This window comes from Planomicrobium soli (genome assembly GCF_003014655.1).
Taxonomy (GTDB): domain Bacteria; phylum Bacillota; class Bacilli; order Bacillales_A; family Planococcaceae; genus Planococcus; species Planococcus soli_B.
Genome location: NZ_PYAT01000007.1, coordinates 1 through 115,343, shown reverse-complemented (window position 1 = coordinate 115,343; position 115,343 = coordinate 1). Strand labels below are relative to the sequence as shown.

Annotated in this window: 101 protein-coding genes and 2 pseudogenes; 35 read left to right on the top strand and 68 right to left on the bottom strand. The window is 43.5% G+C overall.

What is annotated here, in order from left to right; translation table 11 throughout:
• Window positions 1-56 precede the first annotated feature (56 nt).
• The 32 genes and pseudogenes from B0H99_RS10645 to B0H99_RS10495 form a co-directional block, all read right to left on the bottom strand.
• A complete protein-coding gene (locus B0H99_RS10645; RefSeq protein ID WP_106533648.1) occupies window positions 57-818 on the bottom strand; it encodes a pirin family protein in 762 nt (253 codons plus the stop codon).
• Between the two features lie 30 nt (window positions 819-848).
• The gene (locus B0H99_RS10640; protein ID WP_106533647.1) at window positions 849-1,199 is read right to left on the bottom strand and encodes a DoxX family protein; all 351 of its coding nucleotides are present in this window, start codon (window positions 1,197-1,199) and stop codon (window positions 849-851) included.
• Between the two features lie 597 nt (window positions 1,200-1,796).
• Window positions 1,797-2,498, bottom strand: coding sequence for a LutC/YkgG family protein (locus B0H99_RS10635; RefSeq protein WP_106533646.1), 702 nt, complete (start codon window positions 2,496-2,498; stop codon window positions 1,797-1,799).
• On the bottom strand, window positions 2,499-3,929 hold the full coding sequence (locus B0H99_RS10630) for a LutB/LldF family L-lactate oxidation iron-sulfur protein (RefSeq protein WP_106533645.1): 1,431 nt from the start codon (window positions 3,927-3,929) through the stop codon (window positions 2,499-2,501). It lies immediately after the preceding gene.
• Window positions 3,930-3,931: 2 nt separating this feature from the next.
• Window positions 3,932-4,663, bottom strand: a complete 732-nt coding sequence (locus tag B0H99_RS10625) for a (Fe-S)-binding protein (protein WP_106533644.1) — start codon at window positions 4,661-4,663, stop codon at window positions 3,932-3,934.
• Window positions 4,664-4,731: 68 nt separating this feature from the next.
• On the bottom strand, window positions 4,732-4,995 hold the full coding sequence (locus tag B0H99_RS10620; protein WP_106533643.1) for an HPr family phosphocarrier protein: 264 nt from the start codon (window positions 4,993-4,995) through the stop codon (window positions 4,732-4,734).
• An 83-nt stretch (window positions 4,996-5,078) separates the two neighbouring features.
• Window positions 5,079-5,840: a DeoR/GlpR family DNA-binding transcription regulator gene (locus B0H99_RS10615; RefSeq protein ID WP_106533771.1), complete on the bottom strand. Its 762-nt coding sequence runs from the start codon at window positions 5,838-5,840 to the stop codon at window positions 5,079-5,081.
• A gap of 145 nt (window positions 5,841-5,985) precedes the next feature.
• Complete coding sequence (gene rhaA / locus B0H99_RS10610; RefSeq protein ID WP_106533642.1) at window positions 5,986-7,242, bottom strand: L-rhamnose isomerase; 1,257 nt, start codon at window positions 7,240-7,242, stop codon at window positions 5,986-5,988.
• 43 nt (window positions 7,243-7,285) lie between these two features.
• The gene (gene rhaB, locus B0H99_RS10605) at window positions 7,286-8,701 is read right to left on the bottom strand and encodes a rhamnulokinase (RefSeq protein WP_106533641.1); all 1,416 of its coding nucleotides are present in this window, start codon (window positions 8,699-8,701) and stop codon (window positions 7,286-7,288) included.
• Window positions 8,702-8,793: 92 nt separating this feature from the next.
• Complete coding sequence (locus tag B0H99_RS10600) at window positions 8,794-10,863, bottom strand: bifunctional aldolase/short-chain dehydrogenase (protein ID WP_106533640.1); 2,070 nt, start codon at window positions 10,861-10,863, stop codon at window positions 8,794-8,796.
• A 519-nt stretch (window positions 10,864-11,382) separates the two neighbouring features.
• Window positions 11,383-14,895, bottom strand: coding sequence for a glycoside hydrolase family 3 C-terminal domain-containing protein (locus tag B0H99_RS10595; RefSeq protein WP_106533639.1), 3,513 nt, complete (start codon window positions 14,893-14,895; stop codon window positions 11,383-11,385).
• A 674-nt stretch (window positions 14,896-15,569) separates the two neighbouring features.
• Window positions 15,570-17,609 carry an alpha-L-rhamnosidase-related protein gene (locus B0H99_RS10590; protein ID WP_106533638.1) on the bottom strand — a complete coding sequence of 680 codons (2,040 nt, stop codon included), beginning with the start codon at window positions 17,607-17,609 and terminating at the stop codon, window positions 15,570-15,572.
• Between the two features lie 566 nt (window positions 17,610-18,175).
• Window positions 18,176-21,232: a family 78 glycoside hydrolase catalytic domain gene (locus B0H99_RS10585; RefSeq protein ID WP_245894500.1), complete on the bottom strand. Its 3,057-nt coding sequence runs from the start codon at window positions 21,230-21,232 to the stop codon at window positions 18,176-18,178.
• Between the two features lie 223 nt (window positions 21,233-21,455).
• Complete coding sequence (locus tag B0H99_RS10580; RefSeq protein WP_245894498.1) at window positions 21,456-22,382, bottom strand: carbohydrate ABC transporter permease; 927 nt, start codon at window positions 22,380-22,382, stop codon at window positions 21,456-21,458.
• Complete coding sequence (locus B0H99_RS10575) at window positions 22,379-23,239, bottom strand: carbohydrate ABC transporter permease (RefSeq protein ID WP_181313651.1); 861 nt, start codon at window positions 23,237-23,239, stop codon at window positions 22,379-22,381. Before B0H99_RS10575 ends, B0H99_RS10580 begins: the two co-directional genes overlap by 4 nt.
• Window positions 23,240-23,328: 89 nt before the next feature.
• Window positions 23,329-24,636 (bottom strand): ABC transporter substrate-binding protein, encoded by a 1,308-nt coding sequence (locus B0H99_RS10570; RefSeq protein ID WP_106533637.1) that lies wholly within the window; start codon window positions 24,634-24,636, stop codon window positions 23,329-23,331.
• Between the two features lie 124 nt (window positions 24,637-24,760).
• On the bottom strand, window positions 24,761-26,230 hold the full coding sequence (locus B0H99_RS10565; protein WP_106533636.1) for a response regulator: 1,470 nt from the start codon (window positions 26,228-26,230) through the stop codon (window positions 24,761-24,763).
• Between the two features lie 12 nt (window positions 26,231-26,242).
• Window positions 26,243-28,024, bottom strand: coding sequence for a cache domain-containing sensor histidine kinase (locus B0H99_RS10560; protein WP_106533635.1), 1,782 nt, complete (start codon window positions 28,022-28,024; stop codon window positions 26,243-26,245).
• 511 nt (window positions 28,025-28,535) lie between these two features.
• Window positions 28,536-28,733, bottom strand: a pseudogene (locus tag B0H99_RS18070) (IS256 family transposase); the annotation flags it as partial.
• Between the two features lie 98 nt (window positions 28,734-28,831).
• Complete coding sequence (locus B0H99_RS10555) at window positions 28,832-29,992, bottom strand: glycerate kinase (protein WP_106533634.1); 1,161 nt, start codon at window positions 29,990-29,992, stop codon at window positions 28,832-28,834.
• 182 nt (window positions 29,993-30,174) lie between these two features.
• Window positions 30,175-31,227, bottom strand: coding sequence for a Gfo/Idh/MocA family protein (locus tag B0H99_RS10550; RefSeq protein ID WP_245894497.1), 1,053 nt, complete (start codon window positions 31,225-31,227; stop codon window positions 30,175-30,177).
• Between the two features lie 16 nt (window positions 31,228-31,243).
• Window positions 31,244-32,038 (bottom strand): sugar phosphate isomerase/epimerase family protein, encoded by a 795-nt coding sequence (locus B0H99_RS10545; protein WP_106533632.1) that lies wholly within the window; start codon window positions 32,036-32,038, stop codon window positions 31,244-31,246.
• A gap of 34 nt (window positions 32,039-32,072) precedes the next feature.
• Window positions 32,073-34,784 carry an aconitate hydratase AcnA gene (gene acnA, locus B0H99_RS10540; protein WP_245894496.1) on the bottom strand — a complete coding sequence of 904 codons (2,712 nt, stop codon included), beginning with the start codon at window positions 34,782-34,784 and terminating at the stop codon, window positions 32,073-32,075.
• Between the two features lie 61 nt (window positions 34,785-34,845).
• The gene (locus B0H99_RS10535; protein WP_245894494.1) at window positions 34,846-35,997 is read right to left on the bottom strand and encodes a PrpF domain-containing protein; all 1,152 of its coding nucleotides are present in this window, start codon (window positions 35,995-35,997) and stop codon (window positions 34,846-34,848) included.
• Between the two features lie 9 nt (window positions 35,998-36,006).
• Window positions 36,007-36,909, bottom strand: coding sequence for a methylisocitrate lyase (prpB, locus tag B0H99_RS10530; protein WP_106533631.1), 903 nt, complete (start codon window positions 36,907-36,909; stop codon window positions 36,007-36,009).
• A gap of 20 nt (window positions 36,910-36,929) precedes the next feature.
• Window positions 36,930-38,306, bottom strand: a complete 1,377-nt coding sequence (locus tag B0H99_RS10525) for an SLC13 family permease (RefSeq protein WP_106533630.1) — start codon at window positions 38,304-38,306, stop codon at window positions 36,930-36,932.
• 23 nt (window positions 38,307-38,329) lie between these two features.
• Window positions 38,330-39,835: a tripartite tricarboxylate transporter permease gene (locus B0H99_RS10520; RefSeq protein ID WP_106533629.1), complete on the bottom strand. Its 1,506-nt coding sequence runs from the start codon at window positions 39,833-39,835 to the stop codon at window positions 38,330-38,332.
• Window positions 39,836-39,853: 18 nt separating this feature from the next.
• Entirely contained in the window at window positions 39,854-40,297 is a 444-nt protein-coding gene (locus B0H99_RS10515) for a tripartite tricarboxylate transporter TctB family protein (protein ID WP_106533628.1), read from the bottom strand.
• Window positions 40,298-40,378: 81 nt separating this feature from the next.
• On the bottom strand, window positions 40,379-41,362 hold the full coding sequence (locus B0H99_RS10510) for a tripartite tricarboxylate transporter substrate binding protein (protein ID WP_106533627.1): 984 nt from the start codon (window positions 41,360-41,362) through the stop codon (window positions 40,379-40,381).
• 123 nt (window positions 41,363-41,485) lie between these two features.
• Window positions 41,486-42,160, bottom strand: a complete 675-nt coding sequence (locus B0H99_RS10505) for a response regulator (protein WP_106533626.1) — start codon at window positions 42,158-42,160, stop codon at window positions 41,486-41,488.
• Between the two features lie 14 nt (window positions 42,161-42,174).
• On the bottom strand, window positions 42,175-43,755 hold the full coding sequence (locus B0H99_RS10500; RefSeq protein WP_106533625.1) for a sensor histidine kinase: 1,581 nt from the start codon (window positions 43,753-43,755) through the stop codon (window positions 42,175-42,177).
• A gap of 235 nt (window positions 43,756-43,990) precedes the next feature.
• Window positions 43,991-44,941 (bottom strand): ribose-phosphate diphosphokinase, encoded by a 951-nt coding sequence (locus B0H99_RS10495; RefSeq protein ID WP_106533624.1) that lies wholly within the window; start codon window positions 44,939-44,941, stop codon window positions 43,991-43,993.
• A 304-nt stretch (window positions 44,942-45,245) separates the two neighbouring features.
• Here B0H99_RS10495 and B0H99_RS17855 point away from each other — a divergent pair, with 304 nt between their 5' ends.
• Window positions 45,246-45,389 (top strand): hypothetical protein, encoded by a 144-nt coding sequence (locus tag B0H99_RS17855; protein ID WP_181313650.1) that lies wholly within the window; start codon window positions 45,246-45,248, stop codon window positions 45,387-45,389.
• Between the two features lie 104 nt (window positions 45,390-45,493).
• Here the strand turns inward: B0H99_RS17855 and B0H99_RS10485 are convergent, their stop codons facing one another.
• Window positions 45,494-46,444, bottom strand: coding sequence for a ribose-phosphate diphosphokinase (locus tag B0H99_RS10485; RefSeq protein WP_106533622.1), 951 nt, complete (start codon window positions 46,442-46,444; stop codon window positions 45,494-45,496).
• Between the two features lie 304 nt (window positions 46,445-46,748).
• Window positions 46,749-47,510 (bottom strand): SDR family oxidoreductase, encoded by a 762-nt coding sequence (locus B0H99_RS10480; protein ID WP_106533621.1) that lies wholly within the window; start codon window positions 47,508-47,510, stop codon window positions 46,749-46,751.
• A 143-nt stretch (window positions 47,511-47,653) separates the two neighbouring features.
• Between B0H99_RS10480 and B0H99_RS10475 the strand changes: the two genes are divergently transcribed.
• The 3 genes from B0H99_RS10475 to B0H99_RS10465 all read left to right on the top strand — a co-directional run bounded on the left by B0H99_RS10475 (window position 47,654) and on the right by B0H99_RS10465 (window position 51,277).
• Complete coding sequence (locus B0H99_RS10475) at window positions 47,654-48,217, top strand: TetR/AcrR family transcriptional regulator (RefSeq protein ID WP_106533620.1); 564 nt, start codon at window positions 47,654-47,656, stop codon at window positions 48,215-48,217.
• Between the two features lie 67 nt (window positions 48,218-48,284).
• On the top strand, window positions 48,285-49,019 hold the full coding sequence (locus tag B0H99_RS10470; RefSeq protein WP_106533619.1) for a class I SAM-dependent methyltransferase: 735 nt from the start codon (window positions 48,285-48,287) through the stop codon (window positions 49,017-49,019).
• Between the two features lie 407 nt (window positions 49,020-49,426).
• The gene (locus B0H99_RS10465) at window positions 49,427-51,277 is read left to right on the top strand and encodes a P-loop NTPase fold protein (protein WP_106533618.1); all 1,851 of its coding nucleotides are present in this window, start codon (window positions 49,427-49,429) and stop codon (window positions 51,275-51,277) included.
• Window positions 51,278-51,358: 81 nt separating this feature from the next.
• Here B0H99_RS10465 and B0H99_RS10460 read toward each other — a convergent pair whose 3' ends face one another.
• The 4 genes from B0H99_RS10460 to B0H99_RS10445 form a co-directional block, all read right to left on the bottom strand.
• Entirely contained in the window at window positions 51,359-51,673 is a 315-nt protein-coding gene (locus B0H99_RS10460) for a hypothetical protein (RefSeq protein WP_106533617.1), read from the bottom strand.
• The gene (locus tag B0H99_RS10455) at window positions 51,674-52,090 is read right to left on the bottom strand and encodes a DUF4357 domain-containing protein (RefSeq protein WP_245894493.1); all 417 of its coding nucleotides are present in this window, start codon (window positions 52,088-52,090) and stop codon (window positions 51,674-51,676) included.
• Window positions 52,091-52,217: 127 nt separating this feature from the next.
• Window positions 52,218-52,577 carry a DUF4181 domain-containing protein gene (locus B0H99_RS10450; protein ID WP_181313649.1) on the bottom strand — a complete coding sequence of 120 codons (360 nt, stop codon included), beginning with the start codon at window positions 52,575-52,577 and terminating at the stop codon, window positions 52,218-52,220.
• 64 nt (window positions 52,578-52,641) lie between these two features.
• Window positions 52,642-53,001 carry a DUF4181 domain-containing protein gene (locus B0H99_RS10445; protein WP_106533614.1) on the bottom strand — a complete coding sequence of 120 codons (360 nt, stop codon included), beginning with the start codon at window positions 52,999-53,001 and terminating at the stop codon, window positions 52,642-52,644.
• Between the two features lie 246 nt (window positions 53,002-53,247).
• Between B0H99_RS10445 and B0H99_RS10440 the strand changes: the two genes are divergently transcribed.
• Entirely contained in the window at window positions 53,248-53,526 is a 279-nt protein-coding gene (locus B0H99_RS10440) for a hypothetical protein (protein ID WP_106533613.1), read from the top strand.
• Window positions 53,527-53,599: 73 nt separating this feature from the next.
• Here B0H99_RS10440 and B0H99_RS10435 read toward each other — a convergent pair whose 3' ends face one another.
• Together B0H99_RS10435 and B0H99_RS10430 are read right to left on the bottom strand one after the other, a co-directional pair.
• Window positions 53,600-54,103 (bottom strand): hypothetical protein, encoded by a 504-nt coding sequence (locus B0H99_RS10435; protein WP_181313648.1) that lies wholly within the window; start codon window positions 54,101-54,103, stop codon window positions 53,600-53,602.
• A 483-nt stretch (window positions 54,104-54,586) separates the two neighbouring features.
• The gene (locus B0H99_RS10430) at window positions 54,587-55,492 is read right to left on the bottom strand and encodes a fibronectin type III domain-containing protein (protein WP_146137266.1); all 906 of its coding nucleotides are present in this window, start codon (window positions 55,490-55,492) and stop codon (window positions 54,587-54,589) included.
• A 548-nt stretch (window positions 55,493-56,040) separates the two neighbouring features.
• Between B0H99_RS10430 and B0H99_RS10425 the strand changes: the two genes are divergently transcribed.
• Together B0H99_RS10425 and B0H99_RS10420 are read left to right on the top strand one after the other, a co-directional pair.
• Window positions 56,041-56,514: a hypothetical protein gene (locus B0H99_RS10425; protein WP_106533611.1), complete on the top strand. Its 474-nt coding sequence runs from the start codon at window positions 56,041-56,043 to the stop codon at window positions 56,512-56,514.
• Window positions 56,515-56,702: 188 nt separating this feature from the next.
• A complete protein-coding gene (locus B0H99_RS10420; protein ID WP_106533610.1) occupies window positions 56,703-57,494 on the top strand; it encodes a BglII/BstYI family type II restriction endonuclease in 792 nt (263 codons plus the stop codon).
• A 776-nt stretch (window positions 57,495-58,270) separates the two neighbouring features.
• On the opposite strand, the gene B0H99_RS10415 is transcribed toward B0H99_RS10420, so the two are convergent.
• On the bottom strand, window positions 58,271-58,534 hold the full coding sequence (locus B0H99_RS10415; RefSeq protein ID WP_106533609.1) for a hypothetical protein: 264 nt from the start codon (window positions 58,532-58,534) through the stop codon (window positions 58,271-58,273).
• Window positions 58,535-58,933: 399 nt separating this feature from the next.
• Between B0H99_RS10415 and B0H99_RS10410 the strand changes: the two genes are divergently transcribed.
• The 3 genes from B0H99_RS10410 (at window position 58,934) to B0H99_RS10400 (ending at window position 61,583) form a co-directional block, all read left to right on the top strand.
• Window positions 58,934-59,392 (top strand): very short patch repair endonuclease, encoded by a 459-nt coding sequence (locus tag B0H99_RS10410; RefSeq protein ID WP_106533608.1) that lies wholly within the window; start codon window positions 58,934-58,936, stop codon window positions 59,390-59,392.
• Window positions 59,393-59,498: 106 nt separating this feature from the next.
• Window positions 59,499-60,761 carry a DNA (cytosine-5-)-methyltransferase gene (gene dcm / locus B0H99_RS10405; protein ID WP_106533607.1) on the top strand — a complete coding sequence of 421 codons (1,263 nt, stop codon included), beginning with the start codon at window positions 59,499-59,501 and terminating at the stop codon, window positions 60,759-60,761.
• A 153-nt stretch (window positions 60,762-60,914) separates the two neighbouring features.
• Window positions 60,915-61,583 carry a BglII/BstYI family type II restriction endonuclease gene (locus B0H99_RS10400; RefSeq protein WP_106533606.1) on the top strand — a complete coding sequence of 223 codons (669 nt, stop codon included), beginning with the start codon at window positions 60,915-60,917 and terminating at the stop codon, window positions 61,581-61,583.
• 61 nt (window positions 61,584-61,644) lie between these two features.
• Here B0H99_RS10400 and B0H99_RS10395 read toward each other — a convergent pair whose 3' ends face one another.
• The 5 genes from B0H99_RS10395 to B0H99_RS10375 all read right to left on the bottom strand — a co-directional run bounded on the left by B0H99_RS10395 (window position 61,645) and on the right by B0H99_RS10375 (window position 70,850).
• Window positions 61,645-64,194, bottom strand: a complete 2,550-nt coding sequence (locus B0H99_RS10395; protein ID WP_106533605.1) for an SNF2-related protein — start codon at window positions 64,192-64,194, stop codon at window positions 61,645-61,647.
• Window positions 64,187-65,392: a ParB/RepB/Spo0J family partition protein gene (locus B0H99_RS10390; protein WP_106533604.1), complete on the bottom strand. Its 1,206-nt coding sequence runs from the start codon at window positions 65,390-65,392 to the stop codon at window positions 64,187-64,189. Before B0H99_RS10390 ends, B0H99_RS10395 begins: the two co-directional genes overlap by 8 nt.
• A 1-nt stretch (window position 65,393) precedes the next feature.
• Window positions 65,394-67,781, bottom strand: coding sequence for a hypothetical protein (locus B0H99_RS10385; RefSeq protein WP_106533603.1), 2,388 nt, complete (start codon window positions 67,779-67,781; stop codon window positions 65,394-65,396).
• A 14-nt stretch (window positions 67,782-67,795) separates the two neighbouring features.
• Window positions 67,796-69,349, bottom strand: coding sequence for a MutH/Sau3AI family endonuclease (locus tag B0H99_RS10380; protein ID WP_106533602.1), 1,554 nt, complete (start codon window positions 69,347-69,349; stop codon window positions 67,796-67,798).
• A gap of 244 nt (window positions 69,350-69,593) precedes the next feature.
• Window positions 69,594-70,850: a Y-family DNA polymerase gene (locus tag B0H99_RS10375; protein WP_106533601.1), complete on the bottom strand. Its 1,257-nt coding sequence runs from the start codon at window positions 70,848-70,850 to the stop codon at window positions 69,594-69,596.
• A gap of 154 nt (window positions 70,851-71,004) precedes the next feature.
• Here B0H99_RS10375 and B0H99_RS10370 point away from each other — a divergent pair, with 154 nt between their 5' ends.
• The 8 genes from B0H99_RS10370 (at window position 71,005) to B0H99_RS10335 (ending at window position 78,627) form a co-directional block, all read left to right on the top strand.
• The gene (locus B0H99_RS10370) at window positions 71,005-71,847 is read left to right on the top strand and encodes a ComEC/Rec2 family competence protein (RefSeq protein ID WP_106533600.1); all 843 of its coding nucleotides are present in this window, start codon (window positions 71,005-71,007) and stop codon (window positions 71,845-71,847) included.
• Window positions 71,848-71,849: 2 nt separating this feature from the next.
• Window positions 71,850-72,071: a DUF3006 domain-containing protein gene (locus B0H99_RS10365; protein ID WP_106533765.1), complete on the top strand. Its 222-nt coding sequence runs from the start codon at window positions 71,850-71,852 to the stop codon at window positions 72,069-72,071.
• Window positions 72,072-72,456: 385 nt separating this feature from the next.
• Entirely contained in the window at window positions 72,457-74,049 is a 1,593-nt protein-coding gene (locus tag B0H99_RS10360) for an ATP-binding protein (RefSeq protein WP_106533599.1), read from the top strand.
• Entirely contained in the window at window positions 74,042-74,722 is a 681-nt protein-coding gene (locus B0H99_RS10355) for a response regulator (RefSeq protein ID WP_106533598.1), read from the top strand. Before B0H99_RS10360 ends, B0H99_RS10355 begins: the two co-directional genes overlap by 8 nt.
• A 137-nt stretch (window positions 74,723-74,859) precedes the next feature.
• The gene (locus B0H99_RS10350) at window positions 74,860-75,870 is read left to right on the top strand and encodes a tripartite tricarboxylate transporter substrate binding protein (RefSeq protein ID WP_245894492.1); all 1,011 of its coding nucleotides are present in this window, start codon (window positions 74,860-74,862) and stop codon (window positions 75,868-75,870) included.
• Between the two features lie 49 nt (window positions 75,871-75,919).
• On the top strand, window positions 75,920-76,369 hold the full coding sequence (locus B0H99_RS10345; RefSeq protein WP_106533596.1) for a tripartite tricarboxylate transporter TctB family protein: 450 nt from the start codon (window positions 75,920-75,922) through the stop codon (window positions 76,367-76,369).
• A gap of 18 nt (window positions 76,370-76,387) precedes the next feature.
• Window positions 76,388-77,914 carry a tripartite tricarboxylate transporter permease gene (locus B0H99_RS10340; RefSeq protein WP_106533595.1) on the top strand — a complete coding sequence of 509 codons (1,527 nt, stop codon included), beginning with the start codon at window positions 76,388-76,390 and terminating at the stop codon, window positions 77,912-77,914.
• Window positions 77,915-78,111: 197 nt separating this feature from the next.
• Window positions 78,112-78,627, top strand: a complete 516-nt coding sequence (locus tag B0H99_RS10335; RefSeq protein ID WP_106533594.1) for a hypothetical protein — start codon at window positions 78,112-78,114, stop codon at window positions 78,625-78,627.
• Window positions 78,628-79,010: 383 nt separating this feature from the next.
• Here the strand turns inward: B0H99_RS10335 and B0H99_RS18065 are convergent.
• Window positions 79,011-79,286: pseudogene (locus B0H99_RS18065) on the bottom strand (HU family DNA-binding protein); the annotation flags it as partial.
• A gap of 290 nt (window positions 79,287-79,576) precedes the next feature.
• On the opposite strand from B0H99_RS18065, the gene B0H99_RS10325 reads away from it, so the two are divergent.
• The 4 genes from B0H99_RS10325 to B0H99_RS10310 all read left to right on the top strand — a co-directional run bounded on the left by B0H99_RS10325 (window position 79,577) and on the right by B0H99_RS10310 (window position 81,666).
• On the top strand, window positions 79,577-80,206 hold the full coding sequence (locus B0H99_RS10325) for a hypothetical protein (RefSeq protein ID WP_106533592.1): 630 nt from the start codon (window positions 79,577-79,579) through the stop codon (window positions 80,204-80,206).
• Window positions 80,207-80,419: 213 nt separating this feature from the next.
• Window positions 80,420-80,779, top strand: a complete 360-nt coding sequence (locus B0H99_RS10320) for a hypothetical protein (protein ID WP_106533591.1) — start codon at window positions 80,420-80,422, stop codon at window positions 80,777-80,779.
• Window positions 80,780-81,030: 251 nt separating this feature from the next.
• A complete protein-coding gene (locus tag B0H99_RS10315) occupies window positions 81,031-81,315 on the top strand; it encodes a hypothetical protein (RefSeq protein WP_146137264.1) in 285 nt (94 codons plus the stop codon).
• A 63-nt stretch (window positions 81,316-81,378) separates the two neighbouring features.
• Window positions 81,379-81,666, top strand: coding sequence for a hypothetical protein (locus tag B0H99_RS10310; protein WP_106533589.1), 288 nt, complete (start codon window positions 81,379-81,381; stop codon window positions 81,664-81,666).
• A 51-nt stretch (window positions 81,667-81,717) separates the two neighbouring features.
• Here the strand turns inward: B0H99_RS10310 and B0H99_RS10305 are convergent, their stop codons facing one another.
• From B0H99_RS10305 to licT, 3 genes are all read right to left on the bottom strand, one after another.
• On the bottom strand, window positions 81,718-83,127 hold the full coding sequence (locus B0H99_RS10305) for a glycoside hydrolase family 1 protein (RefSeq protein WP_106533588.1): 1,410 nt from the start codon (window positions 83,125-83,127) through the stop codon (window positions 81,718-81,720).
• 19 nt (window positions 83,128-83,146) lie between these two features.
• Entirely contained in the window at window positions 83,147-85,000 is a 1,854-nt protein-coding gene (locus B0H99_RS10300; protein ID WP_106533587.1) for a beta-glucoside-specific PTS transporter subunit IIABC, read from the bottom strand.
• Window positions 85,001-85,189: 189 nt separating this feature from the next.
• Entirely contained in the window at window positions 85,190-86,035 is an 846-nt protein-coding gene (licT, locus tag B0H99_RS10295) for a BglG family transcription antiterminator LicT (RefSeq protein ID WP_106533586.1), read from the bottom strand.
• A 431-nt stretch (window positions 86,036-86,466) separates the two neighbouring features.
• Here licT and B0H99_RS18060 point away from each other — a divergent pair, with 431 nt between their 5' ends.
• Window positions 86,467-86,964: a hypothetical protein gene (locus tag B0H99_RS18060; RefSeq protein WP_245894491.1), complete on the top strand. Its 498-nt coding sequence runs from the start codon at window positions 86,467-86,469 to the stop codon at window positions 86,962-86,964.
• 27 nt (window positions 86,965-86,991) lie between these two features.
• On the opposite strand, the gene B0H99_RS10285 is transcribed toward B0H99_RS18060, so the two are convergent.
• The gene (locus tag B0H99_RS10285; protein WP_106533585.1) at window positions 86,992-87,726 is read right to left on the bottom strand and encodes a sulfite exporter TauE/SafE family protein; all 735 of its coding nucleotides are present in this window, start codon (window positions 87,724-87,726) and stop codon (window positions 86,992-86,994) included.
• A 271-nt stretch (window positions 87,727-87,997) separates the two neighbouring features.
• On the opposite strand from B0H99_RS10285, the gene B0H99_RS10280 reads away from it, so the two are divergent.
• A complete protein-coding gene (locus B0H99_RS10280) occupies window positions 87,998-88,477 on the top strand; it encodes a hypothetical protein (protein ID WP_106533584.1) in 480 nt (159 codons plus the stop codon).
• 70 nt (window positions 88,478-88,547) lie between these two features.
• On the opposite strand, the gene B0H99_RS10275 is transcribed toward B0H99_RS10280, so the two are convergent.
• On the bottom strand, window positions 88,548-89,234 hold the full coding sequence (locus tag B0H99_RS10275) for a FusB/FusC family EF-G-binding protein (RefSeq protein ID WP_106533583.1): 687 nt from the start codon (window positions 89,232-89,234) through the stop codon (window positions 88,548-88,550).
• A 388-nt stretch (window positions 89,235-89,622) separates the two neighbouring features.
• Between B0H99_RS10275 and B0H99_RS10270 the strand changes: the two genes are divergently transcribed.
• Window positions 89,623-90,120 (top strand): DUF6241 domain-containing protein, encoded by a 498-nt coding sequence (locus tag B0H99_RS10270; RefSeq protein WP_106533582.1) that lies wholly within the window; start codon window positions 89,623-89,625, stop codon window positions 90,118-90,120.
• A gap of 78 nt (window positions 90,121-90,198) precedes the next feature.
• On the opposite strand, the gene B0H99_RS10265 is transcribed toward B0H99_RS10270, so the two are convergent.
• Complete coding sequence (locus B0H99_RS10265) at window positions 90,199-90,402, bottom strand: hypothetical protein (protein ID WP_106533581.1); 204 nt, start codon at window positions 90,400-90,402, stop codon at window positions 90,199-90,201.
• 37 nt (window positions 90,403-90,439) lie between these two features.
• Window positions 90,440-91,504 (bottom strand): M42 family metallopeptidase, encoded by a 1,065-nt coding sequence (locus B0H99_RS10260; RefSeq protein ID WP_106533580.1) that lies wholly within the window; start codon window positions 91,502-91,504, stop codon window positions 90,440-90,442.
• Window positions 91,505-91,727: 223 nt separating this feature from the next.
• Here B0H99_RS10260 and B0H99_RS10255 point away from each other — a divergent pair, with 223 nt between their 5' ends.
• A complete protein-coding gene (locus tag B0H99_RS10255) occupies window positions 91,728-92,537 on the top strand; it encodes a creatininase family protein (protein WP_181313647.1) in 810 nt (269 codons plus the stop codon).
• A 43-nt stretch (window positions 92,538-92,580) separates the two neighbouring features.
• On the opposite strand, the gene pcp is transcribed toward B0H99_RS10255, so the two are convergent.
• From pcp to fdhD, 9 genes are all read right to left on the bottom strand, one after another.
• Complete coding sequence (gene pcp, locus B0H99_RS10250) at window positions 92,581-93,231, bottom strand: pyroglutamyl-peptidase I (protein ID WP_106533578.1); 651 nt, start codon at window positions 93,229-93,231, stop codon at window positions 92,581-92,583.
• A gap of 12 nt (window positions 93,232-93,243) precedes the next feature.
• Window positions 93,244-96,069 (bottom strand): M14 family metallopeptidase, encoded by a 2,826-nt coding sequence (locus tag B0H99_RS10245; RefSeq protein ID WP_106533577.1) that lies wholly within the window; start codon window positions 96,067-96,069, stop codon window positions 93,244-93,246.
• A gap of 11 nt (window positions 96,070-96,080) precedes the next feature.
• A complete protein-coding gene (locus B0H99_RS10240) occupies window positions 96,081-96,986 on the bottom strand; it encodes an ABC transporter permease (RefSeq protein ID WP_106533576.1) in 906 nt (301 codons plus the stop codon).
• Window positions 96,987-96,988: 2 nt separating this feature from the next.
• Window positions 96,989-97,918: a nickel ABC transporter permease gene (gene nikB / locus B0H99_RS10235; RefSeq protein ID WP_106533575.1), complete on the bottom strand. Its 930-nt coding sequence runs from the start codon at window positions 97,916-97,918 to the stop codon at window positions 96,989-96,991.
• A 70-nt stretch (window positions 97,919-97,988) separates the two neighbouring features.
• Complete coding sequence (locus B0H99_RS10230) at window positions 97,989-99,566, bottom strand: ABC transporter substrate-binding protein (RefSeq protein WP_106533574.1); 1,578 nt, start codon at window positions 99,564-99,566, stop codon at window positions 97,989-97,991.
• A complete protein-coding gene (locus tag B0H99_RS10225) occupies window positions 99,566-100,390 on the bottom strand; it encodes an IclR family transcriptional regulator (RefSeq protein ID WP_106533573.1) in 825 nt (274 codons plus the stop codon). The genes B0H99_RS10230 and B0H99_RS10225 overlap by 1 nt, the downstream gene beginning before the upstream one ends.
• Window positions 100,387-101,385: an ABC transporter ATP-binding protein gene (locus B0H99_RS10220; RefSeq protein WP_106533763.1), complete on the bottom strand. Its 999-nt coding sequence runs from the start codon at window positions 101,383-101,385 to the stop codon at window positions 100,387-100,389. Before B0H99_RS10220 ends, B0H99_RS10225 begins: the two co-directional genes overlap by 4 nt.
• A complete protein-coding gene (locus tag B0H99_RS10215) occupies window positions 101,385-102,377 on the bottom strand; it encodes an ABC transporter ATP-binding protein (RefSeq protein ID WP_106533572.1) in 993 nt (330 codons plus the stop codon). The genes B0H99_RS10220 and B0H99_RS10215 overlap by 1 nt, the downstream gene beginning before the upstream one ends.
• A gap of 201 nt (window positions 102,378-102,578) precedes the next feature.
• Window positions 102,579-103,400 carry a formate dehydrogenase accessory sulfurtransferase FdhD gene (gene fdhD / locus B0H99_RS10210; protein WP_106533762.1) on the bottom strand — a complete coding sequence of 274 codons (822 nt, stop codon included), beginning with the start codon at window positions 103,398-103,400 and terminating at the stop codon, window positions 102,579-102,581.
• Window positions 103,401-103,574: 174 nt separating this feature from the next.
• On the opposite strand from fdhD, the gene fdhF reads away from it, so the two are divergent.
• From fdhF to B0H99_RS10175, 7 genes are all read left to right on the top strand, one after another.
• On the top strand, window positions 103,575-106,499 hold the full coding sequence (fdhF, locus tag B0H99_RS10205; RefSeq protein WP_106533571.1) for a formate dehydrogenase subunit alpha: 2,925 nt from the start codon (window positions 103,575-103,577) through the stop codon (window positions 106,497-106,499).
• Window positions 106,500-106,518: 19 nt separating this feature from the next.
• Window positions 106,519-107,001: a helical membrane plugin domain-containing protein gene (locus B0H99_RS10200; RefSeq protein ID WP_106533570.1), complete on the top strand. Its 483-nt coding sequence runs from the start codon at window positions 106,519-106,521 to the stop codon at window positions 106,999-107,001.
• A gap of 184 nt (window positions 107,002-107,185) precedes the next feature.
• Complete coding sequence (locus B0H99_RS10195) at window positions 107,186-107,839, top strand: Bax inhibitor-1/YccA family protein (RefSeq protein WP_181313646.1); 654 nt, start codon at window positions 107,186-107,188, stop codon at window positions 107,837-107,839.
• Window positions 107,840-107,905: 66 nt separating this feature from the next.
• Entirely contained in the window at window positions 107,906-108,136 is a 231-nt protein-coding gene (locus tag B0H99_RS10190) for a hypothetical protein (protein ID WP_106533568.1), read from the top strand.
• Between the two features lie 406 nt (window positions 108,137-108,542).
• The gene (locus B0H99_RS10185; protein ID WP_181313645.1) at window positions 108,543-109,217 is read left to right on the top strand and encodes a YoaK family protein; all 675 of its coding nucleotides are present in this window, start codon (window positions 108,543-108,545) and stop codon (window positions 109,215-109,217) included.
• Window positions 109,218-109,465: 248 nt separating this feature from the next.
• Window positions 109,466-109,708 (top strand): hypothetical protein, encoded by a 243-nt coding sequence (locus tag B0H99_RS10180; protein WP_106533566.1) that lies wholly within the window; start codon window positions 109,466-109,468, stop codon window positions 109,706-109,708.
• Window positions 109,709-109,900: 192 nt separating this feature from the next.
• Window positions 109,901-110,167 carry a DUF1797 family protein gene (locus B0H99_RS10175; RefSeq protein WP_106533565.1) on the top strand — a complete coding sequence of 89 codons (267 nt, stop codon included), beginning with the start codon at window positions 109,901-109,903 and terminating at the stop codon, window positions 110,165-110,167.
• Window positions 110,168-110,246: 79 nt separating this feature from the next.
• On the opposite strand, the gene B0H99_RS10170 is transcribed toward B0H99_RS10175, so the two are convergent.
• From B0H99_RS10170 to B0H99_RS10150, 5 genes are all read right to left on the bottom strand, one after another.
• Window positions 110,247-110,609 (bottom strand): hypothetical protein, encoded by a 363-nt coding sequence (locus tag B0H99_RS10170; RefSeq protein WP_106533564.1) that lies wholly within the window; start codon window positions 110,607-110,609, stop codon window positions 110,247-110,249.
• 567 nt (window positions 110,610-111,176) lie between these two features.
• Window positions 111,177-111,935, bottom strand: coding sequence for a VanZ family protein (locus B0H99_RS10165; protein WP_181313644.1), 759 nt, complete (start codon window positions 111,933-111,935; stop codon window positions 111,177-111,179).
• Complete coding sequence (locus B0H99_RS10160; protein ID WP_106533562.1) at window positions 111,899-112,258, bottom strand: PadR family transcriptional regulator; 360 nt, start codon at window positions 112,256-112,258, stop codon at window positions 111,899-111,901. Before B0H99_RS10160 ends, B0H99_RS10165 begins: the two co-directional genes overlap by 37 nt.
• Window positions 112,259-112,344: 86 nt before the next feature.
• On the bottom strand, window positions 112,345-113,151 hold the full coding sequence (locus tag B0H99_RS10155) for a S26 family signal peptidase (protein WP_106533561.1): 807 nt from the start codon (window positions 113,149-113,151) through the stop codon (window positions 112,345-112,347).
• The gene (locus B0H99_RS10150) at window positions 113,138-113,689 is read right to left on the bottom strand and encodes a sigma-70 family RNA polymerase sigma factor (protein WP_245894490.1); all 552 of its coding nucleotides are present in this window, start codon (window positions 113,687-113,689) and stop codon (window positions 113,138-113,140) included. Before B0H99_RS10150 ends, B0H99_RS10155 begins: the two co-directional genes overlap by 14 nt.
• A 455-nt stretch (window positions 113,690-114,144) precedes the next feature.
• On the opposite strand from B0H99_RS10150, the gene B0H99_RS10145 reads away from it, so the two are divergent.
• Both B0H99_RS10145 and B0H99_RS10140 read left to right on the top strand, forming a co-directional pair.
• Window positions 114,145-114,456, top strand: coding sequence for a hypothetical protein (locus tag B0H99_RS10145; RefSeq protein ID WP_106533560.1), 312 nt, complete (start codon window positions 114,145-114,147; stop codon window positions 114,454-114,456).
• Window positions 114,457-114,675: 219 nt separating this feature from the next.
• Window positions 114,676-115,122: a YhfM domain-containing protein gene (locus tag B0H99_RS10140; RefSeq protein WP_106533559.1), complete on the top strand. Its 447-nt coding sequence runs from the start codon at window positions 114,676-114,678 to the stop codon at window positions 115,120-115,122.
• Window positions 115,123-115,343: the final 221 nt, after the last annotated feature.

The following is a 115,343-nucleotide window of genomic DNA, read 5'->3' as shown; positions in this document are numbered from 1 at the left end:
TTCTGGATATAATTACCGAATCTCCTATTGCAATAATTCTTATAACTTAACTAAGGTTATCTTGGCTTTCTGTATAACGGATACTCAACTTCAGTCGGAATCTCTATTAACAGCATCCGGAGTTCTTCACCTTTAGGCTGAACGGTAAATGTTTCATCTTTCTCTGATTGAATAATGATGAAATCCTTATGATCAAATGAACTCTCCGATTCATCCATCACAACGCCATTACCTCTAATAGCCAAACCTGCTAATGTCCGATTCGGTGAAAGAGCATGCGTATAAGTGGCTCCGTTTACAAGTTCAACGTCGTACATTTTGGCATCTGCTATAAGATTGATAGGTGAATGTTCACCTAATAAGGTCTTGACGGTTACACCGTTTTCAGAGATGATCGGGAAATCTTCATGCTCGTATTTTGAGTAATTTGGTGTCCGCTTTACGGCTTCGTTTAAATAGGGCTCAAACCAGATTTGAAACGCTTCTGTCGGCTCAAGAATCGATTCGGCATGCTGCAAACCTGAACCTGTCTGCATCACTTGAATTCCGCCAGCACCAACTTCACTAACCGTCCCTAGCGTATCTTGGTGACGACCTGCACCTTTAATAACGTAGGTTAAGATCTCGAAACCTTGATGAGGATGAAAACCGATCTCGCCTGTTCCCTCAGATGTTCCCCATGCCCAGTAAAATAAAGGGCCGAGCCGATTGATAAGGGAACCTTCCCCAGAAAAGCCTATTGGCTTTTGTTCTATTAGTTTACCGCCGTCAAACTGCCCAACCGCCTGATCCTGTGGTTTAATTATTTTCATTTCCATTTCCATTTCCTCCTTAGTTTTGATGGATATTTATACAGATAAAGCTCCGAAGTTTAAAAGTAATACTGCAAATCCAAGAAATAATAAAATGATTGGCATCATCATATTTTTGACAGTATCTTTAATTTTGATATGAGTGAGAATAGCCCCAATCATTGTTCCTACGATAATTAATCCACCCAAAGCAGCCAATGTGTCGTTCCAAATTCCTGCAATCAATAGAACCGCTGCTGCCAGTTCAGTTACCCCTGTAAAAATTCGAAACCCCGCTGAATATCCATAATGTTTGAATCCTTCTATCATTTGAGCTGAACCAAATTTCATGAACCCAAACATCATAAATCCTAGCCCTAAAAGTACTTGTAAAATTGTTGATAACATTTTCTCTTCTCCTTCTTCTCATCCTACAATTAGGATGAAGTGCATGTTTTTTTAGTTGCAATACATTTTTAAAAATCTTTATTTTGAAGACCAACTTTTCCATCTTCATCTTCTTAAGCTAAAGTTAAAAATTTTTGTTTCTTAATGAAGGCTCACCTGATGACGGCTAGTTTGCCTTATTCCTTGTATTTCGTTAGGTCATACAGTTTTGCATGGAGCCATCTTCTTTCCTCCTCTTAAATTCCAATATCCTAACATCAGGATATATTCATCCTAACATTAGGATGAATATAAGTCAACCCTTTTATTTACTCTCAATACAAATAACTTCTACCAACCAGTCAAGCGTTTTTAAAAGGAAGCCTTTACAGACAAAAGAGGGAGAAGATACGCCCGATCAGCATTCTTCTTCCTCTTTATATTTTGCTATTAGAATTACTGCTTCTACCGATAATCTCTCATATGTAAACCAGTTTGATTATACTTTTTACATTCATAAACCAATCAATAGAATAGTTTCAGCGCAAAGAAGGAAAAGACGATTTTACATGTACTTCTTATTAAAAGAAGCTTGAACAATATGCCAAATCTTTCTGTCTATGCATCAGTTACAACAATATGCACTGCTTCAACCGGTCCATGGACACCGATAACAATATCCATTTCAATATCAGCGCTGTTGCTCGGCCCTGAAATGAAATTGATGCAGGTGGAAATATCTTTTCCTGCTTTTACAGCCTGATGCACCCCATGCGTAGCTTGTGTCATGCGCGGCACAATCGTGGACTTTGGAACGATGGCAATATAAGTGACAGGCAATAAACTAACAGAGCGTGCGATGTCTTTATCGTTGAATTGGACAACCGTCCCTGACTCAGCTAGGCCCATATCACTGAAAAACAAGCCAATATTCGCCTGTTTGGCGATTTCTATGTTTCTTTTTCCTAAAGCTGCATCCCATATATGGGTTTCAAAACCAGCCAATAAAGTTTCAATCCCATATTCCGCAAACCTTTGGTCTTTCGTAGTGACGATCAACCCGCCGCCATATTTATCAACCGCATTATTGATGGTCTCATCTAGGTGCGCCAAATCTGTCTCCATCACAAAAGTCGATTTTGCCATACTGCTTTTACGAAAAGCTATCATCAATTCTTCCGACGCATGATTTTTGAAGACATCCCACTGCGGCTGATGCCTCCAAGTTGGCCGAGCAACAGGACCCCTTTGTTGACGGCCCAGTTTTTCAGCGATTCGGTTCAAAAACACATCTTTATTCTGAACAGTTCCTTCGCCCATTTACGATTCCCCTCCCTGTTTATGGTTTTTGAACCAGCTTCTAAAATTATCTTTTCCAGGGGCAGGAAATTCGCGGACAGAAGTCCATAGTTTCATCGGACCTGGTCCAGAAGAAATGCTATCATCTTTGACTAATGGTTTCATGATCGTAGGCAAGCCTTTAACTGCACCTCCAAAAAGAGAAGGGGTGCTGGCGCCGATCCCAAAAGCTTTCATGGCCAGCTTTTCACTCGTTTTGCCTTTTTGCGCCACGTAATTTTCCCGATGGCGGATTAACTGCTCATGAAGCGGAATCCGGACTGGGCAAGCTTCTGAACAAGCTGCGCATAGGCTTGAAGCATAAGGAAGCTCCCCGTACTCTTCATAGCCGCCGAGAATCGGCGACAGCACCGCGCCAATCGGCCCTTGATAAATCGAACCGTACGCATGCCCGCCAATTTGCCGGTAAACGGGGCACACATTCACACAAGCGGCGCAGCGTATGCAATGGAGGGCGGATTGAAATTCCGTTCCTAGCGCGTTCGAACGTCCTGCATCCAAAATGACCAGGTGGAATTCTTTAGGGGCATCAATACTGTCTTCCTCCAATTGGGGAGTTAAATTGGTTACATAGGTGGTGATCTTTTGGCCTACAGCGCTTCTGCTCAGGAGATTTACCATGACATCCAGTTCTTCCCACGTTGGGACCAGGCGCTCCATGCCCATAACACTGATCTGCGTCTCAGGATATGTCGTCACCATGTTCGCATTGCCTTCATTCGTAACCAGCGAAATGGTGCCGGATTCCGCAACCGCAAAGTTGCAGCCGGTGATGCCAATATCCGCTTCCAAGAACACTTCACGCAGCTGGCTTCGCGCAAAGGCCGTCAGCTGCCGGGGCTCTTCGGTTCCGGTGTAGCCCGCTTTGTCCCGAAACGTATCGCGGATCTGCTCTTTGTTCTTGTGAAGAGAAGGAACGACGATATGGGACGGGCGGTCGTGGTCGTCTATTTGCAAAATATACTCTGCGAGATCCGTTTCGAACACTTGGCAGCCGATTTCTTCAAGCGCCTCGTTCAAGCCAATTTCTTCCGTCACCATCGATTTGGCTTTCGTCACTTTTTTCGCGTTTTTCTTTTTTGCCACTTCCTGTATGTAGCGGGTGGCGTCTTCTGCCGTATCCGCAAAATACACGTGGCCTCCTCTTTTTGAGAAGTTATCGCTTAACTGGTTCAAATAAAAATCCAAATTCTCCAGTGTATGGCGGCGGATTTCTTCTCCTGCGCTTCGCCATTCTTCCCAATCGCCGATTTGCTCATCATTGACGGTCGCATCGAGTTTCCGGCCTCGCAGCCGGTCCTGCGCTGACGCCATGGCCGTACGCATAAAATCGTTTTCCAACGCCTCGTCTACTCGATCGAAAAATGGCTGTTCCCCAATTTTCATGGGCATGGTCATTCTCTCCCTTCAACTCGTGTGTTTAAGATCTGGGCGATATGCTTGACTTCGATCGGCTTGCCTTTCCGGTCGATTCTTCCTTTGATGTTCATGAGGCAGCCGTTGTCCGCTGCAATCAGGAGAGTAGCTCTGGATTCTTCCACATGCCGGACTTTCTCATCCACCATCTGTTCGGAAATCGGCGCCATCTTCACTGCAAAGGTGCCGCCGAACCCGCAGCAGTCGTAACTGTTTTGGAGCGGCAACAGCTCAAGCCCTTTGACATTTTTCAGCAGTTTGAAAGGAGCCTCAGTTTCTTTCAGTAAACGGATCATGTGGCAAGAGGTGTGGTAGGTAGCTTTTGCCGGGTAGATTGCCCCGACATCCTCAACACCAAGAACATTTACGATAAATTGAGTGAACTCATAAGTCTTATCGGCAACCTTTTCCGCCCGTTCCTGCCACTCCGGCTCTTCTTTGAACAGTTCAGGATATTCCTTGAACATGGCTGCACAAGAACCGGACGGCGTCACGATGAATTCTGAGGGTTCGAAGCTCTTGATCATCTGCTTGGCGGCTTTTTGAGCATCCTTGCGATAACCGCTATTGTATGCGGGTTGGCCGCAACACACTTGGCCTTTTGGAAAATCGACGTCGCATCCTAGTCTTTCTAAGACTTCTACAACGTCTTTTGCGACGTTTTGGTAAAACATCTCTGCAAGACAAGTAATAAACAAAGAGACTTTCATGCTCATCCACTCTTCCATCATATATTTTCCGGTTAGATAAAAGACCCTAAATCAGGGTCAGCATTTCATCATTCGGCTATTTCTTTTCTGATAAAGTCATCGATTTTCTGAAGAGCTTCTTGCTCTTCATTTCCTTTAGCGGTAATAACTACTTCCGCCCCTTTACCTATCGCTAAAGACATTAGACCCATAATAGATTTAAGATTAACAGTTGTAGTTCTATATTTTAGTGAAATCTCCGGTTCAAGCTGACTTGCCAAGTTAACCAACTGGGCAGCGGAACGAGCTTGAATTCCGGTATCGGAAATAACTTTATATGTTTTCTCTACCATAAGGGTCTCCTTCTCCTTTATAGTCCTTTTTCGCATTATGGTCATTTCATAAAGGAAGCGGACTCATTTATAGTCTTAACAAGTTATTCAGGGCGAATAATTTTTACAGGGAAATCTTGAAATTGCCGTATCTGCTCTTTGTTTGTTTTTGAGTCCGTGATAATATAGTCAATCGCTTCAATTGGTGCTACTTTAGAAAAAGCTTGAAGTCCAAATTTCGTATAGTCTGCCAGCAAAAAGGTTTTATCCGCTATTTCGCTCATCTTTTGTTTAACCAGCGCCTGCATTTCATTAGAGTCACTAATCCCACGTTCAGCATGAATCCCTTGGCAGGAAATGAATGCTTTGTTGACATGGTAGAATTCCAAGGCGTTCGTTGTTTGCGGGCCTACAAAAGACAGCGACTTTTGCAAAAGCGTCCCACCTACCGCAATAACCGATATTTTTTCTCTGTTGGCTAATTCCATAGCTACTTTCATAGAATTGGTTACTACGGTTAAAGGCAGATCCGGCAATATTTTCGCCATATACCAAGCGGTCGTGCTGGCATCCAGTAAAATCCGATCGTTAACTGAAACATATTTTACCGCTTCTTCTGCAACAGCCATCTTCTCATTTACATTTCTTATTTCGCGCTCAAAATACGGGGCTTCCAAGTCATTTCCTTTTATGCTTACAGCCCCACCGTGACTGCGTTTCAATTTGCCTTCGTTTTCTAAATTTTCCAGGTCCCTTCGGATTGTTTCTTCTGTAACGTTGAAGATCTGGCTCAATTCAGAGACCCGGCTACTTCCTTTTTCATTTACTATTGATGTTAATTTTTTTCGTCTTTCTGCTACAAGCACCTTTTTCACCTCTGCCATCTAGTCTCTTCATGTAAGACTTTTTGCTTCTTCTTTTTTTCATCGTAACATTAACAGACTTGGAAATGGAGCACCGGCAAAGGACCTCTTGCAACGCATAGCCAACCTATCCAGTATATGCTGAAAATTATCCTCTGTTCGCAAGCACCAATTTCTCGTAATTAGTAACTTCTTCCAACCACTTTTCTTTCACTGGGACATTCATCATGTCACAATAATAATTCCAAATAGCGCCAAAAGGGTATGTCTTAAATTCTTCAATCAAGGCAAGCCGTTTTGTGAAGTCACCGTTTTCCTGCAGCTCTTTTAAAGTTTCGTTCGGCAGTAACATGCCGTAAAGCAACGCTTTAATCATGTTGCGGGTGCCAATTGTCCATGCTGCCACCCGGTTTATGCTGGCGTCAAAAAAATCCAATCCAATCATCACTTGTTCCAATGCATCATTGCGCACAATCTCCAACGCAATCTCTTTTAGTTCGTCATCGAACGTTACAACATGGTCGCTGTCCCAGCGCACCGGCCTGGAAACATGAAGCGCCAGCTTATCATTGAACAGCAGCATCGCCGAGATTTTGTTGGAAACCATTTCGGTCGGGTGGTAATGGCCGGTATCGAGCAGGCACAGTTTGTTGTTTTTCAAAGCATAACTCAAGTAAAACTCGTGCGACCCGACAACAAACGATTCTGAACCGATGCCGAACAACTTGCTTTCTACCGCATCAATATTCAACTGTTCATCTACTTCCACCGCAAAAATTTCATCGAGTGACTCTTTCAAGCGCTTTCTCGGCGTCAGGCGGTCACTCGGGGTATCTTTATAGCCATCTGGGATCCATATATTTGTTAAACAAGGTGTTCCTAATTCCTTCCCAAAATATTCGCCTATTTTTCGGCTGGCAATACAGTGGTCAATCCAGAATTTCCGGATTTCGGGATCAGGATGAGATAGCGTCAGGCCATCTGCCGCTTTCTGGTGTGAGAATAAAGTCGGGTTAAAATCAAGCCCCAGCCCTAATTCTTTTGCCCATGCCACCCATTTTCTAAAATGTTTCGGTTCCAACCGGTTTCTTTCCACCACTTCTCCGTCCGTTTCGGCATAGATTGCATGCAGGTTCACCCGATGCTTTCCAGGAATAAGCGACAGCGCTTGTTCTAAATCCTGTCTCAGCTCCTCAGGCGTCGTCGCTTTTCCCGGATAATTGCCCGTTACGTCAATGCCTCCGGATAGATCTTCTTTGTTCACTTCAAATCCGCCTACATCGTCGCCTTGCCAGCAGTGGACGGAAATCGGGACGTTCTTCAGTTTTTCGAATACTTCTTCTACATTGATCCCCCATTGTTCATACTCTTTTTTCGCTTCTTCAAATTGGCTTTGCAGCGTCATGATATTCCTCCTTGTAAAATTCTTATATAAGTCAATTTCAACTTTACTTTTCTACCATTGAATGAACGTATTTTTTCACTTCGAAAGATTGGCTGATTATATGCCGTGCTTCTTTGATATCTTTGATTGCCCCATGAGCTATAAACTGCACCACTAGATTACCAATAGCCGTCGCTTCTACTGGACCGGCAAACACTTCTTTCTTTGTTGCATCCGCAATCAATTGGTTTAGAAGTTCATTTTGCGAACCGCCGCCAATCACGCTGATCGAGTGAAATTCTTTCTCGAAAATATCTTCTATTTCAGAGATGGCTTTCTTATAACTGACTACAAGGCTTTCAAATACACATTTGGCGATTTCTCCTGGATGTTCCGGCACTTTTTGGTTTGTCTCCCTGCAATATTGCTGAATTTCCTCAATCATGTTTGCCGGTTTTAGAAAGCGTTGATCGTCTACATTCACTATTGCCGTCTTTTCTGTTACTTCCTTTGATTTTTCCACCAACTCAGCAAATGAATACCGGTTATCGTAATTCCGCTTCACTTCTTGGATCATCCATAATCCCATGATATTTTTCAAGAACCGGAACTGGTAGTCCATGCCGCCTTCATTGGTAAAGTTGTAATCTAATGCTTTAATGACACAGATGGGAAAATAGTTTTCTACTCCTATTAAAGACCAAGTTCCTGAGCTGATATAAATGGTGTCATCTACTTGCGGAACTGACAAGACAGCTGAACCCGTATCATGAGTAGCAGGCAAAATAACAGGCATATCAAAACCGAACTCAGAAACCAGTTCTTCTCTTAATGTGCCGAGGGTTTCTTTCGGCATTTTGATTTCCTGAAACATATCAAAATTAAAGCCTAAGGTATTAATAATGTCTTTGTCCCAATTTTTAGTAAAGGCGTTGATCAATTGGGTAGACGTGGCATTTGTGTATTCATTTGATTTTTCGCCGGTCAAGAGAAAATGCAGATAGTCCGGAATCATTAAGAAAGTTTTCGCTTTTTCCAGCACTTCGGGGTTTTGCTTTTTTAATGCATACAATTGATAAATGGTATTAAATTTTTGAAATTGGATGCCGGTCTCCAGGTACAGGCGCTCTTTCATAAAGATTTCTGTAACTTCTTCCATTATCCCGTCTGTCCGAGGATCACGATAAGCTACAGCATCTGTCAAGAGCTCATCATTTTCATCTAACAGGACAAAATCAACAGCCCATGTATCAATTCCTATGCTCAGAGGCTTGATGCCCATCGCGTTGCAATTTTTGATTCCTTTTTTTATTTCAGAAAACAACGCTTCAATATCCCAGCAAAAATGACCGTTTTTTTCGATGAGTTTGTTTTCAAACCTATGGACTTCCACCAATTCCAGCCGGTCTTTCTCCAAGGCGCCGGCAATGACTCTGCCGCTGGATGCCCCAATATCAACAGCTAAACTATGGTTTTTCATCAGACACCTCCCTGATACGTAAGCGCTTTCTATCCACTTTGATAAAGCAGCGACCCCTTGAATTCAAGGGCCGCTCTTTCTTCTTATTATGCTTAACGGGTAAAGGCTGCAGGTACGCCGCCATCTACTGTAATCATGCACCCTGTTGTCTTTTCTGCTTTTGAAGAAGATAGGAACAAAATAGATTCCGCAATGTCTTTAGGGTATATATTTACTAACAAAGTTGTCCGTTTACGGTAATGCTCATCCAATTGATCAGGTTCAATTCCATAAGCCGCTGCCCGTTCTTCGCGCCATCTAGAGCCCCAGATTGCTGAGCCTTGCAATACTGCATCTGGCAGAACCGAGTTCACCCGGATTCCGAATTCCCCGCCTTCTGCCGCGATGCATCTTGCTAAATGTGCTTCAAGTGCTTTAACTGAACTATACGCTGCAGCGTTTTTTCCGGCATACACAGAGTTTTTGGACCCGATAAAGACCATACTGCCACCGAGCGACTGTTCTTTCATTTGGTTGAACGCTTCACGGGCTACCAGGAAATAGCCTTTCCCGAGCACATTCATATTCAAGTCCCATTCTTTCAAGGTTGTTTCACCAAATGGGCTGGAAGTTGCCAGTCCGGCATTGTTCACAATAATGTCGACTCCGCCATAAGCCAAGGCTGTTGCTTCGAAAGCTGCCTGCACTTGTTCCTCGCTGGTTACGTCCATTTTCACGGCAAGGGCACGGCCTGCCCCGTACTGTTCGTTAATTTCAGCAGCTACTTTCTCTGCCCCTTCAAGGTTCAGGTCCGCCAAAACCACATGGGCACCTTGCGCAACAAATTGGCGGCAGGTTTCACTGCCGATTCCGCCAGCACCACCAGTGACAAAAGCTACTTTTCTGGAGAATTCCGCTTCTGCAGGAGCCAGTGACAATTTGTATAGCTCGAGTGGCCAGTATTCTATGTTGTATGATTCGTTTTCATTCAACGACACGAATTCCCCTAACGTTGTTGAACCTTTCATCACTGCGATTGCGCGATGGTAAAGTGAACCGCTAACATTAGCCATCGCAGTGTTTTTCCCAGAGTTCACCATCCCGATTCCGGGAATCAAGATAACGCGCGGCGCTGATTCAAACATGATGTCTCCTGCATTCTTATTGCGTTCAAAATAAGCTTTATAGTTTTCTTTGAATTTTTCGATTCCCGTCTTAACAGCTTCGATCAATTGTTCCGCGTCTTTTGATGACGGGTCCCAATCGATGAACAATGGCGTCATTTTTGTATGTACCAGGTGATCAGGGCAAGCGGCGCCGACTTGAGACAATTCGGCAGCATCCTGGCTATTGACAAACTCCAGTACATCTTCCGCATTGTCGTAAGTTAACAGCATGTTTTTTTCGTCGCTTACTGAACCCCTGATAATAGGCATTACTTTAGCTAAAAGATTTTTTTGCTCTTCTGCAGATAACGAATCGTATTTTTTTCCGCCGAAAATCTTTTCTTCTTCTACACGTGCGTTAATATAGCTTTCAGCTTCATTGATCACTGAAATGGTTTTTTCATAGCTTTCTTTCGCTGTATCTCCCCACACGACTAATCCGTGTTTCTCCATTAAAACAAGATCGGCATTTGGACTGTTTCGGACGCCTTCTGCAATCATTTTGGAAAGCGTAAAGCCTGGACGCACATACGGCACCCATACAAAACGGTCGCCAAAAATTTCTTTTGCCAGTTCTTTTCCGTTATCCGCACAGCAGAGGCTGATAATTGCATCGGGATGCGTGTGGTCTACATGCTTATAAGGCAAGAATGCATGAAGCAAGGTTTCAATTGAAGCGCGGGGATGCTTGCTGTCAATCATGCAATGAGACAAATATTCAACCATTTCCTCATCCGGCATTTCTTCACGATCGATCAATGGACGGATATCTTCAAGGTTTAAGCCTGTGAAATTTTTAGCCCCCATAGTGGCCAAATCTGAACCGCTTCCCTTTACCCACATAACCTCAATATCCCGGCCCCGAAAATCTTTTTCTGTCGTTTTCATTGATGTATTTCCGCCGCCCCAGTTGCAGACAGCGCGGTCAGCGCCAATCAAATTTGAGCGGTATACTAATTCGCTAAGCCCAGCTGTTAATGTTTTAGCTGTTTCGTCGTTCCACAAGTTTTGTACCATATTTACCTCCACTAAAAATTTTTTAAATTCTGAAAACAATATATCATTTTTTGTTTTATCTGTATATATCTTTGTTTATATTTGTTTTATTTTATAAATAGACATAAATAAATATAAACAAAGACAAATTCTTTTGAATCTCAACTTTTATAGAAACTATTCTTTAATCACCCAATTAATATGTTTTTAAGCCCTTTTAGTCTATTTTGTTGATAGTATTTTTTACCTCCCCTTGTAAACCAGTCACTTCACATTGATTACGTTAAAAACGTTCATAAAAGAAAAAGGAGAAACTTATTGCTAAGTTTCTTCCGATAGGGTTTACTATGTAAAAAGTATTCCGTTATCAACATATACAATTACAGAAGGAGATAAGTAATCTTTCTCCTTCTGTAACTAGCCAATCTTCATTTTGATAAATTTGTAACAGACCGACTAAGGACACAAACAGACAGATACCTGTTAGGAATTGAATCTTTTATTAAGATTATCCATCTAAAAAACCAAAACAAGTATTACCTAGTCCTTATTTTTCTGACCTTTTCCTTTTCCTGGATGTTCTTCACCTTTCTCTGAATTCCCTTTACCTTTTCCAGCGTTTTCGAAAGATAGACTATCTATTCGAAGGTCTGCACCATTGAATACGATATAAAGGTCATGGGTACCTGCAACATGTTTCGTTAAGTCTGCTGTCACTTCCACATACTTTACTTCCTCTGTTTTAACTTCCGTATTAGGAATGATATAAGAAGTCGAGTCAGTTTTCGGTACGTCAATAACTGCAATCTTCTCGCCATCCGGAGAACCAACATGCAAGGAAATTTGGCCACTAGTTACGTTGGAAGCCACTTTAGCCGTTACTTTCTTAGCTGGAGAAAGGTTGACTTTAGGGATAGCTGTCCATGATCCTTCTTGCTTAGATCTAACCGCATAGTATTCGCCAGCTACTTTATCTTCTTTTAAGTGTGCTGCTGTTCTTGCTTTTGAGACTTCATTATAGATAACTTCATCAGATGCAAAGCTGTGATCAAAGACATTGAAGGTGTTATCGTTTAATTTTGTCAGCGATTTACCGTCAATTTTTACTGTCTTCTCATCTTTTAAGTTTTCTGACGATGCACCGACCATAAAGCTGTATCGACCGCTTTCCACAATGAATCCTCCTGCGTTTACATCCCAAATTTGGAGATCTTCTGGTTTGACAGTCAATTTCACGGTCTTCGTTTCACCAGGCGCAATTTCGACTTTTTCAAATCCTACCAATTGCTTTTTCGGACCATGCTCTCCATAAGCAGTATCGTTGTTTTTGCTGTAAAGCTGAACAACTTCAGACGTTTTTCTCGATCCAGTGTTCCGTACGTTAACCGTTACTTCGAACGGCTTTTCACTGGATGCCTTTGTCGGTACAGTGAAATTGCTGAATTCGAATCTACTGTAAGAAAGTCCATAACCAAATTCATAAGTAACAGGTGCTTCAGTGTACATATACGTCAATTTAGATTCAATCGGATCTGCATTTGTCATATCAACTGTAAATCTAGGATCCAAGTGTTCTGGTTTGACGGTTCTCTGACCTTCTGGAATTGAATATTTATTCAGCTCCGGAAATGCCGACATGTCTGCATACCAAGTTGCAGCTAAACGGCCGGTCGGATTGGAATCTCCATATAGTACGTTTGCTAGTGCATATGCATCGTACTGGCCAGCATAGTTCTGTTGAACGATTGCAGAAACATTTTCGTTGTTTTGAATTCTGTCCATATCTACAGGGAAGCTGGACGTCACAACAACAATTGTCTTTTTGCCTTCTTTAGCAAACGCTTCTGAAACTTTTTCTACTAATTCATAATCCTGATCGCCCATTGCCAGACTTGAACGGTCATTACCTTCTCCGGCACTGTGGCGAGGAATCGCTCCAGTAAAGACAATCGCGTAATCAGATTGGGATGCGCGTGATACGGCATCTTCTCCGACCTCTTTTACAATTGTCTTATTAAACTTCACTTCGTCTCCACGATTAGCAGCTTTTTCTGCATTACCGACTGTTGCATTTGAAGCAACAATTTTACCATCGTTAGTTGTGGATGCATAACGACCATTCTTGTAATACCAATCTACAAAGCTCCCCCCAAATCCTGTCAGGTAGCCATTGGAAACAAGGGAAACGCTTCCATCTTCATTATTTTCAATTCTTAATCGAGGTGGGATAGCACTCGTATCACCACTGCCTTCCATGTCCGCTCCATCCCAGTCATTGCCAGCAATGTTTAGACGAGGTACTTCTGTATTTTCAAATGCTCGACTTCCTGCATTAGGTGATGTAACAAATCGCTTGTTTTGAAGGGATAACAAGCTATAACCTTCCTGTCCCCAGTCATATACTTCAAATAAATGTGCTGCATTTTTCTTGTCAAAAGCATTACTTGTAGTTGTTAACTGGCCGCCATCTCTACTTCCCGGCACTGTTACTGTGTTTCCATTGGACTGAGATGTCAGGCCAATTACTGGATTTCCAGTACTATAGGTGATATTGTCCTTTCCTATCTGCCCGATAATCGCTGCCAATGGAGACAACCCAGAATTTTCGATTTTTGGCGTTTGATTTGTAGAGTATGTTGTTTTAAACCTAGCGTCTCCATAGACACCAGAAATAGTGGCTTTTTCATCTTTACTTAACGGAAGGGTTTCATCTTCATTTTTTAGAAGCACAATACTTTCTTCTGCAGCTTTCAAAGCGACTTCCTGATGCTCTAATGTATTAAAATTTTTGGTACTTTCAGCCACATCTCCGGCATATTTAGCAAATGGATAGTTTTTAGGCACACCATTTTCATCTACTTCATTAAATATTCCGACACGCACCATTTGATTTACATGAGGACGTGCTGCTTCGATTAAATCTTCTTCTGTTATGCCATATAACCCCTTCTCGACCGCATCAACCAATCCTATAACATCTTCTTTGCCAAAAGCTTCACTTGGTGATGGTCTTCCTGCATTCGCATGTGCTAATGCCATCAAGACAGATGCATGTACGCGATCTTTTGCATATTTTGTATCATATCCATTACCGAAAGAATCTTCTTGAAAAACTCGTTGATCTCCATTGAAGTCTGGTGAACTATATACTCCATACTTCGCATGGTTATTTGCGTGAATTTGATAAGGCGATATAATATTTGGGATACCGTTAGTTGCTCCAAAAGAAGTCATAACCCCGGATAAAGAACCTGATTCAAAACCTTTCAAAACACTTTTGGTGTGATAATCATAAATCGATCTGGCACTGGCACTGTTTTCTGCATTCAGCCTAAACCATTGACCATTATACACAGAATAATGTCTCGTACCGACAGCGGCGCGCATCCAGAAGCCATTTTCACTTTCAGGTAAGACTGTACCACCAAGCCCTCCCGAAAGGTTATCAACCATAACCCCACCAAGATAAGGATCTTCTGTAAAACCTTCATCAAAGCGTCCATTTAACGGATTAATCCGCAAGTCACTGATGACCGTAAACGCAACTGTTTGAGATGGATTCGGTGTAGATGCTGACGGGTGGATATTCGAGTTGCCCTGCTTTACTTTTAAGGTACCAATTTTTTCATCACCAATCACTTTGCCGATATCGGTAATCAGTTCCTTGTTCCAAGTTTGACCCATTCCAACTAGCGCAGGAAAATCTGTCGAGACTCCTTGTCCATCGTTCGCGGCTGATAGTGCCCCTGGAATTTTCTTACCAGCATGCTCACCTTGTTGCAAAGTATAATGATTACGTGAACCGGTCGCATAGACCGCAGGACCCTCGAGACCCGTATATTCAAAATACGTGTCCACATATTCGTCCAAGTGTTCCGGATTGCCATCGAATAACGGCATCCCATCGAAAACACCACCAACTTGCGGCTTAAAATCGATGGTACTTCCTTTACTGCCTTCAGCAATCGCCAGTGGTGCCGCCCCGGTACTAACTAGTGACAGACCGAGTACAGTAGCAATACATGTCTTGGTAACTTTCTTGAAACCTCGCATACATTTCCTCCTTTTTTGAAATCGCTTTCATTCTTACCCGAATTGAAAAATCTATTTCTTGTTGGAAATGGACCAACCAAGGAGCAATGATTATCATGAGGTCATTAAAGCACATAAAAGGCGGCCTTTTTCCAGGCATATCTGTACTCCCATCTAATGGAAGTGAAACGTTCACCTTCCTTTTACAGGATTTATCCGAATATATGCCTTATCCGGATATATTAACTAATGCTAGAGAATAAAATCATAATAATAAAGGTGCAAATTTTAGTATTATAGGTTGTTATTTTAACATTTTGAATATTATTTTAATTTTAGCGAGACTTTAGATTCGTCCACAAAAAATCTTAAGCTTTTTATCTGATCGCATTATCTATAAGTGCCTCAATCGCAATTCATTTTTTTACGAAGACCATTAATGGTAAAAATTCATTGGTCTATATAACAAATTGAACCCAAATGGTAGACACTGTAAAAAGCGGCTTCATTTGGGGTTCAGTTTAGGTTAGGTGTTTTCTAAAGACAGTTCCATAATCGATTCTATTGTTATTGAAAAGCAGCGGTTGATGCCAAACAGCACCTGGTACATTTCCTAATGAAAAGAGCAATGTTGAAATCACCTGTACTCGTAACACAGCATCTCTGTATGAAGCGGATAAGGTTCCTTCCTGTTCTTAAATCAGCGGAATCTCAAGCCAACTGCCATCTGTCGGGATAGGAGTTTCATGTGGTTCTTCGTTTAGTTTGTATCTAAGTACGCCTTCCCCATGGGATGCCTTCACACGAATCTTTTCTTTGTCCATATATACCTCAGCATCACCTATACCGATTGGAACGGTTCCCTCAAACCAGTCTAGTCCACCGAGCTGTGGTTCTATTACAAAGTTTTCATATCCTGGACTTGCAGGTGTCACACCCAAAAAATACTTGCCAATTAAGTAGATTGGGCTTGCTCCCCAGGCATGGCACAAGCTTTTCCCATATGGCATATTATACATCTCCAGGTGCTGCCTTCCAGACTGGTTGGGGTCGTACTCTTCCCAGAAACTCGTCGCTCCCAGTGCAAGCATACCTCCCCAGTAGCTAAGCATTTCATCCAGAACAAATTGGTGTTCCCCCACTTCACATAGGGCTGCCAATTCAAAGAAACGCATATATGGTGTCTTGATTGCCTGCACTTCAGAATTTAACATTACATTATTCTTCACTTTGTCAATCTGCTGATCGTTAAAGTAACCAAATAGCAACGCAAACATGTTTGGGTATTTGGTAATTTCATCACTCAGGACTCCGTTGTAGCGGCTATGGACTAAACCACCTTTATTTTCATTCCAGAAAATACTCATTATTTTTTCCTTTAGTTCACTTGCCTGATCATGATAATTTTGAACGCTGTCCTTGTCTCCTACTAATTCAGCTACCAATGCCATCGTTTCCAGACTTCTGCATAAAAGGATTTGGATGGTGCTAACCTCTCCCTTGTTGTCGATATCAGCCCAATCGACAAATACCCAATCTTCTTCAATGCCTTCCATCATATCTTCCGCATTGCGTCTTCCTAAGCAAAAGTCCATTAAGGAAACCATGCTGTTATATTGAGACTTAACAAATTCTACATCACCGGTATAAAGATAATAATCGTAAATACCAGTAAACCAATATAGGCTATAATCCAATATAGTATTGATATGGGTAACAATCGGCTCTTTTCCTCTTAATGCAATAAGCGTTCTTTTGACAACGTCGTGATCAAAAAAGCTGTAATAGTTCATTAGGAAAGATTGGTGGGCATCTCCTGACCAAACCCAGCGGTCGCGTTTCATCCCATCAAAGAAAAATTCCCTTGTATTTAAATGAAATGTATAAACAGAAGTTTTCCATATATCATTAAGAAGATCGTTGGAACTCTGGAAGTTGCTTCGATATTCTACCGGCAGATACTCATACAGCATACTGATCGAATCTATTTGAAAATCCTCTGATTCTGGAACAACCTGAGCATAACGAAAAGCACGTGATGCTGGAAATGTATAATCTTCTGATTCCCCGTCAAGGAACACATTATCCAATAACACACAGTTTTCCCGGTCTTCAACCTCCTCCATGGATTCTCCGTAGTAAACTGTCAGCCTGCTTTTCCCATCGATCCCATTCACCTTCAGGTAGCCGACAGTTTCCTTTCCAAAATCAGCCATCCAGCCATCTTCTGTTTTTTCTATACTAGCCGGTTGATGTTCTTCCGTAGCTAATTTATATTGCGACGGGGCAAGAGAACTGGCATCCAATTGCTCTTTCCAGCTACCTACAGGAGACCATTTTTTATCATAGCAGGACACTTGCCACGTGTTATTTGTATATACATGTTCTCCTTCTATATGTAGGGCTGGAGGATTGACGTCATTGTAGACGGTAATAGAAAGTTCGTGCTTTCCTTCTGGCAACATCATCTTTTCCGCATTCGATCTTTGATTATCTTTTCCATCCAAATATGCAGCAAATCGGCCATCTGCAGTAATTGTTATTTCCTCAGGTTGAGTAAGATGGTAGGTATATGTATAAATAACAGAACTATAATGACGATCCAAACGCCAGTATGGAGGATACATTACTTCACGCCATTGCCGCTTGATGGATACTTGCTCATGCAACCAAACTTCCCAATCCCCTGGATACCAGATCCAATAGGCTTTTTTCTCATTCAAATCATTTTTCATAAAAACCACCCCGTATAATAAAATATAAAAAAATAACTATTACGTTATATAAGTTGAACTGATAATTTTTTACATATTAATATTCCACAAACAGCTACGCTTTCCAGCGGGCTTGCGCTGAACTAACTCGGGCTAAACGCCCGAGTGGATTTCAGCACTTCGCTATCCCGCGGGAGTCTTCGCTGTTTTGCTCCATATCTATTTCTAGAGCCTTAAATGAAAAAGTGGAAGGCGGCGACTCCTGCGGGAAAGCATGAGGTGAAGACCCCGCAGGAGCAAAGCGACGAGGAGGCTGAAGCCATGCCCGCGGAAAGCGTCCGCCTGGAGCGATTTCATTCATCAACTTAAATTTTAGAATTCTGTTGTTCAACTTATATTGATGAAAATCCAATAATCTTTTAAATCAGTAGTTTAATCCACTCATCACATTTCACCAGCATATATTTTTACAAAAAATGAATAATATTGTAAAACGCAGTAAAAATGAAGCTGCTCGTTGGATTACGATAAAAAGGGAGGAGTTCTAAACATTAAAACTTTAGAAAACCTCCGTCTCTTTATCCCAATTAATTAATCAATATTGTATTTTGTATAGTGGATTCAAAAACATATTCTCCCGAACCAATTTGTAAAATGGCTTTTCCGTCTTTGTGCCCGGTGATTGTTACCCCGTCTTGACTACCGGCCGGCTGTCCATCTACTTTTATTACATCCAGGTCAGAGGCAGGAAGCCAGACTGTCGCAGTTGTATTCGCAGGGATTGAAACATTGTAGTGAAACACAGCATCTTCAATCTTCCACTCACTTTTTATGGTTCCATAAACAGATCTATATTCTCCGTTTACCGAAGTGATTTGCCCTTTTTCATCTATGTTCGGCTGTAGATGAATATGTTTGAAACCAGGATTTGCTTCATCATTTGATATGCCGGCCATGTATTTATACATCCATTCGGCAATGGCTCCATAAGCATAATGATTGAAGGAATTCATCGCTACATCACCAAAACCGTCCTCAATAGAATATGAATTCCAGCGCTCCCAGACGGTAGTTGCACCATTTTTCACAGAATATAACCAGGAAGGCATCTGATCCTGCAACAGCAATGAATAAGCAAGGTCTGAATGACCTGTTTCTGAAAGAACCGGTGCAATCACATTAACCCCAAGGAACCCGACGGCCAACGTGTTTTCGGCATAATTCACCCGATTGCTGTCTGGGTGTAACCGTTTGTATTCCTCCTCATTTCTAATGTTTTCCACAAGCAAATCAATCATTTGATTTTTTTGGTCCTCATTTTCATACAATTCCAGCTTCAAGCTCCAGAGCAGCCCGGATTGGCTGTTATCTACCACATCGGCTGAAGAATAAAAATTGGGCATAGTAAAAGGCGATCCTTTAGAAGACTTTAACGTCAACTTTCCATTGGTATCTAACTCAATATAATTCTTAATAAATTCCCTTTTAATCTTTTCAAACAACCTACTATACTTTTCTGCCTCCTCTTGCTTGCCAATCGCTAATGACATTTTCTCCATCAGTTTCGCATCGTAAGCATAATAGGCATCGCTCATCAGTTCCTTAGCCGTTCCTTCGAAATTCAGCCAGTCACCGATACTGCCTGGCCCCCGGTAAGATTCCTTTGTCTGACTCCAAATCCAATCGATAAACTTGACCATAGCACTGTAGTTTTTCTCAATTATCGTTGTATCACCGGTCATCTGCCAAACCGTCCATGGAACAACGATACCTGCATCAGCCCAGCCACCATTTCCGACAACACCCATAAAATCCGAAAATCTTGCACTTGGTGAAGCGGAATGGAACGTTCCCTCTCCATAAGCTTCTTGAGAATCTTTTAACATTTCCATCCAATTCTCCAGAAAAATTCCAGCATCCATATTATATAAAGCGGTGTTGGCAAAAAGCTGCGTATCACCTGACCAGCCAATTCTTTCGTCCCTTTGCGGGCAATCTGTTGGAATCCATAAATAATTTCCTCGATGTCCCCATGAAATATTGGAAAACAGCTGATTAACATCGGGATGCGATGTAACGATTTTTCCTGTTTCTTCGAGAGCTGACATGGCTACTTTACCGATTAAACTTTTCATCTGAACACTGGTGTTTGGCGAGACTACTGTTACCTCTACATACCGGAACCCGTGAAAGGTAAAGACAGGCTGATAGGTTTCACCTTCCGCAGAACCTTTTAACGAATAGTAATCTGTAGCTTTTGCGGTTCGTAAATTTGCCGTATAGATGGATCCTTCAGGCCCGTCTGCACCTTCACTATCGTCATTCAGTATTTCTGCAAACCGCATTTTTACCTGGGTTCCTTTTTCGCCTTGAACTGTTATTCTTGGGACTCCAACCATATTTTGGCCGAGATCAAAAATCACATTATCTTTATCAGATATGGTGACGCTGCAATCTTTTTCTCCCTCGGCTTTAAAAACTGTCCGGGACGAATCAATATTGATCGTGCCTCTTCTATTTTTGCTGGACTCTTGATCGGTTATGTCTTGATAAAACGTAATCGATTGAGGTAATTGATCTAGGTCATCAATGATTTGTGCTGTATCCCAGTTAAAGGAAATGACTCTCGCATCTGGATAGAGTTTTCTATATGGATGCTCTTTTACTTTATTCCAACTGGAGTCATCAAACCCATTCTCATTCCAGCCTTGAATTTCCATTGTTGCATCATATGTTTCTCCATCGTAAATATCGTTTGTACGTATAGGGCCAGAATCCGTCGCTTTCCAGCCGGAGTCAAGGTCTGTTACCACTGTTTCAACAGAATCATCTTCGTAGGTGATTCGTAACTTAGCGAGTAAAGCAAGTTCATTTCCCTCACCTGAATAGTAGTTTGTTATGGCAGGCGATTCATCTTCCTCTGATATACGGCTGTTCCACCAGCCATTTCCAAGAACCGCTGCAAGTGTGACAGCTCCGTCTTTCATGTATGGAGTTACATCATAGGTCATATAATGAATTGTGGAATCATAATTTGTCCAACCCGGCGGCATGAATTCCATTTTCAATTTCTCGCCCTGATTAACAATTCCAAGCTTTTGTCCATTTAGATAGGCATCGTAGACCCCTAGCGCAGAAATATACAATCTGGCCTCTCTCACCACACCAGTCAACTTGCTTTCCTTTCTGAACAAGGGGGCACCATCACTGTTCACATCTTTTCCATCCATCGAAATCCATTTGGCACCACCCCAGTGTTTAGTGCCGTCCGTACTTTTAAGGCCTGTTTCAAAGTAAGCAGTTTCTTCAGCCTGAAACGGAATATCATCCTGGTTCCAAACAATAACAGTCCAGTAATACTTGGTCGATGGTTCAAGGGAAATGCCATGGTAAGTTATCGCTACCGAAATATCAGATGCCACCTTGCCACTGTTCCATATGTCAGCACTCTTTTCATCCAATTTTGAAGAGGTTGATGCAACAAGAATCTGGTAGGCATTCTGCTTTTGCCCACGTAAATCCGCTTCCATCATCCAACTGAACCGCGGCTTTTCTGCATCGACTCCCAAAGGATTATGTACGTTCTCGATTTTCAAATTATTAATTCTAACCTGGCTCTTTAAGTAATCCTGTTTTGTACTCAACTGGTTCCCTCCTCGCAAAACTTGCTTCCTTTTTTGTTTATGTTTTACCTAAAAAGTTATGATCTACCTAAAAAAGCAGTTGACCAGCCGGATGTGCTTCCCTTATGGTCAACCGCTTTCACCTGCAGATGGTGGTGTGTAACACCTATTTTTAAAATTTTTTTCAATATAGATAACAAGTGTTTTTTATAGAAAGACTTTAATTCACAATTCATTTTCCCAATTATCCTTTTATAGATCCAGCTGTCATACCGGATACAATTTTTTCACTAAAGATTAAAAATAAAATAAAAGGTGGAATTGTAATTAGTAACACGTTCGCAAATAATAAATTCCAGTCTGTGCTATACACACTCATAAAGTTGTATAGAGTCAGTTGAACCGTAGCATTCTGCGCCCCCGGGAAAAAATACAGCGGATGAACAAAATCATTAAAAATTGTAACTGCATTCAGAATGATTACTGTAGCGTGAATAGGCTTCAACATAGGGAAGATTATACTGAAAAATAAACGAAATGAACCACAACCATCAATAGCTGCTGCTTCGTCAATTTCTTTCGGGATTGTTGCTATAAAACCAGTGTATAAAAGAATCGAAAATGGAATCGAAATCGCAACCATTACGAGGATAATTCCTGGAAATGTCTTAAACAAATTAAATTGTTCCAAGACCCAGATTGTTGGTACAACAGCAGGCGGTATCATCAACCCAGCCACGAAAATTGTACCAAGTACAGTAATTGCCTTTCCTTTTCGACGATGGAGCGCAAAAGCCGCCATGGAACAAACAACCAGTAAAATCAAAATAGAAGAAACAGTAATAACGGTGCTGTTGAAGAAGGCCAGCAGAATCATATTGTCCTGTGCGGCCACAACTGCTTTTAAATTTTCAATAATATTAAACTCAGATGGCCATGATATCGAGCGCTCGGCGGCTGCCTGTCTGGTTTTCATCGCATTGACGATAATAAAGTAAAAAGGCACCAAAAAAATCAATGAAAAAATTACTACAATTGAAGATTCAAAAATGATTTGAATAGTATTTTTTTTCCGCTTTTCTTTTTTTGCTTTTGTTTTTTGTTGTTTCTCTTTCTGCGCTATCTCTCTTTGCTGATTTTCTTTCTCCATTTCTGTGTACTGAGTACTCATATGTCCACCTCTTTCCGATTCAGGAACTTAAAGATTGGAAATACAATTAACGCTACCATTAAGAACAAAATTACGTTTCCAGCAGTTGATAGACCATAAAAACCTGCTTGGTACTGTTTATAGATAATAGATGCAATCAAATCGGAGCTAAATCCTGGCCCTCCACCGGTCATTGCCCATACCAAATCAAAGGTCCGTAATCCTCCTATTAATGCTAAAATAATCACCGCATTAATAGCGGGACGTGACAGCGGTACAGTAATATGCCAAAAAGCATTTAATTTATTGCCCCCATCAACTTCATGTGCCTCATAGTAATCTTTTGGAATCGACATGATTCCGGCAATAAAAATAATGGTGGCAATTCCAACTCCTTTCCATACATCTACAATTGCAAGAGAATAGATCGCTAAAGCTGGATCTCCTAACCAATTGGGTCCATTTATCCCAAATAAACCAAGTGTCTGATTCAGCAAACCTTGCGAAGGGTGCATAAGTACAGTGAAGGCAATACCGACAGCAATGGTACTTACCAATGTGGGGAAAAATACAACAGATCGGATAAAACGTTTCGTTTTTAACTGTGATGTAAGTATTACGGCAAATAGTAAGCCGATGACGACTTTTAGCCCGGTTGTTAAGAACGCAAAAATAAATGTATTTTTAAATCCAATTAGTAAAGAGGATTCTTCAAAGAACATTTTGAAATTGGCAAGCCCAATCCATTCCCAGTCAGTTAGATTCCATCTGGTGAAACTGAAAAAGAAAGACATGACCGTAGGATATAGAAATAATAAGGCGTAGATTAATCCAGCGGGTATCAGTAAGCCGTAACTGTACATTTTGTTAATTTTCATTAATATCACCTCTTTAATAGTTAGAAAGGTCCTGTTATTGTCAATAACCAACAACAGGACCTTTCTATCCAAATTATCAGTTGTCTATCTTACCAACCTTCTAAACCTAACTGCTGTGCTTGTCTTTCTACATCGCGGTCGTATTTATCTGCGCCCTCTTTAGCTGGTACCATATCCAAACCTACTTCAACAGTAATTTGCTGTAGATTAGGTCCTTTGAGCGGTGATAGGAATTCAAGTGCTGGCGCAACTTTACCCGATTCAACATAATGTGTCATATCTTTAACCGCTTCATATGCATCATCCGGCAATTCTACACCTTCGACCACAGACGGTCCTATTGCCTTCGTCTTGGACATGAAGGTAGCAAGGCCTTCTTCAGACATAAAATATTCTAACCATGTTTTTGCCGCCTCAGCATTTTCTGATTCTTTGTTGATATAAATACCATTTGGCATCCAAAGTGTCATACCATGATTATCTGCGTCGTCACCTGGCTGGCCAAAAAATCCAACGTCATCCATTTCGTCAGGATGATTTTCCGCCATTTGAGTTAAAGCAAAGGTCAATATTGGGAAATGTGCAGCTTCTCCAGTTGCAACCATTCTCATCCCATCTTCATAAGTTGTAGATGTTTCTTCATCATTGTAATATCCAGCTTTTTGAAGTTCTTGAATTTTTTCAAAACCACGAAGTGCGAGTGGTGTATCAGCGAACTTCACTTCATTATTTGTGAATTTCTCTGCAAAATCCGGCATTTCAGAGTGGACATTGTAGTAATCCGCAAGCAAGACTACTTGTGATGTCCAAGTTTCTTCATAAGGTGCCACTGCCGGTATTTTTCCAGCCTCTTTAATAACTTTATTGTTTTCCATCAACTGCTCCCATGTATGGGGAACTTCCAAACCTAGCTCTTCATATACTTTTTTGTTATAAAGCCATCCACCAGCTAAAGCAGATTCAAATGGCACACCGTAAATCTCGTCATCAACTGAAACCGTTTCAAGAAAGCTTTCTTGAATTTTGTCTATATATGGCTCATCTGAAATATCTAAAAAATACTCTTCAGGACGTAATGATTTAAATAGGGATCCCGAATTATGATTTAATATGTCTGTCATTTCCCCAGTTGATAACCTGGTTTTGATAATGTTCTCTCCTTCACCCCCACTTGGAATAATTTCAAATTTCGTTGTAATGTTATGTTTCTCTTTAATTTCATCCGCTACTGCTTGTACACCTTCTAAGTTGACTTCATTATTAGTAAGGAAAGTCACCGTTGTTCCTTCTTCTCCGCTTCCAGCATTCGACTCTTGTTCTCCTCCACATGCTGTCGTAATAAATAATAGCGATGTAAGTAATCCAAATAACAAATTACGCTTGGTCTTTTTATTCATTTTAATGCCCCCTTTTTTTAGTACACTTTCATTATAGAAGCGCTTTCAAAATATAAAAACCTCCACATTTAACTAAATAAGGGTGCAATTTTAACTTTTCCGAAAATTTCACTTTTTCAGTTTATCAACTATAGGATAGTTTGTATTGTGTCGGTGAAACCCCTGTTACTTTTTGAAAAACTTTTCGGAAGTGTTTGGGATCGTGATAGCCAACTAATATTCCCACTTCAGCCGTGCTTTTCATGCCATTTTGAAATAGTTCCTGAGCCTTTTTAATCCTGTAATTAGCCAAATACTCTGTAAATGTCATGTTTGTTTGTTTTTTAAACTCCTGGGATAAGTAACTCAAACTTACATGATGTTCATCTGCAAATTGTTGAAAAGTAATGCTATTCGAATAAGAGTTTACAATCCAATCCTTTACTTTAGGAATCAGATGTTTAGGTGCAGTCTCTTTTTGAACATACTTATTTATAAGCAATCGTATAAGTTGGTTTAACCATTCCTTTAATTGATCAAAAGTTACTAAACTGTCCAATTCTGAAAATTTTTCGTCAATGTTATGTATACTTAGTTGGTTCGTACTTTGTTGCATGTTATAAGAAATAGCGTAATACATATCCAGTAAAAATTTATATAATTGTTTTTGAGTTAGTTCCAGTTGTTTAATTTGGCTAACCAAACTACTTATTTGTTCTGAAATGGAAGCAAGTTCCCCGTGTCGCATCTGTTTCTCTATCAATCGGACAGTAGTCCATAATGATTGAGCATCTTTTTCCCACTCTGTTTTTTGCTCTTCTATAAAGGAAGAATGCCCAAAAAGTTTTCCACACTCCATTAATTGATGCCCTTTTTGATAGACTTCTATTAAGTTTTGTTTTTCCTGTTTTACAAGATAACACAGGTGAACTTGTTTCTTTTCTTTTATAAAGTGATATATTTCTTTGGTTAATGGAGTGAATTCACTTTTGTATGGGACTAGTAAAATTTTTCTTTGGGTATCTAATGATAAAAGTCTACTATCTCTGGCTAATCCAATTTCTTCAAGGTATGCTTTTATGTTTATATCCCCTTCAAAAGGAGCCTGCCAATTTCCGCACAATAAATAAATAAAAAAGAACGACTGATTTTCAAGATCCGCTTTGTTTTTTTCGCTTTTTTCCAGTTGATTAAAAATTAACTGATTAATCGACCAAAGTTGTTTATCCTCCTCTTCTATTTCTGCTTGTTTGATTTCTTCTATCGTACAATCTAATACTTCATAGAGTACTTCTTTCTTTATAGGTTTTAATAAATAATCGACTACACCCAGTTGAATTCCTTTTTTGGCATAATCGAAAGTTTCATGAACTGTAAGAATGATACATCTAATCGCCGGATCTATATCTGCTGCTTTTTGTACCAATTCCAACCCATCCATACCAGGCATTGAAATGTCTGTGATAATCAGTTTTGGCTCATGAACGGAGATATTCTTAAATGCACTTTCTCCATCATCATAGAAATAAAGTGTATGTTCCGTTTGGTATTTCTTAAGCAATAGTTTCATCTCTTCAAGCGCCCAGTACTCATCTTCAACAATGAATATTTTCACATCTGTTCCCTCCTAATTCTGAAATCCTCCTAATTCACAAGGAAGTATAACCCGCACTGTAGTTCCTTTATCCACTTCACTTTCTATTTCGATTTTGTATTCGTAACCATATGTCAACTGGATCCGCTGTGCAATATTACGAAGGCCTATCCCTCCTTCTTTCGTTTCAATCATTCGTATATCTAAATTATTTTTCACTTCGTTCAGTGTTTCTTCAGACATTCCCGCTCCATTATCTTTAACTTCTATGATCAAGTAATCTCCTTGTTTATGCGCAAACAACTGAACGACTCCTCCCCTTTTCATGTAAGCTAATCCATGAACAACAGCATTTTCCACTAAGGGCTGAATAAGAAGTTTTGGAATTAAAGCTGTTTTTACTTTATCCGTAATGTTTTTCTCAAAGATAAAACGATTCATAAAGCGATATTGCTGAATGCGCATATAATTTTGAATATGCCCATACTCTTCCTGTAAGAACACCTTTTTGTCCAAATCTTTCATACTATACTTGAATAAGTGGGATAGTGATTCAGAAATTTCAGCAACTTCTTCCACCCCTTTCACTCGGCTGATTGCCTTCATTACATTTAATGTATTGTACAAAAAATGGGGATTGATTTGGGATTGCAAAGCAGAAATTTTTGCGTTTTTTTCAGCAATACTGGATTCATACACTTCTGCAATTAACTTGTTGACACTGTCTAGCATACTATTATAAACACGAACCAATAAATCAATTTCTCTGTTACCTGTCCATTCCATCCGCTCTGCCAAATGGCCATTCTCTACTTTTTCCATCTTTTTTGTCAGAGTGACAATCGGTCTAGTAATACTAGATGAAAGCAAATAGGAAATAACTGCAATAAGAATAGTAATTGCTAGTCCGCTAAGCACAATAAATGTTAAGGTCTGATTCCGTTCAGCAGTAATGAATTCATCATCAATTAAGGTGATTATCTCCCAGGTGGTAAAGTCTGAATAACTCTGTCCATGCAGAGGTGCCGCCTTGCCCAGTAAGATTCTTTTTTCTACTTCCAATAAATCTGATTTAGCCTGCTGTTCTCCGATCAACTCATCTCGGTCATCGAAAATAACACTGCCATCTTCAGATAACACCAAGACTCGTAAATGTTCCTCCAAACCCATTACATTTTCTACTTTCAGCATTTTTTCAAATGCTTCTATATCAATATCAATTTTTAATGAACCTATCTTTCGACGTCCTGGTATTTCGTAAATATGCCGCACCAGTGAAACTACCTCTTCTGTACTGCCATTTAACAAAGATACTTCTTCAGTCGGCAGCAATAGAAACGAGCTCTTTCCTATCTCATTAAGTGATTTCATCCAGTCTTTTTCAGTTGGTTCATAACTTACTTTCATCCCTCGACTTTTATCATAATCAAAAACTGTTCCAGTATTTGTATAAATCGTTATCCTTTTTACATCTGGACTCTGGTATGTCTGATTAAAAAGGATCGGGTATATATTATTTTTTATTAAAGCATCTTCATACAAACTCTGATTTTCATATTCTGATAGAGTTTTCTGCATTACTGGATTGGAGAAGATGGCGAGGGACAACTGGTTTACATCTCTGAAGTAAAGATCAATCGTTCTGGAAAACTGTGTTGATAATACTTCGGACATAGACTCCGATTGGGTTTTCATCTTGTTTGTGTTATCGACATAAACCACTATTCCAATAACGAGAACAAAAATAAAGGAAACGCTCGCAAAAGAAAGAAACATCTTTGTTTTAATGGGTAGGGAATGAAAAAATTGCTTCATAGTATCCTCCAGTTATACTCTTAATCGTAATCTCAACCATCTAGTTTCCGATACGCTTTAATAAGATTCTTAAAATCCTTTTAAATAGATCAGAAATACAATTCCTGCTTTTTATAAGTTAGTCTGCTTTTAAATTTAAAGCTGCAATATTTGTATAATTGCTCAATTCCTCGGTTGATATTTTCTTTATGAGCATATAATTTCATAATTTTCCCGGTAAATTCTCTGTTTTATTTTTTCGGAAAGTAAACCCACTCTTTTAAAGACTGTATCTCTTCTTTAGCTTTGCGGTCGATGAAAGCGTGATGTGGCTCTCCATTTCTCCATAAACTGGGTATTTAAATAGTATAGATGAAGCGAGTCAAAAGTAATACTTAAAGTTTTGAATATTCTTTTAGATTACTGGAAACGAGAAGCGAGAACGTCAATAATTATGTGGAAATACTTGAATCTTTTTCTTATATGTACTTCGTTTAGCCTATTTGAACATTTCAGCCAGCTCTGCACGAGCTTAATCGAATCCGATATGGCAGCGGGTGGAGAAGTTCTGATTATAGATTTCAAGTCGGTAAACCTGAAAGCAGTCCAAGGAATTTTCTTTTGGGGATGGCTCCTTGTGCTTGCTGTATTTCTTCACTTTCTTATTGAATAACTCAATGAAATTGAGTGACTAGATACTTTGCTAAATAGATTTGGGAAAATCGTAGAAGTTGATACATTTTCTCCTTTAAGAAAGAACGTCCGTAAAGTGGCTAAACACCTTACGAACGTTCTTTTATTTCCACAGACCTTCCGAACACACAGCATTTATCGGTTCCCATACGCATCCGAACTTTGCATGGAAAGCTTTAACAAGCCCATGACGGCACCAGTCTTTTCTCTAATCAGCGGTTCCGCTTGCGCCATCGCTTCTTCGACGGTGCATGGACCGGAAACGATCGAAAAAGCGGCCACAAGACCGATTTCGGCCACTTGTGCGCCAGACAGATTTTGTGAGCCGGCAAGTGCAACGACTGGCACGGCCGCTTTCCCCGCAGCTTTTGTGATGCCGGTGATGAGTTTGCCGTTAAATGTCTGCACGTCGAGCCGCCCTTCCCCGGTGATGATCAAGTCCGCCCCTTTTATCTTTTCAGCAAAGCCGATTCTTTCCATGACGAGATCAATGCCTGACTGCAGCTCCGCATCCAGAAACGCAATAAGCGAAGCGCCCATGCCGCCAGCTGCGCCGCCCCCCTCGAAAGTTCTCAAGTCCACGCCTTTTTGTGCTGACACGATATCTGCAAAATGGCCGAGTGCGGCATCCAGCTCATCAACCATTTCAGGAGTTGCCCCTTTTTGCGGGCCGAAAATGGCGGAAGCGCCGCGCGGGCCGCATAACCGGTTCCGGACATCGCTTGCCACCAGAAACGTCGATTCACCGATTCGCGAATCCAGGCCGGAATCATCAAAACGGGCAAGCCGGGCAAGCGCGGCTCCGCCTTCTTCCAACTCATTGCCCGCCTCGTCAAAAAACTTCATGCCGAGCGCCCGAAGCATCCCTGCTCCGGCATCGTTTGTCGCGCTGCCGCCGATTCCGATGATGAATTTGCGATAGCCGGCATCGAGCGCCGCGCGGATCAGCTCGCCCGTCCCAAAACTTGAAGCAACCAGCGGATTGCGTTCTTTTTCCTTCAAAAGCGGCAGTCCCGATGCCTGAGCCATCTCGATGACGGCTGTCTCGCCGTCGCCAAGAATTCCATATGCCGACTCGATTTTTCGGAGCAGCGGATCGAACGCTCGGGTATTGACGGTTTTTCCGCCGGTAGCGTACACCATGTTTTCCATGATTCCCTCACCGCCGTCTGCCAAGGGAAGTTCAATCACTTCAGCATCCGGAAACACAGCCTTAATTCCCTCTTTCACTGCTTTGCAGACGCCTTGCGCCGACAACGAACCTTTGAATGAATCCGGCGCCACAACAATTTTCATCCCTTTCCCTCCCTTGGTTTGTTCAGTCCCTGGTTCCACTATACCCATTGCTCACGCCCTAAAAAAGGAAAAGACAACTCCCGCAGTTGGCTTTTCCTTTTTGTAAAATGGGTTATAGATTGGCAGGCTGGTTTCTATTCGCTCTTTCGCTCCAGGTCCTGCTCCCGGATATTTGCCCGCCGTCAGTGTCGGTTATCCGGCCATAAAGATACGCTTTCGCCTTTTTCAGCTGATTCGTACAGCGCTTCGACAATCCGCTGGATAATGTAGCCTTGTTCGCTGTCCGCAATCATAACTTCTTTGCCTAGGCACCTGTCGATAAACGCTTCCATGCTTTTGCGCTGGCGGTCTGGATCTGCTTGTTTTTTCTGGTACAGGGTGACCAGCTCCCCGTGCTTGTCTGTATGGATATGCGCCGGGAACAATGTAGCGCCTGCCTTGTCCGCCATAAACGTGACGTCCATGACCGACTCTTCTATTATGTGGAGTGCGAATGAGGTTTCAATTTGAAGCAAGTTGCCTCCTTCCAGTTCGATAAAACCGAAAAGCGAATCCTCCACTTCGTATTTCTTTGGATCCCATTCACCGAATGAACCATGGGATTTTTTCTTGCCGATCTTTTGAAATTGCTTGGCCGTCACTCTTTTAACAGCCGGGAAGCCGAGCACGTACATGGCTGCATCGAGCATATGAACGCCGATATCGATCAGCGGCCCGCCGCCCTGCAATTCCTTGTTGGTGAAATACCCCCATGCCGGAACACCGCTTCGGCGCAGTGCCTGGACTTTCGTGACGTAGATGTCGCCAAGAAGCCCGGCGGCCGCTTTTTCCCGGACGATTTTCACGTCTTCAGCGAACCGGTTATGAAAATTATAGGCGAGCACCAGATTGCGGGCTTTCGCCGCTTGATGCATGTCCCACGCTTCATCCGCAGAGATGGCCGGCGGCTTTTCGCATAAGACATGACAACCATTTTCCAATGCTTTCATGACAGCCGGATAGTGGAAACTGTTCGGCGTGCAGACGCTGACTATATCGGGCTTTTCCGCCGCGTACATTTCATCCCCATCGGTATAAAAACGCGGAATGGCGTGCCTTTTTGCAAAAGCTTCTGCGCGCTCCGCATTCCGCCCCAAAACAGCCACCACTTCGAGCTCTTTCCGGTTCTGATAATGCGGAACATGAACCGTTCCCGCAATGTTTCCTCCGCCGATGATTACTACTTTCTTCTTCAAGGGCATTCTCCTTTACTTACGTTAGCGCTTTTTTCAAAAAAACGACTGAATCACGGTATTGCTGTTCCGGGTTTTCGCCTTTGACTCCGCATTCGAATGTTAAATAATTCCGGTAACCGTCGTTTCGTAAGCCTTCGAACAACCCTTTGAAATCGAGCGAGCCGCTGCCCGGCTGCAGCCGGTGGTTATCGGCCAAGTGGATATGCCCGATCACATCCCGGTGATCGTGAAGCGTTTTTGCGAGATCCCCTTCTTCGATGTTCATATGGTAAAAATCAGCGATGACCTGGACATGCTGGAATCCATTGTCTTCGATATAGCGCCTTGCCTCTGCAACTGTATTGATCATATGGTCTTCGTAGCGGTTCAGCGGCTCCAAGTAAACGACCGTTCCTGTTTCTTTCGCTGCGGCATCCAAATGGGCCAGCGAGTCGGTGACCGTTTCGCGGTCCCCTTCCTCGCTTCTTGGAGATGCTGCCGGCGGCAGATGGCGCGAGAATATGCCCCATGCAGCAGGAACGACAATCCCTGTTCCGCCCACTTGCTGCAAGGCTTCCAATATGGCTTTGATTTCCTTTAAGCCTTTTTGCCGTTTTTCCTCATCGAAATCACCGATCCAGCCTTCATAGCCACCGCACGCAGTGGCTACCGGAAGGCCTGTTTCCGCGATGGCTCTTTTCACCTCTTCGATATTGTCGACCAATAGCTTGCCATCGATCTCGAATCCGTCAAACCCCATTTCTTTGATAAAGCGGAATTTCTCTTGAATTGCATCCGGAAAGAACGTCTGGTTTTGAGTGCCAAGTTTCATCCTTGCTTCCTCCTGTCGTCTACTTTTTCGCCTTCTATTCTACGGCCATTTCACTCAGCATGTTATCAAGCACCGTATGGAGAATGCCGCCATTCCAGTAGTATTCCACTTCGACCAGACTGTCTAAACGGGTAATTGCGCTGAATCGGGTTTTTCGCCCTTCTTTTTCGACTAAAATCCCGACCTGCTGTTTCGGTGAAATTCCTGCATCCAGACCGGTGACCGTGAAAGTTTCCGTACCATCAAGATTCCATGTTTCCGCATTTTCCCCTGGCAGAAATTGCAGCGGAAGCACGCCCATCCCCACTAGATTGCTGCGGTGGATGCGCTCAAAGCTTTCAGCCAAAACTGCTTTTACGCCTAGAAGCAGCGTGCCTTTTGCAGCCCAATCCCTGGAACTTCCCGTTCCGTATTCCTTGCCGGCGATGATCAGCAAACTTTGTTTTGACCGTTTATATTTTTCTGCTGCGTCGAAAATGTTCATTATTTCCCCTGACGGCAAATGTTTCGTAAAGCCGCCTTCCATTCCTTCCGCAAGCTTGTTTCGGATTCGGATATTTCCAAAGGTTCCTCGTATCATCACATGGTGATTCCCTCTTCTGGCACCGTAATTATTGAAGTCCCTTACTGCCACCCCTTGTCCCGCGAGATACGTGCCAGCCGGGCTTTTCAGCGGAATATGCCCTGCCGGGGAGATGTGGTCGGTGGTGATGGAATCTTTCAATAAAAGCAATGTTTTCATGCTCTTCAAACCTTCTGCATTATGGCCGTTTGGTTTTGTTTCTTGAAAGTAAGGAGCTTCTTTTATATAGGTGGATCGGTCATCCCACTGGTACAGCAGCCCTTCGGAAACCGGAATCGAAGACCACGTGTCGTTATGGAAAATATTTTTGTATTCTTCGTCGTACAGTTCTTTTTTGATATGAGCAGAAATAAGGGCGTCAATCTCACTCGACGATGGCCAGATGTCTTTCAGATAGACGGCTTCGTCGTCCCGTGAAAAACCGAGCGGCTCGTTTACCAGGTCCTTTCTCACCGTCCCGGCCAATGCGTAAGCAACCACTAGCGGAGGAGAACCCAAATAGTTGGCCTTTATGAGCGGATGGATGCGCCCTTCAAAATTGCGGTTGCCACTCAAAACAGAGGAAACGATCAAATCCTCTTCTTTTATAGCTTGTTCCACTAAGGGATCCAGTGAACCGCTGTTGCCGCAGCAAGTCGCGCAGCCGTATCCATCGACAAAAAAGCCCAGTTCTTCAAGGCTTTCCAACAAACCCGCCGCCTCCAGGTATTTCGTAACGACACGAGAGCCAGGGGTCAAACTGGCTTTCACGAATGACGGCTTTTTCAACCCTTTTTCCACCGCTTTTTTCGCAAGAAGGCCAGCGGCGATCATAACGCCGGGATTCGAGGTGTTGGTGCAGCTGGTAATGGAAGCTAGCACCACTGATCCCACCTGAAGTTGTTCCATGTTGTCAAAAGGAACCCTCTGGTCCAGCTTCTGCTTTTCAAGTCCGTAACCGCGTTCGGCAACTGGCGCAGTAAAGGCTTTTTCAAACTCGGACTTCATTTCTGGCAGCAGGATGCTGTCCTGAGGCCGTTTAGGTCCTGCTAACAGCGGCGACACGGCAGCCAAATCCACTTCTATCACTTCCGTGAAGCCAGGGACTGGTGTACTGTCCGAACGATAGAGGCCTTGTGCCTGGTAGTAAGCTTTTGCTAAAGGAATCCCGTCGCCTCGTCCTGTTTCTTCGAAATAATCCAGCGCGATGCGGTCTATCGGAAAGTAGCTCATCGTGGCTCCGTATTCAGGAGCCATATTGGCAATGGTCGCCCGATCGGTTAGCGAAACGCCATCAAGGCCTTCTCCAAAGAATTCGATAAATTTTCCGACAACCCCTTTCGTTCTTAGGATATTGGTGATCGTCAAAGCCAAATCCGTAGCGCTGACGCCTTCCCGCAATGCGCCTTTCAGGTTCACACCAATAACTTCCGGCATAACGAAATACAGCGGTTGTCCGAGCATAACCGCTTCCGCTTCAATGCCGCCGACACCCCAGCCGATTATTCCCAGGCCATTTATCATCGGTGTATGCGAATCAGTCCCGACCAACGAATCCGGATAAACCAAAAAACGATTTTCCGATTCTTCGATTCTTACAGGACTCGCCAAATATTCCAGATTGACTTGGTGAACGATTCCGTTCGAAGGAGGAACCACTCTGAAATTCTCGAAACTGTTCTGCGCCCAACGGACAAACCGGTACCGTTCATCGTTCTGTTCATATTCCCTGCTAAGGTTGGCTTCAAAAGCCAGTTTGTCCCCTGAATGGTTGATGATCACTGAATGGTCAATAACAAGGTCGACAGGAATCTGCGGGTTGACCTCGGCCGCGTTGCCGCCTCTGCGGTCGACCGCTTCGCGCATAGCGGCCAAATCCACCAGTGCAGGAATTCCGGTAAAATCCTGGAAGATGATTCTGGCGGGCTTGAACGGCACTTCTTTTTCCTGCCATTGCCCTTGCTTCCAATTCGCTAACTGGCCGATGTGCTCATCGGTTATATAAGTTCCGTCGTACTGGCGGAGTGCCGATTCCAACAAAATCTTGATGCAAAATGGCAAAGAGGCGATAGTTCCATGGAACGACTGATTAGCCAATTCCAAGCTGACATAGGCATATTCTTTTCCGTCCAACGAGATCGAATCCAGCCATTTTTCTTCTATCCGTTCTTCTTTATCTCCCAAGTGGATTCCTCCTTCGCTCCATAGTAAAAGCCGGGATGATTTGCCATCCCGACTATTTTCCCTAGTATCCTTCCGGAACGTAAAGCAAACCCTTCATGATCAGACGCGCTGTCCGCTCAAGGCCTACCGACTCTACATCCCTTCCGTCTTCTGTTAATGCTGCCCTTACTAAAGCCACACCTTCCGGGTGTCCGATCCTGAACGTGCCGCTTTTTCCTTCAAAACTTTTCGAAGCCTGTTGGTGGGCGACCGTTCCGGGCAATAAAGCCGAAGCCGCCAGATTATATAAGCCGCTTCCGGCAAACGTTCGGTGAAACTTGCCCATCGAAACCATTTTTGCTACGATATCCACTTCTTCCGCACTGATCATACGGCCATCGGAAGTAAAATAATCGTGTGGCTGCAGAACAATCGCCACTTTCGGAATCGACGGGATTCTTTTAGCTTCTTGTTCGGTTCCAACCATTCCAGACCTAATTGAAGCTTGGATACGGATGGCTTCCAACTTATCCATCAACGGGCGATTTTCCGAAAGTTCTTTTGTAGTTTCGGGGCCACTCACCCCGACAGACCGGGCTTCTGCAAAGACAAATGGATTGACAATATCAGCAAATGACGTTTGGATCACGCTTCCAGCCGCGTCCATTTCCGTTACAGCACCTAACGGGAGGGTTTCCTCCGTCACCCCGCCACCAGGTGATAAAATATCCACCGTGAATTTAGCGCCCGGCTGGACTAACCCCGGCATTTGATAGTCTCCGGATACACGCGCTTTTCCACCGACCAGCGGCACAGTCAATTTGATCATCTTTCCGATATTCCGGTTGAACGCCAACACCACCGCATGTTCCTCAGTTGCCGCAGGCTTAATGAGGCCTTCATCAATCGCGTACGCTCCGACGGCTGCCATCAAGTTGCCGCAAGTGCCTTCGGCATCGACTACCGCTTCCCCTATGCCGATTTGATAAAACGTATAGTCCAGGTCCGCGCCTTCTACGGTCGGCTCCGAAATGACAATCACTTTGCTGGTGTGTGAAGTGCCGCTCCCCAGCCCGTTGACCTGGGAAGGGTTATAGGCATCGATTCCCGAAAGAAAGATTTGCTCACGCTGTTTTTCATCTGAAGGCAAGTTACTGTCATGGAAAAAAAGCCCGCGGCTCGTTCCGCCGCGATACACTGAACACGGAATCGCTGTTTGAGAAATGGGAAACACCTCCTGCTTTTATTCCGGTATGACCGTTTTAGCGATTTGCTTATCTAAATCCTCATACTCATGAAGCTTTATCGTTCCATAAAGCTCTTTTCTCGTTTGCATCTGATCAAGCACTTCTTTTTGTGTTCCTTTGTCGGCAATTTCCTTGAAGACCTTTTCGTACGCTTTGGCAGCGGCCCGCAGTGAAGTGACCGGGTAAATCACCATGGAATACCCGAACTCCCCGAATTGCTCAGCCGTATAATAATCGGTTCTTCCGAATTCCGTCATGTTCGCCAAAAGCGGCACATCGAATTCTTTGCTCACTCTCCTGAACTCTTCTTCGGTTGTGAGAGCTTCCGGGAAAATCGCGTCCGCTCCGGCTTCAACATATTGATGCAGCCGTTCGATCGCACTTTCCAATCCTTCTACCGACAAGGCGTCTGTCCGGGCAACAATCACCAAAGATGGCGCCACTTCTTTGATGGTCTTTATCTTCTGGACCATTTCCTCGGCCGAAACCAGTTTCTTGCCATTCAAATGCCCGCATTTCTTGGGCAGGTCCTGATCTTCGATCTGAATCGCCGCCACATTCGCCTCCACCATTTCCTTAGCGGTCCGCGCGACATTCAAGATTCCGCCGAATCCTGTATCAATATCCGCGAGCAGCGGCAGATTGGTTGCCCGGATAATATCACGCGCCCGTTCCGCCACTTCCTGTGAATGGAGAATTCCAAGATCCGGAAGCCCTCTGCTTGCCGTAAAAGCCGCCCCCGACAAATATAAAGCCTGAAAGCCCGTCTGCTTCGCGATCAAACCAGCCATTCCGTCGTGTGCGCCGATAATTTTCAGGACCGGCTTTTCGCTGATCCGCCGTATAAATTCTTCTGACAGTTCACTTTGCGTTTTTTGCTTTTCAATCAACCAAGTCATTGCATCCTTCTCCTTTTAAGTCAGATGATCATAATATTCCAGTAGTACAAGCCAGAGCCGAAAACAATGAGCAGATAGATGATCATAGCAAGACTGCCGATACGGAAGAGTTCCTTCTCGTTAAAGTATCCGTACCCATAGCTGATCAGATGAACCGGTGATTGCGTAATCAGCAGGAATCCAGGTATGCCGGTCAAAAACACAGCCATTGCTACCTCCAGAGAAGACAAGCCCTCGACCGTTTCACCAATTTTAATAGCGACTGGAATCATGATGGTCAAAAATCCAAGAACATTGACAAAGACGATCCGGATCAAGGCTGTTGCAATAATGATGAAGACCAATAACACCATCGGCGAATAGGCGGCAAACTGCTGCACTATCGTATTAGCGAACCAATCCACAGCACCGGTCTCTATCAGCATTTTTGCCACCATTAATGTTCCGGCAAAAAACAAGATCATGTCCCAGTCCACTTTCTTGCGTGCCGTTTCCCAATTCCAGACACCGATGGCCGGCAGAACTGTCAAGCTTGCCCCCATTAACGCGATCAAAGGCACGGAAAAGTGATGGATCCCTTCTGTCATCCATAAGAGCACCGTCACTCCGATGATGCTGATCACCTTGATTTCATTTACCGAAATCTTCCCGAGCTCTTCTACTTTCTCATCTATCAAACTTAAAACGACGGTTCTCTCAACGGCTTCCGGAGGATATATCCATAAAAACAACAGCCATAACAAAAAGATAAAAACGAAAATAGGCGGCCCGAAAAACAGCATCCAATTCAGGTAAGTCATTTGATCGGTTATTTCCGACAGCAGCCCGAATGCGTAAATCGTTGAACTGGCGCCCGTCGCTACGAAAGCGCCCGAAAGCGCGACAATATACGTCAGCCCAATAAACAGGGATTTTGATAAGTTGGGCACGGGGCTGATTTTGTTGAGATTTCTCACGATGCTGTCCAGCACTGAAGCGATCAAACTGCCCTTGCCGACATTCGATGGGATCAATACCGATAGCACAAACATAAGCAGAAACGAAATGAAAATCATTTTCCTTCCCGAGCCACTTGATAGCCTCAGCATTTTCAAGGAAATCCGGCTCGCCAAGCCTGTTTCAATAAAAGCGTGTGAAATGATGAACGTTGAAAAAAGCAGCCAAATGATGCCGGATCCAAAGTAGCTCATCGTCTCTTCAAAGGTGAAAAAATGAAAAGAGAGCATAACCATTAGCAAAATCGAGCTAAAAGCTAAGGGAAATACTCTGCCAATCCAAAGAATTTGTATAATGACCAACAGCACAATGGCCTGCACTTTCACATCCCAAGTAAAAACCGGTAATAAAAACCCTCCATAAAGGAGGGCGGAAAGGGACAGAAGAACCTTTTTCTTCATCAATGCTCACCCGCTCAGCTTTATTACTTAGGAAGATTATTTAGTTTTCTCTTTTTGAACCATCCCAAAATCATCGGATAGAAAAGAGATAACAAAGTCAGCAAAGTAAGGACGATTGTGATTGGCGACATCGTAATGATGCTCAAAGCACTGTCTGCTCCAACGATACTTTTACGGAAATTCTGCTCCATATCCGACCCGACAATAACCGCTAAGATCAACGGAGCAATCGGGAATGACAATAATTTCATCGCCAGACCAAGCAAACCGAAAATCAGCAAGAACGTAAAGTCGATCGGGCTGTAGCTCAATGTGTACGTTCCGATAAAGGCCAATACGAGTATCAGCGGATAAAGAATTTTCGCAGGCGTATCCAGGATTTTAACAAGCAAGCCAACCAAAAGGATATTCAAAATCACAAGAAAAATATTTCCGATAAACATACTGTTGATGAACGTCCAAACCAGTTCCGGATCATTTTCGAACAACAATGGACCCGGTTTGATCCCCAGCATGACTACCGCACCTAAAATAACTGCCGTAGTTCCTGACCCTGGAATACCCATGGTAAGCAGGGGAATAAAAGCACCTACCGACGCTGCGTTGTTCGAAGACTCAGGAGCAGCAAGCCCCTCGATGGCGCCTTTTCCAAACTCTTCAGGTTTCTTGGAAATTTGGCGTTCTGTCGTGTAACTGATCATGGAAGCGATGGCGCCGCCTGCTCCAGGCAAAACACCGATAAGAAAGCCTAAAGGCGCGCTTCTGATGATTGGCCATTTCGACCTTTTCCATTGATCTTTCGTGATCCAGATTTTCCCTACTTCTTTTTTCTTGCCCCGAGGCTTATCAATTCCGATGTAATTGAACATCACTTCCCCAACCGCGTAAATACCGATAATAACGATCAGGAAATCGATTCCTTCGCTCAGTTCAGGAAGATGGAACGTGAAGCGGTGGACGCCGGATTGCAAATCGATGCCCATCGTGCTGATCAATAGACCGATCGTCATCGAGATGAACCCTTTGACCATCGCCCCTTTAGACAAGGCGACAATCGCCGATAAGGTGAAAATCATAAGAAGAAAATATTCAGCTGGCCCGAAACGCAAAGCAAAACTTGCGAGCGGTTTCGCCAACATGATAAAACCGACAACGGCGATAAGCCCGCCGATCAACGAAGCGATTGCCGATATGGCAAGAGCCTGTCCAGCCTGCCCTTTTTGGGCCATCGGATAACCGTCAAAAGTTGCCGCGATTGCTGAGCCATCGCCCGGCGTATTCAACAAGATCGAACTTCTTGAACCGCCGTACATCGCACCATAATAGATGGCCGCCATCAGTACCAGGGCGCTGACCGGGTCCATCCCGAAAGTGATCGGTATCAACAATGCGATTGCGGTTGCCGGCCCAAGGCCCGGAAGCATGCCCACAACTGTTCCTAAAAATCCGCCAAGTGCGATCCAGAAAAGGTTCATGGGCTCTAATGCGGTCATTAAACCTTCTAGTATTACATCAAAATCTACTCCCATTGTTTCCTAACCTCCAATTTATGGCAGACTTACTTTCAATAGAACTGCAAAGGAATACCATGTGATGACTGAAAAACTTACGGCAACAATAATGTTTGTCATCCACTTTTTTCTGCCGTTTATGAGGAACAGCAATCCTCCGAGAAAGAAGATGGTTGAAATCAAGAACCCTACTCTTTCAAACAGGAACGCATAGATCAAACTGATGACGAGTGTAGAAATCAGCAGGAACGGGGTTCTTCCTTTCAGCAGAAGTTCCAATTCCGGAAATTTATCTCCTCGCTGTTTCCACTCTTCGATAAAATAAATGATGCTCAGCACAACAAGCAGCACGCCCAAAATAGCCGGGAAATAGATGGGACCGTAAGGATCTCCTAATCTGGCTTTAGGCAGATTGAATGTACTGATTAGAAAACCTGCGCCAAGCAGAAAAAATATTAACGGCAAAATTAATCGGTACATGTTCTCTCTCCATTCCTTTTATGTATTTTTTAAAAGAGCGAATGGACCTTATAAAAGGTCCATTCCTATTTTGCATTCATTTTAGTCGGTCAAGCCCGACTCGCTTAACAACGTGTCGTACATTTGTGTTTGCTCTTTCAAAAACTCGGCAGATTCCGCACTGTTTTTGTAGAAAAGCTCCCACTCGTTGTTCTTCATCAATTCTGTCCATGCTTCTGTTTCAACCATATCGCCAATCGCTTTGTCATAGTAAGCAATTTCTTCTTCTGTCATATCCGGCGGTCCAAGAATTCCTCTCCAGTGAGGGAAAACCATATCAACACCCTGCTCCTGCCAAGTCGGAACTTCTTCCAACCCTTCAAGACGCTCTGCGGAAGAAACAGAGATGACTTTGAACTTGCCAGCCAAATGCTGTTCTTTTGATTCTGAAATTGACATAGTCGCTACGTCAACGTGCCCGCCAAGAAGTGCTGTAACAACATCTCCGCCACTTTCGTAGATCAGGATGTTCAATTTTGATACATCAACGCCGTATTCTTTAGCAGCTTGAACAAATGACAAATGGTCGTTGTTGCCAAGGCCTGGAGCCAAAGCGATCTTAATGGAAGAAGGATCTTCCTTCAATTGCTCCATCAATTGTTTCGCATCTGCAAATGGAGAATCGTTCGCCACAGCAATGGAAATCCATTCTGTAGTCAGGACTGCCAAAGGCGTGAAATCTTCATAGCTTAATTCGCTTTGCCCCAATAAGTTATTGGTGATAAGCAAGCTCGAGTTGATTGCCAGCGAATGGGCATCTTTCCCTTTCAGGTATTGCCAGCCGACTTCCCCGCTTCCGCCCGGCTTATTGACAACATTGATGTTGCCTTCCACCAGTTCTTCATCCTTCAAGATTTTCTGGATGGCTCTTGCAGTAGCGTCCCAGCCGCCGCCAGGTGTTGCAGGTGCAACCAATTCGATCGGCTTTGTTGGAAACTGTTCTGCTTCAGCTCCCGATCCGCCTGAAGAACAACCGCCCAAAATCAACAAGGAACTCAATCCGATATACGTCAGTAATTTTTTCAACCATCCCACTCCCCTTAAAATTTTCTTAAAATTTACAATACATTACGTTTTCTATCTTGTAACCGTTTACAATTTTAAAAAATTTAAAAAATTTAAGGCCTTTTTGTTCATTAAAATTATTTTTTAGATCAAGTAGTATTTTCTTTCAGGCCTGCCCACAATGCCGTATTCCAGTTCAGCCCTTGCCTTGCCGGTTGAGACGAAGTATTCCAGGTATCTTCTAGCTGTCGTCCTTGAAGCTTTCATTTCGACTCCAACCTCTTCAGCAGTTACTCCGTTGCCCAGCGACTCCATGATTTCGCTTACTTTTTTCAACGTCAACGAGTTGATGCCTTTTGGCAAGTTGCTGTCTTCGGACAATTCCACTGGGGTGCTTTTCAAAAGCTGATCCACAAACTCCTGCGTTACAATTTCCTTGGAATTCAGCTTCTTCTCCTGATTTATGAAATTCGTGATCACTTCTGTAAACTTTTCCATCGTTACCGGCTTGATCAAGTAATAGAATATCCCGAGCCTCAGGTTCTCCTGCAGGAGCTCGATATTGTTGGCCGCGGTAATGACAATAAAGTTCAAGTTTGCGTATTTCGTTTTCAGTTCCCGTATCAGCTCAGTTCCCAGCTTATCCGGGAGGTAGATATCGACCAAAACCAAGTCCACACGAGTCTCTTCTATCATTTTTACAGCGTCTGCAGCATTGAAAGCTTTCCCCACTACAGTGACGCCTGGAATTTCATTTAAAAAATTTTCATGGATACTCGCGATCCGGAAATCGTCCTCAACAATTGCGATATTTAACATGCCTTCATCTCCTTTTAGCTATTCTTTGGAATAAATACGGTAAAAGTAGTCCCTGAACCGGTGCTGCTGACTTCAATTGAACCGTTCAGTTCCTCAATCGCATTTCGAACATTCGATAGGCCAAAGCCGCGACCTTTAGCGCTCTTAGTCGAAAAGCCTTTTCCGAATATCAGATTGATGGTTTCTTCCGGAATCCCGGCACCTGAATCGACAATCTCCATAACGATTTCCTCGCCATAATCGACCGCAAAAAAGACGACTTTTCTTTCGTCTCTGCCAACCACCGCTTCAAATGCGTTATCCAGCAGATTTCCGATGATGACGATGATTTTCGCCGGATTGATATGGGCTGGCAAGGCTTCCAAAGTGCTGCTTTCCTCAATTTCAAAATCGATCTTCTTCTCCGAGGCTTTGCCGATTTTCCCGAAAAGAAGCGCCTGGATTTTTACGTCCTTGATCTGATCAAAGATCAGTTTGTTGTTCTGCTCTACCGCCGACACTTCACTGCGGATCATGTTCAGCACTTCCTGGTAGTGCCCCAGCTGAAGCAACCCGGAAATAACGTAGAGCTTGTTTTGGAACTCGTGTGTCTGCGCCCGGAGGTCATCGGAAAACTTCTGCACTTCGGACAAGGTGTTGATCAGTTCCAGCATTTCCGTTTTGTCCCGGAAGGAGATGACCGTCCCGACTTTCTTTTCATCCTTCAGTATGGGAAGAATATTCAGTATCACCACATAGCCATTGATTTCGGTTTCAATGGAAGAACGCGGTTCGTCTTCAATGATTTTTAACAGCTCCGGTGTATGAAGGACTTCATAAATCAGTTTGTTTTCATATGCATTAGGCAAACCTAGTATGTTTTGCGCCGTCTCATTCATCAGCGTGATCCGTTTCGTGTTATCCATGGCAATGATCCCTTCATTGACCGACGACAGGATGGCGTTGCGGTCACGGTAAAGGGTGGCGATTTCCCTCGGTTCCAAATCCATGGTGTCTTTTCGGATGTTGCGGGCCAATAGTATACTCAAAACTACTCCCAAAAAGACGACAAAAACGGCAAAAACAACAATTCCCTTTAACCGGTTAAAAGTTGAATTATAGATCTCGTCTTCCAGATAGCCGACAGTCACCACTCCGACTATTTGTTTTTTTGCATTGAATATCGGGGATTTGCCGACAATCGAAGGGCCGACGTTCTGATCTGAGAGCAGCGAATAATAGCCGCCGAACACAATGGCTTTGTAATTTTCTTCAATATCATTATAGGTGTCTATTTTCTCCTCTGAAGGGTGGGCTAAAATCCGCCCTTCCCTGTCTTCAATGACGATGAAATTGGCATCGACCTGGCTGCTGATCCGAAGGGCCAAGGCCTTCAGTTCAGCATTGGAATCAGCTTCAGTTAACGCCTCTTCTACGGTATTCATATTGGCGATTGTCTTGGATGTCTGAAGGCCGATCCTGGTGGCGTTTTCTACCCCTTGTTCAATCTCGTAATAAATGAAAAAAGCCAATAGCGCAATGATTATTCCAAGCACCAGCGAAACGACAAGTCCCATGATTTTTGTTTGGAGCGATACGTTCAATAAACTTTTCATTTTTCACCTCTTCTATGTCCGCGGGAACCCAAAAAGGGCTCATTCCTCGTCGGCAATCGGGATCGAGCCCGCTGAAAGCCTGTTTTTCCATCAGTTGAAGTAAATTTTAGCACCCTTCCAGTTAAAAGAACATCGCCTCTTTGGATGCAAGCGGGCTTTAAGAAACCAAAAAAAGACGGCGCCTCAGCAAACCCGTTGCTAAAACACCGTCTTTCATGTTATTTATCTATGGACTTTACTCGAATAACGGACTTACTGATACATCGTTATAAACGCGCTCAATCGCATCAGCCAAAAGCGGCGCAATGGATAAAGTCGTGATTTTGGAAATGCGTTTTTCTTCCGGAAGTGCGATCGTGTTGGTGATGACCAATTCCTCAATCGCCGAGTCTTCGATACGGCTGATAGCAGGACCAGACAAGACTGGATGCGTGCAGCAAGCGAATACCGCTTTCGCGCCTTTTTCCTTCAGGGCATTGGCAGCGAGTGTAATCGTGCCGGCCGTATCGATCAAGTCGTCGATGATGATCGCGTTCTTGCCTTGGATGTCTCCGACGATGTTCATGATCTCCGCAACGTTCGGCTTTGGACGGCGCTTATCGATAAACGCAAGCGGCACATTCAAGCGGCCAGCCATTTTACGGGCTCTCACCAATCCGCCGTTGTCCGGTGCTACGATAACCAAGTCTTCCAGGTTTTTCGCCTCGAAATAATCGGACAAGATCGGAACGCCAAGCAGCTGATCTACCGGCATGTCAAAGAATCCTTGGATTTGCGGTGCGTGAAGGTCCATCGTGATGATGCGGTCAGCACCCGCTGTTTCCAGCAAGTTCGCAACCAGTTTCGCTGTGATCGGTTCACGTGAACGCGCTTTTCTGTCCTGGCGCGCATAGCCGTAATACGGAATGACGATGTTGATTGTTTTTGCAGACGCCCGTCTAAGCGCGTCGATCATGATCAGAAGTTCCATAATATGTTCATTTCCCGATTGGGAAGTTGATTGGATCAGGTATACTTCACTGCCTCGTACGCTTTCTTCAATGTTGATCTGGATTTCTCCATCACTGAATCGTGTAACAGAACTTTTGCCGATTTCGCAGCCTAAAATTTCAGCGACTTCTTTTGCTAATTCCGGGTTCGAATTCAATGTGAATAGTTTAAAATCTCCGTCTAATTGATAAGACAATGTGCTGGCCCCCAAGTTAAATCGTATTTATCGTAAACTGTTAAAAAAGTATCCTTATTGATAGTAAACCAAGTTCCTGTGGGGTGTCTACAGGAATAAGGCCTTTTTGTCCAATTGCAGCGCTAATTGTGTGGAATTTAAGAATTTTCCGCTCTTGTGCTAGACATGCCAACATGAAAGCGGGAATTTTTACAAGTGGCCGATGTTCATTTCGGCGGACGCTTTCCGCGGGCACGGCTTCAGCCACTTCCTTCGCGTTGCTCAGTCCAGGGTCTTCAGCTCGTGCTATCCCGCAGGAAGCGTAATGGGCGAAAGGAATTCGGCCATTACGTTTGCGACGAAGCTAGCGAAGCGATGCAACGCCCTTTCATGTTTCGAAGCTAGCGCAGCGATGCAGAAACAGGAGCAGACGGTTTTCCGCCGCCTGCATTTCCATCGGCTTGTTTAAGAGCAACGTTAAAAGCCTATGAAGAAAAAGCAATGCTTTTCTTCATAGGCTTTATTTTCAGCTCTGATTTGATCGGTCTGGCTTCCGCTTTAAATTACTCTAGGTTACTCAAACAAAGGGCTCACCGATTTTTCGTTGTGCACCCGTTCGATCGCTTCGGCAAGGAGCGCCGCGATGGATAGGACGGTAAGTTTTGGAATGCGCTTTTCCTCCGGCACTTCGATGGTGTTGGTGACCACGAGTTCTGCAATCGGAGCCTCGTCAATTTTTTGGACAGAAGATCCCGATAAAACCGGGTGAGTGCAGCAGGCATAGACCGCTTTCGCGCCGCCTTCCATCAGGACTCTGGCAGCGAGGTTGATCGTGGACGCAGTATCGATGATATCAACGATGATAATGGTATTTTTCCCTTTGATATCCCCGACAACTTTAATTTCTTCAGGCGCACCCGGTTCCGGCTGGCGCTTATCGAGGAACCCGAGCGGAACGTCCAGATGGCTTGCGAGTTTTCGGGCCCGTCCCAATCCGCCGTTGTCCGGAGCCACAACCACAGCGTCTTCCAATCCTTTATTGAGGAAATAGTCGGCCAGGATAGTTCCACCATATAATTGGTCCACCGGCATGTCGAAGAATCCTTGGATCTGCGGTGCGTGAAGATCTAATGTGATGATGCGGGTCGCTCCGGCCGTCTCCAGCATATTGGCGACGAGCTTCGCCGTGATTGGCTCGCGCGAACTTGCTTTCCGGTCCTGCCGGGCATAGCCGTAATACGGAATGACAACATTGATAGTCTTGGCCGATGCCCGCTTCAAAGCATCAATCATGATAAGAAGCTCCATAATGTGTTCATTGGCCGATTGGGATGTTGACTGGACCAGGTAGACTTCTGTTCCCCGTACGCTTTCTTCAATGTTGATCTGGATTTCCCCGTCACTGAAACGGGTGACCGAACTTTTCCCCAGCTTACAGCCCAGGATCTCCGCGATTTCCTTTGCAAGTTCCGGATTTGAATTCAACGAAAAAAACTTAAAGTTCCGACCTAATTGATAAGGCAATTTGCAGTCCCCCTGGTATCAACTTATTGGTAAAACCTTGCGGCGAATATCCTGACGAATAAACGAATCGGATGCGCGTCCAGCTTGCCTGGCATCTAACTGTTGGTTTTTATAATAACGCTTTCACGAAAAAAGAGTCAAACAGTTTGGATAACTTTTTTATTGCGGCTTGGTATTTTTGAAATAAGGAATGGTTGGACGATCCGATTTCTTAGCGCACAAAAACGCCAGCTGTCCATAAACAGCTGGCGTTCTCTATCGCATATGCAGTCTCATTTAGCACGAGCTTTTGTTTCACGAATCCTTAGAAAGCCGCTGTCCAGCCCGCATCTGCCGTAATGACGGTGCCGTTGACAAAGCTTGATTCGTCGGAGGCAAGAAACAGCGCAACTTGGGCAATTTCTTCCGACTGTCCAACGCGCGGCATTACGGCTTGCACCACTTGCGTGCGCCCAGCGCCAAACTGATTGATGTTCGTCATGGAAGAAGCGATGTTCGTTGCCACGCCGCCCGGTGCAATTGCATTGCAGCGGATGCCTTCTTTTGCATACATAAAACCGGTATTTTTCGTCAGGCCGACAACTGCATGTTTGGATGCTCCATAAGTGGCGCCGGCATGGGCTCCGTTCAAGCCGCCGGTGGACGCCGTATTGACGATGATGCCTTTTCCTTTTTCAAGGAAAATCGGAATCGCTTTGCGCATTGCACGCATCACGCCTTTTGTATTGACATCAAAAATCAAATCCCATTTTTCGTCCGTAATATCGCCTACCGGTTCAAACCCATCCATGATCCCCGCGTTGTTGACAAGGATATCCAGCGTACCATATTCGCTGACAGCTGTATCGATCATCGTGTCAATATCTTCTTGTTTGGCAACGTTCACTTTTACCGCTTTCGCCGTTCCGCCATTTGACGTGATGCCTTGTACGACGGATTCAGCGCCTTCAACATTAAGGTCAGCCACAATCACTTTTGCCCCTTCAGCCGCATACAATTCCGCAATCGCCTTGCCCATTCCTGATGCCGCACCTGTAACAACCGCAACTTTTCCGTCCAATCTCATCCTCATCAACCTCCAATTTTTATTGAACACTTGTATAATAAAAGTATATTCCTCCAAAGCAAGCGCTTTCAATAAGCAAAAAACTCAAGACTGTAGGATAAAGTACATTTTCCGAAAATTTGTTTAATAAGAGGTGAAAAAAAATGAAGAAAACCGATTTGCGCGTGGTCAAGACCAAAGAGGCGTTGAAAGAGGCCCTCGTTTTTCTGTTGAAAGAAAAATCCTTAAAGTCGATTTCGATCACGGAAATATGCAGCATCGCAAAAGTGAACCGCGGAACGTTCTACTCGCATTACGAACATGTAGAAGACCTTTTCGAAGATTACTACAAGGATATCATGAAGGATTTGACGGATTCCTATTTAGAGCCGTATAAACATGTGCAGATACTGGACACCGGCCAATTGAATCCAGCGACGATCCGCATTTTCCATCATATCGCCAAATACGAGAAGTTCTACAAGATCGTTTTTTCCAAAACCGCGCCGTTGTCGTATTATTATTTGCTGCTCGAACATATCCAGCAGTTGATGGAAAAGGATTTCGGCTCTCTCAGCCCGGCCGAGGAAGACCGGTCCATGCTGAGCGCTTACCAGGCCAACGCCATCATCGGCCTGGCGGTAGAATGGCACCGGCAGGACTTCCGCCAAAGCGCCGAAGAAATGAACCGAATACTGGTGCGCTTGTTGCGTTATACGACCGGTTAAAATGGAAAATTTACTTTTTATGGTATTATACAGATAGAAACTTGATGAGATATATAAGGAGGCGTCTATGGAATTTAAGGGACCGCGTGTTTACGATGAGGAAGAATTTCTATGGGCTTATTTGAAAAGAAGAAACAGGAAAGACAGTCCGAATAACGCAATTGAAACGCCGATCATCTACGAACTGCTTGGCGACTTTCAACATCAGGCGATTGTGGACTTGGGCTGCGGCGACGCTCTTTTCGGCAAAGAATTATTGGAACGCGGCGCGGCAAGTTACACAGGGGTTGAAGGTTCAGAGCAGATGCTGGAAATGGCAAAGAGGAATCTCTCGCATGTTAACGGAAGCGTCTCCCCTCACACGATGGAATCCTATCCATACCCGGAAGGAAAGTTCGACATTGTGACATCGCGTTTTGCCATCCATTACGTAGCGGACATCAACGGCCTATTTCAAAACGTCCATTCTACATTAAAGGAAGGCGGCAAATTTGTCTTCAGCGTCCAACACCCGATCACTACAGCCTCCTTCAGCAGCAAGAAAACGGGCGACCGCCGCGAAGATTGGATTGTGGACGATTATTTTTTGGACGGGGAAAGAAAAGAACCGTGGATCGAACAAATCGTGGTGAAATACCACCGGACCATCGAGCAGTATTTCAGCGCGCTTACGCGTTCCGGCTTTACTGTGACCGATCTGCGGGAAGGCACGCCTCAACGTGAAAACTTTTCCGACGGGAACGAATTTGAAAGAAGACGCCGAATTCCGGTTGTGCTGGCGTTTTCCTGTACGAAGAAATAAGGAATCACAGATTAGAAAAAAACCGGCTGCTTGGCAGCCGGTTTTTCTTTCGCCATTAACCCTTTTTCACTTCTTTCCATTTATATGATCAATATGCCGTATAATCGATTACCGTGGCAACCGGAGAAGCGGTCATACCAAGGAAAATAAAATCAGCACCATCATATAGAAGCCCCAAATCCAGATAAACAAAACAAAAAGATCACCCCCTCGAATTATAGTAATATTCTGATTTTATGACACAAAATTGAATACAAATGATATGATAATGACAGATAAAGACAATTTTTCCGACGCTATTTTTAACAGAGGCCATTACCGCCACCACATGTATTCGACTGCGATAATCCGAACGGCTGCTCTGAAAATAACTATTTGATAAAAATAGAAGTTTGGAGGGTCTTTTCATGGCTTTCGAAAGCTCCGATAACTACAAAGTAATAATAGGGGAAGGACAGCCCGTCAGGTATCTCATCCATACGTTTTCAGGTCCGTGGCTGAAGTGGCAGACTGGAAGGGAAGGTTCTTTTCAATTGGCCAGTACTGATCCGCTTGGAACTCCAGTGGACTATTCCATGCTGCCTACACCGGAAACTGCGGTTTTCGAACCTGAATCCAGAACGTTCTCTTGGACTCCCCGCAGCATCCATACCGGTGAAACGAAAAAATTTGAGTTCCAAGCAGCATCGGGTGACGCCACTTACAAGTTCCAAGTCCTCATCACCATAGAAGAAGTGCGGGATACCCCGACACGCCAGCAGCATGCTCAGGCCCTTACAAGATTCCTCATGGATAAAAGACTGCATTCCCCCCTGGTTATCGGTGTTTACAATGATTGGGGAGAAGGCAGATCGGCATTTTTGAATCTTATTGAAATCGAAATCACCAAAGCCAATAAAAACGTAGACACGCTCCACCCGCGGCAGTCCAAACGGTTTCATGTAGTCCGGTTTGACGCTTCGGAATACGACGACCAGGAAAAGATCTGGTTAGCGCTATTGAAGCAGCTTTTCAACAAATACCAGGAACAACACGGCAATAAAGCCAAACTGGCTTACTGGAAATACGTTTTACTCACCATAGTCCGGGAACGGAAAATTACCCTCTTGCTGGCGTTGTTGCTGTCGGCGCTCATTTTTCTTGCGATTCGGTTTGTCATCAACTTGCCGGTGACTGTAGCTCCGGGCACTGCTGTTACCGGGGGTGTACTGGCCAGTATTTTGTTGGGCTTAACGCCATTTGTCTACGCATTCATTACCATCGTCGCCTTTCCGGCTTTCAAAAGAACGAGCATCCTGTTCATCAAGCCAACATACGATGAGCTGAAAACGAAAATAAAATACCCCACTTACAGAGACCGCTTAGGCGCACGAGTGGAAGTGATCGAAAGCCTCAACGCTTTGATCAACGTATGGCTCAGTAAAACGTCTGACAAAGTCGTAGTGATGGTCGACCATATCGACAATTGTTCGGAAGAAAGCATCGTTGAGTTTTTTGAAGCGCTGGAGCTGTTCAATACGAATACCGACTACGAGCAGATCAATTTCATTATACCGATGAACCCGGCCCCGGTCCGCTTGGCTTTAGCTGCCAGAAACTTGCACAGGCTCGAAGTCGGACAGCCAGGCATACGGGATAAAATTGCCTTAGGACACGAGATATTGGAGTCGTGCGTAACTTTTCCCTATACCATGCCCCCGATTACGGACCATAGCGACACCATCCATAAATTCCTCCCCCCTTATGATAGCCATTGGACGGAGCGGGATAGAATGGATATAGGTGAAGACGCATTTTTGTATGATGAAAGGGACAAACTGGTTCTGACAGAACTGCTCAACACCCTTAACGTTTCCTACCGTCCGATCAAAACAGCGGAAGTAAAACGAATCGTGGAATTTCTCTTGCTGGCAAAAGAAAAATGGAAAACCGCAAAAGAATTGAATCGCTACGGAAACGTTGACTTATTGGAGTTCCGCCATGAATTCATCAGTTGGTTCTTTCTGGAATACTTTTTCCCGGATCACACAGAACACATCATCACTTATTTAAAACTGAATAAAGAGGATATGCTCAACAGCAGTTTCATGGAGTTAATAGCGATTGCCTATCCTATTCGGCCATCGGAAGAAAATTTCGACCTGGAAACGCTGTTTGTTTTTTTGAAGGATCTGCCATTGAATTTTAAGGCGCAGGAGTATATTCAGATATCCCATCGAATTTCAAAAAGCATCATTCCCCGAAACAGCGGGGGATGATGCTTTGACTGCCTATCATCTCTTAGATTGTTTCCATTAAAAAACGGACCGCCTTAAAAGGCAGTCCGTTTTCTTCCATTTTCAACGACGAGACTCTCTCGAATCGCTCTTAATGCTAGCAAGCCATACGACCAAGACTGTGATAAGCGGAAAAGCGGACAGACTGAGGAAAAGCAAAAATAACCGAAGTCCGATAACAACCGTTCCCCTGTCCATGCGAACCCGGCTCTTCCGCAGAACCAGTATCAGGATGAGCATGAAAGTGAAACCAGCAGCCGCCCAAAAGCAGACCAGTATCGCGATAAAACCGGCGCTGAAGCATCCGGCACTTACACCAAGACCAAGCACAAGAATCAGAACCGCCGCGCAACTAGAAACCATCCACGCTTTCTTCATCTAGTCCCTCGTCACTTTTTTCCAGTCATGCGGCCCTCTTACCCAGCCGCCGATCGCCGCGCCCATCGCTGCCATCGGCGACTCGAACTCGATGTCCTGCATAACGAGGAGCTGCCGGCCAAGCGGAACAACCAGCCCTTCGAGCAGCAGATGCTCGCGCAGTTTCACGTGCTTTTTCGGGCATTTCGGCGATGTCGAACCTGCAAATTTCGACCCTCTCGTTACGACAAACTTGTCGCCGCGGTAATAGCCTTTGGCATCCGCCCCGCGCTTCGAGCGGATTTCGAGAAGCTCCGGCTCCAAAGCCTCTACTTCCTGAAACAATCCGGTTTCGAAAGGGTTCACCGGCTCTTCCTGCCCTGTCTCCGGATCCAAGTACAAAAACTGGTAAAGCTCGCCTTCTGTGTTGTGCACCACTTTTCGGATGAAGATCTCTTTTTCCATCTTTTCCACCTCTCTTAAAGTATTCCTAGAAGCTTGTCATTCAACAGTTTTCTAGGGTTACTCTGTAGATAGAGAAAAGAGGCGGGAAAGGATACTTTCTTTAATAATAAAAGAAAAGGATCGAAAGAAAAGCTGCAATCCCGATTGGAAAAGTCACTAGGGTCACGACGTATTCTTTTGTTTCTTTTACATATTTCCACTGCAAATAAGCCTGAAAAAGATTTATAGCTAAAAGATAGACAACAAAAAACCAAAGCAGCCGCTCCATGTCTTCTGCACCCGCACTAAAAGGGATGGTACACAGTGCGAGGACCAGAATAACCCCTCGCCCCCAAAAGTCAATGCTTTTTGCCGGAGTGTCCCTTAGCTCCACTTTCTTGATATTCATCCTCTTTCTTATGAGTTTCTCCAAGAGGAAAAGCCCTAGAGCTATCAGGATTAACATGATTACTACTTCCATCGGGTTTCCTCCAATCGCCACCATTAACGGCTTGCTTCCGGTGATTCATAATAAACCGTTTAAATCACCAGATGTAAAAAGCAAAAGCAATCATGGCGGCTATGCTTACCGGAATTAGAGAAAGCGTCACCAAATGCTCTCTGGCATCGTGAGCATATTTCCATTGCATATAAGCCTGAAAAAAATTCTGCACAATAATACTTCCGATAAGAAACCATAGCAGCCAGACAGGCGTCTCGCTCATAATCACAAAAGGAAGACAGCACAGGGCAATAACAAAAATAACCCTTTCTCCCCGCCGATTGAGTTCTTTGGCAGGCGAGTCTTCAAACTTCACTTTTTCAGCCTTAAACCATTTTCTTAAAAGTTTATCTAAAATGAAAAACAGTAAAAAGATTGCAGCTATGAAAATGATAGTTTGCATCTTGCTCCCCTCCTTCTTCCTTTATATTCTTTTACGTTTGAATTGGATTAAAGTTCCAACTTTTCACTAATGACTAATCTGGAAAACTTTAAAGGAAATAATATAAACAGTAAAAATTATCAACAGAACTTAAACTTAACCTCAGTGTTTTTTATAAGTAAGATTTTTATTGATATAATAAATATACTCTTGGTTTTTAATGATTAATTACTAAATTAAAATTAATAGGATATTAAGGAGATGGATATGAAAAAACAAGGTCAATGGCTTGAAGAAATAATGTACTCTTTAGTTTCACTTGGCGGTAAAGGCACTCTTGAAGATATATACTTTACTATAGCAAAACGTAATATGATCGATCTTGATTCCTATGTTGACTGGAAATCGCAAGTAAGAAAGCATATTTACTTGCACTCCAGTGATTGCGATATTTTTAGGAGTTCTATCGGGGATGAGCATGATCTGTTCTATCCTGTAGAAGAAAAAGGTAAAGGTTATTGGGGAATTAGAAATTTCTATTATTAAATCACATAAAAAAACTTGAAAACCAGAGTTCAATTGAGTCTTCTGGCTTTCAAGTTTTTTATATTAAGTACTTTTAGGAAAATGAACAAACACAAGGAACGGTTTCATCTGGAATTTTCAAGAAATTCTCTACGCCTTCACGATCCATCCGCTCACGGTATTCACGTAAAGTGTAAGGTCCTCCATCTTTTTTAAGGATAGAAACGTTTTTCTCGAAATCCCTTCTGAAGTTTTCTTCCATTTCTTCTTGCAATGCATAACGGTCAGGCCATACATTGTAAAGTTGCGCATAGTGCTGGAAGCCTCCACGTACGCACCGACCTCCACAGTTTGCATGGGAGAAGCCCATCGCATACATTCTTGGAAGCTTGATGCCCCATTCTTCTTCAATAATAGATTTTACATCGATGTCTTCTCGGAAGGTCTCGATCATGGGAAACCGAGTCTCAATCGGCTCTAATGGACGATGAGCATAAAATTCTCTTAAATTATCAGATCGATGCGTTTCATGCGGCCCAATACCAAAATAAAGAACAGGCTCTAAATTATGAATATCTCTTAATTCTTCAAGAAACACAATAGTCTCCTGAATTTTTAACTCATAAGAACATTTAGCAAAACGTGAATTCCCTAAAAAGCGAAAGTCGTAAAAAGCTTCTTCAGGCGTTCGGCCATCTATTCGTTCAATTTTTTTATTCCAATGTAGTCTGTCACTTTATATATATAGCTATAATTGTCATCTTTATATACATCAATTTAAAAAGAAGTAGGCATTGATACAGATGACCTAAGACAAGAAAATATGTCTTGCATCTCCTATTCTCAATGTAATCAAAATAAACATTCAATCTTCATCATTTCTTCAATCGATTCTAATTCAGTATAGAAAAATAACTATATCCTTAAGTAAATGAATTTATGCTTTGTATAAAGCTATAGTATGGCTAATATTAAGACGAAAAAATATCACTTGCCTTTACCTTTAGCCTTTTCAATATCAAAAAAGTCTAGGAAGATATAAGAATTCCAAATTAAATACTAAAATCAATTAGTTTCCACTTTAATCTTTCATTATTTTTATGTTTAAGTAAGATGTAGGACTTTCTCCGTAATCATTATAAGAAATTAAACTAAATTCATAGTTCCGACTAGAAGTAAGACCAGATATTTTCAATCCTCCTTCCTTATGCACGCCGTTATAGATAACATTTCCATCTTTCATTATTTTATAATTAATAGGTAAAACTTCCTTTTTCCATTCTACCAAACCTGAATTACTATTTATTTGTTTATATTTCAACCCTATTGGAAAAGCTGGCACTAGTGAAGGTTTTAATTTCTTTTTTTCTATTTCATCCATATCATTTGAGATTAAATCCTTAAAGATTTTTAATGTCTTTTTATTACTTCCTTTTTTCAAAGCATCTAATTCAATATGATGTTTTTTACAAAGAAAACGAATCCTGTTATGTGCTTGATGCTTTAACAGGTATGACGTCATAGTTTTATAAACATCATATTTTATTAACTCTCCTTCTAATTCAACTATTGAATTTAATGCACTTTCTTTAAATATATCTTTTCTTTCTTTTGTTAAGTGTGCGGTTTCTAGACCATCTTTAACATTACAGTTCTTTAACTGACAAATTCCGACAAGATTTTTTCTGGATTTAAAAAAATTTTGAATTATATTTCTTGCTTCTCCATTAAAAACTTTATAAAATGCTTCTTCGTTTTGAGCTAATATAAAGGTTTCTTTATATTTCTCTATACTATGAGGACTTTCATTAGTTATAAGTGTGTCTATACCATGTAAATTAGGATTTTCAATCAATTTTTTTATTAATTCATTACACTGTTTCGGAGTATATAAAAATAATTTACCTTTATCAGCATCCTTTAGTGAATACTTTTTGATTATTTCAAAGGACTTCCAGCCTTTTGTTTTAAATCTATCGTGCTTCATGAGCGAGTCCATCTGATGCGTAGAAAATGATGATTTTAAAAAATGCAATAGAACCTTGTGATCACTTATCATGCTTCCCCACTCCCTTATTCATAAGAACTTAAATGTATCTAATTTAACATTATAATAATTAGAGAATTGCTATTGAAAAAGAAAAAATTTCCTAAGTTTTTGTATAAAATAGTTTTAATTTCATTAATTTATTTCTAAATCAAAAACTAGATTAAAAAAATGGTTTAATACTTATTTTTAAACTTTATAATAGTTATAATTATTTAAAAAGGAGGAATATTATGGTTGAAATATACGAAGATTATCTAGACACTTTGCTCAAAAAGAAAACATTTAATGAGGTTATGAAATCATATAAAGAAAAAATCAATATTGGATTTAATTTCAGAGGATATTAAGGCAAAATAGCAAATAGTGAGTTAATTCAAGTTCCAAAACAAGGTCTGTTTGATCTATACATATACACAACTAATAGATATATTGAACTTTTTAACAGTAAACAGCCGACTCATTACAATATGTTAAGAGATGTAACAATGCATTCTAGCCTTGAAAATTGCGAAATCATCTGGTTCGGAGATACTTGGCCTCACGAAATAACAGATAATAAGCAAGAAGAGGCAGCTCTAACCGTTCTCTCATTAATGATGTTTGAGCAAGAATTAAATTATGGAAATGAAGATTTTCAACAATTCACTCATTTCTCACCAGTAAACAGACGTCGCCCAAGGGATATGTTAATGGGTTTTGTAAGAATGTCTTTTAATACAAATATTGATGATTATCCTTATTGGGATAAAAATTCAAAAAGAAATCCGCGTTGCTATCCTGATTTTAATGGCAGTTACAATAATCTAGAAGAAGAAGAATATAAAAAATACTTTGATTATTATACACATGATATTGAAGACGTCCTCCCTCTTTTATGTTCTGAGAAAAGTAAAAAAAAATTACTAAATGATGCGGCTACTTCACCAATTAATAAAAATTTCCAACAAAAGTTAAGATAAGAAAAGTGTTAATGGGATTACTAAAAATCTTATACAGCTTTCAATAAAAAGAAAATATTTTGTTTTGAAAAATATGTAGTTTTCTAAATTTCTTATCGAAATTCCTTCAAGATAGTTCTCTTTCATTCACCCTAGAATATTTATGACTAGTTATATTGTTTTTTTCAATTTACAAAGGAGTTTTTGCAATGACAATGAATGCTATACAAGCTAAAACTTGGGCTTCTAGAAAATCCGGAGATTTAAAAATTGTCGAACAAGAATACTTTCGACACGCTAATGCTTTTTTAGATAATCACCCTTATATAAGAAAACAAATGGAAAATAGTCTCAATGTAACTTTGTTGAATCAAGATTTTTCGTCAAAAGAAAGGAAAACAAAAACAAGAAGTTATTATAAGAGACGTTTAAAAACACCCGCTCTTAATAAAGCTATTAGAAGAAGCTTAAAAACTTCTTTTACTGATATGAAATACGAACTAACGTTTGAAGAAGGAGTTTTCTACGATTCTTCAAAATCAGGAGGCTTTGATTTTGGATTGTATGATGTAAGTTATAACGTAACCAGTTTCTGGAATTATTGTTATGGACGCCGACCAATATTTGACGGGCCAGCAAGATGGAACAAAGAACTTGGAAAAAGAAATAGGAATGAATGGAAGCTTGCAGCCTATTCATTAAAACTTGATCCATCCAAGCTTTCTTCTGGAGAAAACCAAATACATAAAAAAAGTAAGCCTACGGTTATTGGAGAAATACAATTTGGAAATTGGGGATTAGTATACCGAGATATTCTAAAAACTATTAAAATAGAACACGCAGAGAATGTAGATTTACTGATATATGTAACCGCTGCAGGGAACTTAGCAACATATATTAGTAGTAGTACTGTGAATTTTAAATCGACAAAAAAAATTTTTGAAGATTTCCAAAATGTTTTAAGTACCCCAATTTGGCTTATTGGTGTAGATATTTGTTAATAATATAGGGCTTTTAATTTGCGTTCAAATGCACTGCAATCTTTTTGTAATGCTCTAATTATCCCTTAAGCATTTAGGCTTATTTAGGGCATTGCTCTTTTTAGAAATATCTCTTAATTTCCAATCGTCCCACTTCTAATTTCTCAAGTATATCTTTGTAGAACAACTAACAATAAAAAAATTTCTAACATTTGATAAGGAAGTACCTCCTCTTCATTACCTCTAGTGGCGCATGAGAGGCTATTTATACTCCATATAAATAGCTAAACAAACTAAACCATTTTATTTCTATGTCTTTTAACAAGTAAATTGAGCTGTGCACGTGGTCATTACACAAAACGTAAACACTTTAATTACTTATACTTCAATTAAAATCAATCAAAAGTTTAATTTGCATCCTCTTTTAGTAGCCTCCTGTAGAAAATTAACAATTATAATTAATCACGACATCATAGCCAACGGATTAATTCAATTATTCTATCTACTTCCTTCGGGAATCTTTCTCAATACGAGACAAGTCAAAAATGCCAATAAGTTCTTCAAGTGCTTCTTCGTTCATTTTTTCTTGATTATCTCCTTCTAATTTTTCATCTAATTTCTTTTTAGTTCAGCAATGTATTCTTTTAGAAAGTACGTGTCGACAATTCTTCCTTTTTTCGAATCACTTTTGTTATACAATTACGCATGAGTTTATGATAAACCCGAATTGCTGCTTACACATTTTTCTTTTTTTACTTTTTCTTCATTAATTGCACTGATGTTTTAATAGCATTATATCAACTTCTTTTCTTATATAAAGACGACATCTTGCCACTCATACCTGGATATCCATACATAGATTTGTAAAAATTGATAGAACTAAATTTCGTTAATTGTTTCTTAGCGTCTATAGTTGATATATACACCACCTTGTCCCTTACTACCGGTTCTCCAAAATACTCATAGTCAACTACATAAATAAAATCGGAATTTTTAATTTTCAATTCAGCAATCCACATTTTTGTATCAATTGTAACCCCTAGTATGACATCTGCTACCATTTGATTTCCCCTATCCCTCTTGAATTTTATATGTTTACTTTATAAATAATATACCTGAAAATGGATATCTGGTCTTCACTAAACTTTATACTTGTTGTTATAAAATACTTCTCAATATACGTTTTATATAAAAATGGTACACCAAACCGTCATTTTTAATTTAAGTTAAAACTAACTGGCCTATCACATAACCGGATGTTAATTGTACAAAGAGAAATTAAGTTCTCTTGTGGATTGATTCCTCCCTTCTTCCGATGTGTTGAGAGGGGTAATATTTAATATTCGAGTCTTTTGCTTCAATAACTTTTCACAACTGAGACTGCATTAATGCTTTCGTTAAATAAAGTTTATTTATTTATAGATAAAGGAAAATAAGTAGGTAAAAGAGGACTGATCCTTATGGCAGATATCATGTCTAAAGAGCAGCGCAGTAAAACAATGGGAGCTATAAGGGCCCAATCAAAGCTTGAAAATATATTTACTAAAAGCCTCTGGAGCCGCGGTCTAAGATTCAGGAAAAATGTGAGAAAACTGAGAGGAACACCTGACATTGTTATCCAAAAATATAAGATAGTAATCTTTGTCGATTCCTGCTTCTGGCATGGATGTCCCCTCCATTTTAAGCGCCCGAAAAGCAACCAGGAGTTTTGGGACAAAAAAATTGCCCGGAACAGGGAACGTGACAAGGAAGTGGATGAGTATTATATTGAAAAAGGTTGGAATCTGAAAAGGATATGGGAGCACGAAATCAAAGCAAACCTAGAGGCTACTGCCGATGAGACCATGGAGTTCATCAATCTCGTCAAACGGACTTCAAGGCCTTCTCAAGTCTCGGAAAAAAAGGAACCTTATTCTTAATAAAGATTTTATTTTACAAAGAAGTTGCAAATATATTACTATAGATGGTTGATCCTGCCGATGATTTTATGTATAATAGAGAAAAAGCCGAAAGGATGTTCGGTATATGGAATTTAACAATAAACTTCGCGTAGTCGAATTGTTTGCCGGAGTCGGCGGTTTTCGGCTAGGGCTACAAAAAGCAAACGAAAAACTTTTCGATATAGTTTGGGCGAATCAATGGGAGCCTTCAAGAAAAGCACAGGACGCTTTCGATTGCTATTCACGTAATTTCGATACAGGTATACATTCAAATGAAGATATAACCAAGGTGACAGATGAGACTTTCCATGACCTCCAACCGAATCTGCTTGTAGGTGGATTCCCTTGCCAGGACTATTCGGTTGCCCGGACCAAGGCTGGAGAACAAGGAATCCAAGGTAAAAAAGGTGTGCTGTTTTGGGAAATCAAGCGGGTGATTGAGCATACCCATCCAAAGTATGTCCTGTTGGAGAATGTAGATCGTCTATTGAAATCTCCTTCCTCCCAACGTGGAAGAGACTTCGCTGTAATGCTCGCTACATTCAGGGACTTGAATTACACGGTAGAGTGGCGTGTCATCAATGCCGCTGAATATGGGATGGCCCAAAGACGGCGTCGAGTGTTCATTTTTGCCTATAAGAATGGCATTTCCTTCGAGAAAAAACAATCGATACTTACTCCGGAGAATATCGTTTTCAACGAGGGATTCTTTGCGAAACCGTTCCCTGTCGAGCAGGAACCTTATAAGAATAGAGTATCTTCCGTACAATTGCCTGAAGACATCGTAAAATTATCTGATGAATTCTCTTACGGTTTCCACACTGCCGGATATATGAAACATGGGCAAGTCTTCACTTCCCACGTCACCCCTGTACTTGAAGAGCCGATTCCTTTAAAGGATATCCTCATCGACGAAGAAGCTGTACCTGAAAAGTTCTTTTTGACTGAAGCGAACATTGAAAAGTTCGCTTATCTACGCGGTCCTAAAAAGATTGAACGGACAACGGCCGATGGCCATGTCTATAATTTCTCCGAAGGTGGCATGTCCCCTACTGACGAGCTTGATAAACCGGGCAGAACCATGTTGACCAGTGAAGGATCCATCAACAGAAGCACACATATCGTCGAAGTGGAAGGAAAGAAACGATTTCTGACTCCTGTAGAGTGTGAACGATTGAATGGTTTCCCTGACAATTGGACAGCCGGCATGGCTGACCGGATGCGCTACTTCTGTATGGGCAACGCCTTGGTCGTCGATTTAATCCAACGCATGGGCGAACGCATCGAGGAAATTGAAAAGACCAATGAAATGTCCCAAGTCCAAATGGAATTATCTGTTTTTAGTTAAGCTGACACTCTAAGTGTCAGCTTTTTCTTTCCCCCTTAATTTGTTACCATAGGTTCAGTTGTAGAAAAAATTTCTTTATAATAAAAAAAATTGATTTTACTAAAATAAACTGTAAGTTCAAGAAGATTTAAAGAAAATAGAAAGGAAGTTTTTATGGAATTTGACGTCCATTCACATAGACATGGTTTGACCATTATGAAAAACGACACTGCTTGCACCTCTTTATGGAACGAGATAGAAGAAATAATAAAGAGCATAACTGAGGAAGATATAATTAAAATACATACACTTTCCTACCAACATAGAAATAAAAGCATTTCCTCTGCTTTGAACGTATTATTCAAGGAACGCTTCATTTTAAAAGGATGGGCTTCGGAAAGCTATATATTCAACGATTCAAAGTACATTAATAGAGCTTGGCGATTGGATTTCGCCAAAGAAAATGTTTCGTTGGAAGTGGGTTTTAACCACAGTGGAACTATCGCTTGGAATTTGATGAAACCAGTTATAGCTAGTGAGTTAAATCATGTTCAAAAAGCTATTCAGACTAAAATTGGGATAATCATCTCAGCCACTCAAGAACTTAAGATGGCTGGAGGTTTTGACAGCGCTATAGGTACATATGAACAATATATTGACCACTTGAACCCTTTGAGGGTCCAGCTTACAACTCCGCTGGTTATTATAGGACTTAGAAAACCTAAGGATTTTTTCATTAAATTATATAGGATAAAAGACAAAACTTTAGGGAAAGTACATATAAAACCGAGTAAACTTAAATTGAAACTTCACCTTAAAAATGGCTATCATCTAAAAAAATAAAGAACAGGAAGCCAAATGCTTCCCGTTCTTTATTTTTCTTTAAATATTTTCAGTTTGTATATTATAACTTAAATAGTGAAAGAATATCTTCTTCGTCGCTTCTCGGCTCTGGTGATAGAACATCACCTTCAATTGCCTCCAGCATTCGTTGTTCTTTTTCCTTTAAACGAGTATAAATTTTTTCATCAATTGTATTTCTTTGGTCGTGTCCACTTTCTAACATTAGATAGTAATACTGAGTATACTGATCACCTGTCAGGCCTAAGCGATGGATGCGGTCTCTTGATTGGAGCATATGAGTGAGATTAAAAGAGTATTCCAGATATATAGCATCGTGGCATGTTTTGTGCAGAGAAACGGATTCCGCAAGAGTATGCGGATTTGTAATCAATACTTCTATCTCTTCTCTTTTAAAGCTTTGAATAATCTCATCACGCTCTTGCTGAGGTGTACTTCCATAGATTACAGCAACACTTATTCCTCTTGCACTTAAATCACGATGCAGTTTATCAATAGTATTTACAAAAATACACCATATTATAGCTTGTTTACTATTATTGACTAAACTAGTCGCAAGCTCGACTGCTTGTTGATACTTATTTGTTGTTGAAACTTTTCGAATCAAATTAATTTCATCTTCCGAAAATCTTACAACATCTCCACCAAATTGGTTGTACCAATCCGAATCATCTTCTTCTCCATAAATCTCTATTGCATCTATCGATTTCATTAGTAACTCTGGATTTGTAGAAGCTTGTATAAGACGGATGTAAAGATGGAAAGGTGACCTTCCATATTTTTGATATAATAAATCAATTATCGCTTGTTCATTTTCGTTCATATTCAGTTTAATTATTCGGTCTGAATTGGCATCCGGTACTTGCAGCTGCTTTTTCGTCGTTCTCCAAAAGAATGGATATAACTTTTCATTTATCTCTTGAATTTCTGAAGAAGTTGGGTTCTTTAATGAATTCGGTTGAAAATTAAAGAACATTTTATATTCTTCGGCATAGAGTATATTTAAGAAATTGTAAATATCTTGATACGTGTTTGGTATAGGTGTCCCAGTTAGGACAAATTTGAAAGAGGGCTTTTCAGATATCCGCTTCGCCACTTCTGCACGTTTGCTTTTTAGTCCCTTAACTTTATGCACCTCATCAAACACTAATATTGTTCGATCATCTAAAATTTCTCTCAATGCCGATTCATATTTCGGTAAGGATTCATAATTGATAAGAATCAAATTCTTACTGGCACTATTTATCCTTAATTGCACTTCCGCCCCTTCCTCTTCATGGATATCAAGAACTTTTAAAGTTTTCTTGTCCCCAAAATTCTCTTGGAACTCCAATTTCCATGACAAAAAGGAATTTTTAGGGCCAATCATGATTATTTTATCTACACGGTTTATTTCAGAAGAATTGAGATATGCAAATAAGCCGTAAATCATGGAAGTTTTTCCAGAACCCGGTACTGAGAAGTTTGCACTTTTCTTCATTTGATGCATGTAAAAAGCGCTCCACATTTGCTGCTCTCTCAACGGACGTTTCAACTCTTGCATGACAATCGATTCAAACTTTTTGAAATCGCTTATAATCTTAGGGTCTTTGTTTTTTATGAATAACCCATAATGAGAGCGTTCTTCAATCCAGTACTGCTGCTTATCAATATAATCCAAAAGTTTTTTACTTACCACAAACCTGAAGCTTTTTTTTGCCGAATAATCATTGAAGATGGTAATAATTCTTCTAATGTCGATATAAGTTAAATCATTACGGAAATTTGGAAACCCGCCGTCAAAATAACTCTTTAATTTTTTTGCTATAGCAAAGTCTTTTGGATTTATTTCGTATGAGACCAAATTATCCTGAAGGACAAGATTGTCCTCTTCCAGAGTTAATATCAAGCAATCTTCTTCAAGCATCTCCACATCCAAAATAAGCCTCCCTTTGTCATATTGAATAATTTTTCGTTTTATGATTTCATCAATTTCTTTTATGAAAACATTTAAACCTTGAGCTTTATTATTCCATAATTTTTCAAATTCATCCTTAGCTTGAAATATCTTTTGCTGATCGAAGGCGGACGATAGCCATGAGGTAGTTAAATCAAATGATTCATAGTTGTGATTTATAGCAGCTTGGGTTTCGTTATTAGAACCAGTGAAGTAAATCAAATTCTGGTCAGCATCTTCACAGACTCCGAATTTGGAGTGGAATAAGCCTCCTTTCTTGAAGCCGATTTTAATATCTACATACCCAGTAGCAATAAGATGAGCTAAATTATAGAAGTTCTTCTTTTCTTCCGGCAAAAGTTCTTCATTTAGTTTTTTCGATAGATTGCTTATTAGCTTCTCACGTAAATCATATCCATTCTTGATTAGCTCAAAATCGCTTTCACTAATTTCTTCTGAAATGATAAGCCGAAAACGACCATTATTTTTCACAAGCCCCTCAAGACCCTTTGAATATGCAGCAAAAGCCTTCGAACTAAAATACCCACTTACCCGGTCATACTTCACCGCCATTGATAAAACTGGATTATAGAATTCTTCAGTAATATCGGAAGTCGTGGTGTAGTAAGTCGACTTCAAGAGAAGTTCATTAAACATTCAACTTCCGACCAAACATATTAATCGATTCCTCAATTTTATTCAAAACATCTTCAAATTCCTGTTTATTTTCTTCATCCATCCGTCCCACTATCTCTGCATCGATCGCATCCAAAGCAACTAATGCTTTATTCAACAGCTCCACTGGTTTGCTTCTGGCATTTTCTAATCTGTTGGCATCAATTTTCTTTTCAATTGTCTTGCTGCTTTTTTCTTTCAATTCCTTATTAGTTGAGATTTTTTCATTTATAGTTTTAAGTTCCACTTCTTCCTCTTCCTGAAAAGTCTCGTATACTTTTTCAACGATTTCTTCATACTCTTCTAAAAAATCGTCTATATTTCTAGTGTTTATAATATTCTTGCCGATATCCCGTATATAACGTGTCAGGTCTCCGCCTTGAGACGTCAGCAAAGCTGTAAATAGTGCGCTTTTTGTGTCTTCCCGCTTCTCTTCATCAACACGGTTCACAATAGCTAAAATCTCTTGTAATGGGCCGTCTAAATTCATTTCACGCGCAATATAGTATTTGCCACTTGCATCGATAAAATCCAAAAACTCAACCATCAAAGTGGCCTTCTTCAACAATTTCTCAATATCGTTTTTCTTTTCATTCACATTAGTTGCATATTCTTGTACGGTAAATGTTTTTTCAAGCACCAAATCTCTGTAAATGTCTACCAAATTGTCTATGGGATTGTAATCTACTGGTTGCTCTTCAGCGTGCTGCAGATTCAGTTCCAGCCTTTTTATATCTTTAGGGGATATACCACTGTCTGTATCCAGAATCACAGCTTCAAAATAGTAATCTCCACCTTCTTCAGCTAATTCACGTAAGCATGTAAAGCGACGATTGCCATCTATGATTCTTCCATTTTTCAATACAACTCCTGCTACACGTTGACCAAACAATTTAATATTTGCCTTTGTTTTTTTCAATGCATTTTCGTTCGAATCTTTTATGAAGTTGTGTAGAATTTCGTTGTAAGTTTCCTTGTCTTCAAGGTTTAAATCTTTATTTTCGGCAATATGCTTACTAATCCATGTCGCTATACGTCCGTTTTGATCATTATAAAATAGATAGTTTAACGGTATGCGGTATACCTCGTAATTTTTTGTCGCACCCTTAATTGTCAATTTTCTTGTACCAGTGGTTTTTGCTATATCCTTCCCAATCAAATCTAATAAATTTATTGTCATCTTAAAAGACCTCCTCGTAAAAATTCTCTTTGTTTAAATACAATTTCCTTAGTTCCTCGGAATAAAAGATGCCGGTTTCTCTAAGCAAGTATAGTAATTTATATTCTTCCATCTCAATGCCAAATTCATCTTTTAAATATTCCTGTAGTTTATCTACAGATATGACTTCCATCTTTTTGACTTGTTCTGCCAGGAACATCCTAAGAGTGATGATTTCATCGGTGAATTTAAAAATATATCCTGAAGCCGTTCTAATCGAATTAATGCCGTTAAAAGACCATACTATGCGTTCATAGAAAATCTCAGAGAAACCTAATTCTTCCAGGTAATGACTGAATCCAGCTTTCTTCAATGAATGTAAGGTAAAGTATGATTTTCCATTTATAAACTCTGACAAAAAGTCCCTAAAATTAAGGAAATCAGTTTTTGTTATTCCAGCTTCCGCTAATTTTTTTTCAGTGATATACATGTCCTCTTCTATCTTCACTAGCCTGAAATCCTTTTCAGCATCATATATTACTTTTTTGAAAACGGATGATTCGTAAATCGGTAGTTTTCTTTTAATGAAGTAGTCTAAAGAAGATATCATTTCAATAAAATATCTTTCAACGCTTCCATATTCACTTTTTAAAACATAGTTTCCTCTTAAGGAATATTCCACTTTGAACAAGTTCATGTTGTTCAGAAATTTCTCTCCAAAGTCTTTGTCAATCGACTGTCCAATTCTTTCCACTTCGTCTACAGTATAGATCGACTTTGCCATAAGTGATTTTAAACATTCCAACTCCTTAGAGCCTAAGAGCATATAGTCTACTTTCAGGACATTGTCATGAATGTATTCATTTAAGTTACTTATAATATAACTAGTCAAAGAATCTTGTCTTAAACCATATACCTCTTCGACGTATTCAGCGAAGTCTCGAATATGGATAGGAGCTTGTTCATGAATCAGTTTAAGTAAAAACTTACTTTTATCGATTTCTCCTATGGAGAACTCAGGCATTCTCGTATAAATAAGTTCGTCAGACTGAATTAACCGTCTGTAGAGATTATGTAGTTCATATTCTGTTTTTATATCTATCTCTACCATGATTTCAGGATTTTCTTTGAATAGTTTTCTCATACTATAAATCCCGTCCTCCAATGGAATGATACTCTTTAACGTTGACAAGACATTTTCATCGATCAAATCATAGTCATAGTAACGATAAGTATTACCCTTACCCTTTAGAAGCAACTGACATCTATCGCTTAACCCTCTTATTGATTCCGGATTCACCAAGAGAGGCAGGGGTAAATTATGTTCTTCTATATAAGCATTGTATTTAGGAAAAATTTCTGTATCTGTGACTGGATTTACTGCATATTCATATATGACTTCATTGAAAATTGTTGATTTTGAAATCCCCTCTACAACTCCTTCTTTATTCAAATAAGAGTCGTACTGTCTTAATATTAGTTTCTGTTGAGTTTTGTTGAAAATTGAAGCAGTGACATCCGATAGAACGGATTGATTGCCTTTTTGATATTTACAACTCAAATAATTATAAGTTTCGAGAGGCTCATTGAATAATTTGCAGAACAAATCCAAATCCATATTATATTTCTTAAAAATCATGGAATATCTTTTATCCTCTTCAAATTCCGGCATTTTTTTTATTACTCTAATTTCAATATTCCGAATTCCTTGTCTTGAGTAACCATATTCCACAGACAATTCATATAACGTTTTTCCTTCAAGTCTTCCCATAAATACTTCTTTATCTTTAAAGTCACCCTTTAGATAGTCACTCAGAGTAGGATATTTTTTACGGATTCCCGATTCGCACTGGTGTATCCATTCCACTTGCAAAAGCGCCTCGACAGTAGCCTTCAGTTCGTCTCCCTCTAATTTAAACTCTCTTTTTATAATCTCTTGAAGGTTTTCAAAAGAAATCAATTCGTCTATCGAGAACTTTGAAAGAAACTGATTCACATAATCCCTAATTTCCGAAAATGGCGTTCTTCCTTTATTTTTTTCTACTGTCTCATACGATTTCATAATTTTTTGAAACGTCTTTTCCCTATTTCCTTCCTTCATCTCAATGAATCTTTCAGCCGTAAGCCCACTTAAATCCTCATATGAAATATTCAAACCTATCATGTTTTGTATTACTCTTTCAGTTAAGCCTTCATGAGTAAGCTGATAAAGATTATTTTTTATTTCTTTTTCAGTTAATAGAGGAAGAATATTTTTTATATCATTTACTAATTTTGGTTTTCTATGTCCCAATATAATTACAGTATCGCTATAATTGAAAAAATCATTAAGACTAAATCCATCTCTATTCAAAATCCTTACAACATTTAGTGAGATTCCATGATTACAAAGAACATACAAGTCATACATGCTATCACCTTTTCTTATCTGCCATAAATATTAGTATAAAAAGTTTCTTTGTCCCTAAAGAGCCTCTCCATTTCATTCGAATAAAAATAATTTGAAGACTTCATTAGTTTAATCGCATGCTCATAATTCATTTTTATATTACACTTTGAAAAAACATTTGATATGAAGCTATCAACACTAATTACATCACGTCCTTCTAATATAAAAGATATGAAATCGTTTATATCTATACTTCGTTTCGACTTTGTAAAGACAACCGTATTAGCGATTTTTAAAAACTTTAGCCGTCCTGGGCGTTTTAATATCGCTTCATAGAAAATGTTATCAAAACCATACTCCTCTAAAACGTGCTCAAATCCTCCATTTGATAATGTAGTTAGAGTAAAGAAAGTATTTGGATTAACGAAATTTTCGACAGCTTCTTTGTAAGATAGAAGAGTATCCTTTTCTAACCCATCTCTTTCAAAATTTTTATTAGTGATATATATACTATCCTCCACTTTCAATAGTTTATAGGCATTTTCAAAGTTTTCGATTTTACGCTTAACATAGCCAGATTTAAAAATCATGTTGTCCGGCACTTTAAAGTAACTATCTTCAAAAATAAGATTATCTAGATAGGAGTCTATATTTTCAACTTCGTTAGACAGAATAAAAAGGCTCTCAATTGTAAATTGTATTTTCGAGAGGTTCTTCGTATTTATATGCGTTTCTTCAAAGCCAGATATGGTTTGTTTTGCTATCTCCAAAAATTCCTGAACTGTATATGCTTTTTGAGTCAGTTTGTTTCTTAAAAATTCAAGTTCTTCAATAGGTAGTTCTTTATAAGTACACCCTTTTTTCTTTTCCTTACGATTAAGTGCCGGCATATCTTTTAAAATTTCGCCAATATAACTACCGTTAATCCAATAAGCTTGCTTAGTGATCAAATGGCCTGATGGTAATTCAACTTTATCATTTGCATCTTTTGCTTTAGGACGAAGATGGACAATTCGATTATCTGATATACCTGGCAAATTATTCTTAATAACGCTTCCTTTACCAATTTTGACTTCTTCTATCTTTACGCCCTCATTCACTATACCTTTAGTCTTTTCCCACATTTCTTTCACTTCGGTATTAAGAGCGGCAACTGGCATCTTCCAAAACTTAGCACCTCTGAAAATAAGAATATTAGAGTTATCAGTTTGTTTTTGATATTGAAAAACTAGAAATAAAAAAAGCGTCTTATTCAATTTCTCCCTTAGAAAACTTGTTTCCCATTTTTCTGTTGAAAGTTTTAAAAAGTCTACTTGCTCAAAGGACATGGATTCTTTAGGTTTTCCACTTTCCTCTAAACGCACCGTTTTTATTGAAAATTTCATCGGCTTTACTACTTCTACTAAAGATGGCTTAGTTACTTCTACATGTTCTAACATTTTATTCAATAAGGTCACGATAGATAATTTTGAAGAGATTAGATCCGGGTTTATTCCAACTTCAAATGCTATTTCCTCAAAAGACATACCCATAAAATTATTCAATTTACTTTTAACTTCTAAAAGAAACTTTTCTTCTACCAGTTCCATAGATTCGTCTCCCCTCCAAAAAGTTTAAATAATCAGAATAATAACTTGAATCTAAAAAAACTATTAACTTTATATTATCAAAAGTACCTACCAAATGATATATTTAATAAGAAATATTTTCCACTGTCTAGTATTTTTTAATAAGTCTAAAGACGTAATAACAGTTATTAATCAATTTTATATTTTCACTCTTGAGCAGGCATATTTTTTTCTCTCTTCTTGATTTTTATATAATACTTAACTATTACTTTTGGTGACCTCCGATTAAATGTGTCCGTGCAATCGCCGTTCCCGCCTCAGTTCCGGACACTGCGCGGTAAACCGCCGAATAGCCGTACTTTTCCCGTATGGAATCCATGGCGGCGCCCACTTTCCGCTTCTCCCACTTCCGTGCCTCGAACAAGCTCAGCTGCATGCTCGACTCGTCCTCCAGGTTCGTGATGGAGAGGGAAACCTGCCGGACCGGCTTGTCCTGGTGGAACTTCTGGAAAAGTTCCTGGCAGACTTTATAGATTTTCATCGTCTCATTGGTCGCTTCGTCAATCGACTGGGAGCGGGAGAATCCGCCGCCGAAAGCGGTCTTGCTGTAGCCGATTGACAGGTGGATTGTCCGTCCGGCCTTCCGTGCCACACGGGCCCGCATGGCGACATCCTCACACATCTCGAGAATGATCGTCATGATTTCCGCCTCTTCGACGTAATCCCGGTAGAGGATCTGCCCTTTCCCGTAGCTGACCTGCCCCTCAAGCAGCAACGCGCCCAGTTGGGAGAAGTCGATACCGTGCGCGTGCTGGTAGAGCTGATGCCCCAGAATGCCGAACCGGTCCTCGAGTACGGACAGCTCCGCCTGTGCCAAGTCCCCCACCGAGAAGATGCCCATGCCGTTTAACGTCCGCTCCGTCCGTGAACCGATGCCCCACATCTTACTCAGCGGTGCCACTGGCCACAGTTTCTTAGGCACGTCCTCGTGCGTCCATTCGGCAAATCCTGTCTTCTTCGCCTCCAAGTCCAACGCCAGCTTCGCCAGCAACATATTCGGCCCCAAGCCGACAGCCGAAGGCAGGCCGAATTGCCAGATGAGCGCGTCCTGGATATGGCGGACGACCGTTTCCGGCTTCCCCCACAGCGCTTCGACATGCGTGAGGTCAATGAAGCTCTCGTCCACGCTGTAGACGTGCACTGACTCCTTCGGCACGAACTCCATGAGTAGCTCCGTGATTGCCAGCGACACCCGCAGAAAGAACCCCATCTTCGGTTCAACTAGGAGGATGCGCGAATCGTCCGGAATTTCGAACAGCCGGGTGCCGGTCTTCACGCTGAAATCCTTCTTCATGCGGGGCGAGGCCGCCAGCACGACGCTCCCCTTCCGGTCCTGGTTTCCAACGACGGCGATATATGCTTGCAGCGGATCAAGCCCCTTCTCCACCGCTGCACAGCTGGCATAGAAGCTGCGCATGTCGATGCAGGCAATGGTGCGGTTTGGCACGGTTTGAGTTCCCATCTTCACGCCCCCTTATACGAACATCAGTTCTTATTCTATACCTCAATTTTCAGCTGGACAATCCTTTTTTCCGATAAGAAAATTTCTATTGCTGTCTGCTTAGGCATCGCTTATGATGAAGTTGTTAAAAACTTACAGGAAAGAAGGAGAACCCTTGAAAAAACCCATCCATATCATTCTATCCCTGCTCCTCCTCATTACTGCCTTTGGATTCCCTGCCACTTCCATAGCTGCCACTAAGCCGATGAAGGTGCATTTCATCAACGTCGGCCAAGGCGACGCCACCTACATCAAGATGCCGGGCGGCGAAGATGTGTTGATTGACGGCGGCCGTCAAGGACAAGGCGATGAAATCGTCGCTTACTTGAAAAAGCAGAAAGTGGATGACATCGAGATTCTGATCTCCACGCATCCGGATGCCGATCATCTCGGCGGACTGGACGAAGTCCTGAAAGCCTTCAAAGTGGAGTCCGTCTACGCACCGAAAGTGGCGCATACAACGGATGCCTACAAGAATTTTCTGAATGCCGTCAAAGCGGAGAAATTGACCATCAAGTCGGCGAAAGCCGGCGTCAAGCTGCCCCTTAAAGGGGTTACGGCGAAATTCGTTGGGCCGACACGGGACTACGGCAAAAGCGACCTGAACAACTGGAGTGCGGTCCTGCATGTCACCTACAATCAGAACAAATTCCTGTTCACCGGGGATGCCGAGAAGGCTTCGGAATCCGATATGGTAAAAGCAAAACAGACGCTGCAGGCGGATGTCTTGAAAGTCGGCCATCACGGGGCAAAAACGTCTTCCAATACCGATTTCCTGAAGGTTGTGAAGCCGAAACATGCCGTCATCAGCGTCGGAAAGAATGCCTACGGCCACCCGACGAAGGACGTGCTGAACCGCTTCAAGACAGCGAAGGCGACCGTCTACCGCACGGATCAGAAGGGCAACATTGTCTTCACGTCAACGGGCACGAAAATTACTGTGGCGACATCCAGATGACCATGGAAAAGATAAGGGGAATCATCGACCGTTTTGAAGGGGAACTCGCCGTAGTGGAAATTGAAGGAGTTACCAAGGATTTCGACAAGAGCATCTTTCCTGAGTCCGCTGAACCTGGTGACTTTGTAGAAATTGAAGGGGATATTGTAACAATTTTAGAAGATGAAACCGAGAAGCGGAGAAAAGAAATCCAGGATTTAATGGATGAACTCTGGGAAGATTAACATCTTCATAGATTTTGATATTCAAGAACACATACTAAGAAAAAGATAGTAATTCTAAAACTGTATTCCGAGTGATGGGCACTTTTACAAAAGTGACTTCATTCGGTTTTTATTCTGTTTTAGTTCTCCTAATACTGAAAGATAACTGTTAGAACAGGAAATTTTACATGAAGTATATTTAATTTAATAATCATTAACTTAGACATTTTTAAAACTAATGTTAATACAATGGTAAGAGTAATACTGGCTGCCTTAGTCTTTACTGCCAAAAGCTTTCTACAGTTTTTTTACCATTCCCCAAAAACACAATTGTGTTCCCTCCCCTCATCCATTACACTTCTTCTTAAGCTAGATGCTAAACATTACAGAAACGAGTGATCTCCTTATGCCGTTGCAGCGCAGAATCTTCCTATACGGGGCACTTTTCATTTCCGCCATCATGGTGCTTGCAGGCCTTTCTTTTTATATGACCATATCGGGAGCGATCGAGAAACAAGTCGGGACACGCGCCTTGGACATTGCGGAAACCACGGCCGCACGCCAGGACATCCGGAAGGCGTTCGAATTGCCGAACCCTTCTGCCGCCCTTCAGCCGCTTGCGGAAAAAATCCGGATCCAGACCGGTGCGGAATATGTGGTCATCGGCAACAAAGACGGAATACGCTATGCCCATCCGCGGGAAGAGCAGATCGGCAAAAAGATGGTCGGGGATGACAACCAGCGAGCCCTGGTGAACGGTGAAGTCTATGTTTCTGAAGCAACCGGCACTCTCGGGCCTGCGCTCCGCGGCAAAGCGCCGATATACGACAGTGCCGGCAATATCATCGGCATTATTTCCGTCGGCTTTCTGAAAACGAGCATGACTTCAACGTTCCTTGACTATGCAGATTCAATTATCGGCATCGTCATTATTGCAATCGCAATCGGCACCATCGGTTCCATGGTTCTTGCCCGCAACATCAAAAAAACCTTGTTCGGCTTGGAACCGGCGGAAATCGCCAGTTTGTATACAGAGCGCAACGCGCTGATCGAATCCGTCCGGGAAGGCATCATCATGGTGAACAAGCAGGGCGAGATCACCATGGCCAACGCTTCGGCTTATGAAGCCCTGTCTTTTCCAGAAGATAAGCAGCTAGTTGGCAGATCCATCGAGGATATCGTGCCCAATACACAGCTGCCGCAGGTTTTGGAGACAGGCGAATCCCAGCTGGACCGCCCCATGACCATTCGGGGCAAAAAAACGATCGTCAACCGGATACCGATCCGCTATGAAGATCGAATCATCGGGGCTGTTTCCAGTTTCCGTCTTCAATCCGATATTGAAGGGCTGCGCAACGAGCTGTCGCAAGTGCGCCAGTATGCAGATGCGCTGCGGGCACAGACCCATGAACACAACAATCTGCTTTACACTATTTCCGGCCTCATCCAGCTTCAGTCCCTCGAAGAAGCGATGGAGCTTATCCATGATGAAACCGAAGAACAGCAGTCGCTCGTGCACTTTATCACGAAGCGGGTGCATGATCCGCTTATTGGCGGCATCATCATCGGGCTCTTCAACCGGGCCCGCGAATTGAAAGTGAAATTTTTGCTCGACGGGGAAAGCTTGCTGGAGCAGCTTCCTCCCCATTTCGAAAAAAGCCTGTTTATCTCCATACTCGGCAACCTGGTGACAAATGCGTTCGAAGCGGTTGAGCACCTGCCTGAAGACCAGCGCATGGTCCGGCTGCTTCTTTCCAATAACGGCTATGAACTGTTGATCGAAGTCGAAGATTCGGGGGAAGGCCTGGATCCCGCCATTTTTGCGCATCTTTTCAAAGAACGGGTATCGACTAAAGAAGGCGGAGACCGGGGATACGGCTTGATCAAAGTAGATGAAAATGTCCGGGAACTGAACGGCAGCATCGCCATGGAATCAGGCGACCTGGGCGGAGCGTTATTTATCATTTCCATTACGATTGGAGGAAACGAACATGATTGAAGTTCTTATTATTGAAGACGATAAGCGGATTGCCGATATTCACAAGCGCTTTATAGAAAAAATCGAAGGATTTCAAGTGGTGGGTTCCGCGAACACCGGAGCGGAGGCACAGGACTGGATTCAAACCTTGAAGCCTCAGCTGATCTTGCTGGATGTTTATCTGCCGGATGTCAAAGGGACGGAATTGCTTTCTTATATCCAACAGGAAAGCCCGGACTCCGATATTATTTTCATCACGGCTGCTTCAGAAACGGATATTGTCAAAAAAGCCTTTAAAGGAGGCGTCATCGATTACATCCTGAAGCCTTTGACATTCGACCGCTTCAGGGAGAGCCTTCTGTCGTACCGGCAAAAGAGGAATTCTCTGGACACCCAAGGTTCTTTGACCGAGGAATCCATCCAGCTGCTGTGGAACAAGAACCGGCCGACCGCCTCCACAGAACCGATTCTGACGCCAAAAGGAATCGATCCCAGCACGATGGCAAGAATAAAGGAAAAATTGGCCGACTGCGGCACCGGCATGACGGCCGAGGAGATGGGAGCGGCGTGCGGGATGAGCCGGTCCACGGCCCGGCGCTATCTGGAACACCTCGTTACCGAACAGCTCGCTTCCGCTGAACTGCTTTACGGGACAATCGGCCGGCCGGAAAGGCGTTATTTTTCCCGCCCGTGAACTTTATGAACAATATTAATAGTTTGGACATTATCCCCCTTATGCCCAGAAACATTGAAATGAATAAAAGTTCTGATAAATTAAAGGCAGCAGATGAAAGCGCTGTCTTTTTATCATTTTAAAGGGGGATGAATTGTATGTTAAAAAAGTTGATTTCTGTCTCATTGGCTGGATTTTTGGCTGTTGGCCTTGCTGCTTGTTCATCGGAAAATAGTTCGAGTGCAAATAATGAAAAATATCCTGAACGCGGCATAACGGTTGTAGCTCCTTCAGGGGCTGGCGGCGGCTGGGACTTAACAGCACGCTCAATCGCTAAAACCATGAACGGCACAAAATTGATTGAACAACCGATCACGGTCGAAAACAAACCCGGCGGCGGCGGTGCAGTGTATATGGCTGAATACGCTACAAAAGAAGTGGCGAACGATTACATGCTGATGGTCAAATCCCCGCCGATTCTGATCAACAACAACAAAGCTGAAGGAAATAGCCCTTACGGCTATAAGGATACTACCCCACTTGCGCAGCTGACGCGCGATTACGGTGCGATTGTTGTCCGGGAAGATTCCGAATACAAGACGCTGACGGATGTATTGGACGCGATCAAAGCGGACCCGACAGCCGTGACACTTGCAGGAGGATCTGCTCCAGGTTCAATGGATCACTTGGTCGGCATCTTGCCTGCCTTTGAATACGGCATCGATCCGAAAGCCGTAAAGTACGTATCTTATGACGGCGGCGGCGAAGCTGTTGCTGCACTGCTGGGCGACAATGCGGATGTTATCGCAACCGATGCTTCAACCATTACTGAATATGTGAAATCAGGCGATGTCCGCGTGCTTGCCGTCAGTTCTTCAGAACGTCTTGAAGGCGAACTGAGCGAAGTTCCGACATTCAAAGAAGAAGGCATTGATGCAGAATTCACGATCTGGCGCGGAATTTTCGGACCGAAAAACATGTCGGACACAGCCCGTGATTACTGGTCAACAAAATTGGAAGAAATGTCTAAAACGGATGAATGGAACAAAGAGCTGGAGCAAAACGGCTGGCAAAGTGAATACAAAAACGGACAAGATTTCGAAGAATACTTGAAAGCCCAAGAAAAAGTGATTGTTGAACTTCTAACAGCACTTGGCATGCAAAAATAATGCGGAAGCGGCTTCGGCCGCTTTCTTACTTTTAAAGGAGTGAAAGACAATGAGTAAAACGTTCGATCGCTTTGCTGGAATCGCTTTTTTACTGATTGGCCTTCTGTTTGTCTTTGAGAGCCTGCGGATATCCGAGAGCTCATACGGTTCAGCGGTCGGTCCAAATATTTTCCCTATCGGCCTTGGTGCGATTCTAATCTTGCTGAGCTTGCGCCTTCTGCATGAAACGTTCCGCTACCGGACAGGGGCTGGAAACGGGGAAGCTGTTCAATACAAAAAATTCATCATCATCCTAGTCAGCGCTCTCCTGTATGTAGCTTTGCTGGAGCCGCTCGGATATGTGATTACAACTTTCGTGTTCCTTCTCGTCGCTTTCCAGACGATGGAACGGGGCAAATGGTTAAAATCCTTCCTGATTGCCGGTGCCTTTTCATTTGGCGTTTATTACTTTTTCGCCGAATTCCTCGGCGGTTCGTTGCCGGGCTTTCCGGTATTTTAATATGAGAGGCGGAGTACTATGAGTACCTTACAATTTCTGATGGACGGCTTCAGTGTTGCATTCCAATGGCAGAACATCCTGTTCGCATTTGTCGGCGTGCTGATCGGGACCGCAGTCGGCGTATTGCCGGGCATTGGCCCGATGAGCGGTGTCGCCCTCCTGATCCCGGTAACAGCAACCTTGACGGCTGGCCTGCCGACAGAAGCGGCAGCAGCAAGTTCAATCATTCTTTTGGCCGGTGTTTACTACGGCGCCATGTACGGAGGATCCACCACTTCTATCCTGCTTAATACGCCGGGGGAATCTTCCTCTGTTGTCACTACGCTCGACGGTTATCAGATGGCGAAGAATGGCCGCGCCGGCTCTGCTTTATCCATTGCGGCCATCGGTTCGTTCACGGCGGGAATCGTCTCGCTGCTCGGCCTTGTCTTGCTGGCGAAGCCTTTATCGAATGTAGCGCTGCAATTCGGCCCTGCTGAATATTTTTCCCTTATGCTTTTGGGGCTTGCTGCAGTAAGCGGACTTGCCGGAAAATCGATGACCAAAGCTTTGATGATGACCGTATTCGGTTTGATGCTCGGCACGATCGGCATCGACGCCGTTTCCGGGATTGCCCGGTTTACGTACGATATTCCTGTACTGTATTCCGGCCTTGAATTCTTGACCATCGCAGTCGGACTTTTCGCTTTAGGAGAAGTTTTCAAAACGGTTTTGGAGCGGGATCACGAAGATGGCACGATGGCAAAAATCGGCCGCATCCTTCCGACAAAACAGGATATGAAAGATAGCACAGCACCTATTTTACGCGGTTCGTTTCTAGGGTTCTTCATCGGTGTTTTGCCTGGAGCCGGAGCTACTCTCGCTTCATTCTTCTCCTATATTGCAGAGAAGAAAATCAGCAAAACCCCTGAAAAATTCGGAACCGGCCAAATCGCCGGCGTTGCCGGTCCGGAGTCTGCCAATAATGCGGCTTCCGGAGGAGCCATGATCCCTCTTTTAACTCTCGGGATTCCTGGATCCGGAACTACTGCCATTCTTATGGGCGCTTTCATCATGTACAATATCCAGCCAGGCCCACTGTTATTCGAAGATCACCCGCAAGTGGCTTGGGGATTGATCGCAAGTATGTTCGTCGGCAACTTGATGCTGTTGGTTCTAAATATGCCGCTTGTAAAAGTTTTTGCGAAGATTATTCAAACGCCTAAAAAATATTTGCTGCCAATTATCATCGCCATTTCGTTTTTCGGCGTCTATGCCGTCCAGTACACAACATTCGACCTTTACCTGCTTCTGGCGTGTGGTGTGCTTGGCTATTTGCTGACGAAGAACGATTTCCCGGTTGCACCGCTTGTCTTGGCATTGGTGCTTGGCCCGATGCTTGAAAACAATATGCGCCGCGCGCTTACCATTTCAAACGGCGATTTTTCAACTTTTATCACCAACCCGATTTCACTGGCGCTTTTAATCGTAGCGGGTGCATGGCTTCTTGTTCCGCTCCTGCTGAAAATGAAAGGCCGTTCTGTTGTATTGAATGAAGAAGGATGATAGGTAAAGCTAGAAGCAATTTAATGGAGTAACGTAAAACGTCCTGAAAAAGGGCGTTTTTTCTATTTAGAAAGGAACCTGGATTAAATAGGTGTAAGAAGATGAAGCCGCAAATAAGGAGCAGAGCTTAGTACCAATTAACGTGTACTGTAACGTTCTCATGTATTTACCGTCTAAATAGCAAGGAGGTTATACTGATGAATTTTAGATTTTTATTCTTGGCTTTAATTCTTATAGGTCTTTCACTAATAATGGGTTGTTCTGAAATAAGTGATACAAGTGAAAAAGCTGATAATGATAGTGAGATTAAGGAGGTTAGTAATCTGGATGCTTCTTTAAAAGATGCTATTCCCAAGCCGCCAAGTTTAACCGTTTTTGTTGGAGAAAAGACTATTAGACCATCACTTGGCACTTATAGTTGGAGTGTAGACTATGGAGACGGAACCGCAAGCGGAATAGAAGCAGATTCTTTTGCACCACCCGAATTGGTTAAAGGAAGTCGTTCAATGCAGGTAACGGCAGATACCCCTATTGAATTGGTTTTCGGAGAACAGCCAGAAAGCTATATCGTGAGAATATGGGATAACGATAATAATGTTGTAAACAGTTCCAAAGAGGGTGTTCTTTCTGGTAAAGGAAAAACTGTTTACGAGGTGTTGGCTCATTGGGAACAAGGCACTGCAAGTTATGTCTTTTCTTTGGATGTTGAATAGCTTCATTATTACGCTACTGGATAGCTTTTTTTATTTGAGCTTGATCCGCTGAAAATACAAAAGGCCACCTATTCGGTTGAATCGGTGGCCAAAAAAATTTAGATGAATTTCCGGTATCCTGCTCTCAAATACACACTGTCAATTTCACTCGTATAGTTTTGCGTGTTCAATATCCTTTTGCCGATCAATCTGTTGACGATCATTTCGGTTTCTTTAAAATCCAGTTCTATCGCTTTGGCTGCTTTTTTCGTTTCGACAACAACCAAGTCGTCCAGATTCCTGTTCTCTTCTTTTGCCTTCCGGTTTTCCTCCACCACAAATGCCAGAACTTTTGCCTCTTCATCGGTTACCTTGCCTGCCGCTAGAAGCTCTTCGATCCAGTTGCGGCCGTTTACCGCGTCTTTCAGCGTTTTTGCTGCCTTGAACTGGGGTGCTTTGGAAGACGGGATCGTGATTTCTTCGCCGGTCTGCGGATTGCGGCCTTTGCGTTCGTTTTTTTCAGTTACTTGGAACGCGCCGAAATCGTTGATTTTCACTTCTTCGCCGTTTTGGAGTGCATGGGTTATGCTGGCCATGATTTCATTGACGGCTTTTGTTGCTTGGTCTTTTGATAACTTGGTTTTATTGGAGATTTCTTTGATAAGTTCGGTCTTGTTCATCCATTTTTTCCTCCTGTATAAAAAGCGGATTCTTCCCCGCGATCAATTTATTCGTTTAACGTTCATATACTCTATTATACAGCTTTCCGGCAATTCGGTAATTTTCTCTTCTGTTCAAAAAAAATTACGTAAAACTGTTGTTACTTCCAATTAAAAAGAAGAGAAAAGGAAATTGTAAATAAATTGTAAGAAAAATGAATCTATTTACAGCTTTATTCGTATTGTTACTATACACGCATTTGCAGGATTAAAGATTAGAGGTTTGTACAAACTTATGAGGAGGCGATTTTATGTGGTTTTTTAAGAAAAACGAGAATGCTTCTATAAAAAAAATTCGTAGTATCCTCTTTTTGATTTTCGCTAGTTTATTGATTGCAGGTTGTTCAGCTAATAGTGCCATAGAAGAAAATGGAACAGAAGCGGAAGAGACGGTTGATAAAAGTGAACAAGCGATTCGGGCTGTGATCGAAAAGGAATTTAATGGGCCGGATGAGAAGTACAATGAATTATGGGATGCAATGGAGGAAGCTCAGGTTTCAGACCAATATAATGACGATTATGAAGCTTTTCTGGAATCACCTGAATCTCAAAACCTAGTGAACTATGTAAAAGAAACCTACGCACCCTATTTTACAGAGAATGGCTATGAGAACTTCGTAAATACTTCTGCCTTTATGTATTCTGGTTTTGACCACGATTATAAATTGAACCCTTCTACCATTGAAATTAGCCAAAATGAAAAAGAAACAACTCTGTACAATATCGCTTTTCAAGTAAATTATACAGATGAAAACGGTGAATCGGATCAATTCAATTTCAAGGGGAAAGCCATTGCTCCGGAAGAAGGAAAAATTGGGAAGATCGAATATTTGGATGGCTTCGAGGACGGACTGCTACAAGAGCTTCAAAACAATGAATAAATCAGTCTAACTGAACGCTGCCTTCGGGTGGTGTTTTTTCGTTTTAGGTTATAGGAGGTAAAACTAATTTATAAGAAAAGATAGCCCTATCTGTTATGATTACCGCCAATTCGGTAATTTCTCCTATATTTATTCCCGCTTAATATTTTAAAATAGTGTTAAAATAGAAGCTGTTGCCATGTGCATCCATTCTATTTAAAAGGGACTTAAACTATGATACAAATTTTCTGGTACATCTATGCAGCTTTCTTAGCCACTTCATCCATCGCCTTTTTGATTCACGGCGGTTATAAGAACCGTGTTTTCCTTATCGACTTGATCGTTTCCGCCATAACATGGACAGGGCTTTTCGGTTTTGTTACCCACCGTGAAATCTTCACGCCTTTCGTCTGGCAGATCGTCTTTTTCGGTGCGCTAGTATGGGATATCTTCTTTTATCTCTTCTTGAAAAACAAACTAGTGGAATCGGAAACAGACGGCGACGACATCCGGATGATGAATATTTTCACCACTGTCTTTATGATTCTTTTGCTTGGCCCTTTGTATTACGCACTGTTCCAGTATGCTTTCTAAGATGGTTTGGTGATGTTTATAGCGGTACAGGAGTGCTTCTGCTTGAAACTTTTAAGTTGCAGCCACGTAAACATTTTATCCATCTAATTAGTAGGAAGTGAAAACCAATGTATTATATTTTGCTCGGGTTTGGAGTTTTCTTCATTCTTATGGCGGTTTGTTTATGTATTATCATGTACTTTGGACATGAGGTTACACTGAAAAATATAGCTATAGCCGTTTCTAGCTTGTTATTTGGCGGATTTTTTTTAATGATAACTCTCCCAAGCCTAAAATACATGTTGCTGAAGGAGTACGATGTGGTCAAAGGCAATTGCACGATTGAAGTTTCTTCATCTGGCCGTTCTGCTGACGCGACATTCAGGATGCCTGATACAGATGATGTATTTTCTTTTAATGACATCCCTGAACTGGATGCCTACGGCAAGGCAATTCCTTACTATTGTGAAGTAACAGTATCGGAAGACCATATGTTTGAGGTCGATTACAAAATTTTTGATGTAGAAACGCGCGAACTGCTGCAATCGAGCGAATAATCTCTGCACTGCCCAGGAACTATTCATACAGTGAATTTGAAAAAAAATGGTTGAGGTAATCTGATGCATACATTCCAACAGGAATCGGAAACCGAACGGAAAAAACGGAAGTTCTACTTGTCCGCATTTATTCTTATAGTAGCAATCTATACATTCATAGACTTTTTCGACTTAGGCAGTGAAAAGGTTCCTGGATTCCGCATCATGGTCAGCCTCTTATTTAATGCCGTCATTTTCTATTTGGCTTTACGCAGGAAGTTTTGGGCGGAGGTTATGGTCAAAGTTGTGGTCTGGCTGAATATCTTTCTGCTTTTGCTCATCATAATCATTACAAGTCTCGGATTAAAGTAAAAAGTAAATAAGAGGACCCCGGCACCTTTGCCGGGGTCCTCTTTGTGTTTATTATAGAACCGCACCGTTCGTCTCGATCAGTTTCTGATACCAATAGAAGCTTTTCTTCGGAATGCGGCGCAGGTCTTTCAAGTCGAATTCCTCCCGGTTCACATAGACGAAGCCGTAGCGTTTGCTTGAGCCTTGGTGGGTGCTCACAAGATCAATCGCCGACCACGGGCAAAAACCGAAAACATCCACGCCGTCGCTTACCGCCAATTGAATCTGTTCGATGTGCTTTTTGTAGAATTCGATTCTGTACGAATCATCTACCGTGCCGTCCGGCTCAAGTTTGTCGAAAGCGCCTAAGCCGTTCTCTGTAACGATCAGCGGCAAATTGTACCGTGAATAGATTTGGCGCAAAGTGGTCCTGAAGCCGACCGGGTCAATTTCCCAGCCGAATTCCGTTTTTTGCAGGCCGGGATTGACCGAGCCGCGGTACGCTCCGGGCTCTCCGACCAGTTCGTGCTGGTCGCCGGTATGCGAGATGTCGTTGCCGTCGTTCAGGCTCTCGCCGACGGTCTGGGACGTGTAATAGTTGAAGGCGATAAAATCCGGTTTGCCTTTTGCCAACACTTCCATGTCTCCTTCTTCGATCACCGGCTCGTAGCCGTTCTCCACAAGATAGCTCCACGCAACGTTGTTGTATTTGCCGAATACCGCCATGTCCAGGTAAAGCCAGTTGCGGATTGCTGCGTACGTATCCGCCGCAAGGACGTCTTCCGGTTTCGAGCTTGCCGGATAGATGGTGCCGATATTCGGCGCCGGCCCGATTTTCGCATCTGGAAGCAGCCGGTGGCACAAGTCCATCACTTTCGCCTGCGCAACCAGCATATGGTGGTTCTCCTGGTAAAGCGATTTCTTTGGGTTTTCAACCGTCTCATCCAAAGTCCCGAGAGAGCCCGGATGCAGGATCATCATGTTCTGTTCGTTGATCGTCAGCCAGTATTTGACCCTGTCGCCGTAATGCTCGAACAAGGTTTTGGCGTAGCGTTCGAAAGCGTCGATCGTTTGCCGGTTCCGCCAGCCGTCTTTCAATTCCAGTGCATATGGCAAGTCAAAATGGTACATCGTCACGATCGGCTCGATGCCGTGCTTCAATAACTCATTGATCAAGTTGTTGTAGAAGGCGAGGCCTTTCGGATTGGCCTCTCCCGTTCCTTCCGGATAGATGCGCGACCAGGCGATCGAGAACCGGTATGCTTTCAGCCCCATCTTGGCCATCATCGCGACATCTTCTTTGTACATGTAATAGTGGTTGCTTGTCACCGAGAAATCGGTGACGCCTTCGGGATGGTTGCCCATGTCGATCACTGATGGGCCTTTGCCTTCTTCGTTCGACGCCCCTTCAAACTGATAGGCGGAAGTGGAAGCCCCCCATAAAAAGTGTTCAGGAAATGATTTCAGATCAGTATATATCATTTTTTAACCTCCGGTATTCTTATATTAGCGTCAGCAAGACATCATTTTTTCCAACTGATTTTACTTCTCTTTCAAACACGTCAACTTCTTTATTGGACATCGTAATGATCATCGGCGTGATTGTTTCATAGCCGGCTTCTTTGATTTTTTCCAAATCGAACTCCAGGATTTTGTCGCCTTTTCGGACCGCATCGCCTTCTTTGACGAGTGGTGTAAAGTATTTTCCTTTCAAGGACACGGTATCGATTCCGACATGGATCAAAATATCGGTGCCGTTAGTTGTCGTCACGCCGATTGCGTGGCCAGTCGGGAAGACCGCCGCCACTTTGCCGTCGACCGGGGAATAGACTTCGCCGACCGACGGATCGATGGCGATTCCTTTGCCCATGGCGCCCGAAGCGAACACTTCGTCTTTCACGTCCTTCAGTGCGACGATTTTTCCGATCAGCGGGCTGTAGATGCTTTCTGTCTTCAAATCTGTCGGCTGTGGTGCAAGTGCATCTGTATCTTCACGTTCTTCATCAACCGCTGTCTTGTTCTTCGTCTCATAGCCGAAAATGTATGTAAGGGCCAATGCGAGTATGAAGGTCAGCGTCACCGAAATCACGAAAATGTGCATCGGCTTTTCAATTGGGAAAGAAAAAATATTATGGAATACATAGGCCGTGTATTTGACGCCAAAGTGACCATTGATCGCCCCTCCGACCGCACTCGAAATCATGAGGATCGGAATCAAACGCTTAAAGCGGAGGATCAACCCGTAAATGATCGGCTCGGTTACACCAGCGAGCAACCCTGTTAACGTCGAAGAAGACGCGAGCGCTCTCAGTTCTTTGTCGTGCTTTGCGCGAAGGTAAATGCCTACTGCAATACCACACTGAGCAAAAATGGTGGCTGCCGCCATCGCTTCGATCGGGTCACCGCCCATCTTGATGTTTTCAAGCGTGATCGGTGCGAGTCCCCAGTGGAGACCGAAAACGACCAGGAACGTGTAGCCGGCACCAATAATGATTCCCGATAAAATCCCGCTTACGCCGATCAGCCAGCTGATGCCTGTAGCAATCCAAGTTCCTGCATATGTGCCGATCGGGCCGAAAACGATTGCTGTAAGCGGCACCATAATCATTAAGGCGACCATTGGAACAAGAAACAGCTGGACTTCTCTATGAATGATTTTGTTAAGCAGTTTTTCCAAAAAGTAATAAATGCCGATAGCTATGAAAATCGGGAAGACGCTCGTTGCGTAATCCACAAGGACAATCGGAACGCCCATAAAGGCGGCTTCCGATCCCTCGGCCATCAACCCAGTAAAGTTGGGTTCCATCAACGCTGCCCCTATAGCTCCCGCTACGTAAGGATTGACCTTTAGCTTATATCCAAGCGTGATTCCAAGTAGGATCGGGAAAAAGTAGAAGACCGAATTGCCTGCAGCAGCCAAAACTTTGAACGTGCTGCTGTCTTCCGCGAGCCAGCCGAGCATCGGCAAAACCGTCAGAAGAACTTTGATCATCCCCGCTCCCGCCATGACCGGGATCAATGGAGAGAATGCCCCTGAGATGATCTCCAGCACTTTGGACATGACAGACGCGTTTTTATCGTCTTGGCCCTGTGTTTCTTTGGAAAAATCAAATGAATTCGCTTTCATGATTTCCTTGTAGACATCGGATACGTGGCTCCCGATCACCACTTGGAACTGTCCGCCGCTATGGACGACCGTCAAAACGCCAGGGTGTTTTTCCAGCGCTTCTCTTTCCGCTTTTTTCGAGTCTTTCAGATTGAACCGCAGCCTTGTCGCACAGTGGACCAAGTCATTAATATTGTCTGGCCCTCCGACCAGATCCACAATTTCCGCCGCTAACTTTTTGTTATCCATGAACACCTCTCCTTTTCCCCTGGATAGTTCTGGAAACAAAAAAATACCTAAACAAGCGCAGCGTGACCGGTTCTTAGTCACCTTGCGTTTGTTTAGGTATCGCCTGCATTACCAGTAACAATCCTATATGTTAGATTGTGACTAACTATAAATCAAAAATGAAATTCCTGCAAGCCCTTTCATAAAAAATTATTTGCTTCTTGTGGTCAGACGCTCGATATGGACCGTCAGGAAAACCTTCTCGTCTATCGTCATGGCACTCTCGTATTCTTCTTCCAAATAGCTGTTGATCCTATTGGTGCATTCGAAAGCCTTGGGATACTTCACCTTCACTTGGTCGTATAAAAACACGTCTCCGCTTGTGTTCCGTTCCTGCTCGCCGTTTAACAAGCGATAGCCGAAATACTGCAGATGGGTAATGAACCTGGAGTAATTGAACGAATCCTCATCAAGCGACAAGCTGAAATAATTGCTCACGATGCCTACTGTATCGTCAATCAGCTTCGCCACTTCCAGCGAGTTCTTCATGCCGCCTTTGTCCTGCTGGGCATTGACGAAATGCATGGCGATAAAGCCTGCTTCATGGGCATCCATCTCGACATTGAACTGCTCCTTGATCATGCCCAACGCTTTCAGTCCGATCATGAATTCCTGCGGATAGAATTTTTTGATCTGCCACAACAGAGCATTCTTTAAGCCCATCGATTTTTTCATGCGCGCAACCGCAAAGTGGATATGGTCCATCAGCGTTATGTAAATATTATCGTCGAATATGTTTCCCATTTCTTCTTTCGCGAGTTTGATGATCCGGTCCGCCAACGCATAGGAATCCACGGACGTCTCCCCGATCAGTTCAATCAGTTTCTGCGGCACTTTTTCAGGCCGATGCATGAACGTTTTCTCGATTTTTTCCTGGTCTACAGGCTGTCCCGGCTTGCGTTTAAAGCCCAAGCCGTTGCCGATGACCACATACTCACGGCCAACTTGGTCCTCTACGCGTATCACATTGTTATTGAAAATCTGCCGAATGATCATAAGCACAACCCCCTATGCGAAAATATAATGCTATTACGGGAAAATAACAACAATTATTTTCTTATGGGTCGGCAAGTCAAGTTATCTTTTATTTTTAAAAGTGCATCATTTATTGTGAGTGAGAGTTTCTACGAAATGATAATTATATGCTTTCCCTTCATTTTTATACCCAGATTTTCTAATATTCTGAATTCCATAATTTTCTCAAGTTTTTCTTTGCTATACTCAAGAAAATAACTGCTTTGGAGCTAAAAAAAGTACCTGATTTCCATTATCTACTTTGATTAAGCCGGATTATCTGTGATTAGTTTATGCCGTTGATTCCCCTGCTGGTATTCCTCAAAAAATGAAGAGTTTGCTTCTTTTTAATCTTCAGCCATTGCTGGTGAAAATGGCCGTAAGCAATATAATGCAGAAAGGGGTGCAAGCTTTTGAAAAAATCGGAAGTGTATCGGTTGTCAATGACAACAATAACTGTTTTTACATTGTTTGGAATTTTATTTTTTTCGTTAATGCTAATGAGTCTGGATGAATTTTTTGAAGGGAGTTTGCTGGAATCTATTCTGGCCGCAATTTCAGGAATCTTCTTTTCAATCCTCTTTACAGGGTATGGCATATACCTATGGAAAAAAAGGAAACAAGGCTACGGTTTTTGGTGGGATGATGAAGGCGTTGTCATCGACTTGAACGGCACCAAAGTTTATTGGAATGAAATAGAGAACATCACACTTTCTAGAGGCTATCCCAACAATCTTTTAATAGCCACTGTTATTTATCCGCACTATACGCATCACGAAAAAATCAGGATGCGGCGCAAAAAATGGATGCCGACACCTGCCCATTCCATCACCTGGTACATGATTGAAAAGCCACAGGAATTCCATGACCTGCTTATGAACGTTTGGGCAGGAAAACGCCATTCGTATTAAGCGAAGCTAGATTTTGGCCTGCATCGTTCACATCACATTATCGGCAATCAGCTGGACGATCAGCAGTGCTGTGACCACCCGCAGGATCGGCTTGACGTAGTCGGGTCTCAGCTTTTCCGCGATACGGACGCCAAGCTGCGCACCTGTAACGGACCCGGCCATCAATGCCAGCGTCAACGGCCAGATGATGGCGCCTGACAGGATATAGCTGATGGCAGCGCCAAAACAGCTGGAGAAAGTGGCGAGCCGAACCAATCCGACCGATTTTACATATGCGATGTTCAGATAGCTGAACAGGTACAGCATCAATGTTCCCTGCCCCGGACCGAAGAGACCGTCATATATTCCGATGCCAAACAAACCGGGGCCACTGACAGGTGTTAGTTTCAGCGGCTCTGTCCCGCTAAAGCCGCCTTTGCCGATAAAGGAAGTACCGAAGGCGAAAGCAAGCAAGATGACGGCGACAATATACAGGCTTTCCGACGACAATTGGGCAGCGATCACCCCGCCAGTCACGCCTCCTCCTAAACTGAACGGCACAAGCCAGAACGATTCCTTCAGCGTAATTTGTTTCCGTCTGAACAGCGTAAAGAAGCTGGAAAAAGAACTGACCATGTTGGACACTTTGTTCGCGCCGATTGCTGAATGGATCGGCATCCCGAGCATTAGCATGGCGGGCAGGCTAATCAATCCCCCACCTCCTGCGAGCGTCCCGATGGTTGTAGCCGTAACTCCGATGCAAAACAGTACCAAATAATCCATTCTGTTCACCTGTCTTTCCGGCTCGCACTTTCGTGCAGCCATCTGGTTACATACCGTCAAACCGTCTTTTGTGTTCATTGTACTCAGGTTCTTTCCATAAGAAAATTTCACTGATATTATACATTCCCATAAACTAAACTTATGACCACAATAAAATTTATAGTAAGATAATAAAATCAAGCTAAAGGCAGATTGGATTTTATGGATTGTAGCAGAAGGTTTTAGCTGAAGCTCCGTATAGAGTATTCTATTCGTTTAGTAAGTGGCATTATTGTTTTATATCATGTTCTTTGCTGGAATTTCTAAAACTCTGATAGGGGTTCTGCTCATTATTTTTATGATTGTTGAGAAAAAATATGAATTTCTAAATTTCGGCAAGGCCGCCTTAAATTTGACTTCACCAATTAAAAGGATGGATAAAATGAAACAACCCATGAAAACCTTTATGATCATGATCGAATATACGACCGCAATAATAATTGGCTTATTTAGCGGTGTCTCGCCATTTATGGGAAGTACTACTTTAGATACCAAAAAAATTGATGGCAATATAGAAAAATTAAGACAGCTTTCCTGGTTCAATAAGTTATATCAGGATGATAAATTTCATCGTTTATTCTTCACACATAGGAAAGTCAGAAGCTATCTGCAAAGTTCATTTCGTGTAAACAGAATAATGAAGAGCAAACATGCTCAAGAAAAATTTACATCTTTCCTCCAAAAACAAGTGCAGCTTCCTACCAAAGATTAAGAGTGGAATGTTCATAATTTCAGAAGCAAAAAAGGGCTCTCCACTGATGGAGAGCCCTTTCCCTATCTTCTTATTTCTGCAGCCGCTCAACAAATTCGTTCAAGCGGTCGAGTGAATTGATGTTGCTGTTGCAGGTGTCGCTGTTCTGGCAGATGTAGTTGCCGCGTTTTGTGTAGTTGTCCTGTCCGGAGCTTTTTGTCTTGGCGGTGAACAAGCCGACCTCACTATGGCGGTTGCAGATTGAGCAGATGCCTTTTTTGTGGCTGCGCGTCAATGTGCCTTGGACACCGTGCAGCGTTCCGTCTTTTTCCGTGACCAAGTACATGAGCGTTGAGCTTTCGACCCAACCAATATACGACAGTTTCTTGAAATCGAGTGCTTCAAGCTTCGGTCCTTTCAGCTTTTTCGCTTTCGGGAACAGCTTCTTCAGGCTTTGGTCTGTCACGGCTTTGAACGGAATGACGTATGGTCGGAGTTGTTCCAGGAATGCTTCGGCGTCAGCCGTTTCCTTTACTTGCGCCAGCGGATTGAGCACCGCTTTCTGTTCCTGCGTCAAATTCGGGAACAGTTTAAAAACTTTCTCGTGCGCCAGATGGCGGAGGACATTCAGCACTTCGGCGTCGTTGCCGGTGGCTTGTCCCGTAACCAGGATCCGAGTCTGGTCCTTGATGAAATTGAATTGGTCGTTCCGGATGAACGCTTCAGGAAGGCCCCCTGCGTTTCCGGTTCTATCTGCTGTTTCTTTTACATGTATCATTTGCCCACTCCTTACGTAGTTTGAATAGATGGAAATAAGGAAGAAAGCCGTGTACGCAAAACAGCGGATGGTCAGGCGATCAGTTCTTGCTTGCCCCATACAAAGTATCGCCGTTTGGACTACCAGGCTTTGCATGAGTTTTCAGTGACGCTGACAATTGAAGTTCCATTGCCATCTGATATGCACCTCCTTTAAAGGCAGGTTATTTCTTATGAGTTTATCATACTTGAATCATCTTGCAATTTCCATTTGAAGGAGCCGTATAAGTGCTTCGTTCAGTCGTTCTAGTGCTGCAGAAACCCAGATCTCCAGTTGCCATCCAGGATATGGTAAGCGATAATAGTAATTAAGAACTAATTAAGAATCGTTCATTTTAAGGAGCTTTTACATGAAAAAAACTTTGGCAACTGCATTTATTAGCTTTGGTATCATTGCGCTATTAGCTGTTGGAGGCTACTTGTTCATTCAGCACTTAGGATCCAATGACGAAGAGCCGACTGGCGCAACAGAATATGGGGATTCCAAAGAAGAGCCAGAAGTTCTTGAGACGGTTTCCGCCAGCTTGCCTGAAGACATGAACGAAGCCCGGCTGCAATTTTATCTTCATGAGATGACCCACAGCAAAGTGTATGCAGAAGACAAGTGGGGAGCCGTAAGGCCGATGTCCGAGGAAAACATTGAGGAGCTGTTGGCAATTGTCGAGGCAAGTAAATTTGAAAAGAAAGCCTATTACCGCAACACACTTGAAGCTTGGCAAAAAGGCGACTTTTCCAACGCAGTCGATGTCCATAATACGATTTGGCATTGGCACAATGGTAGTGTCGGCAAAGCTACACGGCTGATGACCGATGAGGAAGAGCAGGCTTATATGGAAGAGAACTTTTAACGTACTTCTCTTCTGCCTCCTTATCCCAATAAAAATTATAGGCAGCCCCCGTTGAAACGGGGGCTGCCTTTTAGCTTGCTATTTTTTCCCACGGTAATCACATACCATATACGCGACCGCTTTCGCTGCCACGAGAACTTCCGCCGTGACATCGGCATCGTTGCAAAGCGGCGGATAATCGGCCAAATACGTAAAGTCGCACGTTACGTCAAACTGAACTTCGATACCTTTTACAAGGCAGTGTATTTCCCGGGCAATAAGGTCTTGTGTTTCTCCGTTCATATAACGGACATCGCATTCGATTTCGATGCTGTCCTTATTAGATGAATTTCATCTCTCCCCAATTCCCGCTGTCCCGCAGCATCGCTTCAAGCAGCTTGAAGCCGGCCTCGAAGTCAGCTAAGTTCGCCATTTCCACCGGCGAATGCGAATAGCGGCGCGGGAACGTGATGGCGGCTCCGTGAATGCCTTCCTTCACCAAATGGATCGAAGAAAGGTCCGTCGTCCCTTTCGACATGACCGACAGCTGATACGGGATACCTTGCTTGTCAGCATAGGACGTGATGAGAGTTTTCATCTGCGGCGACATGATGTTGCCCATCGCGCTTCCAGATAAGAGCGGCAGCACCGGCCCTTTTCCGATGGCGATCGGGTAATAGTTGCCATCCGGCGTGTCTGCGCAGGCGATCGTATCGAGCACGATGGCAAAGTCCGGGTCAATCTTATAGCCGGCGATCTGCGCCCCGCGTAGCCCAACTTCTTCCTGTACGGCTACCACACCGACAATCTTGCCGCTGAAGTTTTTGTCTTGCAGCGCCTTGAACAGCTCTACCAACAGCACGCAGCAACTCCGGTTGTCGATCGCTTTGCCACAGATCAGGTCCTGGTTCGTGAAGCGGTCGAGGTCGCTTATATAGGTGATCGAGTCGCCGATGTTGATGCCCATCTCGAGCACTTCTTCCTTTGATGCGGCGCCGACGTCAACGTACATGTCCTCGATCGGCAGGACCTTCGTCTTTTCGGCCGCCGTCTGCAGGTGGCCCGCTTTCACGCCGATAACGCCGAAATGGTTGTTGACGTTGACTTTGCGGCCGACGAGCAGCGCATCCATCATGCCGCCCGTCCGCTCCATCCGAAGAAACCCGCCAGCGTCAATTGCGCTGACCATGCAGCCGATTTCATCCGAATGGCTCGAAACCATGACGGTTGGTCCGGGTTTATTCCCTTCCAGAACCGCGTAGACATTCCCCATGTGATCCACTTCCACTTCCGCATAAGGCTCTAACAGTTCCACCATGCGTTTGACGACGCTATGCTCCCTTCCCGGGCTTCCGGGAAGTGCCGCCAGTTCTTTCAGACTTTGATAAAATTCTTCTTTAAACATAAGTTCCTCCTTCGGCTATGTACGCTTAAAACATAGAACCATTTTACTGAAAAGTATGACTACGATATATCCCAGTTTATTATACTATAAATTCCTCTCCGCTTTAGCTTGTTCCATCTTGAAGTGTGATTCAATTTCTTTTTTATTAAAATTCTATCGCTCTTCAAAAGATGGAATGTTCTGTTATTATGGATTTATGCTCTAGCTAAAAGGAGAGATGGCCTTGAAAAATGTCTGGCTTCAGGAAAACAAATGGCAGGACGTCGAAGGATACCTCAAAACAAAGAAAACCATCCTTGTGCCGTTTGGCAGCGTCGAGCAGCATGCGCACCATTTGCCGCTCGGTACAGATTCGTTCTTGGCGCAAAAAGTCGCGGAAGATGTTGGAAGAAGTACGAACACGCTGGTTGCCCCTCCTGTCTGGACTGGGTGGGCGCCGCATCACATGGCGTATCCTGGAACCATCACGCTGCGTCCGGAAACTTTGACGGCTGTAGCAGAGGATACTCTTCAAAGCTTGATTTACCACGGTTTCGAAAAAATTCTTATTGTAAACGGACACCGGGAAGCCAATTTGCCTCCTCTGAAAATTGCCATGACCCGGCTCCGAAACAAGACAGGCGCCTTTATCGCCATCGTCGACGCTTTTTATTTCAACGCGGAAGCCGGAAAAAGATTGCGGAAATCCGCTCCCGGCGGAATCGGGCATGCCGAAGAACTCGAAGCGTCCCATATGTTCTACTTGTATCCCGAACTGTGCGATCCGGCAAAGACAGCGACGAACATCGCGGATAAGCATCCATTCCTGCAACACGATCCTTACGCTGAAGGCGATCGGGTGCTTACCGCAAGCGATGTTGCGGGCTACCGCGAAGCGACAAACGGCATTGGCTTGATGGGCGATGCTGCTCCATCGGATGCTGTGACAGGCGAAGCTTACCATAAAGCGTTCTTGGAAAACTTAACGGAACTGATCCGCTATTGCGAGGAAGAAGTCAAAGTCAATGTGCGCAAGCCCGACATTCCGTTATAGGACAGAACAAGAGCCCGTCTCTATGGGAGACAGGCTCTTTTCCTTACCGGTTCACTTCTTCTTCCGGCACCAATGAGCTGTTTTTCACTTCTTCCGACAGCACTTCGATGCACGTAATGATGCCTTTTTTCAGGTCGTCATGTGAAAAGCTCGGAATGTTGCCGTGCTGGATCGCCAGCTCGTGCGAAGCCGGAATATGGATGAAACCCGATGGAATCGACGGATGATGCGAATTCGCGTAATGCAGCCCTTCGTACATGACATTGTTGCACAAATACGTCCCGGCCGTGTTCGATACTTCGGCAGGCAAGCCCACTTCAATAAGACGGTCGACCATCTTGCGGATCGGCAACGTCGACAAGTATCCCGGTTCCCCGTCCGGCTGGATCGGTTCGTCCACCGGCAAGTTGCCTTTATTGTCTTTAACACCATCCTTGAAGTTGATGGCAATGCGCTCCGGAGTAATTTTGTATCTTCCCCCTGCCAGCCCAAGCGAAATTACCGCATCCGGCTGGTTTTCTTCAATGTGCGTAAGCAGTTGCTGGCCCGACGAGTTAAAGTCGACCGTCATAATTTTACCGACGATCTCGTAGTCACCGATGGTCTGGCCGTTCAGTTCCTCCACGATTTTCATCGTCGGGTTCACGGTAAAATCAAGAAATGGTTCAAATCCGGTCAATAATAATTTCGGCATTTGGTTTTCCTCCTAAAATTTGAATTGCATCGGGCGCTCACGGTATTTGGTTAGGCCTGAACCAAGAGGCGTGGTTTGCTGTTTCTGCAGCAGCTCCAGCACTCCCAGATTGAACAGGATGTGCGCCTCGATGCAGCTTTCCAGGCTTTCGCCGTATACCACTTCATCGGCCGCTTCAGATATGATGTCCGCCGCCACCCAGTCCGGATAGCGAAGAATGCTGACGGTCGGGTATCCCGGCGTTACGGTCTGCTGGCGGTAGAAATTGAGATGCGGCGCTTCCTCGATTGGAAACACGTCCGGCAGCCACTCGTGGCCGTACTTGGTGAAGCGCTGTTTCCAGTAGTCGTTTTGTTCCGCGATCGGGGTACCCGCTATTTGTGAACTGATTGACTGCACCAGCGCCTCAAGGTTTCTTTGGTGGAGCTCCTTGTTGGCTCCGCTTGACACTTGGCCGATGCCATAGATTTTCGCGCTCGGCAGGAAATACGACACCGGGAACCGTGGCGGGCTGTTGTAGCCGGCAAACGGCTGCACCCACTCGTGCGCAGGGATGCCATGGTCATCCACGACAATGTCGGGTGCCCATTTTTTCATGACGAGCGGCAGCACATTCGCTTCCCCGAAAATTGTCGGCTTGTAACGGACATGAGCAAACTCCAACCCTACGGCATTGTAGCGGGCGGCGTGGTGCTTCCATTCCGGATGCTCGTCCGTCATCTTTTGGAGCAGCGCGAAACCGTCCGGATTGGAATTCGGAATAACGACGATGTTCAGATCCTGCGTATACCGATCGGCGTTTTCCAGAAGCTGCAGAATCGCCGGTGTGCTCGAAACTTCGTTGGCGTGGTGGCCCGTTTCGATGACGACTGTCTTTTTGAACAGCGTCAGCTTGATCGGAGAATCAAAAGTTTCACCGGACTTTATGTAGTATTCGAGCACCGGTATCGGCAAACCTTTGTAAGAATGATCGGCTATTACGGAATGTCCGAGGCTTGTGCCTTCGCCAGGCAGCCCGATTTCCTGTTTGCGGACCGGCATCGTCGCTTCATTGCCGTCTCCTGAAATCGTCGCCGATATAAACTCCCCCGACTCCCCGAAGTGAATGCGGACCGTTTTCGGTTGAAGAGGCTTGCGGTCGTCCCACTGATAGACCCGGATGGCCGCTGCTGGATGGGCACCTTCATGGATATGCATGAACGGATGGATGCCTCCCGGCGCATCGAACGGCACTCCGCTTTCCTCCACACCCCAGTTCGCAAAAAAGTCCAGCGTATTGAAATACAGATCTTCGTAAAGCGCTTCTAGCGAGGACGTGCGCTCTTCGTCCACAAACAGCTTTTCTTCTTCTTCACTCATTGTAACCTCAATTTCAATGCGGTCAAAGAACGGACGGTCATAACCTTGTCCGGAATTAAAATCAGCAAGCTTTTTCTGCAGGTCTGGCAGAAATTCCTGCAGATAATGGAGGTAAAAGCGTTCCCGGTCCGTAGCCACCGGCATTTCCCGCACCAGCTCCTGGTCCTGATAAAGCCTGACCGCACCGGTACTTGGGTAGGCAAATTGGTGCCGGGTGATGTAAGGAATTTTCGCAATCGGCACTTCCAAGGCGCCGATTTCTTTTCTCCGTCCATCCGCGAACAGCGCTTCCACCCTGTATGTTGACTCCTGCCCATTGTGCAGCGAGAACGTCACCGCATCCGCCTTTAGGTGAGTTTCTTTTTCCGCGATGCTGTCAATCGGGTACAATTCCTGTATCCAGCGGATTGGCAGCTCGAGCCCGCCTTTGTTTGCTTCCTTACGGACCGAAATATGCAGTCCAGTGCAGTCCGGATCGAGATTCGGGAGCAATTCTTCGCGGATCCAGTGGAATCCCGCCTTGAATGCCGAACGGACGACCGCCGTCTCCACGTCGGGAAATTCGCTGAGCAAGTCCTTTTCGAAACTTTTGCGGGCCGTCAGCGGCTCGGATAGAAAAACTTCCAGGCGGTTGCCCGGCAGCTGCCCCGTATCTTCAATCGCTGCAAGGACCAGCTCCCGTTCAGAACGGTCTTCCCACTCCGCTTCATACCAAAGTTCCGCTTCGGTTTTATCATTAACGATCATCTCTTGTTCCCAGTAGCCGAATTCCCCTTGCTGGCTCCAGTGTTTGGAGTTGTTCAGCGTCTGAAGCGCCCATGGGCAGCTGTCGACTGATCCCGTCAATTCAAAGCGGTTTTCCTCAACCAACTGGAGTTCCGTTTCTTCTCCTTGCGTAATGCAGAAAGAGATGCGCGCTTCTTCGTTTTTTGTAACCGGCAGATTCAATGAAGTGCTATACAACGCGCACCGGGCCGCAAAATGGCACAGCTCCTTGAACAGTCCCTGCGTCTGCAAAGCGCTTTCCACCTCAATGTTCAGGCTCAGTTCATGGTGTGGCGTTGCCTCATCAAAGGAACCGAAACCTGAAAAGCTCCAGATATCGGACAAGCTCCGAATAGAGTTTTTTGGTTCATCCGCGATTTCCCGCTCTTCCTGTCCGCCTGCTGCAAGCTGGGCAAGCAGTTGTGACAGTTCCTCTTCGCTTTCGTAAAAGCAGGTCAAGCGCCCGTCTTCGAAGCGGGCCTCCGTGGCATCTGATGGTTCAAATTTCATTACTGCCTGCTGGCCGCTGTTTTCAAAAAAATCATAGGACAAGGCGGTTGTTTCCAGCCCCATCCGCGCAAAAAAGTCCAATAATCCAAGCGGCATCAATGTTTCCGGCAAATCAACAAAAATGGAGACGCCGTCGATCACGCCATCGCCATTTTTGTCCCTCAGTAATCCTTCTGTTGACCAAAGAATTTTTTCCAATGTCATCCCTTTATCACCTACACTTTTAGATTTGGATCGTAACGGTCACGCAGCCAGTCACCCAGCAAATTGAAGCCCAACACAGTCAGCATGATGGCGACTCCCGGAAATACCGCAGTCCACCAGGCAGAAGTGATGTAGTTCCGGCTGTCGGCCAGCATGCCGCCCCATGATGGAATGGTCGGATCAACCCCGAGCCCAAGGAATGTCAGCGATGCTTCCAGCAGGATAAATTCCGCAATGTACATCGTTCCAAGAACAAAGATAGATGACAGGACATTTGGCAGAATATGCTTGCGGATAATTGTGAAATTGGTTCCGCCGATTGCTTTCGCCGCATGGATAAACTCCTGTTCTTTCAAGGAAATGACCTGGCCCCTGATCAAGCGGGCAAATCCGACCCAATAGGTGATTCCAAGAATGATGATGATTTTCCAGACCCCTGTCCCGAGTACGCTCATAACCACAATTGCGAAAAGGATGAACGGGAATGCCAATTGGACATCGGCCGCCCGCATGATGAAATCGTCCATCCACTTGCCGAAATATCCTGAAATTAGCCCAAGAATCGTTCCGAGGACCAATGAAATCAAAACCCCGAAAAGGCCGACCATCAAGGAAATGCGGGCACCGTAAATAATACGGCTCAGCAGGTCGCGCCCCAGCTGGTCACCTCCAAGAAAGTATTGTGACTCTCCCGTAGTGTCTTGCCAGGTCGGGGCATCCAAGCGGGCGGTCAAGCTGGCATCGGTCGGCCCAAAAGGCACGATCCAAGGAGCCAATAAGGCACTGCCAACACTGAGTGCTACAAGAAGCAGGCCGAGAACACCGATGGGGTTATTGCGGATGAACGCAAAAAACTTCACAGCTCCCGACTTTTTTTTCTGCTTTTCAACTACCGGCGTCGATTGCACGTTAGCCATTGTTACGCCTCCTTCCCTGTTTTTATGCGTGGATCGATCAATGTGTAACTCAAATCAACCAGCAAGTTGACGACCACCATGATGATCGCCAGGAATATCACGCCGCCTTGGATCACCGGGTAATCACGCTGGTTAATGGCATCGATGATCAGCGTCCCGATTCCGGGCCATGAAAAGACCTGTTCCACGATGACCGTTCCGCCGAGCAGTGAACCGAACTGCAGCCCCAAGAAAGTGACTGTCGGCAGCAAGGCATTTCTGAAGCCGTGCTTCATGATGACCGACCATTCGCTGATGCCTTTTGATTTGGCCGTCGAAATGTATTGCTGGTTCAGCACCTCGAGCATCGACGAACGGACAAGCCGAGCGAGAATTCCGGACAAAATCATTCCAAGTGTGATGGACGGCAAGATCAGGTGCTGAAAACTGTCGAATCCTGAAGCTGGCAGCCATTGCAAATAGACGGCAAATACCAAGATCAGCATGATGCCAAGCCAGAAGTTCGGAAATGAGATGCCGACCAATGAAAAAATCCGCCCGAAAAAGTCCACTCCCGAGCCGCGTTTGACCGCGGACAGGATTCCGACAGGAAAAGCGATCAAAATGGCGACTACTATGCCCCCGAGCGCCAGGGAAAGCGTCGCCCATGCCCGCTCCATGATCAATGTGGTCACCGGCATTCCGCTGCGGAATGACTCCCCAAAATCAAATGTCAGCAAGCCTTTTATGAAAATCGCGTACTGGACCGGCAAAGGCTTATCCAAGCCTAAATTGGCGCGTACTGCTTCAATCGCTTCTTTCGATGCTTCCCCAGTGGAAAACATAACTGACACCGGATCACCCGTCAGGCGGATCGAGAAGAAGATGATCAACGAAATAACAAAAACAACGAGCAGCATATGCAACATTCTTCTGACTATATAAGCGAACATAAACTGTCCCTCCGTCCCCATTTATAAAGAAAGAGATAGTATGAAGACCATACTATCTCGATTTGCTAACTTATTCGACAGTGACTTCTTCCAGGCGCAACCGGTCTTCATGAGGCGGCTGGAAGTTCTTTACGCGGTTATTGACCGCGTACAAGTCAACGGCTTGATACAGGTTGACTTCCGGAGCAAGCTCATACAATACCTCAGTCAATTCCTTGAATATGGCTTCGCGCTCGTCCTGGTCCACTGTATTTCGCTGGGCAGCCAGCAGTTCTTCCACTTTTTCGTCTTTGAATGACGGGTTCCACTGTTCGCCTTCGTGGTACATCAAGTACGCCGTATTATCGAAATCGAGCGTCCATCCGCCCCAGCCCATGCGGTACATATGGCCGGCTTCTGCGTTCGGGATCAAGTCCGAAATCAACGTAGTTTGGTCCACGCTGTTGATGTTCATCTTCAGACCGGCTTCCTCCAAATAGAAGGCGACCGCCTGGGCGATTTCCTTGAAGTTGCCGTCGTCACCCGGGATGTAGACATCAAGCGCCGTGCCTTCAGCAACTCCCGCTTCTTTCAATAGTTGTTTTGCTTTTTCCGGATCATACGGATATGGCTCTAAATCCGGGTTGTTTCCGAATGACAGCTCGCTTTGGAATGTGCTGATCGGCATGCCGTAGCCGCCCATAATTTCCTCTAGGATGGCAGTTTTATCGATGGCATAATTGATTGCCTGGCGGACACGGACATCGTCCACCGGTGCTTTAGCGGTATCAAAACGCAGTGCATAAACCGTCGGCGTACCTACTTCCTTCAACTCCAAAAAGCCGCTGTCTTTCACGGAATCCGCCTGTGCCACTTCAACGCGTTTCATAATGTCGATTTTGCCTGTCTGAAGCTCCGCCAGACGCGTAGAAGCTTCAGGGACGACTTTAAATGTCACCTTGTCTAGTTTCGGCAGCCCTTCCTGCCAGTAGTTTTCGTTTTTCTCCAGAACAATCGTCTGATCGCGCTTGTATTCCGTCATTTTGAACGGTCCTGTTCCGACAGGGTTGTTGTTGAAATTCTCGTCCCCTTCTTCTTGAACATACTTCGGAGGAACAATCACTGCGCCGTATCCGGCAAGCTTCGTCAATAAAACCGGATCCGGCGTATTCAATTTGAATTGGACAGTAAAGTCGTCAATCACTTCAACCGAATCGATCGATGTGTAGTTGGAATATTGCGGGCCTTTCTGGCCTTCCTCGCCCAATAGGCGGTCAAACGAGAACTTCACGGCTTCCGCGTTGAACGGCTCACCGTTGTGGAATTCGATTCCTTCGCGAAGCTTGAATTCCAGCGTCGTGTCATCCAGATACTCATAACTCTCAGCAAGACCCGGTTTCAGCTCCAGGTCGAGTGTCCGTTCCATCAATCCCTCGAAAACGGAGTTCGCTACGGTGCTCCAGTCCAGCAGGAACGTATCGATCGGATCCCAGTTTTGCGGTTCGGCAGTTACGCCGATGACAATTTCATTTCCGCGGTCGGTCACCGGATTGCTTTCGTTTTTCTTCGTATTCCCTTGCCCTTGCTCACTCCCGCCGCCTGAGCACGCTGCCAGAAACATAACAAGAACCATCAGCAATGAAACCGTTCTTAATTTCAGCTTCTTCATTACTCCATCCCCTTAATGTTGTTTTTTATGAGTCGAGGGCCATACGGGTATGGACCTAAAAATCCTATTTTGGCAGAAACTTGAGACGCAACATTCCATAAAGACTCGATATATTGGGGCAAATTATCTTTTGGGAGCGATGATTCGAAACCGGCGATGCTGATGGAGAATTCCACATCGCCTTTGCGGTTGAATATCGGCACGGCAATCGACACGGTGCCTTCTACAAGTTCCGAGGCGCTGTAGGCGAAACCGTCCTGCCTGGTTTGGCGGATGTGCCGCCAGACGTCCTCTTTTGTCTTTGGCGTATTGCTGGCATAGATCTCCAGCGGATTTTTCAGCACTTCTTCAATTTCTGCATCGTCCAAAAACGATAACAAGATACGCGTACATGCCCCGGCATATAAAGGGGCGCTGCGGCCGACCCGCGTATATAGCCGGACCGGGCTCTTGCTCTCCACTTTTTCGATATAGACACCGGAATGGCCATTCCGTTCCACCAATTGAACGGCTTCGCTGAAATTCAGCTGCAGCATTTTCATGAACGGCAAGGCAATTTGGCGGATTTCCATGTTGTTGGCGACCAGTTCGCCGAGCTGAAGAAATTTGATGCCCAGCGTATAGATGGTGTCTTCGACCAGCTCCCCGTTCCGCTCCACGGTCGCCCGCTGGATATACCCATATTCCATAAAGCTGTGAAGCAGCCGGAGAACGGTCGCCTTCGGAATATTTGTGTAGCTTGAAATTTCCTCAAGCCGCCATGCAGGCTTCTCTTCCGTGAACAAGTTCAAAAGATGCAAGCCCTTCTCGATTGTTTTGCTCATCCGGTCCTCGTTTCCGTTTCCTGGTACAGCAGACAGGAGACTCGGTGATCGCTTTCAGCTTCTAAGAGCAGCGGTTCTATGGTGCTGCACACTTCCATGCGGGCAGGGCATCTTGTATGGAAAGAACAGCCCGATGGCGGATGGACCGGGCTTGGCACATCCCCTGTTAGAATAATGCGCTCTTTTTTCTGCAACGGGTGCGAACTTGGCAGAGCCGACAGAAGCGCCTGAGAATACGGATGAAGCGGGCGATCGTAAAGCTTTTCTTTCCCGGTGATCTCCACCATTTTCCCGAGGTACATGACGCCGATCCGATCGCAAAAATGCTTCACGACACTCAAGTCATGGGAAATAAAAATGTACGTCAAACCGAATTCCTTTTGAAGATCCTTCATCAAGTTCAACACCTGGGACTGGATGGATACATCCAAGGCAGAAACCGGTTCATCCGCAATGATCAGCTTCGGTTTTGATATAAGGGCCCGTGCGATGCCGATCCGCTGCCGCTGGCCACCGGAGAATTCATGCGGCAATCGTTTCAGCTGCGCCAATGTCAGCCCTACCTGGTCGGCAACTTCCTCGACGCGCCGTCTTCTTTCCTTGGCATCTTTCACCCCGAAATTGATAAGCGGCTCTTCAACGATATCGAAAACGCGCATACGCGGATTCAAAGAGGCAAAAGGATCCTGGAAGATGATCTGGATATCCTTTCTCATTTTCCGCATTTCCGTTTTGTTCAAGCCCACCAAATCTTTGCCTTCAAAATAGATATGGCCATCTGTCGGTTCAATCATGCGCAGAATCGCCCGGCCGGCTGTGCTTTTTCCGCAGCCCGACTCGCCGACAATTCCGAATGTTTCTCCGCGCTTTACATCAAACGAAATGCCGTCAACCGCCTTTACATGCTGCACCGTCTTTTTCCCTGTAATTCCTCCTTTGATAGGAAAGTGCTTTTTCAGGTCTTCCACCCTGAGCAGTTCATCCGTGTTCAGCATCATAAAACCGCCTCCTTTTTAACGCTTGCTTCCTCGTACAGCCAGCATTTCACCTTTGTCCCTTCAGGAGTGTCGAACAACGGCGGATTGACTGAGCACCTGTCATGGACAAAGGGGCACCGGGGTGAAAACTTGCATCCGATCGGCATATTTCCCGGTGCCGGGACAATCCCCGGAATCGACGACAAATATTCCATCTGTTTATTGATGTCAGGAAGTGATTCCAGCAACCCTTGCGTATAGGGATGCTTTGGCGAATCAAACAAATCCACCACTTTGGCTTTTTCCACAATTTCTCCGGCATACATGACCATCACGCGGTCGCACATTTCAGCGACTACGCCTAAATCATGAGTGATCAAAACGATCGACATATGCAATTTTTCTTGTATTTCTTTCATCAGTTCCAGAATTTGGGCCTGTATCGTTACGTCCAGCGCGGTTGTCGGTTCATCTGCGATCAAAATTTCAGGATTGCACGCCAAAGCGATGGCGATCATGATCCGCTGCCTCATCCCTCCGGACAATTGATGAGGGTATTCATCCAAAACTTGTTCAGGGCGCGGTATGCCGACAAGCTTCAGCATTTCCAAAGCCCGCACACGCGCCTGCCTTTTCGAGACGTTTTCATGGTTCAGCACAATTTCCATGATCTGATCAGCGACCGTATAAACCGGGTTCAACGAACTCATCGGCTCCTGGAAAATCATCGAAATCTTTTTGCCTCTCACCGACCGCCAGTCCTTGTTCTTGAAATTTTTGAAGTGCATGTCTTCAAGGATAATGTCCCCGCTCTGCCAGTCTACTCCCGGAGGCAGCAAGCCCATCAAAGCAAGGGAAGTCATACTCTTGCCGCAGCCCGACTCGCCGACGATTCCCAACGTCTCCCCTTTGTTCAGATGAAAGCTGATGCCGTTAACGATCGGGATTTCCTTATTATCTTGATTGACGCCCACCTTCAAATTAACGACTTCCAAAAGTTTTATATCCATCGAAACTCCTCCCTCCATTTCAATATTTGAAACAAAGTTTCATTTCTTGTAATGCCAGTGTAAAGAGTTTTCTGAATTATCGCAATACAATTTTATTAATAATTTCATCATTTTATTGCCACGAGCGCTTTTTGAAAATCCCCACAAAAAAACCATGAACCTCAGGTCCATGGTTAATCAATTCAAATGCTTCTTCGTGTTTCAATAATCCGAAATAGAGATGCCCGATGGCTGATCAGCTACAATCCGCTCCGGATGCGTATACAAGTTGAACGACCCGCCGCGGATAAAGCCGACAGCCGTGATGCCAAGTTCTTCGGCAAGCTCTAGTGCAAGTTGGGTCGGTGCCGATTTCGACAGGATGACTTCACAGCCGATCTTCGCGACTTTCAGCAAAATTTCAGACGAGATGCGGCCGCTGAAGACGATGACTTTGTCGCGGACCGGAATATCGTTCCGCAGGCAGTGCCCGTAAATTTTGTCAAGCGCGTTATGGCGGCCGATGTCGACACGCGACAGGAAAAAACCGTCTGTACTGCAAAGCGCCGCATTGTGGACACCGCCTGTCTTGCGGAACGTCTCGGCACCATCGTCCATCTTCCGCATGAGTGCAAAACAGTCCTCAGGCGTCAGTTTGACCCGCGCCTCCTTCATCGTCTTCGCGGTGATGGCGTCGTGGGCAAAGACGAAGCCTTGCCGGCTCATGCCGCAGCAGGACGACACGAAGCGCTTGTTCTGCAGCTGTTCATAAAACGGATAGACCTTGTCCGCCGTAATGTGGACAACGCCCGCTTTCTCATCGATCCTGATGTTTTTAATGTCCTGATGGTTCGGAATGATGCCTTCTGATGCCAGGAATCCTACCGCCATGTCCTCGATCCATTCCGGCGAACAGACGATAGTGATGAATTCACGGCCGTTGATGTGGATGGTGATGGGCTCTTCTACAACGACCTGATCCTCTTTCTCAGTGAATGACCCGTCTGAATAGCGTATCACGGTACGTCTGTTATGCTGTTCCACTAGCAAATTCACGCTCCTTCAGAAAATTTTTCAGTTTTTTAATTATTCCGTAAATAGATGGCAGACTTTTCTTAAATTGATTATACTATTACCAAACAATGGGGTATACCACAAGTGTTAGCCGCCTTGTTGGCGGATATCCCTATAATCACGACATTAAAAGGAGGTACTGGCATGCCGATTATCATCAATGGTTCAGCTTTTGACTTTGAACCCGGACAAACGATTCTCCAAGTCGTCAACGCAAATAAAATCACCCATCCGCAAATCTGCTATATGCCTGAAGTAGATCCGATCCAGACCTGCGATACGTGCATCGCGGAAGTGGACGGCCAATTGGTGCGCACCTGTTCGACGATGGCCTTGGACGGAATGAGCGTGCAGCTCGGTTCCACCCGTGCAAAAGCGGCGCAGACCGAAGCGATGGACCGAATACTCGAGAACCATCTGCTTTACTGTACGGTGTGCGACAACAACAACGGCAACTGCAAAGTACATAACACTGTTGAGATGATGGAAATCGAACATCAGAAATACCCGTTCGAACCAAAATGCTCGACCGATGCAGTTGACTTCACCAACCCGTTCTACCGCTATGACCCCAACCAGTGCATCGCCTGCGGCCAGTGCGTGGAAGCCTGCCAGAACCTGCAGGTCAATGAAACCTTGACGATGGACTGGGAACGCGACCGGCCGATTGTGCTATGGGACGGCGGCGCGAAGATTAACGACTCATCATGCGTCAGCTGCGGCCACTGTGTCACGGTCTGCCCGTGCAATGCCCTCATGGAAAACACCATGCTCGGCGAAGCCGGTTTTATGACCAGCCTGAAACCGGAAATCCTGAATCCGATGATCGACCTTGTGAAAGACGTTGAACCGGGCTATAGCGGGATACTCGCGATTTCCGATGCGGAAGCGGCGATGCGCCATACCCGTATGAAAAAGACCAAGACTGTCTGCACATTCTGCGGCGTCGGCTGTTCGTTCGAAGTCTGGACGAAAGATCGCGAGATCCTGAAGATCCAGCCGGTTTCGGAAGCTCCAGCGAACGCTATCTCCACCTGCGTCAAAGGAAAATTCGGTTGGGATTTCATCAACAGCGACAAGCGCATCACCACGCCGCTTATCCGGCGCGGCGATGAATTTGTCGAGGCCTCATGGGAAGAAGCGCTCGACCTTGTCGCTGCCAAACTCGGCGGCTACAAGCGTGACTACGGGAAAGATGCCATCGGCGTCATTTCCTCATCGAAAATCACCAATGAAGACAATTATGTGCTCCAGAAAATCGCACGCCAAGTGTTCGAGACGAACAACATCGACAACTGCTCGCGCTACTGCCAGTCCCCGGCAACGGACGGCCTGTTCCGGACGGTCGGCATGGGCGGAGACGCCGGTTCGATCAAGGACATCGCCAAAGCTGGCCTGGTCATGATCATTGGAGCCAATCCGGCGGAAGGGCACCCGGTGCTCGCGACCCGCATCAAACGCGCGCACAAGCTGCACGGCCAAAAACTCATCGTCGCCGATTTGCGCCGTAATGAAATGGCGGAGCGCTCGGATCTTTTCATCAGCCCGAAACAAGGGACCGATCAGGTATGGCTAATGGCCGTGACGAAATACATGATCGACAACGATCTGCACGACGAGGCGTTCATCCGTGAAAACGTCAACTTCTATGAGGAGTTCAAAGAAGTGCTTGAGAGATACACGCTTGACTATGCCGAAAGAGAAACCGGCATTCCGCAGGAAACCTTGATTCAGATTGCGCATGCGATTCATGAAGCGGACGGCACCTGCATCCTGTGGGGCATGGGCGTCACGCAGAACACCGGCGGTTCGGATACTTCCGCCGCGATATCCAACTTGCTGCTGGTTACTGGCAACTACCGCCGACCTGGCGCAGGCGCTTACCCGCTCCGCGGCCACAACAACGTGCAAGGCGCTTGCGACATGGGCTCACTTCCTGGATGGCTTCCTGGCTATCAGCACGTTACGGACGACGCAGCCCGCGAAAAGTTCGAGCGCGCGTACGGTGTGAAGATCGACTCCAAACCGGGCTTCGACAACGTCACCATGCTCCGCGCGATCGATGCCGGCAAGATGAAGGCGATGTACCTGGTCGGCGAAGACATGGCACTCGTCGATTCCAACTCCAACCACGTCGACGAAGTACTATCGAAGCTGGACTTCTTTGTTGTCCAAGACGTCTTCTTCTCGCGGACGGCCCAGTATGCCGATGTAATTTTGCCAGCTGCCCCGTCACTTGAAAAAGACGGCACGTTCACCAACACCGAGCGCCGCGTCCAGCGTTTGTACAAGGCGCTGCCGGAACTCGGCAACTCGAAGCCGGACTGGTGGATCACCCAGGAAATCGCCAACCGCTTGGGCGCCGGCTGGAACTATAGCCATCCGAGCGATATCTTCGATGAGATGGCAAGTTTGGCGCCGCTCTTCTCCCAGGCAAACTATGACGTATTGGAAGGATGGAACAGTTTCCAATGGGGCAGCCTTGATGGCTCGCACACGCCGGTCCTTTACCTTGATGGCTTTAACTTTGAAGACAAGAAAGCGCGCTTCTCCCTGTTTGAATGGGTTCAGCCGGTGGTGTTCCCAGCCGAGTACGACTTGCACATCAACAACGGACGGCTGCTTGAACAGTTCCACGAAGGCAATCTGTCCGATAAATCGGGCGGCATCCATCAAAAAATGCCGCAAACCTTCGTCGAAGTGTCGCCGGAACTGGCGAAAGCGCGCGGCGTCGAGGACGGCTCGCTTGTGCGGTTGGTCTCTCCTTACGGCGCACTGAAAGTGCCGGCATTTGTCACTGACCGCGTGAAGGGCAATGAGCTGTTCTTGCCGATGCACTCGACCAACAAGGAAACGGCCATCAACTTTCTGACGGGCCCTGCCGTTGACCGGGTAACCAACACACCGGCCTTTAAGCAGACGAAAGTGCGCCTTGAACTGCTCGAGAAAAAAGGCAAAAGCCCGATATCAAAATCAAATCCGCGCGGCAAAAAGCGCACGCCGACACGGGGCATTGAAGTTGAACGGAAATGGCAACGCCCTGGTTACGTGCCGCTGACCGATCAATAAGAAAGGAATGTGATGTGTCATGGCAACACCGATCACGCAGATCACCAAGCGACAGCTGACGCCGGAAGAAGAAAAAGAAAAGAAACTGGGCGAACTTGAAACCCTGCTCGTCCAGCAGGATCAGGCGCTCAATAAAATACTGGAAATTACCGGAGAACTGAACGACGCCGGCATCTTGGACGCAGTACGGGCAATGGTGAAAGCACGCGAAAACTTGACCGGCATTGCAGTGCATCAAGCTTCCCGTGAACCCGTTACCAACCTTATCAACAATGCGATGAAAGCGGCGGCGGTTGTCACGACCATCGATCCGAACACGACAGGACGTGTCATGGACAGCGTTAAAAGCGGGCTTGACGAAGCCGAACTTCACCGGGACACCCCGAAAAAAGTCGGCATCTTCGGCCTAGTTAAAGCGTTGCGCGATCCGGACGTCAACCGCTCGATCCGGTTCGGCATCAATTTTCTGAAAGGCATGGGACGCGAGCTTGGCCGGAAATAAGTTCATAGCCATTACAAACAAAGCCGCTTCTACTCCGGTAGAAGCGGCTTTGTTTGTTTGTTAAGGATCTGACTAGAATCCAGCTTCCTCTGTTTCATTATCGCTTGAAAAAATTTTTTCGGAACAGTGAATCCATAGCAGGTCTATTGACGTATACTGTATATAGAAAAAGGGGGATATGTACATGTATTCACATTATGAATTAGAAAAAGAGATGCCGAACAACGAAATGCTGAAAAGCGTTTTGAGCTTCTTTTCGTTGCTATGGGTGGTCTCAGGCATCGGTGTTATTGCGGGTCAATTTGTGCCGCCCGCACTTATGCTTCCATTGATGATTGTTGAAGTGATTCTTTTGATCTCCATGATCTTTATCCGAAAAGCAAGAAAAGCGGGCAGAACGTTCGCAATGGTATTCGCCTTGATCAGCGGTGTGACGCTTTATCCTGTACTGACCTACTATGTGGGCAGCCTTGGCGGAGAAGTTGTCCTCGCGGTATTCGTTTCGACTGCAGTTGTCTTTGCAGCCTACGGACTGATCGGCTACCGGATGAACAAAAACCTGGTCGGCTGGTCGAGCTACCTGTTTGTCGCGCTGATTGCCTTTTTCGTGATTTCACTTTTCGGATTCTTCGTTCCGTTCTCAAGCGGCTTTGCGATGATGCTGTCAATGGGAGGCGTACTCCTGTTCTCGCTCTACACTATCTATGATTTCAACCGCATCCGCCACCAGCCGATGACGGATCAGGATGTGCCTTTCGTGGCCATCGGCTTGTATCTGGATTTCCTGAACCTGTTCTTGAATATCCTTCGCCTTACATCGTTCTTATCAAGAGACTGATAGATTGCTCCACACGAAAAAGCCCCTTTTTAGAGGCTGTTTTTATAGAATGAAGGAGGACTTACATTGCATTTGGTATTATCAATTGTTCTATCAACTATATTAGGATATCTACTACTTATAATGGGACCGTTGGTCGGCGGTTTAATTGCTTTTGGCATAATTGCAGGCACCTTGTTTAGGGGATTGTATCTTTTAAGTGAGGTCCATAAGATGCTGCTGAAAGAGAAACCAAAGCTGAATAAAGCGCAACAGGCTAGAGAAAACTATTTGAAACAGAGAGATGAGCTGGGCTAGAAGCAGGAAATTGTCTTTATTCGTTTTCGTGAATATTGGGGTTTCCCTATAAACATTAAAGGTTGAATCTATTAAATTAGAATCAATCTTTTTTTGCGGAATATAATATTCTGAGCCTGAAAGGTATTAAAATCAAGCACTGCAGCTTTAGATTGTAAATTCAATATTTCCAATACATATTAACCCTTTATTCCCTCACTTATTTTCATCTGTTGAGAGTTTTTCAAATACATATGTCTTGTAATCATGTAAAATATCTACTTCGATAGTTTATGGGATTATTCGACGTTATTGCTGACACTCCACTTGTTTACCGCTCTATAATTTTTGATATCCCACTCTAAATTAACCTATTGATATTATGTACATTAAAAAGGATCCATCTTCAAAGGAGTTTTATTCATCTATGACAACGAAGAAAAATGAAACACTCTACATCGGTACTATTCTAACGGTCATCGCCTCTTTTTTAATGGGGTTTATCGACGCCTATACATTTTTGCTGCAAGACGAGGTTTTTGCCAGTGCACAGACTGGAAACCTGGTTAGCTTAAGTGCGAAACTTTTCTTGGGCGAATGGAGAGAAACGATGAGTCATGTCTGGGCGTTTTTCGGATTTGTGATTGGAGCATTTGCAGGTGAAGCTGTGATTGACAGATACCAAGACAGAGGAATGAAAAAGTATAGCTATTATTTGCTGATTCAGACAACCCTTCTTTTTGCTCTTGCCTTATTTCAACAACAACTTACTAGCGCGGTCATGTTGTTCTCGCTTGGAACACTTGCAGGATACGAACTTACAATCTTTCGGAAATTCCGGGATACGTCAGTCAACAACGGAATCATGACCGGGAATACAAGAAATTTGATGGGCTACCTGTATCAGGTCATATTCAATAAAGATTCGAACGCTAAAGCACATTTGACTAATTTAGCGGCTACCGTCTTGATTTTCATGTTAGGTGTAGGTGCGGGAACACTCACTATCCAAATTAACGCCAGTTACAACTTATGGGCTGCATTCAGTATCTCCCTACTCGCATTCGCATGGACAACTTCCCATCCAGCCCGTTCACCATAGGACTAAAAAGTCACCCTTTTTTGTGTTTTAAATTTATTGATGACATATTCTATCATGTTCCACTGGTCATTTTAGGTTGGTGAAATCCATAATCCGATGGCGCTCACTTTAGTTCTTCTTTAATAATCGAGACAAGCTTGCAAACTATCTATTAAGTGGGATACGTGTTAAGCTTGCACAGTTGCATCACATGGATTCTTAATGACTTTTCTTAGTCACTTTCCATAGTCGGAAAGGAAGTCTATGCCATGAAAATTGAAAGTATCAAACTCTTTTTAGAAACGATTTGCGAATATAATAACTCCAGAATCACTCAGACGTTTGTCTCTGATGAAGAGCGTGTTCTATCTGTCCGTTGTTTGCCAGGCACCAGAACTTTTGAAATTTCAGAGCCTGCTGCCGAAAAAGTTTGGCATAATGATTCGATCGAGAATACCGCAGCGTTTATCGTCAGTTTTCTTGAATCCAAAGATTTCACTACTAACTCCTGATTGTTCAGGAGTTTTTTTAATAGCTTTTAAGCAATTAGCCGTATGAACTTTTGCAGGTCACACAGATTCCATAGATTTACTTCGAAATCTCAATCCTTCGATAACATAAAAGATCCCCTCATCATTAAGGGTTCAGGGATTCTACAGACTTTTTCTTAATCCCTTTCCATTCACAGAAAAGGAGAAGTTTAAATGAATTCCAAAGAAATAATTGAATTACTGTCCGTTTTGCGCAATTCTTTAGGGACTGAGACTTCACAGTCTTATATGGATAAGGAGGAAATCAAAAGCTTAAAAGTTTCCTTTCTCAAGGCTACCGACACTTTTCATATTTCGGACACGGCGACTGATTTTCACTGGCAGTTCGAGTCTATTGAAGAAGCCGCACTTTTTATCAAGAATTACCTGACACCAGACACTAATAAGTATGTAAGTTTCACAATCAAAGCCAGGAAGTGATGTTCCGTTCCTGTATACCGGCTCCAGGTCGTGCTGTCAATCCAAAGAATACGCAAGCTACGGGTTGGAGAAAGTGGATTTACGTAATAAACTTTTCCCGGAAAGATTCTTGATGAAAAGGCGTCACGTAATAAAGTTCCTTTGGACAGCTCTTTGACAGTCGATAAAGATCCCGAAAGACTTTTTCTGAGATTTTGTAGTACTTCATGCAATTAGGCAAACTCTTCATTTTCTCGCTTGCTTCTTCCATTTTGGTATCTTCTATATCCACCCAGAATGTTTCTATTTTTTTATATGTATCGAAGCCATCCTCCCAAGTGAGTTCTCTTGTTAGACGGGCAAACAATGTAATAACTGTCGAATCATTTTCTACATTTATATCTTTTGATCTGTTGAAATAATAAGCAGTTGAATTTTGAAGTGCAGATTGATTTTTCAGCATTTCCGTTGCCCCTTTTTGATATTGGATTTATCACTTCTTTTTTAAAAAACAGCAGATGGCTGGATTGCTAGTAATATTTAATCTGTCATTTTCATGTTCAGTTTCTATATGCTATATTTTAATTGCCCTTTATTTATAATTATTTAATTCTTAGCTTTTTATCGTACTGACGCTTTTTCACACTCCAAAGTTTCTTCTTTCCGAGCTTCATACTGATTCTTTTTGTAGAAGCCTTGTAAAATCAGTAATTACCTTTACCTATTTGCATATAGTATATATTTACCAGTGTATTTCCTTTTAAACCTTATATAACTATTTTTATAATAGTTAAATTATTATTTAATTTTCCAATCTTCACCTTTTCTCAGTTTATTTCTATGAACTTTTATAAAAGCAATGGCTTTTACTGACATTCTTACATTAGTCAAAAACAAAAAAGAGCACCGGTTGATTTTTAACCGATGCTCTTTTTATGTTTGAAGGGATTTATGTTTTTCAACATCTCTTAGCAGTACCTACCGGTAAAGCGATTATATATAAACTACTATTGAATCAGATTTGTTTTCTTCAGTTGATGGTGTCTTGTGATTTGGATGATGGCAAAAGTCGCCATGTTTTAGTAAAACTTTTGAACACGTAATAACCTAAAATAGCACCGATCGTATTTAGAATGATATCATCCACATCAAATTGGCCGACTCGAAGGAAGAATTGGGCAAGTTCAATTGAGACCGTTATTATGAATCCAAGCATTGCTACTTTTGAAGCGCTGTGAAAGCGTTTAAACAACATAACCAGAAAGATTCCCAAAGGAACAAAAACTACTATATTTCCCAGGATGTTATGAAGAACAATATCTAAATTGAAATTCTGTGATTCTGTTATATAAAGATATGTATTTTTAAACGGAACAATATTGGAATTCAAACTCCATGTTTCTGCGCTGAAGAAACCTTCTTCATTGTATATCCGGAAATAACTGTTAAATGAATCCCGATTTACTATACGATCGATAAGTCTAAATATAAGCAGCTGCCAAAGAACAACGGCTGAATAAATCCCGAAAAACAGCCAACCCGCCTTATGGAAGAAGTTTTTCTTGGGCAAGATGGAAGCTTGCAGCCCTTCTTTTATGGTTTCCGCTTCTCCAAACTCCCGTATCGCCCAAGAAATCGCTTTTTCCTGATCAAATCCTTTTTCTTTATACTCTTGTACCAGCAGTTGTAAATGATCAGTTAACTCTTCAGCCAATTCCTGCTTGTCTTTGGAACTGCATTCCAACTCGCTTGTTATTCGTTCAATATAGGCTTTAATGGTTTTTTCCATTTTTCCCCCTCCGAACATCTGGTAATCAGCTGGCTGACTTTGTTCCATTCTTTTAACTTTCGGACCAGCTCTTTTTTTCCATCTTTGGTGATTCTGTAATATTTTCTTCTGGCTCCTGTATCAGATTCTTCCCAGTAGGATTCAAGAAACAGTTTTGTTTCCAGCCTTTTTAATGCTGGATAAAGGGTCCCTTCGCTCATACTATAAAGATCTTCACTATTTTCCTTTAATTCTTTTACCATCTCATAGCCATACATGTCTCGTTGGTCCATAAGGGACAGCAATAAAATATCGATGCTCCCTTTCATAATCTCCTTATCCATAAACCCACCCCTTTGTTAATCACTTAAGTACATCGTATAACAATGTACATCGTTATACAACTATCTTTTTTGAAGTTACTGTTCATTTACTCTTTATAATAGCCAATTACTTCCCCTTGGACTTCTGTTATTTTTAAGGTATGCTGGCTGCCCCTAAACCAGTCATCACCTGCAACAAAAATTTCATCGTCAGCTAAACGGAATTTGGCCGTATTTCGGGAAAAGATCTCTTTCATAGAATCCACATTTTGAACGGCTCCATTTTCTTTTAAAATCCGGTTGTATTCCTCATTGGAGCTTATCCCCATTCGATGTGCCCGGCCATAAAAAGTGTCCAACTGCTGATCGTTGATATAGATTTGCCCTTCAACAATTTCAATGGCCTCACCGGATAAACCAATTACCCTTCCGATTGTCCGTTGCTTCCCGCCAAAGAACTCAGCTTCATAGACAACCACATCTCCTCTGGCAATGTCCTGTCCTTTATACGCAAGCGGATCGATCAATAACGGATAAGCGGAATATTCATGGTTTCCCCTATCCATCGCATCAGCTTTGAAATCGAATACCTCCAGCGGCTCTTCGTAGTCTGGTAATATTTCAATTTCTGCCACTGTATCCCTATCCGTCAGAACTGGCTTTTCTTCTGGCGAAGCGGCGGGAGTCTGCGTTTCTTGTCCATTCTCATTAAGGGTCAGGATGAGAAATGACGTGGCTACTGCCAGGAGGATGGCAAAAATGGCTGCATATCTAAAAGCGCCAATCCCTTTTCCCGCTGATTTTTTCGATTTATTTTCTTCTTTTATGTTCAGGACAATTCGTTCTTTCAAGGGTTCATTGAAACGGGGACTTTTTCCGATAAACTTATCCATATCCCGCTTAAATCTGTTCATCCGGTAACCCCTCCCATTCTCTCGGGTCTACTTGATCTCTTAACAACGCTTTCGCTCTTTTCAATCGGGTTTTCACGGTGTTTTCCGGGCAATCCAGCAGCTGGCTGATTTCTTTGCTGGTGAACTCCTGATAATAAAAAAGAAGGAGGACTTCGCGGTATTTGGTCGGCAGCTCCAATACTTCACGCATCAGGCTCGTTTGCCCCATTTGCTGTTCAACTGCTTCTTCAGGCGATTTGGAGCTGGATATTAAATTGCCGATTGCCTCTGAAAATAAAGACCGTTTGTTTTTCCAGCTTCTTAAGTAATCATGGCACTTATTAATAGTTATCTTCGTTAGATAAGTTTTGAGGGAGGAACGCTGTTCAAACTGATCCGCTTTTTGGTAGTAAGTAAGAAAGACTTCCTGGAGGATGTCTTCAGCGGCCGGCCAATCCTTTACATACAGATAAGCCAACCGGAGGAGGTATTCGCCGTGATGATCCATTACGTGCTTGAGTTGTTCTTCGTTCAAGCTTTTTTCTATATGATTCCTCACCGCAGAACACACCGCCCTTTCCCGTACACTCGATAGACGCAAGATTTCTGACAATGGTTTCAAAATTTGAAGGATCAGTGAAATTAATTTTCGAGATATGTTTCTTAGTGGAATTTTAAATACAGTGATTTGAAAGTAACTTCCTTCACTTTTAATTATATATAAAAGACTAGAACTAAATTTTTTAAATTCCTCTTTTTCGAAAAAATACAATTTAATTGGAAATTATTTGGTACAATTATGACAGACGGGTTTAAACAAAGATAGATACTATCGGAACATCAACATAAAATAAGGCATTATTATTTCATCTTTAGTTTTTAGAACAGCCTCATCTGCATTGTTCTTATTGGTATTCTTTACAAAAGAGGGCTTTGTTAAGGTTTGCTGTTAGCTTTCTTACTGCACCAACGGGCAAGTACGTTCGAAAAACTAGAGGAAGGGAGAATTATTTAATGGAACATACATTAAGAAAATCAGGCGCCTATGGATTATTACTAGGAATAGCTCTCTCTATTTTGTTTGTCGATTATAAATCCGTTACACCGTTAGATAATGGCTCTTCAGTAACCACTTATAAATCTGGTTTTGAATACATCGTTACGATTCTACGATTCGGCATCATCGGAATGTTTATTGGCTTATTTATTTCTTGGAAGGATTTTGAAAAGAAAAACAATACAGAAAAGAAAAAGTCGTACTATCTTGAATTCTTTATTGCTTTCTTTCTAACTTCTATATTTATAATGTTTGCTTTGAATTGGTAACTTTGAAGGTCGATTCTTTATATTCAGAATGCATAATACATATTCTCATTTTAAAGAGAGCTTGATCCGTTAGAGGTCGATGCTCTCTTTTGCTTTGCAGAAATGCATGTTTTGCTTTGCAGAAATGCATGAATTGCCCTTTCACAGAGAATGTAACTTTAAAGAGATAGCTTGCGTCTAAATGGAATATTTATGTAATACGAAATGGAGTTGTAATAAATGAAGAACATTGCCTTGCTATTATATCTGGCTTTGTCGTCTGCTTTTCTTTTTAGCTGCCAATACGAGACTAAGCGTGTTGAAGCAGAAGAAGAAAAGAGCGAAGTTGAAGTACTTAGAAGTGAGCAGTTGTTACCAAAAAGGGAAATCTCAAAAGTGGAAGTTTCTAAAACAAATGGAATCGACCCAGCGGTTTATGAAGAAAGGGATGTTCTTGTTACGTTTAGTGATGTATTTTCAAGCGCAACGAGAGAATCGGGTATAGCAAATGTGACAAACCCGGATTATCGTTTGAAAGTGACCAATGCAGATGGAGGCAGCCAGAAGTTGTATTTATGGCTTGGTGCTTATGAAGAACAAAGCATGCTGATGAACCCTCATGATACGCATACGATTTACACTATGACACCAGAGCTGACAGCTAAACTAAATGAACTGATCAAATAAGAAAAGTAAATAAAGGACATGAAAAAAGCTATCCAACAAATAATTGAGGCCACTGAAAAACCCTAAGAAAAAGCATCGAATTTCTGATTTTAGAAATTTGGTGCTTTTTTTGTTGTATACTGGTTCTAACTTCAAGGAGGGATAACCATGATGCCAGACAGACCGTCCATGAAACCCAGTCCTTATGCCGCCCTTTATGATCTTGTCATCCCCCACGACCA

Excerpts from the sequence above, each read along its gene's own strand:
- B0H99_RS10645 (WP_106533648.1), bottom strand. The coding sequence starts at position 818 with ATGGAAATGAAAATAATTAAACCACAGGATCAGGCGGTTGGGCAGTTT.
- B0H99_RS10640 (WP_106533647.1), bottom strand. The coding sequence starts at position 1,199 with ATGTTATCAACAATTTTACAAGTACTTTTAGGGCTAGGATTTATGATG.
- B0H99_RS10635 (WP_106533646.1), bottom strand. The coding sequence starts at position 2,498 with ATGGGCGAAGGAACTGTTCAGAATAAAGATGTGTTTTTGAACCGAATC.
- B0H99_RS10630 (WP_106533645.1), bottom strand. The coding sequence starts at position 3,929 with ATGCCCATGAAAATTGGGGAACAGCCATTTTTCGATCGAGTAGACGAG.
- B0H99_RS10625 (WP_106533644.1), bottom strand. The coding sequence starts at position 4,663 with ATGAAAGTCTCTTTGTTTATTACTTGTCTTGCAGAGATGTTTTACCAA.
- B0H99_RS10620 (WP_106533643.1), bottom strand. The coding sequence starts at position 4,995 with ATGGTAGAGAAAACATATAAAGTTATTTCCGATACCGGAATTCAAGCT.
- rhaA (WP_106533642.1), bottom strand. The coding sequence starts at position 7,242 with ATGACGCTGCAAAGCCAATTTGAAGAAGCGAAAAAAGAGTATGAACAA.
- rhaB (WP_106533641.1), bottom strand. The coding sequence starts at position 8,701 with ATGAAAAACCATAGTTTAGCTGTTGATATTGGGGCATCCAGCGGCAGA.
- B0H99_RS10600 (WP_106533640.1), bottom strand. The coding sequence starts at position 10,863 with ATGGTACAAAACTTGTGGAACGACGAAACAGCTAAAACATTAACAGCT.
- B0H99_RS10595 (WP_106533639.1), bottom strand. The coding sequence starts at position 14,895 with ATGCGAGGTTTCAAGAAAGTTACCAAGACATGTATTGCTACTGTACTC.
- B0H99_RS10590 (WP_106533638.1), bottom strand. The coding sequence starts at position 17,609 with ATGAAAAATGATTTGAATGAGAAAAAAGCCTATTGGATCTGGTATCCA.
- B0H99_RS10580 (WP_245894498.1), bottom strand. The coding sequence starts at position 22,382 with ATGAGTACTCAGTACACAGAAATGGAGAAAGAAAATCAGCAAAGAGAG.
- B0H99_RS10575 (WP_181313651.1), bottom strand. The coding sequence starts at position 23,239 with ATGAAAATTAACAAAATGTACAGTTACGGCTTACTGATACCCGCTGGA.
- B0H99_RS10570 (WP_106533637.1), bottom strand. The coding sequence starts at position 24,636 with ATGAATAAAAAGACCAAGCGTAATTTGTTATTTGGATTACTTACATCG.
- B0H99_RS10560 (WP_106533635.1), bottom strand. The coding sequence starts at position 28,024 with ATGAAGCAATTTTTTCATTCCCTACCCATTAAAACAAAGATGTTTCTT.
- B0H99_RS10555 (WP_106533634.1), bottom strand. The coding sequence starts at position 29,992 with ATGAAAATTGTTGTGGCGCCGGATTCATTCAAAGGTTCGTTGTCGGCG.
- B0H99_RS10545 (WP_106533632.1), bottom strand. The coding sequence starts at position 32,038 with ATGAAACTTGGCACTCAAAACCAGACGTTCTTTCCGGATGCAATTCAA.
- prpB (WP_106533631.1), bottom strand. The coding sequence starts at position 36,909 with ATGACTTGGTTGATTGAAAAGCAAAAAACGCAAAGTGAACTGTCAGAA.
- B0H99_RS10525 (WP_106533630.1), bottom strand. The coding sequence starts at position 38,306 with ATGAAGAAAAAGGTTCTTCTGTCCCTTTCCGCCCTCCTTTATGGAGGG.
- B0H99_RS10520 (WP_106533629.1), bottom strand. The coding sequence starts at position 39,835 with ATGGGAGTAGATTTTGATGTAATACTAGAAGGTTTAATGACCGCATTA.
- B0H99_RS10515 (WP_106533628.1), bottom strand. The coding sequence starts at position 40,297 with ATGTACCGATTAATTTTGCCGTTAATATTTTTTCTGCTTGGCGCAGGT.
- B0H99_RS10505 (WP_106533626.1), bottom strand. The coding sequence starts at position 42,160 with ATGTTAAATATCGCAATTGTTGAGGACGATTTCCGGATCGCGAGTATC.
- B0H99_RS10500 (WP_106533625.1), bottom strand. The coding sequence starts at position 43,755 with ATGAAAAGTTTATTGAACGTATCGCTCCAAACAAAAATCATGGGACTT.
- B0H99_RS17855 (WP_181313650.1), top strand. The coding sequence starts at position 45,246 with ATGGGCGAAAGGAATTCGGCCATTACGTTTGCGACGAAGCTAGCGAAG.
- B0H99_RS10480 (WP_106533621.1), bottom strand. The coding sequence starts at position 47,510 with ATGAGATTGGACGGAAAAGTTGCGGTTGTTACAGGTGCGGCATCAGGA.
- B0H99_RS10475 (WP_106533620.1), top strand. The coding sequence starts at position 47,654 with ATGAAGAAAACCGATTTGCGCGTGGTCAAGACCAAAGAGGCGTTGAAA.
- B0H99_RS10470 (WP_106533619.1), top strand. The coding sequence starts at position 48,285 with ATGGAATTTAAGGGACCGCGTGTTTACGATGAGGAAGAATTTCTATGG.
- B0H99_RS10465 (WP_106533618.1), top strand. The coding sequence starts at position 49,427 with ATGGCTTTCGAAAGCTCCGATAACTACAAAGTAATAATAGGGGAAGGA.
- B0H99_RS10460 (WP_106533617.1), bottom strand. The coding sequence starts at position 51,673 with ATGAAGAAAGCGTGGATGGTTTCTAGTTGCGCGGCGGTTCTGATTCTT.
- B0H99_RS10450 (WP_181313649.1), bottom strand. The coding sequence starts at position 52,577 with ATGGAAGTAGTAATCATGTTAATCCTGATAGCTCTAGGGCTTTTCCTC.
- B0H99_RS10445 (WP_106533614.1), bottom strand. The coding sequence starts at position 53,001 with ATGCAAACTATCATTTTCATAGCTGCAATCTTTTTACTGTTTTTCATT.
- B0H99_RS10440 (WP_106533613.1), top strand. The coding sequence starts at position 53,248 with ATGAAAAAACAAGGTCAATGGCTTGAAGAAATAATGTACTCTTTAGTT.
- B0H99_RS10430 (WP_146137266.1), bottom strand. The coding sequence starts at position 55,492 with ATGAAGCACGATAGATTTAAAACAAAAGGCTGGAAGTCCTTTGAAATA.
- B0H99_RS10425 (WP_106533611.1), top strand. The coding sequence starts at position 56,041 with ATGCATTCTAGCCTTGAAAATTGCGAAATCATCTGGTTCGGAGATACT.
- B0H99_RS10420 (WP_106533610.1), top strand. The coding sequence starts at position 56,703 with ATGACAATGAATGCTATACAAGCTAAAACTTGGGCTTCTAGAAAATCC.
- B0H99_RS10415 (WP_106533609.1), bottom strand. The coding sequence starts at position 58,534 with ATGGTAGCAGATGTCATACTAGGGGTTACAATTGATACAAAAATGTGG.
- B0H99_RS10410 (WP_106533608.1), top strand. The coding sequence starts at position 58,934 with ATGGCAGATATCATGTCTAAAGAGCAGCGCAGTAAAACAATGGGAGCT.
- dcm (WP_106533607.1), top strand. The coding sequence starts at position 59,499 with ATGGAATTTAACAATAAACTTCGCGTAGTCGAATTGTTTGCCGGAGTC.
- B0H99_RS10400 (WP_106533606.1), top strand. The coding sequence starts at position 60,915 with ATGGAATTTGACGTCCATTCACATAGACATGGTTTGACCATTATGAAA.
- B0H99_RS10395 (WP_106533605.1), bottom strand. The coding sequence starts at position 64,194 with ATGTTTAATGAACTTCTCTTGAAGTCGACTTACTACACCACGACTTCC.
- B0H99_RS10390 (WP_106533604.1), bottom strand. The coding sequence starts at position 65,392 with ATGACAATAAATTTATTAGATTTGATTGGGAAGGATATAGCAAAAACC.
- B0H99_RS10385 (WP_106533603.1), bottom strand. The coding sequence starts at position 67,781 with ATGTATGACTTGTATGTTCTTTGTAATCATGGAATCTCACTAAATGTT.
- B0H99_RS10380 (WP_106533602.1), bottom strand. The coding sequence starts at position 69,349 with ATGGAACTGGTAGAAGAAAAGTTTCTTTTAGAAGTTAAAAGTAAATTG.
- B0H99_RS10375 (WP_106533601.1), bottom strand. The coding sequence starts at position 70,850 with ATGGGAACTCAAACCGTGCCAAACCGCACCATTGCCTGCATCGACATG.
- B0H99_RS10365 (WP_106533765.1), top strand. The coding sequence starts at position 71,850 with ATGGAAAAGATAAGGGGAATCATCGACCGTTTTGAAGGGGAACTCGCC.
- B0H99_RS10360 (WP_106533599.1), top strand. The coding sequence starts at position 72,457 with ATGCCGTTGCAGCGCAGAATCTTCCTATACGGGGCACTTTTCATTTCC.
- B0H99_RS10355 (WP_106533598.1), top strand. The coding sequence starts at position 74,042 with ATGATTGAAGTTCTTATTATTGAAGACGATAAGCGGATTGCCGATATT.
- B0H99_RS10350 (WP_245894492.1), top strand. The coding sequence starts at position 74,860 with ATGTTAAAAAAGTTGATTTCTGTCTCATTGGCTGGATTTTTGGCTGTT.
- B0H99_RS10345 (WP_106533596.1), top strand. The coding sequence starts at position 75,920 with ATGAGTAAAACGTTCGATCGCTTTGCTGGAATCGCTTTTTTACTGATT.
- B0H99_RS10340 (WP_106533595.1), top strand. The coding sequence starts at position 76,388 with ATGAGTACCTTACAATTTCTGATGGACGGCTTCAGTGTTGCATTCCAA.
- B0H99_RS10335 (WP_106533594.1), top strand. The coding sequence starts at position 78,112 with ATGAATTTTAGATTTTTATTCTTGGCTTTAATTCTTATAGGTCTTTCA.
- B0H99_RS10325 (WP_106533592.1), top strand. The coding sequence starts at position 79,577 with ATGTGGTTTTTTAAGAAAAACGAGAATGCTTCTATAAAAAAAATTCGT.
- B0H99_RS10320 (WP_106533591.1), top strand. The coding sequence starts at position 80,420 with ATGATACAAATTTTCTGGTACATCTATGCAGCTTTCTTAGCCACTTCA.
- B0H99_RS10315 (WP_146137264.1), top strand. The coding sequence starts at position 81,031 with ATGATAACTCTCCCAAGCCTAAAATACATGTTGCTGAAGGAGTACGAT.
- B0H99_RS10310 (WP_106533589.1), top strand. The coding sequence starts at position 81,379 with ATGCATACATTCCAACAGGAATCGGAAACCGAACGGAAAAAACGGAAG.
- B0H99_RS10305 (WP_106533588.1), bottom strand. The coding sequence starts at position 83,127 with ATGATATATACTGATCTGAAATCATTTCCTGAACACTTTTTATGGGGG.
- B0H99_RS10300 (WP_106533587.1), bottom strand. The coding sequence starts at position 85,000 with ATGGATAACAAAAAGTTAGCGGCGGAAATTGTGGATCTGGTCGGAGGG.
- licT (WP_106533586.1), bottom strand. The coding sequence starts at position 86,035 with ATGATCATTCGGCAGATTTTCAATAACAATGTGATACGCGTAGAGGAC.
- B0H99_RS10285 (WP_106533585.1), bottom strand. The coding sequence starts at position 87,726 with ATGGATTATTTGGTACTGTTTTGCATCGGAGTTACGGCTACAACCATC.
- B0H99_RS10275 (WP_106533583.1), bottom strand. The coding sequence starts at position 89,234 with ATGATACATGTAAAAGAAACAGCAGATAGAACCGGAAACGCAGGGGGC.
- B0H99_RS10270 (WP_106533582.1), top strand. The coding sequence starts at position 89,623 with ATGAAAAAAACTTTGGCAACTGCATTTATTAGCTTTGGTATCATTGCG.
- B0H99_RS10265 (WP_106533581.1), bottom strand. The coding sequence starts at position 90,402 with ATGAACGGAGAAACACAAGACCTTATTGCCCGGGAAATACACTGCCTT.
- B0H99_RS10260 (WP_106533580.1), bottom strand. The coding sequence starts at position 91,504 with ATGTTTAAAGAAGAATTTTATCAAAGTCTGAAAGAACTGGCGGCACTT.
- pcp (WP_106533578.1), bottom strand. The coding sequence starts at position 93,231 with ATGCCGAAATTATTATTGACCGGATTTGAACCATTTCTTGATTTTACC.
- B0H99_RS10245 (WP_106533577.1), bottom strand. The coding sequence starts at position 96,069 with ATGACATTGGAAAAAATTCTTTGGTCAACAGAAGGATTACTGAGGGAC.
- B0H99_RS10240 (WP_106533576.1), bottom strand. The coding sequence starts at position 96,986 with ATGGCTAACGTGCAATCGACGCCGGTAGTTGAAAAGCAGAAAAAAAAG.
- nikB (WP_106533575.1), bottom strand. The coding sequence starts at position 97,918 with ATGTTCGCTTATATAGTCAGAAGAATGTTGCATATGCTGCTCGTTGTT.
- B0H99_RS10230 (WP_106533574.1), bottom strand. The coding sequence starts at position 99,566 with ATGAAGAAGCTGAAATTAAGAACGGTTTCATTGCTGATGGTTCTTGTT.
- B0H99_RS10225 (WP_106533573.1), bottom strand. The coding sequence starts at position 100,390 with ATGAGCAAAACAATCGAGAAGGGCTTGCATCTTTTGAACTTGTTCACG.
- B0H99_RS10220 (WP_106533763.1), bottom strand. The coding sequence starts at position 101,385 with ATGCTGAACACGGATGAACTGCTCAGGGTGGAAGACCTGAAAAAGCAC.
- B0H99_RS10215 (WP_106533572.1), bottom strand. The coding sequence starts at position 102,377 with ATGGATATAAAACTTTTGGAAGTCGTTAATTTGAAGGTGGGCGTCAAT.
- fdhF (WP_106533571.1), top strand. The coding sequence starts at position 103,575 with ATGCCGATTATCATCAATGGTTCAGCTTTTGACTTTGAACCCGGACAA.
- B0H99_RS10200 (WP_106533570.1), top strand. The coding sequence starts at position 106,519 with ATGGCAACACCGATCACGCAGATCACCAAGCGACAGCTGACGCCGGAA.
- B0H99_RS10195 (WP_181313646.1), top strand. The coding sequence starts at position 107,186 with ATGTATTCACATTATGAATTAGAAAAAGAGATGCCGAACAACGAAATG.
- B0H99_RS10185 (WP_181313645.1), top strand. The coding sequence starts at position 108,543 with ATGACAACGAAGAAAAATGAAACACTCTACATCGGTACTATTCTAACG.
- B0H99_RS10180 (WP_106533566.1), top strand. The coding sequence starts at position 109,466 with ATGAAAATTGAAAGTATCAAACTCTTTTTAGAAACGATTTGCGAATAT.
- B0H99_RS10175 (WP_106533565.1), top strand. The coding sequence starts at position 109,901 with ATGAATTCCAAAGAAATAATTGAATTACTGTCCGTTTTGCGCAATTCT.
- B0H99_RS10170 (WP_106533564.1), bottom strand. The coding sequence starts at position 110,609 with ATGCTGAAAAATCAATCTGCACTTCAAAATTCAACTGCTTATTATTTC.
- B0H99_RS10165 (WP_181313644.1), bottom strand. The coding sequence starts at position 111,935 with ATGGAAAAAACCATTAAAGCCTATATTGAACGAATAACAAGCGAGTTG.
- B0H99_RS10160 (WP_106533562.1), bottom strand. The coding sequence starts at position 112,258 with ATGGATAAGGAGATTATGAAAGGGAGCATCGATATTTTATTGCTGTCC.
- B0H99_RS10155 (WP_106533561.1), bottom strand. The coding sequence starts at position 113,151 with ATGAACAGATTTAAGCGGGATATGGATAAGTTTATCGGAAAAAGTCCC.
- B0H99_RS10145 (WP_106533560.1), top strand. The coding sequence starts at position 114,145 with ATGGAACATACATTAAGAAAATCAGGCGCCTATGGATTATTACTAGGA.
- B0H99_RS10140 (WP_106533559.1), top strand. The coding sequence starts at position 114,676 with ATGAAGAACATTGCCTTGCTATTATATCTGGCTTTGTCGTCTGCTTTT.